At 71.2% G+C, this 111781-nt stretch carries 110 protein-coding genes and 11 pseudogenes (2 of these 121 only partly in view); 64 read left to right on the top strand and 57 right to left on the bottom strand.

Features of this window, described 5'->3' with window-relative positions; genetic code table 11:
• The 3 genes and pseudogenes from purH to H0S67_RS18405 form a co-directional block, all read left to right on the top strand.
• A pseudogene (purH, locus tag H0S67_RS18415) lies at positions 1-1115 on the top strand (bifunctional phosphoribosylaminoimidazolecarboxamide formyltransferase/IMP cyclohydrolase) (it extends 477 nt beyond the left edge of the window).
• Between the two features lie 117 nt (positions 1116-1232).
• Positions 1233-2084 carry a bifunctional methylenetetrahydrofolate dehydrogenase/methenyltetrahydrofolate cyclohydrolase gene (locus H0S67_RS18410; protein WP_180934218.1) on the top strand — a complete coding sequence of 284 codons (852 nt, stop codon included), beginning with the start codon at positions 1233-1235 and terminating at the stop codon, positions 2082-2084.
• Positions 2085-2098: 14 nt separating this feature from the next.
• Positions 2099-2509 carry a DUF3017 domain-containing protein gene (locus H0S67_RS18405; protein WP_246354869.1) on the top strand — a complete coding sequence of 137 codons (411 nt, stop codon included), beginning with the start codon at positions 2099-2101 and terminating at the stop codon, positions 2507-2509.
• A 75-nt stretch (positions 2510-2584) separates the two neighbouring features.
• Here H0S67_RS18405 and H0S67_RS18400 read toward each other — a convergent pair whose 3' ends face one another.
• Positions 2585-3574 (bottom strand): malate dehydrogenase, encoded by a 990-nt coding sequence (locus tag H0S67_RS18400; RefSeq protein WP_180934217.1) that lies wholly within the window; start codon positions 3572-3574, stop codon positions 2585-2587.
• A 257-nt stretch (positions 3575-3831) separates the two neighbouring features.
• Here H0S67_RS18400 and H0S67_RS18395 point away from each other — a divergent pair, with 257 nt between their 5' ends.
• Positions 3832-4443 (top strand): hypothetical protein, encoded by a 612-nt coding sequence (locus tag H0S67_RS18395; protein ID WP_180934216.1) that lies wholly within the window; start codon positions 3832-3834, stop codon positions 4441-4443.
• Here the strand turns inward: H0S67_RS18395 and H0S67_RS28420 are convergent.
• The 3 genes from H0S67_RS28420 to H0S67_RS18380 form a co-directional block, all read right to left on the bottom strand.
• Complete coding sequence (locus tag H0S67_RS28420; protein WP_425489945.1) at positions 4389-4955, bottom strand: HNH endonuclease; 567 nt, start codon at positions 4953-4955, stop codon at positions 4389-4391. The genes H0S67_RS18395 and H0S67_RS28420 overlap by 55 nt on opposite strands.
• Before the next feature lie 659 nt (positions 4956-5614).
• Positions 5615-5764, bottom strand: a complete 150-nt coding sequence (locus tag H0S67_RS18385; protein ID WP_180934215.1) for a hypothetical protein — start codon at positions 5762-5764, stop codon at positions 5615-5617.
• Complete coding sequence (locus tag H0S67_RS18380) at positions 5757-7043, bottom strand: aquaporin (protein WP_180934214.1); 1287 nt, start codon at positions 7041-7043, stop codon at positions 5757-5759. Before H0S67_RS18380 ends, H0S67_RS18385 begins: the two co-directional genes overlap by 8 nt.
• Positions 7044-7232: 189 nt before the next feature.
• Between H0S67_RS18380 and H0S67_RS18375 the strand changes: the two are divergent.
• Together H0S67_RS18375 and H0S67_RS18370 are read left to right on the top strand one after the other, a co-directional pair.
• Positions 7233-9442, top strand: a pseudogene (locus tag H0S67_RS18375) (NADP-dependent isocitrate dehydrogenase).
• A gap of 215 nt (positions 9443-9657) precedes the next feature.
• Positions 9658-10872 carry an MFS transporter gene (locus tag H0S67_RS18370; protein ID WP_180934213.1) on the top strand — a complete coding sequence of 405 codons (1215 nt, stop codon included), beginning with the start codon at positions 9658-9660 and terminating at the stop codon, positions 10870-10872.
• On the opposite strand, the gene H0S67_RS18365 is transcribed toward H0S67_RS18370, so the two are convergent.
• Positions 10839-11927: a GNAT family N-acetyltransferase gene (locus H0S67_RS18365; RefSeq protein ID WP_180934212.1), complete on the bottom strand. Its 1089-nt coding sequence runs from the start codon at positions 11925-11927 to the stop codon at positions 10839-10841. The genes H0S67_RS18370 and H0S67_RS18365 overlap by 34 nt on opposite strands.
• 150 nt (positions 11928-12077) lie before the next feature.
• Here H0S67_RS18365 and H0S67_RS18360 point away from each other — a divergent pair, with 150 nt between their 5' ends.
• From H0S67_RS18360 to H0S67_RS18340, 5 genes and pseudogenes are all read left to right on the top strand, one after another.
• Positions 12078-13478, top strand: coding sequence for an FAD-binding oxidoreductase (locus tag H0S67_RS18360; RefSeq protein ID WP_180934211.1), 1401 nt, complete (start codon positions 12078-12080; stop codon positions 13476-13478).
• Positions 13479-13544: 66 nt separating this feature from the next.
• Complete coding sequence (gene trpS, locus H0S67_RS18355) at positions 13545-14603, top strand: tryptophan--tRNA ligase (RefSeq protein WP_180934210.1); 1059 nt, start codon at positions 13545-13547, stop codon at positions 14601-14603.
• Between the two features lie 34 nt (positions 14604-14637).
• Positions 14638-15158 (top strand): annotated as a pseudogene (locus tag H0S67_RS18350) (2'-5' RNA ligase family protein).
• A gap of 84 nt (positions 15159-15242) precedes the next feature.
• Positions 15243-16217 (top strand): YihY/virulence factor BrkB family protein, encoded by a 975-nt coding sequence (locus H0S67_RS18345; RefSeq protein ID WP_180934209.1) that lies wholly within the window; start codon positions 15243-15245, stop codon positions 16215-16217.
• Positions 16214-16456, top strand: a complete 243-nt coding sequence (locus tag H0S67_RS18340; RefSeq protein WP_180934208.1) for an SCO4848 family membrane protein — start codon at positions 16214-16216, stop codon at positions 16454-16456. Before H0S67_RS18345 ends, H0S67_RS18340 begins: the two co-directional genes overlap by 4 nt.
• An 85-nt stretch (positions 16457-16541) precedes the next feature.
• Here H0S67_RS18340 and H0S67_RS18335 read toward each other — a convergent pair whose 3' ends face one another.
• The 4 genes from H0S67_RS18335 to H0S67_RS18320 form a co-directional block, all read right to left on the bottom strand.
• Positions 16542-17285 (bottom strand): succinate dehydrogenase/fumarate reductase iron-sulfur subunit, encoded by a 744-nt coding sequence (locus tag H0S67_RS18335; RefSeq protein WP_180934207.1) that lies wholly within the window; start codon positions 17283-17285, stop codon positions 16542-16544.
• A 79-nt stretch (positions 17286-17364) separates the two neighbouring features.
• The gene (locus tag H0S67_RS18330; protein WP_180934206.1) at positions 17365-19392 is read right to left on the bottom strand and encodes a fumarate reductase/succinate dehydrogenase flavoprotein subunit; all 2028 of its coding nucleotides are present in this window, start codon (positions 19390-19392) and stop codon (positions 17365-17367) included.
• A gap of 12 nt (positions 19393-19404) precedes the next feature.
• A complete protein-coding gene (locus H0S67_RS18325; RefSeq protein ID WP_180934205.1) occupies positions 19405-20106 on the bottom strand; it encodes a succinate dehydrogenase cytochrome b subunit in 702 nt (233 codons plus the stop codon).
• Positions 20107-20185: 79 nt separating this feature from the next.
• Complete coding sequence (locus tag H0S67_RS18320) at positions 20186-21256, bottom strand: glycosyltransferase (protein ID WP_180934204.1); 1071 nt, start codon at positions 21254-21256, stop codon at positions 20186-20188.
• 195 nt (positions 21257-21451) lie between these two features.
• Here H0S67_RS18320 and H0S67_RS18315 point away from each other — a divergent pair, with 195 nt between their 5' ends.
• The 3 genes from H0S67_RS18315 to H0S67_RS18305 are packed head-to-tail and all read left to right on the top strand — an operon-like array spanning position 21452 to position 24891.
• Complete coding sequence (locus H0S67_RS18315; protein ID WP_180934203.1) at positions 21452-22243, top strand: hypothetical protein; 792 nt, start codon at positions 21452-21454, stop codon at positions 22241-22243.
• Positions 22243-24087, top strand: coding sequence for a fumarate reductase/succinate dehydrogenase flavoprotein subunit (locus H0S67_RS18310; protein ID WP_246354866.1), 1845 nt, complete (start codon positions 22243-22245; stop codon positions 24085-24087). The genes H0S67_RS18315 and H0S67_RS18310 overlap by 1 nt, the downstream gene beginning before the upstream one ends.
• Positions 24088-24114: 27 nt before the next feature.
• Positions 24115-24891: a succinate dehydrogenase/fumarate reductase iron-sulfur subunit gene (locus H0S67_RS18305; protein WP_180934202.1), complete on the top strand. Its 777-nt coding sequence runs from the start codon at positions 24115-24117 to the stop codon at positions 24889-24891.
• Positions 24892-24933: 42 nt separating this feature from the next.
• On the opposite strand, the gene H0S67_RS18300 is transcribed toward H0S67_RS18305, so the two are convergent.
• The gene (locus H0S67_RS18300; protein ID WP_343050514.1) at positions 24934-25476 is read right to left on the bottom strand and encodes a GNAT family N-acetyltransferase; all 543 of its coding nucleotides are present in this window, start codon (positions 25474-25476) and stop codon (positions 24934-24936) included.
• Between the two features lie 282 nt (positions 25477-25758).
• On the opposite strand from H0S67_RS18300, the gene H0S67_RS18295 reads away from it, so the two are divergent.
• The 16 genes and pseudogenes from H0S67_RS18295 to H0S67_RS18220 all read left to right on the top strand — a co-directional run bounded on the left by H0S67_RS18295 (position 25759) and on the right by H0S67_RS18220 (position 43364).
• Positions 25759-27162 (top strand): DUF222 domain-containing protein, encoded by a 1404-nt coding sequence (locus tag H0S67_RS18295; RefSeq protein ID WP_180934200.1) that lies wholly within the window; start codon positions 25759-25761, stop codon positions 27160-27162.
• A 232-nt stretch (positions 27163-27394) separates the two neighbouring features.
• A complete protein-coding gene (locus tag H0S67_RS18290; RefSeq protein ID WP_180934199.1) occupies positions 27395-27949 on the top strand; it encodes a hypothetical protein in 555 nt (184 codons plus the stop codon).
• Positions 27950-28037: 88 nt separating this feature from the next.
• The gene (locus tag H0S67_RS18285; RefSeq protein ID WP_180934198.1) at positions 28038-28796 is read left to right on the top strand and encodes a ribbon-helix-helix domain-containing protein; all 759 of its coding nucleotides are present in this window, start codon (positions 28038-28040) and stop codon (positions 28794-28796) included.
• Between the two features lie 95 nt (positions 28797-28891).
• Positions 28892-30631, top strand: coding sequence for a methylmalonyl-CoA mutase family protein (locus H0S67_RS18280; RefSeq protein WP_180934197.1), 1740 nt, complete (start codon positions 28892-28894; stop codon positions 30629-30631).
• On the top strand, positions 30628-32796 hold the full coding sequence (gene scpA, locus H0S67_RS18275; RefSeq protein WP_180934196.1) for a methylmalonyl-CoA mutase: 2169 nt from the start codon (positions 30628-30630) through the stop codon (positions 32794-32796). Before H0S67_RS18280 ends, scpA begins: the two co-directional genes overlap by 4 nt.
• A complete protein-coding gene (gene meaB / locus H0S67_RS18270; protein WP_180934195.1) occupies positions 32796-33782 on the top strand; it encodes a methylmalonyl Co-A mutase-associated GTPase MeaB in 987 nt (328 codons plus the stop codon). The genes scpA and meaB overlap by 1 nt, the downstream gene beginning before the upstream one ends.
• A gap of 121 nt (positions 33783-33903) precedes the next feature.
• Positions 33904-34818, top strand: a complete 915-nt coding sequence (locus H0S67_RS18265) for a ScyD/ScyE family protein (protein WP_180934194.1) — start codon at positions 33904-33906, stop codon at positions 34816-34818.
• Positions 34794-34970 (top strand): hypothetical protein, encoded by a 177-nt coding sequence (locus H0S67_RS18260; protein ID WP_180934193.1) that lies wholly within the window; start codon positions 34794-34796, stop codon positions 34968-34970. The genes H0S67_RS18265 and H0S67_RS18260 overlap by 25 nt, the downstream gene beginning before the upstream one ends.
• 66 nt (positions 34971-35036) lie before the next feature.
• Positions 35037-36239, top strand: coding sequence for an amidohydrolase (locus tag H0S67_RS18255; RefSeq protein ID WP_180934192.1), 1203 nt, complete (start codon positions 35037-35039; stop codon positions 36237-36239).
• 278 nt (positions 36240-36517) lie between these two features.
• Positions 36518-37438 carry a BMP family lipoprotein gene (locus H0S67_RS18250; RefSeq protein ID WP_246354865.1) on the top strand — a complete coding sequence of 307 codons (921 nt, stop codon included), beginning with the start codon at positions 36518-36520 and terminating at the stop codon, positions 37436-37438.
• Positions 37439-37563: 125 nt separating this feature from the next.
• Positions 37564-39085, top strand: a pseudogene (locus tag H0S67_RS18245) (ABC transporter ATP-binding protein).
• Positions 39082-39669, top strand: coding sequence for an ABC transporter permease subunit (locus H0S67_RS25850; protein ID WP_246354864.1), 588 nt, complete (start codon positions 39082-39084; stop codon positions 39667-39669). Before H0S67_RS18245 ends, H0S67_RS25850 begins: the two are co-directional and overlap by 4 nt.
• Entirely contained in the window at positions 39585-40253 is a 669-nt protein-coding gene (locus H0S67_RS25845) for an ABC transporter permease (protein WP_425489944.1), read from the top strand. Before H0S67_RS25850 ends, H0S67_RS25845 begins: the two co-directional genes overlap by 85 nt.
• A gap of 37 nt (positions 40254-40290) precedes the next feature.
• A pseudogene (locus H0S67_RS18235) lies at positions 40291-41639 on the top strand (ABC transporter permease).
• 2 nt (positions 41640-41641) lie between these two features.
• Entirely contained in the window at positions 41642-42040 is a 399-nt protein-coding gene (locus H0S67_RS18225) for a cytidine deaminase (RefSeq protein ID WP_180934189.1), read from the top strand.
• Positions 42041-42077: 37 nt separating this feature from the next.
• Entirely contained in the window at positions 42078-43364 is a 1287-nt protein-coding gene (locus H0S67_RS18220) for a thymidine phosphorylase (protein ID WP_180934188.1), read from the top strand.
• Between the two features lie 18 nt (positions 43365-43382).
• Here the strand turns inward: H0S67_RS18220 and H0S67_RS18215 are convergent, their stop codons facing one another.
• Complete coding sequence (locus H0S67_RS18215) at positions 43383-43835, bottom strand: MaoC family dehydratase (RefSeq protein WP_180934187.1); 453 nt, start codon at positions 43833-43835, stop codon at positions 43383-43385.
• A gap of 43 nt (positions 43836-43878) precedes the next feature.
• Between H0S67_RS18215 and H0S67_RS18210 the strand changes: the two genes are divergently transcribed.
• Positions 43879-44973: an adenosine deaminase gene (locus H0S67_RS18210; RefSeq protein WP_180934186.1), complete on the top strand. Its 1095-nt coding sequence runs from the start codon at positions 43879-43881 to the stop codon at positions 44971-44973.
• Here the strand turns inward: H0S67_RS18210 and H0S67_RS18205 are convergent.
• From H0S67_RS18205 to deoC, 6 genes are read right to left on the bottom strand one after another with little or no spacing between them, the layout of a single operon-like run.
• Positions 44942-45514 (bottom strand): hypothetical protein, encoded by a 573-nt coding sequence (locus H0S67_RS18205; protein WP_180934185.1) that lies wholly within the window; start codon positions 45512-45514, stop codon positions 44942-44944. The two genes, H0S67_RS18210 and H0S67_RS18205, sit on opposite strands and share 32 nt — an antisense overlap.
• 2 nt (positions 45515-45516) lie before the next feature.
• The gene (locus tag H0S67_RS18200) at positions 45517-46125 is read right to left on the bottom strand and encodes an ATP-binding protein (protein ID WP_180934184.1); all 609 of its coding nucleotides are present in this window, start codon (positions 46123-46125) and stop codon (positions 45517-45519) included.
• Between the two features lie 14 nt (positions 46126-46139).
• On the bottom strand, positions 46140-46340 hold the full coding sequence (locus H0S67_RS25840) for a hypothetical protein (RefSeq protein ID WP_246354862.1): 201 nt from the start codon (positions 46338-46340) through the stop codon (positions 46140-46142).
• 41 nt (positions 46341-46381) lie between these two features.
• The gene (locus H0S67_RS18195) at positions 46382-47008 is read right to left on the bottom strand and encodes an aldehyde dehydrogenase family protein (RefSeq protein ID WP_246354861.1); all 627 of its coding nucleotides are present in this window, start codon (positions 47006-47008) and stop codon (positions 46382-46384) included.
• Entirely contained in the window at positions 47005-48444 is a 1440-nt protein-coding gene (locus tag H0S67_RS18190) for an aldehyde dehydrogenase family protein (RefSeq protein WP_180934183.1), read from the bottom strand. Before H0S67_RS18190 ends, H0S67_RS18195 begins: the two co-directional genes overlap by 4 nt.
• Before the next feature lie 5 nt (positions 48445-48449).
• Positions 48450-49454, bottom strand: a complete 1005-nt coding sequence (gene deoC, locus H0S67_RS18185; protein WP_246354860.1) for a deoxyribose-phosphate aldolase — start codon at positions 49452-49454, stop codon at positions 48450-48452.
• Positions 49455-49534: 80 nt separating this feature from the next.
• Here deoC and H0S67_RS18180 point away from each other — a divergent pair, with 80 nt between their 5' ends.
• The gene (locus tag H0S67_RS18180) at positions 49535-50257 is read left to right on the top strand and encodes a hypothetical protein (protein ID WP_180934182.1); all 723 of its coding nucleotides are present in this window, start codon (positions 49535-49537) and stop codon (positions 50255-50257) included.
• Between the two features lies 1 nt (position 50258).
• Here H0S67_RS18180 and H0S67_RS18175 read toward each other — a convergent pair whose 3' ends face one another.
• Positions 50259-51914, bottom strand: coding sequence for a phospho-sugar mutase (locus tag H0S67_RS18175; RefSeq protein ID WP_180934181.1), 1656 nt, complete (start codon positions 51912-51914; stop codon positions 50259-50261).
• 204 nt (positions 51915-52118) lie between these two features.
• Between H0S67_RS18175 and H0S67_RS18170 the strand changes: the two genes are divergently transcribed.
• Positions 52119-52412 carry an SRPBCC family protein gene (locus H0S67_RS18170; protein WP_246354859.1) on the top strand — a complete coding sequence of 98 codons (294 nt, stop codon included), beginning with the start codon at positions 52119-52121 and terminating at the stop codon, positions 52410-52412.
• A 61-nt stretch (positions 52413-52473) separates the two neighbouring features.
• On the opposite strand, the gene H0S67_RS18165 is transcribed toward H0S67_RS18170, so the two are convergent.
• Both H0S67_RS18165 and H0S67_RS18160 read right to left on the bottom strand, forming a co-directional pair.
• On the bottom strand, positions 52474-53439 hold the full coding sequence (locus H0S67_RS18165; RefSeq protein WP_180934180.1) for an HNH endonuclease signature motif containing protein: 966 nt from the start codon (positions 53437-53439) through the stop codon (positions 52474-52476).
• A 67-nt stretch (positions 53440-53506) separates the two neighbouring features.
• Complete coding sequence (locus H0S67_RS18160) at positions 53507-53821, bottom strand: hypothetical protein (RefSeq protein ID WP_180934179.1); 315 nt, start codon at positions 53819-53821, stop codon at positions 53507-53509.
• Positions 53822-54055: 234 nt separating this feature from the next.
• Between H0S67_RS18160 and H0S67_RS18155 the strand changes: the two genes are divergently transcribed.
• The gene (locus H0S67_RS18155; RefSeq protein WP_180934178.1) at positions 54056-54679 is read left to right on the top strand and encodes an L-threonylcarbamoyladenylate synthase; all 624 of its coding nucleotides are present in this window, start codon (positions 54056-54058) and stop codon (positions 54677-54679) included.
• On the opposite strand, the gene H0S67_RS18150 is transcribed toward H0S67_RS18155, so the two are convergent.
• Positions 54625-55104: a DUF6542 domain-containing protein gene (locus H0S67_RS18150; protein WP_180934177.1), complete on the bottom strand. Its 480-nt coding sequence runs from the start codon at positions 55102-55104 to the stop codon at positions 54625-54627. The genes H0S67_RS18155 and H0S67_RS18150 overlap by 55 nt on opposite strands.
• A complete protein-coding gene (locus tag H0S67_RS18145) occupies positions 55101-56207 on the bottom strand; it encodes a DNA recombination protein RmuC (protein WP_180934176.1) in 1107 nt (368 codons plus the stop codon). The genes H0S67_RS18150 and H0S67_RS18145 overlap by 4 nt, the downstream gene beginning before the upstream one ends.
• A 95-nt stretch (positions 56208-56302) precedes the next feature.
• Between H0S67_RS18145 and H0S67_RS18140 the strand changes: the two genes are divergently transcribed.
• Positions 56303-57541, top strand: a complete 1239-nt coding sequence (locus tag H0S67_RS18140; protein ID WP_180934175.1) for a lipopolysaccharide biosynthesis protein — start codon at positions 56303-56305, stop codon at positions 57539-57541.
• Between the two features lie 21 nt (positions 57542-57562).
• Here the strand turns inward: H0S67_RS18140 and H0S67_RS18135 are convergent, their stop codons facing one another.
• The 9 genes and pseudogenes from H0S67_RS18135 to H0S67_RS25830 all read right to left on the bottom strand — a co-directional run bounded on the left by H0S67_RS18135 (position 57563) and on the right by H0S67_RS25830 (position 64706).
• On the bottom strand, positions 57563-58279 hold the full coding sequence (locus tag H0S67_RS18135; protein ID WP_180934174.1) for a class I SAM-dependent methyltransferase: 717 nt from the start codon (positions 58277-58279) through the stop codon (positions 57563-57565).
• A 131-nt stretch (positions 58280-58410) separates the two neighbouring features.
• Positions 58411-59397, bottom strand: a pseudogene (locus tag H0S67_RS25835) (aminotransferase class I/II-fold pyridoxal phosphate-dependent enzyme); the annotation flags it as partial.
• 35 nt (positions 59398-59432) lie between these two features.
• Entirely contained in the window at positions 59433-60119 is a 687-nt protein-coding gene (locus H0S67_RS18130) for a hypothetical protein (protein ID WP_246354858.1), read from the bottom strand.
• Between the two features lie 23 nt (positions 60120-60142).
• Positions 60143-60205, bottom strand: a pseudogene (locus H0S67_RS28415) (hypothetical protein); the annotation flags it as partial.
• The gene (locus H0S67_RS18120; RefSeq protein ID WP_180934171.1) at positions 60202-61164 is read right to left on the bottom strand and encodes a glycosyltransferase family 2 protein; all 963 of its coding nucleotides are present in this window, start codon (positions 61162-61164) and stop codon (positions 60202-60204) included. The pseudogene H0S67_RS28415 and the gene H0S67_RS18120, both read right to left, overlap by 4 nt.
• Before the next feature lie 19 nt (positions 61165-61183).
• On the bottom strand, positions 61184-62725 hold the full coding sequence (locus tag H0S67_RS18115) for a glycosyltransferase family 39 protein (RefSeq protein WP_180934170.1): 1542 nt from the start codon (positions 62723-62725) through the stop codon (positions 61184-61186).
• Positions 62722-63501: an exodeoxyribonuclease III gene (locus tag H0S67_RS18110; protein ID WP_180934169.1), complete on the bottom strand. Its 780-nt coding sequence runs from the start codon at positions 63499-63501 to the stop codon at positions 62722-62724. The genes H0S67_RS18115 and H0S67_RS18110 overlap by 4 nt, the downstream gene beginning before the upstream one ends.
• A 9-nt stretch (positions 63502-63510) precedes the next feature.
• Positions 63511-64506 carry a cysteine desulfurase-like protein gene (locus H0S67_RS18105; protein WP_246354857.1) on the bottom strand — a complete coding sequence of 332 codons (996 nt, stop codon included), beginning with the start codon at positions 64504-64506 and terminating at the stop codon, positions 63511-63513.
• Positions 64452-64706 (bottom strand): hypothetical protein, encoded by a 255-nt coding sequence (locus H0S67_RS25830; RefSeq protein WP_246354856.1) that lies wholly within the window; start codon positions 64704-64706, stop codon positions 64452-64454. Before H0S67_RS25830 ends, H0S67_RS18105 begins: the two co-directional genes overlap by 55 nt.
• A gap of 98 nt (positions 64707-64804) precedes the next feature.
• Here H0S67_RS25830 and H0S67_RS23850 point away from each other — a divergent pair, with 98 nt between their 5' ends.
• Positions 64805-65131: a TraR/DksA family transcriptional regulator gene (locus tag H0S67_RS23850; protein WP_219635331.1), complete on the top strand. Its 327-nt coding sequence runs from the start codon at positions 64805-64807 to the stop codon at positions 65129-65131.
• An 86-nt stretch (positions 65132-65217) separates the two neighbouring features.
• Positions 65218-66293, top strand: a pseudogene (gene ychF / locus H0S67_RS18095) (redox-regulated ATPase YchF).
• A gap of 7 nt (positions 66294-66300) precedes the next feature.
• On the opposite strand, the gene H0S67_RS18090 reads toward ychF, so the two are convergent.
• From H0S67_RS18090 to H0S67_RS18070, 5 genes are all read right to left on the bottom strand, one after another.
• On the bottom strand, positions 66301-66780 hold the full coding sequence (locus H0S67_RS18090) for a helix-turn-helix domain-containing protein (protein WP_180934168.1): 480 nt from the start codon (positions 66778-66780) through the stop codon (positions 66301-66303).
• Positions 66781-66794: 14 nt separating this feature from the next.
• Entirely contained in the window at positions 66795-66956 is a 162-nt protein-coding gene (locus tag H0S67_RS18085; RefSeq protein WP_180934167.1) for a hypothetical protein, read from the bottom strand.
• 357 nt (positions 66957-67313) lie between these two features.
• A complete protein-coding gene (locus tag H0S67_RS18080; protein WP_180934166.1) occupies positions 67314-67937 on the bottom strand; it encodes a helix-turn-helix transcriptional regulator in 624 nt (207 codons plus the stop codon).
• A 188-nt stretch (positions 67938-68125) separates the two neighbouring features.
• Entirely contained in the window at positions 68126-68464 is a 339-nt protein-coding gene (locus H0S67_RS18075) for a sterol desaturase family protein (protein WP_219635330.1), read from the bottom strand.
• 23 nt (positions 68465-68487) lie between these two features.
• Positions 68488-69627, bottom strand: coding sequence for a metallophosphoesterase family protein (locus H0S67_RS18070; RefSeq protein ID WP_180934165.1), 1140 nt, complete (start codon positions 69625-69627; stop codon positions 68488-68490).
• A 185-nt stretch (positions 69628-69812) separates the two neighbouring features.
• Between H0S67_RS18070 and H0S67_RS18065 the strand changes: the two genes are divergently transcribed.
• Complete coding sequence (locus H0S67_RS18065) at positions 69813-70301, top strand: MarR family winged helix-turn-helix transcriptional regulator (RefSeq protein WP_180934164.1); 489 nt, start codon at positions 69813-69815, stop codon at positions 70299-70301.
• A 27-nt stretch (positions 70302-70328) separates the two neighbouring features.
• On the opposite strand, the gene H0S67_RS18060 is transcribed toward H0S67_RS18065, so the two are convergent.
• A complete protein-coding gene (locus H0S67_RS18060) occupies positions 70329-71732 on the bottom strand; it encodes an MFS transporter (RefSeq protein WP_246355408.1) in 1404 nt (467 codons plus the stop codon).
• Positions 71733-71846: 114 nt separating this feature from the next.
• On the bottom strand, positions 71847-72527 hold the full coding sequence (locus H0S67_RS18055; protein WP_180934163.1) for a calcium-binding protein: 681 nt from the start codon (positions 72525-72527) through the stop codon (positions 71847-71849).
• 166 nt (positions 72528-72693) lie between these two features.
• Here H0S67_RS18055 and H0S67_RS18050 point away from each other — a divergent pair, with 166 nt between their 5' ends.
• Complete coding sequence (locus tag H0S67_RS18050) at positions 72694-73146, top strand: group II truncated hemoglobin (protein ID WP_180934162.1); 453 nt, start codon at positions 72694-72696, stop codon at positions 73144-73146.
• A 227-nt stretch (positions 73147-73373) separates the two neighbouring features.
• Here H0S67_RS18050 and H0S67_RS18045 read toward each other — a convergent pair whose 3' ends face one another.
• The 3 genes from H0S67_RS18045 to H0S67_RS18035 form a co-directional block, all read right to left on the bottom strand.
• Positions 73374-74330, bottom strand: coding sequence for an acyl-ACP desaturase (locus H0S67_RS18045; protein ID WP_180934161.1), 957 nt, complete (start codon positions 74328-74330; stop codon positions 73374-73376).
• 47 nt (positions 74331-74377) lie between these two features.
• Positions 74378-74977, bottom strand: coding sequence for a hypothetical protein (locus H0S67_RS18040; protein ID WP_180934160.1), 600 nt, complete (start codon positions 74975-74977; stop codon positions 74378-74380).
• A 97-nt stretch (positions 74978-75074) separates the two neighbouring features.
• A complete protein-coding gene (locus H0S67_RS18035; RefSeq protein ID WP_180936994.1) occupies positions 75075-75836 on the bottom strand; it encodes a class I SAM-dependent methyltransferase in 762 nt (253 codons plus the stop codon).
• A 147-nt stretch (positions 75837-75983) separates the two neighbouring features.
• Here H0S67_RS18035 and H0S67_RS23845 point away from each other — a divergent pair, with 147 nt between their 5' ends.
• The 10 genes and pseudogenes from H0S67_RS23845 (at position 75984) to H0S67_RS18000 (ending at position 83677) form a co-directional block, all read left to right on the top strand.
• Entirely contained in the window at positions 75984-77267 is a 1284-nt protein-coding gene (locus H0S67_RS23845) for an aldehyde dehydrogenase family protein (protein ID WP_219635328.1), read from the top strand.
• A gap of 124 nt (positions 77268-77391) precedes the next feature.
• Positions 77392-78111: pseudogene (locus tag H0S67_RS25825) on the top strand (iron-containing alcohol dehydrogenase); the annotation flags it as partial.
• A 74-nt stretch (positions 78112-78185) separates the two neighbouring features.
• Positions 78186-78602 carry a hypothetical protein gene (locus tag H0S67_RS28600; protein WP_484549373.1) on the top strand — a complete coding sequence of 139 codons (417 nt, stop codon included), beginning with the start codon at positions 78186-78188 and terminating at the stop codon, positions 78600-78602.
• Complete coding sequence (locus H0S67_RS18025; protein WP_180934159.1) at positions 78592-79035, top strand: SRPBCC family protein; 444 nt, start codon at positions 78592-78594, stop codon at positions 79033-79035. The genes H0S67_RS28600 and H0S67_RS18025 overlap by 11 nt, the downstream gene beginning before the upstream one ends.
• 742 nt (positions 79036-79777) lie before the next feature.
• Complete coding sequence (locus tag H0S67_RS18020; protein ID WP_180934158.1) at positions 79778-80248, top strand: endonuclease/exonuclease/phosphatase family protein; 471 nt, start codon at positions 79778-79780, stop codon at positions 80246-80248.
• A 109-nt stretch (positions 80249-80357) separates the two neighbouring features.
• Complete coding sequence (locus H0S67_RS18015) at positions 80358-80603, top strand: hypothetical protein (RefSeq protein WP_180934157.1); 246 nt, start codon at positions 80358-80360, stop codon at positions 80601-80603.
• A 132-nt stretch (positions 80604-80735) separates the two neighbouring features.
• Positions 80736-81185 carry a hypothetical protein gene (locus H0S67_RS18010; RefSeq protein WP_180934156.1) on the top strand — a complete coding sequence of 150 codons (450 nt, stop codon included), beginning with the start codon at positions 80736-80738 and terminating at the stop codon, positions 81183-81185.
• On the top strand, positions 81182-81313 hold the full coding sequence (locus tag H0S67_RS26905) for a hypothetical protein (protein ID WP_281368887.1): 132 nt from the start codon (positions 81182-81184) through the stop codon (positions 81311-81313). The genes H0S67_RS18010 and H0S67_RS26905 overlap by 4 nt, the downstream gene beginning before the upstream one ends.
• Entirely contained in the window at positions 81310-82878 is a 1569-nt protein-coding gene (locus H0S67_RS18005; protein WP_180934155.1) for a M4 family metallopeptidase, read from the top strand. Before H0S67_RS26905 ends, H0S67_RS18005 begins: the two co-directional genes overlap by 4 nt.
• A 73-nt stretch (positions 82879-82951) precedes the next feature.
• Positions 82952-83677: a class I SAM-dependent methyltransferase gene (locus tag H0S67_RS18000; protein WP_180934154.1), complete on the top strand. Its 726-nt coding sequence runs from the start codon at positions 82952-82954 to the stop codon at positions 83675-83677.
• Between the two features lie 4 nt (positions 83678-83681).
• On the opposite strand, the gene H0S67_RS17995 is transcribed toward H0S67_RS18000, so the two are convergent.
• The 6 genes from H0S67_RS17995 to H0S67_RS26900 all read right to left on the bottom strand — a co-directional run bounded on the left by H0S67_RS17995 (position 83682) and on the right by H0S67_RS26900 (position 89142).
• Positions 83682-84416 carry a FliA/WhiG family RNA polymerase sigma factor gene (locus H0S67_RS17995; RefSeq protein ID WP_180934153.1) on the bottom strand — a complete coding sequence of 245 codons (735 nt, stop codon included), beginning with the start codon at positions 84414-84416 and terminating at the stop codon, positions 83682-83684.
• Between the two features lie 66 nt (positions 84417-84482).
• Complete coding sequence (locus H0S67_RS17990; protein WP_180934152.1) at positions 84483-86573, bottom strand: peptidoglycan DD-metalloendopeptidase family protein; 2091 nt, start codon at positions 86571-86573, stop codon at positions 84483-84485.
• A 42-nt stretch (positions 86574-86615) separates the two neighbouring features.
• A complete protein-coding gene (locus H0S67_RS17985; protein WP_180934151.1) occupies positions 86616-87155 on the bottom strand; it encodes a hypothetical protein in 540 nt (179 codons plus the stop codon).
• 112 nt (positions 87156-87267) lie between these two features.
• A complete protein-coding gene (locus H0S67_RS17980) occupies positions 87268-87663 on the bottom strand; it encodes a hypothetical protein (RefSeq protein WP_180934150.1) in 396 nt (131 codons plus the stop codon).
• Between the two features lie 301 nt (positions 87664-87964).
• The gene (locus H0S67_RS17975; protein ID WP_219635326.1) at positions 87965-88384 is read right to left on the bottom strand and encodes a prepilin-type N-terminal cleavage/methylation domain-containing protein; all 420 of its coding nucleotides are present in this window, start codon (positions 88382-88384) and stop codon (positions 87965-87967) included.
• Between the two features lie 296 nt (positions 88385-88680).
• Entirely contained in the window at positions 88681-89142 is a 462-nt protein-coding gene (locus tag H0S67_RS26900) for a prepilin-type N-terminal cleavage/methylation domain-containing protein (RefSeq protein ID WP_219635325.1), read from the bottom strand.
• Between the two features lie 328 nt (positions 89143-89470).
• Between H0S67_RS26900 and H0S67_RS28405 the strand changes: the two genes are divergently transcribed.
• The 7 genes from H0S67_RS28405 (at position 89471) to H0S67_RS17935 (ending at position 95274) form a co-directional block, all read left to right on the top strand.
• Entirely contained in the window at positions 89471-89752 is a 282-nt protein-coding gene (locus H0S67_RS28405; protein ID WP_180934148.1) for a pilus assembly FimT family protein, read from the top strand.
• 186 nt (positions 89753-89938) lie between these two features.
• A complete protein-coding gene (locus H0S67_RS17960; RefSeq protein WP_180934147.1) occupies positions 89939-91675 on the top strand; it encodes a type II secretion system protein in 1737 nt (578 codons plus the stop codon).
• A 23-nt stretch (positions 91676-91698) separates the two neighbouring features.
• The gene (locus H0S67_RS17955) at positions 91699-92301 is read left to right on the top strand and encodes a PilW family protein (protein WP_180934146.1); all 603 of its coding nucleotides are present in this window, start codon (positions 91699-91701) and stop codon (positions 92299-92301) included.
• An 85-nt stretch (positions 92302-92386) separates the two neighbouring features.
• On the top strand, positions 92387-93010 hold the full coding sequence (locus H0S67_RS17950) for a pilus assembly PilX family protein (RefSeq protein ID WP_180934145.1): 624 nt from the start codon (positions 92387-92389) through the stop codon (positions 93008-93010).
• Positions 92929-93774, top strand: a complete 846-nt coding sequence (locus H0S67_RS17945) for a hypothetical protein (protein WP_180934144.1) — start codon at positions 92929-92931, stop codon at positions 93772-93774. Before H0S67_RS17950 ends, H0S67_RS17945 begins: the two co-directional genes overlap by 82 nt.
• A gap of 266 nt (positions 93775-94040) precedes the next feature.
• A complete protein-coding gene (locus tag H0S67_RS17940; RefSeq protein WP_180934143.1) occupies positions 94041-94523 on the top strand; it encodes a hypothetical protein in 483 nt (160 codons plus the stop codon).
• Positions 94495-95274 (top strand): HNH endonuclease signature motif containing protein, encoded by a 780-nt coding sequence (locus tag H0S67_RS17935; RefSeq protein ID WP_180934142.1) that lies wholly within the window; start codon positions 94495-94497, stop codon positions 95272-95274. The genes H0S67_RS17940 and H0S67_RS17935 overlap by 29 nt, the downstream gene beginning before the upstream one ends.
• A 109-nt stretch (positions 95275-95383) precedes the next feature.
• On the opposite strand, the pseudogene H0S67_RS26895 reads toward H0S67_RS17935, so the two are convergent.
• The 8 genes and pseudogenes from H0S67_RS26895 to H0S67_RS17910 form a co-directional block, all read right to left on the bottom strand.
• Positions 95384-95521 (bottom strand): annotated as a pseudogene (locus H0S67_RS26895) (type II secretion system F family protein); the annotation flags it as partial.
• Positions 95522-95594: 73 nt separating this feature from the next.
• Positions 95595-95828: pseudogene (locus H0S67_RS28400) on the bottom strand (type II secretion system F family protein); the annotation flags it as partial.
• A 2-nt stretch (positions 95829-95830) separates the two neighbouring features.
• The gene (locus H0S67_RS23820; RefSeq protein WP_219635323.1) at positions 95831-96607 is read right to left on the bottom strand and encodes a type II secretion system F family protein; all 777 of its coding nucleotides are present in this window, start codon (positions 96605-96607) and stop codon (positions 95831-95833) included.
• A gap of 37 nt (positions 96608-96644) precedes the next feature.
• Positions 96645-97622 carry a type IV pilus twitching motility protein PilT gene (locus H0S67_RS17925; RefSeq protein ID WP_246354855.1) on the bottom strand — a complete coding sequence of 326 codons (978 nt, stop codon included), beginning with the start codon at positions 97620-97622 and terminating at the stop codon, positions 96645-96647.
• A gap of 48 nt (positions 97623-97670) precedes the next feature.
• Positions 97671-97943 (bottom strand): hypothetical protein, encoded by a 273-nt coding sequence (locus H0S67_RS23815; protein WP_219635322.1) that lies wholly within the window; start codon positions 97941-97943, stop codon positions 97671-97673.
• An 88-nt stretch (positions 97944-98031) separates the two neighbouring features.
• On the bottom strand, positions 98032-99717 hold the full coding sequence (locus H0S67_RS17920; protein ID WP_246354854.1) for a GspE/PulE family protein: 1686 nt from the start codon (positions 99715-99717) through the stop codon (positions 98032-98034).
• A gap of 2 nt (positions 99718-99719) precedes the next feature.
• Positions 99720-100232, bottom strand: coding sequence for an RsiG family protein (locus H0S67_RS17915; RefSeq protein WP_180934141.1), 513 nt, complete (start codon positions 100230-100232; stop codon positions 99720-99722).
• A 7-nt stretch (positions 100233-100239) separates the two neighbouring features.
• Entirely contained in the window at positions 100240-101340 is a 1101-nt protein-coding gene (locus H0S67_RS17910) for a type IV pilus twitching motility protein PilT (RefSeq protein WP_180934140.1), read from the bottom strand.
• A gap of 202 nt (positions 101341-101542) precedes the next feature.
• On the opposite strand from H0S67_RS17910, the gene pilM reads away from it, so the two are divergent.
• The 7 genes from pilM (at position 101543) to H0S67_RS17875 (ending at position 108456) form a co-directional block, all read left to right on the top strand.
• Complete coding sequence (pilM, locus tag H0S67_RS17905) at positions 101543-102676, top strand: type IV pilus assembly protein PilM (RefSeq protein WP_180934139.1); 1134 nt, start codon at positions 101543-101545, stop codon at positions 102674-102676.
• Positions 102673-103455, top strand: a complete 783-nt coding sequence (locus tag H0S67_RS17900; protein WP_180934138.1) for a PilN domain-containing protein — start codon at positions 102673-102675, stop codon at positions 103453-103455. Before pilM ends, H0S67_RS17900 begins: the two co-directional genes overlap by 4 nt.
• On the top strand, positions 103455-104108 hold the full coding sequence (locus H0S67_RS17895) for a type IV pilus inner membrane component PilO (RefSeq protein WP_180934137.1): 654 nt from the start codon (positions 103455-103457) through the stop codon (positions 104106-104108). The genes H0S67_RS17900 and H0S67_RS17895 overlap by 1 nt, the downstream gene beginning before the upstream one ends.
• A 16-nt stretch (positions 104109-104124) precedes the next feature.
• Entirely contained in the window at positions 104125-105147 is a 1023-nt protein-coding gene (locus tag H0S67_RS17890; protein WP_180934136.1) for a hypothetical protein, read from the top strand.
• A 19-nt stretch (positions 105148-105166) separates the two neighbouring features.
• Complete coding sequence (locus H0S67_RS17885) at positions 105167-105979, top strand: Rossmann-fold NAD(P)-binding domain-containing protein (RefSeq protein WP_180934135.1); 813 nt, start codon at positions 105167-105169, stop codon at positions 105977-105979.
• The gene (locus H0S67_RS17880; RefSeq protein WP_180934134.1) at positions 105979-107412 is read left to right on the top strand and encodes a prepilin peptidase; all 1434 of its coding nucleotides are present in this window, start codon (positions 105979-105981) and stop codon (positions 107410-107412) included. Before H0S67_RS17885 ends, H0S67_RS17880 begins: the two co-directional genes overlap by 1 nt.
• 141 nt (positions 107413-107553) lie before the next feature.
• Positions 107554-108456 (top strand): diguanylate cyclase domain-containing protein, encoded by a 903-nt coding sequence (locus H0S67_RS17875; RefSeq protein ID WP_180934133.1) that lies wholly within the window; start codon positions 107554-107556, stop codon positions 108454-108456.
• Here the strand turns inward: H0S67_RS17875 and H0S67_RS17870 are convergent.
• Entirely contained in the window at positions 108444-110792 is a 2349-nt protein-coding gene (locus tag H0S67_RS17870; protein WP_180934132.1) for a sensor domain-containing protein, read from the bottom strand. The genes H0S67_RS17875 and H0S67_RS17870 overlap by 13 nt on opposite strands.
• Positions 110771-110941 carry a hypothetical protein gene (locus H0S67_RS17865; protein WP_180934131.1) on the bottom strand — a complete coding sequence of 57 codons (171 nt, stop codon included), beginning with the start codon at positions 110939-110941 and terminating at the stop codon, positions 110771-110773. Before H0S67_RS17865 ends, H0S67_RS17870 begins: the two co-directional genes overlap by 22 nt.
• Positions 110942-111387: 446 nt before the next feature.
• Between H0S67_RS17865 and H0S67_RS17860 the strand changes: the two genes are divergently transcribed.
• On the top strand, positions 111388-111781 hold the start of the coding sequence (locus tag H0S67_RS17860; RefSeq protein ID WP_180934130.1) for a sensor domain-containing protein. Its footprint extends 1295 nt past the window's final position; the window shows 394 of its 1689 coding nt (coding positions 1-394); its start codon is at positions 111388-111390; its stop codon lies beyond the right edge, outside the window.

The raw sequence follows: 111781 nt of genomic DNA, 5'->3' as shown, positions 1-111781 counted from the left end.
ACGCCGACGTGCTCGCGGCGGTCGGTGCCGGCGGGTTCACGCTCGAGCAGCGCCGGCAGCTGGCCGCCGAGGCTTTCGTGCACACCGCGACGTACGACGTCCACGTGGCCTCCTGGATGGGCAACGTGCTGACCGACACCAGCGCGGGCTCCGGCTTCCCGGCCTGGGCCGGCGCGACCTGGGAGAAGAAGTCGGTCCTGCGCTACGGCGAGAACCCGCACCAGCGCGCCGCGATCTACACCAGCGGCTTCGTGCCGGAGCCCGGTCTCGCGCAGGCCGAGCAGCTGCACGGCAAGGAGATGTCCTACAACAACTACGTCGACGCCGACGCGGCCCGCCGGGCGGCGTACGACTTCGACGAGCCGGCGGTGGCGATCATCAAGCACGCCAACCCGTGCGGCATCGCGGTCGGCGCGGACATCGCGGAGGCCTATGCGAAGGCGAACGCCTGCGACCCGCTGTCCGCGTTCGGCGGGGTGATCGCCACCAACCGACCGGTGTCGGTGGCGATGGCCGAGGCGATGCGCGAGACGTTCACGGAGGCCGTGGTGGCCCCGGCGTACGACGAGGGCGCGGTCGAGGTGCTGCAGTCCCTGCCACGGGGCGGCAAGAACATCCGGATCCTGGTCTGCGCGCCCGCCTCGCGCGGCGGCGTGGAGACCCGAGGGATCTCCGGTGGGCTGCTGATGCAGGCCACCGACGCGGTGGACGCCGAGGGCGACAACCCGTCGACGTGGACCCTCGCCACCGGCGAGGCAGCCCCCGACGACGTGCTCGCTGACCTGGCGTTCGCGTGGAAGGCGTGCCGTGCGGTGAAGTCCAACGCGATCCTGCTCGCCAGCGACGGCGCTTCGGTCGGCGTGGGCATGGGTCAGGTCAACCGGGTCGACTCGTGCAAGCTCGCCGTCGAGCGGGCGGGGGAGCGGGCGTCGGGCTCGGTCGCCGCGAGCGACGCGTTCTTCCCGTTCGAGGACGGGCCGCAGATCCTCATCGACGCCGGCGTGCGCGCGATCGTCCAGCCGGGCGGCTCGGTGCGCGACGAGCTCACGGTCGAGGCCGCCAAGGCAGCCGGGGTCACCATGTACTTCACCGGCACCCGGCACTTCTTCCACTGAGCGAACCGAAGTGGAAAGAGCCGAGTCGGCGCAGGTTGACCTCCCCCGCTGCGCTCCTCCGTCAACCTGCGCCGACTCGGCGGCACCAGCCGAACACCGCACTGACAGGATGACCGCATGACCGCACAGAAGCTGGACGGCACCGCGACCGCGGCGGCCATCAAGGGCGAGCTCAAGGCGCGGGTGGCCGCGCTGCGCGACGCGGGCGTGGTCCCGGGGCTGGGCACCATCCTGGTCGGCGACGACCCCGGCTCGCGGTGGTACGTCAACGGCAAGCACAAGGACTGCGCCGAAGTCGGGATCGAGTCGATCCGCGTCGACCTGCCCGCCACCGCGACCCAGCAGGAGATCGAGGAGGCGGTCCACCGCCTGAACGCCGACCCCGCGTGCACGGGCTACATCGTGCAGCTGCCGCTGCCGACCGGACGTGACGAGAACCGGGTCCTCGGCCTGGTCGATCCCGCCAAGGACGCCGACGGGCTCCACCCGACGAACCTCGGCTGGCTGGTCCTCGGCACGGAGGCGCCGTTGCCGTGCACCCCGAACGGGATCGTCGAGCTGCTGCGCCGCCACGACGTCGAGATCGCCGGAGCCGACGTCGTGGTCGTCGGCCGTGGCGTCACCGTCGGCCGGCCGCTCGGCCTGCTGCTCACCCGCCGCTCGGAGAACGCCACGGTCACGCTGTGCCACACCGGCACGCGCGACCTCGCCGCGCACGTCCGGCAGGCAGACATCGTGGTGGCCGCGGCCGGGGTGCCCGGGATCATCACCCGCGACATGGTCAAGCCGGGCGCTGCCGTCCTCGACGTGGGGGTCTCCCGGGTCGAGGGCAAGCTCGCCGGCGACGTGGCCGATGACGTCTGGGACGTCGCCGGCTGGGTCTCGCCCAACCCGGGAGGTGTCGGGCCGATGACCCGCGCGATGCTGCTGTCCAACATCGTGTCGATGGCCGAGAAGGCCCAGGGTTGACGGTCGAGCGCGCCGTGACCGACCCCGCCCTGCCGCCGGACGACGCCGATGGCACCCATGACGTCGACGGCGTCCATGGCGTTGATGACGGCGTTGACGGCGTCGATGACGACGTCGATGGCGTCGACGGCGCCGACGAGCCGAAGGGCCGTCGCTACCCGTCCACGATCGGGGGCATCTTCTACCTCGTCGTGCTCGCGGCGACGGCGGTCGGCATCGGGATCGTCTCGACGGGGGACTGGCGCCCGGGCATCCGCTGGATCGCCGGTGGGTTGATCCTGGCGGCCGCGGCGCGGTTGATCCTGCCCGCCCGTGACGCCGGGATGCTCGCCGTACGCCACCGTCTCGTCGACTGCCTCATGCTCGCCGGCGTCGGCGTCCTCCTGATCTTCCTGGCCAGCACGATCCCCAACCAGCCGGTCTAAGTCTCCCGCGCAGCAGAACGCCGGCCCGTCGACGTGCGACGGGCCGGCGTTCTGTATGTCAGGGCCGGATCGGGCTCAGATCAGGCCGAGCTCCTTGACGGCGGCGCGCTCCTCCTCGAGCTCGGCGACAGACGCGTCGATCTTGCCGCGCGAGAAGTCGTCGATCTCGAGGCCCTGGACGATCTCCCAGTTGCCGTCCTTGGTGGTCACCGGGAACGAGGAGATGATGCCCTCGGGCACGCCGTAGGACCCGTCCGAGGCCACGGCCATCGACACCCAGTTGTCGTCGGGGGAGCCGAGAAGCCAGTCGCGGGCGGCGTCGATGGTGGCCGACGCAGCGGAGGCGGCGGAGGAAGAGCCCCGCGCCTCGATGATCGCGGCGCCGCGCTTGGCGACGGTCGGGATGAAGTCGTTCTCGATCCAGGCCTGGTCGCCCACGACCTCGGCGGCGTTGCGGCCACCCACCTCGGCGTGGAAGACGTCGGGGTACTGCGTCGCGGAGTGGTTGCCCCAGATGGTCATCCGCTTGATGTCGGTCACCGCCGCGCCGGTCTTGGCCGCGAGCTGGGAGATCGCGCGGTTGTGGTCGAGGCGCGTGAGCGCGGAGAAGCGCTCCTGCGGGATGTCGGGCGCGTTGGTCATCGCGATCAGCGCGTTGGTGTTGGCCGGGTTGCCGGTCACGCCGATGCGGATGTCGTCGGCGGCCACCTCGTTGAGCGCCTTGCCCTGGGCGGTGAAGATCGCGCCGTTGGCGGAGAGCAGGTCGCCACGCTCCATGCCCTTGGTGCGCGGGCGGGCGCCGACGAGCAGGGCCAGGTTGGCGCCGTCGAAGATGGTGTTGGCGTCGTCGCCGATCTCGACGCCGGCCAGGGTCGGGAACGCGCAGTCGTCGAGCTCCATGACGACACCCTCGAGGGCCTTCAGCGCCGGGGTGATCTCCAGCAGCCGCAGCTCGATGGGGCGGTCCGCGCCGAGCAGTGCGCCGCTGGCGAGGCGGAAGAGAAGGCTGTAGCCGATCTGGCCGGCGGCACCGGTGACGGCCACCTTGAGGGGAGTAGAGCTCACGTGGACTCCTTGTCGGACGGCGTGCCCGGGTCCGGGCAGACGGGTTGAATCTCTGGCCGACGCTAGCAGCGTGGCCACGCGTGCGACGACGGAGGTCCACGCGCTCGGACACCACCCGTACGCCATGCTGTGGCCATGACTGGAAGGGGGACCGGCCCGAAGGTACGCCGCGTGCTCGCGGCCTTGGCCGTCCTTGCCGCGGTGTCCCCGACAACCACCTCCTGTGCCGGCGGCCGCCCACCGTTCCGCCGTCGGGGGTGGACGAGCTGCAGATCCCCACCCCCTCGGCCGACCCGCGCGACTTCGTCGACGGCGTCGACAACCGCTGGTTCCCGCTGGAGCCGGGCACGACGTGGACCTACCGGACCACCGGCGACGGGGGCGACCGCACCGAGGTCGTGTCCGTCACCGACCGCACCAAGGTCGTGCAGGGCGTGACCACCACCGTGGTGCGCGACGTGATCGCCGGCGACAACGGCAAGGTCGTCTCGGAGACCTTCGACTGGTACGCCCAGGACGTCGCGGGCAATGTCTGGAAGTTCGGCGCCGATGTCACGGCCCACCACCACGGCCGGCGTGACACCACCGGCTCGTGGGAGGCAGGGGTGCACGGCGCGGAGGCCGGCCTGATGATGGCCGCGCACCCGCGGGTCGGCGACGGCTACCTCCAGGAGCACGCGCCCGGGGTGGCCGAGGACCAGTCCGAGGTCCTCTCCATCACCGAGCAGCGCAGCGTCCCGCTCGACGACTACGAGGACCTGGTGGAGACCGAGGACACCTCGGCGCTCGAGCCCGCCCTGGAGCAGCGCAAGTACTACGCGCCCGGGTGGGGCTGGTCTATGCGGAGACCATCGGTGGAGGGAACCTGAGCGTGCAGCTGGTGGGGTTGACCCGGGGCTGAGGCGCTCATTGGGGTGGCCGGGTCACTCACGCCTTCGGGTGCGGATCCAGGTGGGTGGTGGGGCTCCGGGTCTTGGGGGTGGGAGGAACTCGGGCCTGCCGTCTCCTGGGTTGAGGCGGACCTGCCAGGGGGGTGGTGGATGGTGCGGTGGTGGTGGCCGCAGAGCAGCACCAGGTTCTCGAGACTTGTGGCGCCGTGGTCGGCCCAGGGGACGATGTGGTGGGCGTGGCCCATCACCGGGGGTCTGGTGCAGCCGGGGAACGCGCAGTGCCGGTCGCGGCAGACCAGGGCCCGCCAGATCGCGGGGGTGACCAGTCGGCTGGTGCGGCCGACGTCGAGAACCTCGCCCTGGGTGCCGAGGGCGATGGGGATGAGGTCGGCGTCGCAGGCCATCCGCCGAATAGTCGCGGGGGTGAGCTCCAGCCCGTCGTCGGTGACCGCTGTGCCGTTGGTGGGAAGTCGGTGCCGAGGGTGGCCCAGTCGATCTGTTCCTGGAGGGCCTCGAGGCTGGTGGTGACCGCGATCCGGGGCCTGGCGCCGTGGCAGTCGGGTGGCAGGTCGGTGGTCAGGGCGTGCCGGCAGGTCTCGACCAGCGCGTCCCAGAGCCGGGCGCCGTGGTCGCGGGGGTCCACGTTCTCCTCACCCGTGGTCGGGTCGACCGCGGGCTGGGGCTTGGTGAGCGGGGGAGGGCGGCCTTGATCGCGGCGGCGTCCTCGACGGTGCCGCGGCCGCGGAGCCGGATGCCGCCGGCGCCGTCCTCGACGATGCCAGGAACCGACCGTGGTGGGCGGCCCGGTCCTGCCGGTCCAGCTCCTTTCGGTCTTGCGTTCGGCGCGTCGGGGTCGGCGACCTCGACCAGGTGCCGGCGGCCTTGGCCAGGTCGGTCGCGTTCAGGCGGGACGCGGCATCGAGGAGGAACGCCTCCCCGTCCGCCCGCACCTGGGCATCGGTGGGAGTCGGTCGACCGCGTCCACGATCACCGCCGCCTGCTCGGGTGAGACCCGGCCGGCGACCATCGCGGCTGCGTCGCGGACCGCTCATGCACGAGCACCTCGGCCTGGCGGATGGTCTGGTGGCCGGTGCCGCGGTGGGTGCCGGCCAGGTGGGTGAACCACTCCGCGGTCGACCCCCACGCCAACTCACCCTTGGCGACCCCGCGGGCGTGCACCTCGCCAGCACCCCGGCTCGAGGGCGGCGAGGTGGGCGCGGAGCCGCTCGGCCACCACCACCGCCTCGACCAGCTCCTCCGAGGTCCTGGCCACCCACATCGTCTCGTCCAGATCAGCCACCAGCGTGTTGGCAGCAGCGAGCACCCCGGCGGGGGTGGTCGGCGTACCGGTGGGCTGCTCCATGACCCAACTCAACCAGAGGCCACCGACAGTCAGGAGGCGCTGACCTGCGGTTATCCACCGGCGAAGATAACGAATCGATCACATGTTCGAGACATTCCCGATGGTTGCCCAAGGACCGCCGACCCGCAGCCCGGGAAGCAACCTCAACCCCGACGGGCGTCCCCCGCGTAGCTGCCAAGAAGACCGCAACCCCCCAGCAGCCTGAAGGCCGAAGGGAGCAACGCTCCGCTACGCGTGGCCGCCGCCTGTCGGCGGCTGCTGCTGCTGGGCCGGGATCCACTGCTGGCTCTGGGGTCCCACTGCCAGCCGTTCTCGATGATCGGCTCGGTGCCCCAGGCCCCCGCCTGCTCTGCCTGCTGAGCCTGGTGCGCCTGCTGGGCCTGCTCCTGCGCGACCTGGGCCTGCGCCTGCACGGCGGGGTTCTCCTGGTTCCACTCCTGCTGGTACTGGTCGGGGGCGCCGTAGCCCGGCACGGCGGCGGGCGCCGCGAGAAGGTGAAGCCGGAGCCCGGCACCGGCTCGCTGCCCATGCCGAAGAGTGCGGTGTAGGACGCGCCGGCGACCGCGCCGCCGATGAGCGGCGCCAGGATGAACAGCCAGAGCTGGATGACCGCGTCGGTGCCGGCGAAGACGCCGACCCCGATCGAGCGGGCCGGGTTCACCGACGTCCCGGTGGCTCCGATCGAGGCGAAGTGGATCATCGTGAGCGCGAGGCCGATCGCCAGCGGCGCCAGCGCCGGGTGCTCGTTGCGGGCATCCGTGACGGCCAGGATCACCCACACGAAGACGGTGGTCATGAGCAGCTCGAGCAGGAACGCCGCCCACCAGGCGAAGCCGCTCGCGCCGACGGCGTCGCCGTACGAGTTCTGCCCCATGTGCCCCGTGGACGTGTAGCCGGGGAAGCCGTGCAGCAGGACGAAGAGCGTGAAGCCCGCGAGCAGCGCGCCGGCCAGCTGCGCGGCCACGTAGATCAACACCTGGCTCCAGGCCATCCGGCCGCCGAGCGCGGCGCCGACCGAGACCGCGGGGTTGAAGTGGCCGCCCGAGATCCTGCCGAACGCATAGATCATGACCAGCACGGTGAACCCGAATGCGAAGCCGGTGGCGACGTAGTTGCCACCGCTGATCACGGCGGCTCCGCAACCGAAGAACACCAGCACGAAGGTTCCGATGACCTCCGCGGACAGCTTCTGGGCGGTGGTGGTCGTCTCTGCCATCTCCGACTGCCTCCTCGTGCGCGAGGCCCCGTCCGTCGGGGTCGATCCGCAGTCTAGTCCCGGCGCTGCCTCGGCTCCTGAGACCTTCGTTGCTCCCGCGGCGGGCGGATGCCACGCTGAGTGGGTCGTACCCGTCAGGTATCTTGACGTCAAGAAATGTTTCCCTCGTCTCAGGAGTCGCCGAACCCCATGGCCAAGATCATCTACACGCACACGGACGAGGCGCCCCTGCTGGCGACCTACTCCTTCCTGCCGATCATCCAGGCGTACGCCGCCCAGGCCGGCGTCGAGGTCGAGACCCGGGACATCTCGCTCGCGGGCCGGATCATCGCGCAGTTCCCCGAGCGCCTCACCGACGAGCAGCGGATCGACGACGCCCTCGCCGAGCTCGGTGAGCTGGCCACCAAGCCCGAGGCCAACATCATCAAGCTGCCCAACATCTCCGCCTCCATCCCGCAGCTCAAGGCCGCGGTCAAGGAGCTGCAGGAGAAGGGCTACGACCTGCCCAGCTACCCCGAGAACCCCCAGTCCGACGAGGACAAGGAGATCCGGGCCAAGTACGACAAGGTCAAGGGCTCCGCGGTCAACCCGGTGCTGCGCGAGGGCAACTCCGACCGCCGTGCGCCGGCGTCGGTGAAGAACTACGCCAAGGCCCACCCCCACCGCATGGGCAAGTGGAGCCCCGACTCCAAGACCAACGTCGCCACCATGGGCAAGGACGACTTCCGCTCCAACGAGAAGTCCGTGGTCCTCCCGGCCGACGACACCCTGACCATCAAGCACGTCGCCGCGGACGGCACCGAGACGGTGCTCAAGGACGGCATCAAGGTGCTGAAGGGCGAGGTCGTGGACGGCACGTTCATGAACGTCGCCGCGCTCCGCCGTTTCCTGGCCGAGCAGATCGCCCGCGCCAAGGCCGAGGACGTGCTGTTCTCGGTGCACCTCAAGGCGACGATGATGAAGGTCTCCGACCCGATCATCTTCGGCCACGTCGTGCAGGCGTTCTTCCCCACGCTCTTCGAGCAGTACGGCGAGGCCCTGGCCGCGGCCGGCATCTCCCCGAACGACGGCCTCGGCGCCCTCCTCAACGCGGTCACGGACCTGCCTGAGGGCGACGCGATCAAGTCGGCGGTCGACGCCGGCATCGCCGACGGCCCCGCGATGGCGATGGTCGACTCCGACAAGGGCATCACCAACCTGCACGTGCCCTCCGACATCATCATCGACGCCTCGATGCCTGCGATGATCCGCACCTCCGGCCACATGTGGGGCCCCGACGGCGGCGAGGCCGACACCCTCGCGGTCATCCCGGACTCCTCCTACGCCGGCGTCTACCAGACCGTCCTCGACGACTGCCGCGCGCACGGCGCCTTCGACCCCTCGACCATGGGCTCGGTGCCCAACGTCGGCCTGATGGCCAAGGCGGCCGAGGAGTACGGCTCCCACGACAAGACCTTCGAGATCCCGGCCGCGGGCAAGGTCCAGGTCGTCAACGGCGCCGGTGAGGTGCTGATCGAGCACGACGTGGAGCCCGGCGACATCTGGCGCGCCTGCCAGACCAAGGACGAGCCGATCCGCGACTGGGTCAAGCTCGCCGTCACCCGCGCCCGCGCCACCGGTGCCCCGGCGGTCTTCTGGCTCGACGAGACCCGCGCCCACGACGCCAACCTGATCGCGAAGGTCAAGGAGTACCTCCCCGAGCACGACACCGACGGTCTGACCATCGAGATCATGGCCCCGCCGAGGCGACGGCGTACTCCCTCGAGCGGATCCGCAAGGGCGAGGACACCATCTCGGTCACCGGCAACGTGCTGCGCGACTACAACACCGACCTGTTCCCGATCCTCGAGCTCGGCACGTCGGCGAAGATGCTCTCGGTCGTCCCGCTCATGAACGGCGGCGGCCTCTTCGAGACCGGCGCCGGCGGCTCGGCACCCAAGCACGTGCAGCAGCTGGTCAAGGAGAACTACCTGCGCTGGGACAGCCTCGGTGAGTTCTTCGCGCTGGCCGCGTCGTTCGAGCACCTCGCGGGGTACGCCGACAATGCGCGCGCCAAGGTCCTCGCCGACACCCTCGACAAGGCCACTGGCACGTTCCTCGAGCAGGACAAGTCGCCGACCCGCAAGATCGGCGGCATCGACAACCGCGGCTCGCACTTCTACCTGGCGATGTACTGGGCCCAGGAGCTGGCGAAGCAGTCCGAGGACGCCGACCTCGCCGCCGCCTTCAAGGGTCTCGCCGACACCCTGAGCGCCAACGAGGACACGATCGTGGCCGAGCTCAACGGGGTGCAGGGCTCGCCGGCCGACATCGGGGGCTACTACCAGCCCGATGACGAGAAGGCCGACCACGTGATGCGTCCGTCGAAGACGCTCAACGAGGCTCTCGCGACCCTCTGATCCACCCGCCGAGTCGGCGCTGTTGTACCCCGAAAGGGGGCATCAGCGCCGGCTCGGCGCCATGTGGTGGTCAACCTGCGCCGACTCGGCGGGTTGTGGTCGTTGCGTCCACGAGCGTGGAATAGGCGCCGCAGGGGCCGCGGTTGGAGACTGTGAGTGCTGCGTACGCCGTCAGCCGCCCCTCCGCACCCGACCGGGAAGACTCACCTTCCGTCATGACGACGACCGCACCCGCCCCCATCGAGACCGGCACCCGCACCGGCCACTTCGTCCTCGCCGTCCTCGCCCTCGCGATGGGCGGCTTCGCCATCGGTACGACGGAGTTCGTGACGATGGGGCTGCTGCCGCAGATCGCCGACGGGGTCGACACCTCGATCCCGGTCGCCGGCCACGTCATCTCCGCCTACGCGCTCGGCGTCGTCGTCGGCGCCCCGGTGCTGGCGTTCTTCGGCGCCAAGTGGCCCCGGCGCGGACTGCTGGTGGCGCTGATGCTGGCGTACGCCGTGTTCAACGCCGCGAGCGCCCTGGCCACCGACTACCACCTGCTGTTCGCCGCCCGCTTCCTCGCGGGCCTGCCGCACGGCGCCTACTTCGGCGTGGCCTCGCTGGTCGCCGCCAGCATGGCGCCCACCGGCCGCAAGGGGCGCGCCGTCGCGATGGTGATGCTCGGCCTGTCGGTCGCCAACGTGGTCGGCGTGCCGGCGGCGACCTGGCTGGGCCAGCACCTCGGCTGGCGCTCGGCCTACTGGGCGGTCGCCGCCCTCGCGCTGCTGACCGTCGCGATGGTCGTGGCCTACGTGCCGTCCTGCCCGGGCGACCCGGAGGCGACCGGCCGCCGCGAGCTCAAGGCGTTCTCCAAGCCGCAGGTGTGGCTGACGCTGCTCGCCGGGGCGATCGGCTTCGGCGGCATGTTCGCGGTCTACAGCTACATCTCGCCGACGCTGACCGAGGTGGGTGGGCTCTCCGAGTCGTCCGTCCCGGTCGCCCTGTTCGTCTTCGGGCTCGGCATGGTCGCCGGCACCTGGGTCGCCGGCGAGCTGGCCGACTGGTCGATCTACCGCGCGCTGCTGATCGGGTCGGTGGGCATGGGCGGGGTGCTGCTGCTGTTCTGGGCGCTCGCGCCCCACGGCTGGTGGTCCCTGCTGCCGGTCTTCCTGATCACGGTGCTCGGCTCCGTGCTGGTCGTGAACCTCCAGCTGCGCCTCATGGACGTCGCCGGCGACGCGCAGACCCTCGGCGCGGCGATGAACCACGCCTCACTCAACGTCGCCAACGCGCTCGGCGCCTGGCTCGGCGGCCTGGTGATCGCAGCGGGCCACGGCTACCGCGCCCCGGCGCTGGTCGGGGTCGCCCTGTCCGTCGGCGGCCTGCTCGTGATCCTGGCCTCCGCGGCCGTTCACGTGCGTACGTCGGTGGCCAGCAGGTCGTAGCCCGCGAGGTCGACGACCTCGCCCGCGCCCGTGCGGGCGGCGTTCCGCTGGATCCCGGTGGGCCGCATCCCGTTGGCCTCGAGGACCCGCCGCGAGGCCGCGTGCGGCGCGGAGGCGTACGCCGCGAGCCGCTCGAGGCCCAGTGTCTCGAACGCGTACCGGATGGCGAGGCCCGCCGCCCGCGTCGTCAGGCCCTGGCCCCGCGCCTCGGGGTGCGCCCAGTAGCCGACCTCGGGCTCGACGTCCATCCGGTAGAGCCCCACCACGCCGAGCAGCCGGTCGTCGTCGCTCGCGCAGAAGGCCCACGTGATCGTGTGGTTCGTCGCGAGCCGCTCCTGGACCGTCTCGAGGTAGGCGCGCCCCTCGGCCTCGCCCGGGTCCCGCGGCATGAACGCCAGCCAGTACTGCGTGCCGGCGTCGCCGATGCCCTCGACCACCCGGGGCACGTCGGCCTCGGTGAAGGGGCGCAGCCGGACGCCGTCCCCCTCCACGACCGGGTTCGCCAGCCAGGTCGTGCGCGGCTCGCGTGGGTCGTCATGCAGCAGGATGCCGACCCAGCCGTCCAGCAGCTCGCCGCGGTGGGGCAGCCAGGAGCGCAGGGTGCCGTCGAAGGAGAAGCCCAGCCGCCAGGCCAGCTTCCGCGAGGCCCAGTTGCCGCGGTTGGCATACCAGACCACGGTCTGCAGGCCCTGCTCGGCGAACCCCCACTCCAGCATCAGCCGCAGCGCCCGCTCGATCGCGCCGGTGCCGCGCACCCACGGGTGGGAGCCGAAGGCGATCTCGGCGCGGCCGCTGCCCTCGTTGCGCAGCGAGATGGTGCCGGCGTACCTGCCGTCCACCTCGACCGCGAAGCCCCACTCCGAGTCGTCGGTCCAGCCCTTCGGCATGAACTCTCCGACGAAGGCGTGGGCGTGCTCCATCGCGTACGGCACCGGCACCGTGGTCCACCGCTGCGAGAGCGGGTCCTGGCTCTGCTCGTAGGCGCCCTGCGCGTCGTCGGCCCGATGGGCGCGGATGGTCACGGTGCCGTCGGTGAGGGTGGGTGCCTGAGCCATGGCCGAACCCTGCCAACCCCGGCCGGGCGGGGCAAACCGAAATCAGCACGACCCGCGACCACGGACGTCCCCAGAACGGGCGATGGCGCTCCGGCGGGCCGAGGACTCCAATGGGGGGAGGCCACGCGGGGGAGAAACAGGAGCACCCCGATGACCCAGCAGTACGACGGCTTGACCATCCGGCCCGGAGACCACGGCTACGACGAGACCCGCCGCGTCTTCAACGGGATGATCGACCGCAGGCCGGAGCGGATCCTGAGGCCATCGAACGCCGACGAGGTGGCGGCGGCCGTGCGCTGGGCCGTCGAGGCAGGCTCGCCGCTCTCGGTGTACGGCGGCGGCCACGGCGTCACCGGCTCGGCCGTCGTCGACGGGGGCGTCTGCCTGGACCTGCGCGCCCTGGACGGGATCGAGGTGCGGCCCGACGAGCGGCTCGCGAGGGTCGGTGGCGGGGCGACCTGGGGGCCGGTCGACGCGGCCACCCAGGAGTTCGGCCTCGCTGTCACCGGCGGCCGCGTCACCACCACCGGCGTCGCCGGGCTGACCCTGGGCTCGGGCAGCGGCTGGCTCGAGCGCTGCTGCGGGCTGACCTGCGACAGCCTGGTGTCGATGCAGGTGGTCACCGCCGACGGGCGGATCGTGACCGCCTCGGCGGAGGAGAACCCCGACCTGTTCTGGGCCCTGCGGGGCGGTGGCGGCAACTTCGGGGTCGTCACCGAGTTCACCTTCGGCCTCCACGAGGTGGGACCGCTGGTGCTGGGCGGGATGCTGCTCTACCCCGGCTTCCTCACGCGTGATCTGATCAAGTTCTGGCGCGACCTGGTGCAGGACGCCCCCGACGCCCTGGGGTCGGGCGTCGCGCTGATCACGGCGCCGCCGGCCGAGTTCGTCCCCGAGCCGGCCCGAGGGCAGCCCGCCGCGGGTGTCATCGTCTGCTGGGCCGGTGACATCGACGAGGGCCAGCGCTTCCTGGCGCCGCTGCGGGACTTCGGCCCGCCGGCGGTCGACCTCGTGCAGCCGATGCCCTACACGGCGGTACAACAGCTGATCGACGAGCCCAACCCGGCGGGCATGCACAACTACTGGAGCGGCGACTTCCTGGCCGAGCTGCCCGACGAGGCCGTCGACCGGCTCGTGGCGCAGGCGCAGCCGGCCCCGTCGCCGCTGACCCAGATCATCCTGCTCCAGGGTGGTGGCGCGGTCTCGCGGGTGGGTGAGGACGAGACCGCGTTCGGCCAGCGGCAGGCGCCGTACAACCTGCACTACCTCGGAATGTGGCCGCCCGACCACGCCGAGGACCAGCGCAACATCGCCTTCATCCGCGACCTGGCCGCGGCGATGAAGCCCTGGACGACCGGCAACGCCTACCTCAACTTCATCGGCGAGGAGGGGCTGGGCCGGGTGGAGGCGGCCTTCGGGCCGGAGAAGTTCGCCCGGCTGCAGGCCATCAAGGACGTGTGGGACCCGACCAACGTGTTCCGCCACAACCAGAACATCCCGCCCTCCCGGGAGACCGTCGCTGCGGGTGCCGGCGCCGGCACGGTCGGCTGACCCCCGATCCCGCCGGGGCGCCTCCCCGCGTGCGGGCTCCCGGAGCGATCGGGGAGAATGGCGCCCATGTCCACCACGACCGAGCTCGAGACCGCCACGTCCGCGGCGGCGACGGGCACCTCCCGGCCGCGCGTGCTCTCGGGCATCCAGCCGACGGCCGACTCGTTCCACTTCGGCAACTACCTCGGCGCGCTGCGCCAGTGGGTGGACCTGCAGCAGGACTACCAGCCCTTCTTCTTCATCGCCGACCTGCACGCGATCACCGTCGAGCAGGACCCCAAGGTGCTGCGCGAGCGCTGCCTGCGGGCGGCGGCGCAGCTGCTGGCCATGGGCATCGACCCCGACCGGTCGGCGATCTTCATCCAGAGCCAGGTCCCCGCCCACGCCCAGCTCGGCTGGGTCCTGCAGTGCCTGACCGGCTTCGGCGAGGCCCGCCGGATGACGCAGTTCAAGGACAAGTCGGCCAAGGGCGGCGAGGGTGCGGCCAGCGTCGGGCTGTTCACCTACCCGGTGCTCCAGGCGGCCGACATCCTGCTCTACCGGCCGCACTTCGTGCCCGTCGGCGAGGACCAGCGCCAGCACCTCGAGCTGACCCGGGACCTCGCGCAGCGGTTCAACCACCGCTACAAGAAGACCTTCCGGCTCCCGGAGCCCTACATCCTCAAGGCGACCGCCAAGATCGCCGACCTCCAGGACCCGACGTCGAAGATGTCGAAGTCCGCCTCCTCGCCCGCCGGCATCATCGAGATGCTCGACGACCCGAGGGCGAGCGCGAAGAAGATCCGCTCCGCGGTCACCGACTCCGGCTCCGACATCCGCTTCGACACCGAGGAGAAGCCGGGGGTGAGCAACCTGCTCACCATCTACTCGGCCCTCACCGGCCGCCCGATCGCCGACCTCGAGCAGGACTACGCGGGCCGGGGCTACGGCGACCTGAAGAAGGAGCTCGCCGAGGTCGTCGTCGACTTCGTCACCCCGTTCCGTGAGCGGACGCTCGAGCTGCTCGACGACCAGGCCCACCTGACCGACGTGCTCCGCCGCGGCGCGGAGCAGGCCCACGCCGTCGCGGACGCGACCCTGCGCGACGTCTACCAGCGGGTCGGCTTCGTGGCCGCCCCCCAGTAGGGTCGACCGAACACCACCCGGAGGGACGTCCCAGATGCCAACGATCGGAGTCGCGCTCGCCATCCCCGAGCCGTGGGCGAGCCAGCTCCAGGACTACCGCACCTCGATCGGCGACACGACGGCGACGATGATCCCCACCCACATCACGCTGGTGCCCCCGACCGAGGTCGCCGACGACGAGATGGTCGACATCGAGAAGCACCTCACCGAGGTCGCCTCCGACGCCGCCGGCTTCAGGGTCCACCTGCGGGGGACCGGGACGTTCCGTCCCGTCTCCCCGGTGGTGTTCGTGACCGTGGCCGAGGGGATCTCCGCCTGCGAGCAGCTGGCCGGCGCCGTACGCCGCGGTCCGCTCGCCGTCGAGATCGCCTTCCCCTACCACCCCACGTGACGATCGCCCACCACCTCGACGACGACCGGCTCGACCGCGCGTTCGAGGACCTGGCCGACTTCGAGTGCCACTTCGACGTCGCCGGCTTCCACCTCTACGTGCACGACGAGCAGGACGGCTGGCAGCCCACCCAGGACTTCCGGCTGGCCGCGGCCCGCAGCTGATCGGTGCCCTCTCTCCGGCAGCGCGTCAGCGCACGCATCTCCCACCTGCGCGCCCGCAGGCCCCTGGTCGATCACGCCGTGCGCATGCAGGAGCACTACGGCGCGGTGAACGCCGGCCAGCAGGCCGGCGCGGTCACCTACTTCGCCTTCCTGTCCTTCTTCCCGATCCTCGCGCTCTCGTTCTTCGTCGTGGGCTGGATCGCGAAGGTGTACCCCGGAGCGAAGCGCGACCTGCGCAACGCCGTCAACGGCCTCCTGCCCCACCTGGTGGGACCCGAGAAGGGGCAGATCCGGCTGCAGGACATCGAGTCCGCGGCCGCCGCGGTCGGACTCATCGGGGTGGCCGTGCTCCTCTACTCCGGCCTCGGCTGGCTGTCGGCGATGCGGGACGCGCTGATCGTGGTGTTCGAGCTCCCGTCGAAGGAGCAGCCGAGCTTCGTGGGCGGCAAGCTCCGTGACGTCCTCACCCTTTTCGTGATCGGCGTCGTCCTGCTGCTGTCGGTCGCCGTTGCCGGCCTCGTGGGCGGCTTCTCCCAGGACCTGCTCGCCTGGCTCCAGCTCAGCACGCAGCTGGACTGGCTGGTGAGGCTCGTGACGCTGGTGCTCGGGTTCGGCGCCAACGTCCTGCTCTTCTTCGCGATGTTCGTGCTGCTGGCCGAGCCACCCACGCCGCGACGGTCGCTGTGGTCGGGCGCACTGCTCGGCGGCATCGGCTTCGAGGTCCTCAAGCAGCTCTCCGGGCGGCTGTTCGCCGCCACCCAGGGCAGCCCGGCGTTCCAGGCCTTCGGCATCGCGCTGATCCTGGTGGTGTGGATCAACTACTTCTCCCGGGTGGTGCTCTACGCGGCCGCCTGGGCGCACACCTCGCCGGCGGCCCGGGCGCAGCGCGTGGGTGAGCAGGCCGCGCCGGCACAGGGACCGCAGACGCCGGACCTCACCGAGGTCACGCGGTCGCCCGGGGCCCGGCCGGCCTGGGTGGCCCCGTTCATCGCCGGGGGCGCCACCGCGCTCGCCGCGACCGCCGTACTCAGGAAACGACTCTCGAAGGACCACACGTGAAGCTCGAACGCAAGCACGGCTGGCTGCTGCTCGCCGTCGCCGTCTGGAACGTCGTCATCTGGCTGACGTTCGCCAAGAACCTCTCCGCGGCGCACTCGCGCGGCGAGGACCACCCGACGGGCTACTGGGTCGCGCACACGATCCTGATCATCGTGGACCTGGTCATCGCAGTCGTGCTGGCGCGCCTCGGCTGGAAGCTGCTGAAGGCGGACGACGAAACAGCGAAGACGACGAAGTAGGGCGGTGACCGCCGGTCACCGCCCTGCCTCATCACACCGGATTTCGACGCGCTCGCGCGACTTCGTCCCTCGGGCGCCCCGCTGCTCAGTGACCGTGCCGCATGGCGGCGTGCAGGTCCCAGTTGAGGCGGGAGATCACGTCGAGCGGGATCTCCTTGGGGCAGGCAGCGGTGCACTCGCCGATGTTGGTGCAGCCGCCGAAGCCCTCGGCGTCGTGCTGCGCGACCATGCCGACGACGCGGTTGTCACGCTCCGGCTGGCCCTGCGGGAGCTCGCCGAGGTGCGTGATCTTGGCGCCCATGAAGAGCGACGCCGACCCGTTGGGGCAGGCGGCGACGCACGCGCCGCACCCGATGCAGGTCGCCACGTTGAAGGCGCGCATCGCGTCGTCGCGGGGGACCGGGACGGAGTGCGCCTCGGGGGCCGAGCCCGTGTTGACGGAGATGAAGCCGCCGGCCTGGATGATCCGGTCGAAGGCGCCGCGGTCGACGACGAGGTCCTTCATGACCGGGAACGCGTCGGCGCGCCAGGGCTCGATGACGATCTCGTCACCGTCCTTGAACGAGCGCATGTGCAGCTGGCAGGTCGTGGTGACCTCGGGCCCGTGCGCCTGGCCGTTGATCATCAGGCCGCACATGCCGCAGATGCCCTCGCGGCAGTCGGAGTCGAAGGCCACCGGGTCCTCGTCCTTGGCGATGAGGTCCTCGTTGAGCACGTCGAGCATCTCGAGGAACGACATGTCCTCGGAGACCCCGTCGATCTCGTAGGTGTGCATGGCGCCGGCGGACTCAGCGTTGGGCTGGCGCCAGATCTTGAGGGTCAGTCTCATCGCTTGATCGCTCGCTCGCAGTTCGACCGCACAGGTGCGGTGGTGGGCAGGTGCAGACCGATGCGGTCTCTCGCTTCGCTCACTTGTAGCTCCGCTGCTTCATCTCGATGGCCGTGTAGACGAGGTCTTCCTTGTGCAGCACGGGCGGCTCGTCGTCTCCGGCGAACTCCCAGGCCGCGACGTAGGCGAAGGTCTCGTCGTGACGCAGCGCCTCGCCGTCCTCGGTCTGCGACTCCCCGCGGAAGTGGCCGCCGCAGGACTCGCGCCGGTTCAGGGCGTCGATGCACATCAGCTCGCCGAGCTCGAAGAAGTCGGCCACGCGGCCGGCCTTCTCCAGCGACTGGTTGATGCTCTCGTTGGTGCCGAGGACCTTCACGTTGCGGTGGAAGTCGTCCTTGAGCGTGCGGATGAGGTCGATGGCCTTCTTCAGCCCGTCCTCGGTCCGCTCCATGCCGCAGTACTCCCACATGATGTTGCCGAGCTCGCGGTGGTACGAGTCGACGCTGCGGGTGCCGTTGTTGGTCAGGAAGTGGTCGATCCGCGAGCGGACCGCCTGCTCGGCCTCGACGACCGCCGGGTGGTCCGCGGGGACCTTCTCGAACGGGCCGTCCGCGAGGTAGTCGCGGATGGTGTGCGGGAGGACGAAGTAGCCGTCGGCCAGGCCCTGCATCAGCGCCGAGGCGCCGAGGCGGTTGGCCCCGTGGTCGGAGAAGTTCGCCTCGCCGGTGACGAACAGGCCGGGGATCGAGGACTGCAGGTCGTAGTCGACCCACAGGCCGCCCATGACGTAGTGCACGGCGGGGTAGATCCGCATCGGCACCTCGTAGGGGTTCTCACCCGTGATCCGCTCGTACATGTCGAAGAGGTTGTCGTACTTCTCCTCGATGCCTGCCTTGCCCAGGCGCTCGATCGCGGCGCCGAAGTCCAGGTAGACACCGCGGCGGACGCCGTCGACCTCGGGGCCGACACCGCGGCCCTCGTCGCAGACGTTCTTGGCCGCGCGCGAGGCGATGTCGCGGGGGACCAGGTTGCCGAACGAGGGGTAGATCCGCTCCAGGTAGTAGTCGCGGTCCTCCTCGGGGATGTCGCGCGGGTCCTTCTCGCAGTCGGACTTCTTCTTCGGCACCCAGATCCGGCCGTCGTTGCGCAGCGACTCCGACATCAGGGTCAGCTTCGACTGGTGCGAGCCGGAGACGGGGATGCAGGTCGGGTGGATCTGCGTGTAGCAGGGGTTGGCCATGTAGGCGCCCTTGCGGTGCGCACGCCACGAGGCGGTGACGTTGCAGCCCATCGCGTTGGTCGAGAGGTAGAAGACGTTGCCGTAGCCGCCGCTGGCGAGGACCACCACGTCGGCGAGGTGCGTCTCGATCTCGCCGGTGACCATGTCGCGGGCGATGATGCCGCGGGCCTTGCCGTCCACGACGATGACCTCGAGCATCTCGTGCCGGGTGTACGTCGTGACGGTGCCGGCGGCTACCTGGCGCTCCAGCGCCTGGTAGGCCCCGAGCAGCAGCTGCTGGCCCGTCTGGCCGCGCGCGTAGAAGGTGCGGGAGACCTGCACGCCGCCGAAGGAGCGGTTGTCGAGCAGGCCGCCGTACTCCCGGGCGAAGGGGACGCCCTGGGCGACGCACTGGTCGATGATGTTCACGCTGACCTCGGCCAGGCGGTAGACGTTCGACTCGCGCGAGCGGTAGTCGCCGCCCTTGACGGTGTCGTAGAAGAGGCGGTGGACCGAGTCGCCGTCCTCCTTGTAGTTCTTGGCCGCGTTGATGCCGCCCTGCGCGGCGATCGAGTGGGCGCGCCGCGGGGAGTCCTGGTAGCAGAAGGACTTCACGACGTAGCCGGCCTCGCCGAGGGTGGCGGCCGCGGAGGCGCCGGCCAGGCCGGTGCCGACGATGATCACCGACAGCTTGCGGCGGTTGGCCGGGTTGACGAGGCGGGCCTCGAACTTCCGCGTGTTCCAGCGCTCGTTGACCGGGCCGCCGGGCGCCTTGGTGTCGGCGATCGGGGCGCCGGGGGTGTAGTAGCCGGCGGCGTCGTCGCCGTGCTCACCCGGTGCGTCGTGGGAGGGGTCGGAGGTGGTGGTGGTGTCCGGGAACTCGGTCATGTGCGGGACCCCTTACTTGGTGATGACGCCGAAGAGGACGAAGAGCGGGACCAGGGAGAAGCCGCCGGCGATGACCACCGCGACGATCCAGCCCAGGGTCTTCGCGTTGCGGCGCGCCTTGGCGTTGTTGGTGAGGCCGAGGGTCTGCGAGGCGCTCCACACACCGTGGTGCAGGTGCAGCCCGAGCGTGACCATCGCGACGAGGTAGATCAGGGTCAGCCACCACACGTCGAAGGAGTCGACGAGCAGGTTGTACGGGTCGTTGGTGGCGCCGCCCGCGACGTTGACCTTGGGCACGGTGAACTCCAGCAGGTGCCAGACGATGAAGAGCAGCAGCGTCAGCCCGCCCCAGCGCATGAAGCGCGAGGAGAAGGAGGAGGCGGCGTTCTTCTTCACCTGGTACTTCACCGTGCGCGCCTTGCCGGCCCGCTGCCACAGCGTGACCGCGGCGTACACGTGCACCACCAGCGCCACGACGAGCACGACGCGGATCACCCAGAGCAGGCCCGCGTGCGGCAGCATCGGCTCGCCGATGGTGCGCAGGTGCTCGGCATAGGTGTTGTAGGCGTCGTGGCCCGCGAAGGCCTTGAGGTTGCCGTACATGTGCAGGAGCACGAACAGGATGAAGATGATGCCGCTGACTGCCATCAGCATCTTCAGGGCGATGGTCGAGCGCGTCGAGCGCGCTCCCTTGACAAGGGTCGTCGTGGCCACGAGACGCCACGCTACCGCGCAGAGTTCCCCCGTTTGACCGCGGGGAGTGTGAGATAGATCCGGTTACCGGGCGGTTCGCTCAGGCAGGCGACGGGTAACGGTGATCGGCGGCGAGCAGGGGCCGGTAGTGACGGCTCACGAGCTCGTCGACGGCGGTCCGCCAGTCCCGCTCCAGCGCGAGCTCACGACCCCGGGCCCCGAGCAGGGCGCGACGAGGGTCCGCCGCCACGGCGGACACGGCCCTGCGCATCGCGTGCGGGTCCGCCGGGTCGTAGAGCAGGCCGGTCTCGAGGTTGCGGACCACGTGGAGGGCGCCTCCCGAGCGGGGCGCCACCACGGGCGTCCCGCTGGCCGCGGCCTCCCGCAGGGCGTGGCAGCAGGTCTCGTGCTCACCCGGGTGGACGAGCAGGTCGAGCGAGGCCAGCGCCACCGTCAGGTCGCCGGTCTGCAGCTCCCCGGTGAGCTTGGCCTCCGGCAGCCGCGAGGCGAGCCAGCGGTGCAGCGAGCCGTCGCCGATGACCACCGGCCGGATCCCCGGCACCGACGCCAGCTCGGCCAGTCGGCGTACGCCGTGGCGGGCCTCGAGGCTGCCCACGAAGCCCACCACGACGTCTGCCCCGCTGCGTGAGCGGGCACGCGACCAGCTGGCGTGGAGCCAGGGGTCGCGGAGTTGGGGAGTGAACGCCGCGGTGTCGACGCCCGGGGTCCACAGCCCGGCCGTGGCGCCCAGGTCGCGGGCCCGGTCCACCATCCAGGGGGTCGTGACCAGCAGGGCGTCGGCCCGGTCGGCGACCTTGGACCGCCAGTAGTCGGCGGTCAGGTCGAGCACCGGGGACTGCTCCACCACCACGCTCGGGACGCCGAGCTGCCGGGCCGCCTTGAGCGCCTTGCGCCCCACGGCGCCCGGCGAGGTGACGTGGACGAGGTCGGGGGCGAGACCGGTGAGGACCTCCCGCAGGCGGGAGGTGGAGCGGTCGAGCCCCGAGATTCGCGCGACGCGGCTGCGCCGGTAGATGCCGAGACCGGGCCCGGGCGCCACGACGGACACCTCGTGGCCGGTGTCGATCAGCCGGTCCGCGACCGCCTTGACGGTGGTGGTCGTGCCGTCGACGGCCGGGTAGAAGGCCTCGGTGACGAGCGTGATCCGCATGCCTCGACAGTGGCGGCACGAGGCGTCGTCCACGGTGCCGCGACGTGACCACGGCGTGAACTCTCGCGGTGTGGCCCCTTTCACAATGTCCCCCGAGTGTGCAGACTCACCCCCAGCACCGGACCGATCAGGGCACCCGCGGAGGTGGCAATGGCGTCGACGGACGCGCAGCGCACGGCATCAGGACAGTCAGGCATGTCAGGCGCGTCCGGGGTGGACGGTCCGACCAGGGCCCGGATCGGGGCCAGGACCCTGCGCTCCGACCGGTGGTGGCTCGCGCCGCTGGCGACGTTCGTCGTCTTCAGCGGCTTCGTCGTGTTCGCGACGTTCCGGGCCTTCCAGGCGGCGCACTTCTACTCCGCGCCCTACCTGTCGCCCTTTTACTCGCCCTGCCTGACGAGCAAGTGCCAGGAGGCGGCCGACTTCGGCACGCCGTTCACCTGGTGGCAGCTCTCGCCGGCGCTGCTGATCCTGATCTTCCCGCTCGGGTTCCGGATGAGCTGCTACTACTACCGCAAGGCCTACTACCGGGCCTTCTGGCTGAGCCCGCCCGCCTGTGCCGTGGCCGAGCCGCACAAGACGTACTCGGGCGAGACCCGGCTGCCGCTGATCCTGAACAACATCCACCGCTACTTCTGGTACTTCGCGATCGTGGTGGCGCTGATCCTGAGCTACGACACGGTGCTGACGTTCCGCGACGAGGACGGCAACTGGGGCCACATGGGGCTCGGGACGCTGATCTTCCTGGTCAACATCGTGCTGATCTGGCTCTACACGCTCTCGTGCCACTCCTGCCGGCACGCGGTCGGCGGGCGGCTGCGGCACTTCTCGAAGCACCCGGTGCGCTACCGGATGTGGACCTGGGTGTCGCGGCTCAACGCCCGGCACAGCCAGTACGCGTGGCTCTCGCTGTTCTCGGTGGCCGCGGTCGACTTCTACGTCTACCTGCTGGCCACCAACGCCTTCGACGACCCGAGGTTCTTCTGATGTCTGACCGTCACCCGATGACCGGCAACGAGATGTCCGGCAGCGAGCAGGTCGGGCTGGAGCGGCACCGGTACGACGTCGTGGTGATCGGCGCCGGCGGTGCCGGCCTGCGCGCGGCGATCGCCGCCCACGACGCGGGCGCGCGCACCGCGATCGTGTGCAAGTCGCTGCTCGGCAAGGCCCACACGGTGATGGCCGAGGGCGGTATCGCCGCGGCCATGGGGAACCGGTGGCCGGAGGACAACTGGGAGGTGCACTTCCGCGACACCATGCGTGGCGGGAAGATGCTCAACAACTGGCGGATGGCTCAGCTGCACGCCCAGGAGGCCCCCGAGCGGGTCATGGAGCTCGAGGACTGGGGTGCCCTCTTCGACCGCACCGACGACGGGCTGATCTCGCAGCGCGACTTCGGCGGCCACCGCTACGCCCGGCTCGCCCACGTCGGCGACCGCACCGGGCTGGAGATGATCCGCACCCTCCAGCAGCGCGCCGTCGCGCTCGGCATCGACGTCTTCATGGAGTGCACGGTCACCGAGCTGCTCAAGGACAAGGGAGCGGGATCGCAGGGCCGGATCTCCGGGGCGTTCGGCTACTGGCGCGAGACCGGGCGCTTCGTGGTCTTCGAGGCGCCGAGCGTGGTGCTGGCCACGGGCGGCATCGGCAAGTCGTTCAAGGTGACCTCGAACTCCTGGGAGTACACCGGCGACGGCCACGCGCTGGCGCTGCGGGCCGGAGCCAGCCTGATCAACATGGAGTTCGTGCAGTTCCACCCGACGGGCATGGTCTGGCCGCCCTCGGTGAAGGGGCTGCTGGTGACGGAGTCGGTCCGCGGCGACGGCGGCATCCTGAAGAACTCCGAGGGCAAGCGGTTCATGTTCGACTACATCCCGGAGTTCTTCAAGGCCGAGACCGCGGACAACGTGGAGGAGGCCGACCGGTGGTACGACGACAAGAAGAACAACCGGCGGCCTCCCGAGCTGCTGCCCCGTGACGAGGTCGCGCGCGCGATCAACTCCGAGATCAAGGCCGGCCGGGGGTCACCGCACGGCGGGATCTTCCTCGACATCGCGTCGCGGCGTTCTCCCGAGTTCATCCGCAAGCGGCTGCCGTCGATGTACCACCAGTTCAAGGAGCTGGCCGACGTCGACATCACCGCGGAGCCGATGGAGATCGGGCCGACCTGCCACTACGTGATGGGTGGGGTCGAGGTCGACGCCGACACCGAGCTCAGCGCCGTCGAGGGCCTGTACGCCGTGGGGGAGTGCTCGGGCGGCATGCACGGGTCGAACCGGCTCGGCGGCAACTCGCTGTCCGACCTGCTGGTCTTCGGGCGGCGGGCCGGCGAGAGCGCGGCCGCGCACGCGGACGGGCTGGGCGGCACGCGCCCGACCGTGGACGACGCGGACGTCAAGGCGGCCCAGGCCACCGCGCTGGCGCCGTTCGAGCACGAGGGGGGCAGCGAGAACCCGTACACGATCCAGCAGGACCTCCAGCAGACGATGAACGACCTGGTCGGCATCATCCGCACGGCACCCGAGCTCGAGCGGTCGCTGCAGGAGATCGAGCGCCTCAAGGAGCGGGCGCAGCACCTCGTCGTCGAGGGGCACCGGCAGTACAACCCCGGCTGGCACCTCGCGCTCGACCTGCGCAACATGCTGATCGTCTCCGAGTGCATCGCGAAGGCCGCGCTGGAGCGCCAGGAGTCGCGCGGCGGGCACACGCGCGACGACTTCCCGGGCCCGGACGACACGTGGGGGAGCAAGAACCTGGTGCTGAGGCTGGACGCCGCCGGCACGGGTGTCGACCTGGCCCACCAGCGCTGCCCGTCATGCCCGACGACCTGAAGTCCTTCTTCGAGTAGGGAGATCCCGATGGGATACGAGCTGAAGATGCGGATCTGGCGCGGCGACCAGGACGGCGGGGAGCTGGGCGACTACACCGTCGAGGTGTCCGAGGGCGAGGTCGTGCTCGACGCGATCCACCGGGTGCAGGCCACCCAGGCCGGGGACCTCGCCGTCCGCTGGAACTGCAAGGCCGGCAAGTGCGGCTCCTGCAGCGCAGAGGTCAACGGCCGTCCGGCGCTGATGTGCATGACCCGGCTCTCGGACTTCGACGAGACGGAGACCATCACCGTCACCCCGATGCGGACCTTCCCGGTGATCCGCGACCTGGTGACCGACGTGTCCTTCAACTACGAGAAGGCACGCGAGCTCCCGTCGTTCGCCCCGCCGCCGCGCGACGCCGACGGCAAGCGCCGGATGGCGCAGGTCGACGTCGAGCGCGGCCAGGAGTTCCGCAAGTGCATCGAGTGCTTCCTGTGCCAGAACACCTGCCACGTCGTGCGCGACCACGAGGAGAACAAGCCGGCCTTCGCCGGCCCCCGCTTCTTCCTGCGGTACGCCGAGCTCGACATGCACCCGCTCGACACCCATGACCGCCGGAGCCTGGCCCAGGGCGCGGCGGGGATCGGGATGTGCAACATCACCAAGTGCTGCACCGAGGTGTGCCCCGAGGGCATCAAGATCACCGACAACGCGATCATCCCGATGAAGGAGCGCGTGATCGACCGGAAGTTCGACCCGCTCGTCTGGCTCGGCAGCAAGATCGGCATCCGCAACAAGGACGACGACGGCCGCACGGAAGTCTGAGCGCGCGTGCCCTGAGGTGTCGTAGCTGTGGCGGGCGCGGAGCTAGCCGTCCCCGGGGCGCGCAACGCCCGCGAAGACCCTGAGTGCGGCGCCACCCCGAATGGTCACCGGCACGGCGGGCCTGATGAACCGATCCCGGGTCAGGATGAACTTGTTGTGCTCAGCCGCGTCGCCGTCCCGCAGCTCGAGCCTGGTGCCGTTGGGCACGAAGCCCACCTTCCTGCTCACGGCCGCAGATGCGGGGTTGTCCGCGTAGGCGCCGCTGGTCATGGCATGGACGTCGAGCTCATCGAAGAAGAGAGCGCAGATCGCCTGACGCATCAGGGTGCCCAGACCGCGGCCCTGCATGGACTGGGTCAGCCAGGAGAACGTGTCCGGTGTCCGCAGGACCGGGAACCGGGACGCTTCGGCGCCCTGGATGCCGACGATCCGGCCCTCGTGGCGGACGACGAGGGGAAGGGCCCACTCATCTCCCGGAAAGGTGGCGCGGTACTTCCAGTAGCGACTCGCGAGATCTCGCCCCAGCCACGGCATCGGCTGGTCGGCCCAGGCCCACGGGAACGGTCGCTTGTCATCGCCGTGAATGCCTCAGCGGCGGCCTCGACGAGCTCGGGCAGATCCTCGTCGCGCATCGCTCGGAGTGTCAGCGGACCACAGGTCACGGAGAGTGCGAACGGTGGCCACAGGTCCTCGAGCGTCAGCGACATGCGCTCACCCTGTCAGCAGGCAATGGTCGCGGCCAGCGACTTCCCGGGCGGTCCCGCGTCAGCGTGTGCCGCAGCGTGTGCCGCAGCGTGTGTCGTGCCGTCGGTCCGAAACCTGTTCGAACATATTGACGAATGAAGTCAAACTGGACTACCATGATGCATGGCTTCCATCGACGACCTCGACGCCCCGGGTCTGCTCGCCCTGGCGCAGCAGCGAGTCGTCGAGCGCCGGGCAGGGGAGCTGGAGGACCTGCGGCTGGCCGCGCACTGGGCGGCCCTGCACTCCTCGGACCCGCGGACCGACCCCGGCCACACGGCGGTTCCCGGCTGCGACCGGTTGGTGATCGTCGGTGGGGAGGGGACTCCGCCGCTGCGGCAGCTGTCCCTGCCCGAGCTCGGCATCGCCTTCGACTGCCACACCAATGCCGCCCGCAGCATGGTTGCCGACACCCTTGACCTGCAGCACCGCCTCCCGCTGGTCTGGACTGCCGCCCACGAGCTGCGCTGTGAGATCTGGGTGGTCCGCCAGGTCGCCCGGATGACCCGCCAGTTGTCCCTCGAGGCGGTCCGGCTGGTCGACGTGGCCCTGGCGCCGGTGATCGGCACGCTGCCGTCGGGCCGGCTGCTCAGCCTGGCCGAGGCCAAGGTCATCGAGGCCGACCCGGAGGCCCATGCCGAGAAGGTGGAGGCCGAGCTGCGCCGCCGCTTCGTGGGAGTCTCCCGCACCGACGAGAACGGACTGCGCACCATCTTCGCCCGCCTCGATGCCGGTGACGCCACCTGGTTCGACGCGACCGTCGAGCAGGTCGCCGACATCCTCGATGCTCGAGAGGACCTGCGCCCCGACACTCCTCGCGACCTCAACCGCGACGAGCTCCGCTCCCTGGCGTTCGGTTGGCTCGCCCGGCCCGCAGAGGCGCTCCAGCTGATCCTGGAGTCGACCCAGGCGGCCCCGATCGAGCCTCCGTCGCGTTCGGTCGCCCTGTCCGAGCGAGCTCTGGAGCTGCTCAGGACCCTGGACCTCTCCCGGCTCCGGCCGAAGGCGCAGGTGTTCGTCCACCTGCACGAGGACGTCCTGACCCGTCGCGCCCCGGGCGTCGCCCGGGTGGAGACGCTCGGCCCGCAGCTGCTTGCCCAGCTGGTCACGCTGCTCGGCCACGTCAACATCACGATGACCCCGGTGATCGACCTCGATGAGCAGCGAGCCGTGGACGGCTACGAGCACCCCACCACCATGAAGACCCGAGCCAGGCTCCGGTCACCCGGCGACGGGTTTCCCGGCTCGGTCACGATGATCGGCACCGGCCGAGCGGCCGACATGGACCACCCCGTGACGTACGACGCCGACGGACCACCGGGCCAGACCAGCGACACCAATGCCCAGCCCCTCACGAGGGGCCACCACCGGGCCAAGACCCACCTGCCCTACGTGGTGTGGATCATCGACTCGACCACCAAGCTCTGGAAGACCCCCAACGGCCTGTGGCGCATCGTCGACCACCAGGGCACCCACCATCCCGAGATCGTCGAGCTCGACCCCGGTGTCTACAGCTGCGTCGCCTGACTCGAGGTTTGTGTTCATCCGAGGCACCAGGCTCCGATCCGTGTCACTCGTGTCGTGGATCGCTATGCCGGGCATGGACGTCTCGACCGACGGATACGGCGGACTCCCGATGCGCGGGCCTGAGCATCCCGCGTCCGGAGCCATGTGGCTCGCACGCAAGCCAGCCTGACGCTCGACCGCGATCCGCGATCGACCCGCACGGATCTGCCGACGAGTGTGGGACCGTGTCGCGGTGACTCGTTACGTCGACCTCGCCGCTGACGGGACCTCGGTCGGCAGGTGCGTCATCCTCCCGGGCAGCAGGTACACCCCCGACGGGCCGATGCTCTTCTTCGCCGCCCAGGTGGCCCTCATGCGGGGTTGGGACGTGCGCCAGGTCTGGTGGGAGGTGCCGCAGCTCAGCAGCGACGCCGACGAGGTCGCCTGGGTCGGATCCCAGCTGGAGGCGGCCGTCGACGGCTTCGCGGGGCGCGTCATCGTCGTCGCCAAGTCGCTCGGGACCATGGCAGCCCCGGTCGCCGCCGCGCGCGGGTACGACGCCGCGTGCCTCACACCGCTCCTCACGGAGCCCGACCTCGCCGAGCCTCTCCTGTCCTACCCCGCCGAGCAGTTCGTCGTCATCGGCGCCGACGACCCCTACTTCAGCCAGCGCGTGCTCGACGCGCTCCCGGGTGAGCACCTGGTCGTGCCGGGGGACCACGTCCTGCGCGTCCCCGGTGACGCAGCAGCCATGGTCGCCAGCCACGACCGCTTCGTCCGGTCGTTCGACGTCTGGCTGGCCGCGTAACGGTCGTAGCGACGTCAGGGCGCCCGACCCGGTTTGGCCGGGACCATCGGCCGGTGTCCGGCGGGTCTCGCCGGTGGGACCATCGGGCATGGTCGAGCAGTCCGCCGCTCCGATCCGCACGGCGATCGTGCGGATCACGATCGGCTCGTTCTCCCTCGCGGCCCTGCTCGGGGTGATCGCACTGATCGGCGGGGGAGCCTTCGGCGCGCCCGAGGCCCGCGTCCTGCTGACGACGCTGCTGGTCGGGATCGCGAGCGTCGTCGTGCTCTGCTACCTCACCACGGCCGGTACGCCGTACCAGCTCGTCGGAGTGGTCGGCGGCGTCGTCGTGGTCGTCCCGGTGGTCAGCGCGCTGTTCATGATCTGGCGCGACTACGAGACCCCGCCCAACGAGCTGCTCGGCCAGTCCTTCGGCGTCGGGGCGATCGTGGCGGCCACCCTGGCGCAGGCCTGCCTGCTGCTGGTGCTGGGCCGGCTGGCCCGCCCGATGCTGCGCCGGATCCTGGTCGGCACCCTGGCCATGGCCGCGGCGCTGGCCGGACTGCTCTCCGCGCTCGTGCTCGGCGTCCACGACCCGGGGAGCCTCTACCTGCGCACCCTCGGCGTGGTCGCGATCCTCGACGTGCTCGGCACCGTCGTGGTGGCGGCGCTGGCGAGGTTCGGCCCGGGCGCGAGCCGTCCTGCGCCGGCCAGGGCAACCGTCCTGACCGTGCCGCCCGGGCTGACGCAGCGGCTGGCCACGGTGGGGGAGCGCAGCGGCCGCCCGGTCGACGCCGTTCTCGAGGAGGCGATCGAGCGCTACCTGGCCGAGGCCGAGGTGCCGATGACCACCGCGGAGGAGTCCTGACCGGTGTCGCCCGCGCACTGAACGCGCACTGAACGCGCATTGAAAAAGTCACACTGGCTGGAACCCGTTCCGCGGGTGCTCCTATCGTTCGCACCATGACACAGGTCGAGGGCGGGCTGGACGAGCCCGAGGAGCTCGAGCCGGAGCAGGGGACGCTGGACCTGTCCGACCCGGGCGACCGATGGAGCATCTCCGACTGGGAGCAGGCCGCCGCCGCCGTGCTCCGCAAGTCGCGACGGATGGGCGACGAGGACCCCGACGACCTGGTCTGGGACAGGCTCACGCGTACGACGCTCGACGGCATCCCCGTCACGCCGCTCGGAACCGCATCGCTGCTCGAGGACCTCGAGACCTCGGGACGCCCGACACGGGCCGGCGACTGGGACATCCGGGCGCACCTCGCTGTCGGCGACGCCAAGGCGGGCAACGAGGCCGCCCTCGTCGACCTGAACGGCGGCGTGACCTCGCTCTGGCTCGAGGCGTCGGCCGACACCGACCTCGCCACGCTCCTCGACGGCGTGCTGCTGGACCTGGCGCCCGTCGTGCTCGACGCGCCGACCGCACCGGTCGCCGTCGCCGAGGCGTTCCTCGCCCACGCCGACGGCCGCGAGCTCGCGCCCGGCACCAACCTCGGCGTGAGCGGGGAGGCCGCCGAGGAGGACCTGGTGGCCGTCGCCGAGCTCGCGCGGCGGGCCGGAACCCTCGCCGTGGTCGTCGACGCGACGGCCGCGCACGACCGCGGCGCCTCCGACGCCCAGGAGCTCGCGCACTCCCTGGCCGTGGGCGCACGGGTGCTGCGGGTGCTGACCGGCTCCGGCCTGTCGGTCGACGAGGCGGCGCGCCTCCTCGAGTTCCGCTACGCCGCCACCGACGAGCAGTTCACGACCATCGCCAAGCTGCGCGCAGCCCGCCGGCTCTGGGCCCGGGTGCTCGAGCTGAGCGAGGCCTCGGCGCAGGAGACCGGGGGGTGGGCGCAGCGGCAGCACGCCGTCACCAGCCGCCCCATGATGAGCAAGTACGACCCCTGGGTGAACATGCTCCGCACCTGCGTCGCCGCCTTCGCCGCCGGCGTAGGCGGGGCCGACGCGGTGACCGTGCTGCCGTTCGACAGCCCGCTCGGGGTGCCCGACGCCTTCGGCCGACGGATCGCGCGCAACACCTCCAGCCTGTTGATCTCCGAGTCGCACGTCGCCCGGGTGACCGACCCGGCCGGCGGCTCCTACGCCGTCGAGAAGCTCACCGACGACCTGGCCCGTGCCGGGTGGGAGGTGTTCGGCCGGCTGGAGGACGGCGAGTCCCTCGACGAGGCCATCGAGCAGACCGTCGCCCGACGTGAGGCCGAGATCGTCCGGCGCAAGCGCCCGATCACGGGGCTCACCGAGTTCCCCGACCTGGCCGGGGTGCTGCCCGAGCGGCCGGCCGACCCGACCGCCCGTCCTGTCCGCCGCTACGGCGCCAGCTTCGAGGCACTGCGCGACGAGCCCGTGAGCGAGCACGTCTTCCTCGCCACCCTCGGAACGGTCGCCGCCCACACCGCGCGCGCCACCTTCGCCGCCAACCTGTTCGCCGCCGGCGGGATCGCGGTCGACGTGGCCGGCCCGACCACGGACGCCGGCGAGCTGGTGGCGGCCTACGACGGCCAGGCAGTCGTCTGCCTGGCCGGCACCGACGCGGCGTACGCCGAGTGGGGTGCCGCCGCGGCCGCTGCGCTGCGTGAGGCGGGTGCCACCTGGGTGATCATCGCGGGCAAGCCGCTCGACGGCACCGACGACTCCTGCGCGATGGGCGTGGACGCACTCGACTTCCTGACCCGGACGAGGGAGAAGCTGGCATGAGCATTCCGAAGAGCTTCGCCGGACTCCCGCTCGGGGGCTCGAACGGCCCGACCGACGCGGCGGCGCCCAGCGCCGGGGAGGCGTGGCACAGCCCCGAGGGCATCGAGATCAAGCCGTTCTACACCCAGGCCGACGTCGAGGGCCTCGACGCGCTCGACACCCTGCCCGGGCTGAGCCCGTTCCTGCGCGGGCCCTACCCGACGATGTACACCACGCAGCCGTGGACGATCCGGCAGTACGCCGGCTTCTCGACCGCGGAGGAGTCCAACGCGTTCTACCGCCGCAACCTCGCCGCCGGCCAGAAGGGTCTGTCGGTCGCCTTCGACCTCGCCACCCACCGCGGCTACGACTCCGACCACCCGCGCGTGCGCGGCGACGTCGGCATGGCCGGCGTGGCGATCGACTCGATCTACGACACCCGCACCCTCTTCGACGGCATCCCGCTCGACGAGATGTCGGTGTCGATGACCATGAACGGCGCGGTCCTGCCGGTCCTGGCGCTCTACATCGCGGCGGCCGAGGAGCAGGGGGTGAAGCCGGAGCAGCTCACGGGGACGATCCAGAACGACATCCTCAAGGAGTTCATGGTCCGCAACACCTACATCTACCCGCCGCAGCCGAGCATGCGGATCATCTCCGACATCTTCAGCTACACCGCCGAGAAGATGCCGCGCTTCAACTCGATCTCGATCTCCGGCTACCACATCCAGGAGGCCGGGGCGACGGCCGACCTGGAGCTGGCGTACACGCTCGCCGACGGCGTCGAGTACATCCGCGCGGGCCTCGCGACCGGCATGACCATCGACCAGTTCGCGCCGCGCCTGTCGTTCTTCTGGGCGATCGGCATGAACTTCTTCATGGAGGTCGCCAAGATGCGCGCCGCCCGCGCGCTCTGGGCGCGGCTGGTGCGCGAGTTCGACCCGAAGAACCCCAAGTCGCTGAGCCTGCGCACGCACTCGCAGACCAGCGGCTGGTCGCTCACCGCGCAGGACGTCTTCAACAACGTCCAGCGCACCTGCATCGAGGCGATGGCCGCCACCCAGGGCCACACCCAGTCGCTGCACACCAACGCCCTCGACGAGGCGATCGCGCTGCCGACCGACTTCTCGGCGCGGATCGCCCGCAACACCCAGCTCCTGCTGCAGCAGGAGAGCGGTACGACGGGCACCATCGACCCGTGGGGCGGCTCCCACTACGTCGAGCGGCTCACCCACGACCTCGCCGAGCGCGCCTGGGCCCACATCCAGGAGGCCGAGCGCGCCGGCGGCATGGCGAAGGCGATCGAGCAGGGCATCCCCAAGATGCGCATCGAGGAGGCGGCCGCCCGCACCCAGGCCCGGATCGACTCCGGCGCGCAGAAGGTGATCGGCGTCAACACCTACCGCCTCGCGGCCGAGGACCGGCTCGACGTCCTCAAGGTCGACAACGACGACGTCTACCGCCAGCAGATCGCCAAGCTCGAGCGGCTGCGTGCGGAGCGCGACGACGACGAGGTCCGCCGGAGCCTCGAGGCGCTCACGGGCTCGGCCGAGCGCGGCGCCGGCGCCGGACTGGACGGCAACCTGCTGGCCCTCGCCGTCGACGCCGCCCGCGCGAAGGCGACGGTGGGCGAGATCTCGGACGCGCTGGAGAAGGTCTACGGCCGCCACCAGGCGGTCATCCGTACGATCTCAGGCGTGTTCAGGGACGAGTCCGGCTCCTCGGGGAGCGAGCTGGTGCAGCGGGTGCTGGACGCGACCGAGGAGTTCGAGGAGGCCGAGGGGCGGCGCCCCCGCATCCTGGTCGCCAAGATGGGCCAGGACGGCCACGACCGCGGCCAGAAGGTCGTGGTCAGCGCCTTCGCCGACATGGGCTTCGACGTCGACGTCGGGCCGCTGTTCTCCACGCCCGAGGAGGTCGCCCAGCAGGCCGTCGACGCCGACGTGCACATCGTCGGAGTCTCGTCGCTGGCCGCCGGCCACCTCGCGCTGTTGCCGGCCCTGAAGCAGGCGCTGGCGGACCAGGGGCGCCCGGACATCATGATCGTCATCGGCGGCGTGATCCCGCCCGACGACGTCCCGACCCTGCAGGAGATGGGCGCCGCGGCCGTCTTCCTGCCCGGCACGGTCATCGCCGAGTCCGCCCTGGACCTGCTGGCGAAGCTGCGGGAGCAGCTGGACCACTGATGGAGGTCGCAGCGCTCGTGGAGGGCGTGCGCGCAGGCCGGCGTGCCGCCGTGTCGCGGGCCATCACGCTGGTCGAGTCCTCCAAGCCCGCCCACCGGGCGGCGGCGAGGGACCTGCTGGCCGATCTCAGCGACCCCGACGTCACCGGTGCCCGCGCGCCCGTGGTGAGGGTCGGCATCTCCGGGGTCCCCGGGGTCGGCAAGTCCACCTTCGTCGAGGCGCTCGGCACCCGGCTCACGGCCCGGGGCCACCGGGTCGGCGTGCTGGCCGTCGACCCGAGCTCGGTGCGCACCGGGGGCTCGGTGCTCGGCGACAAGACCCGGATGGCCCGGCTGGCGCACGACCCGAACGCCTACATCCGGCCCTCGCCCTCCGCCGGCACCCTCGGCGGGGTGGCCCGGGCGACCGTCCAGGCGATGGCCGTGCTCGAGGCCGCGTCGTACGACGTGGTGCTCGTCGAGACCGTCGGGGTCGGCCAGTCCGAGGTCACCGTGGCCGGCATGGTCGACACGTTCCTCTTCCTCACCCTGGCGCGCACCGGTGACCAGCTCCAGGGCATCAAGAAGGGGATCCTGGAGATCGCGGACGTGATCGCGGTCAACAAGGCCGACGGCGACCGGGAGCAGGAGGCCCGGGTCGCGGCCCGCGAGCTCGCGGGGGCGCTGCGGATGGTCCGCGGCAAGGGGGAGTGGGCACCGCCCGTCGTGACCTGCTCGGCGCTGGAGGGCGTCGGCGTCGACGACCTGTGGGAGCGGGTGCTCGGTCACCGCGAGCACCTCGGTGAGCAGGGGCTCGCCGACAAGCGGGCAGGCCAGCAGCTGGACTTCATGTGGGCGCTGGTCCGCGACGAGCTGGCCGAGCGGCTGCGCCACTCCCACGGCGTCGCGGCGATCCGGGACCAGGTCCGGGCCGCCGTGCTGGCCGGGGAGCTGCCCGCGACCACCGCGGCGGACCGCATCCTGGCGGCCTACGACACCGGCGCCTGAGCGTACGAGCCTGCTACGTCCCCACATCCCCGGTCCCGGGTAAATCGGCGGCCGGAGCCCCAAGGCACGCGTGAGGTCCACAAGGATCCCTGAAGAATCATCGACAGGGAGGGACAACTCGATGAAATCCACCATCCGAATGACGGGCGCCCTGACGGCGCTCGCACTCGCCGCGGCGGGAACAGCCGTCGCGACCACCACCGGCGCGTCCGCCGCGGGCGCAGGCCGGACCATCATCGCCGGGCATCTCGTGAGCCCGCTGACCGCGGCCATCACGACCACCGGCACCGCCTACGTCAGCCAGAACTTCGCAGGCTCGCTGGTGAAGATCCGGCCGGGCCACAGCCCGCAGACGATCTTCCAGGCGCCGAAGGGGGTCGAGGTCGGCGCGGCGTCCGTGCGCGAAGGCGTCGTCACGTTCAGCGTGACGGGCAAGAAGCGCCAGGCGGTCCTGCAGCGCGACAAGGCAGGGCACGTCACGACGGTGGCCAACGTCGGCGCCTACGAGAAGAGGAAGAACCCCGACTCGGGCGTCACCTACGGCTTCCGCGACATCAAGAAGGCCTGTGCCTCGAAGTTCCCGAAGGGCTTCCCGGTCAAGTACAAGGGCATCGTCGACTCGCACCCGTACGCCACGGACTCGGGATTCGGCTCGCTCTGGGTGGCCGACGCGGCGGGCAACGACATCCTCCGCATCGAGAACGGCCACATCACCGACTCCATCCTGCTGCCACCGGTGCCGATCAAGATCTCGGCCAAGGCGGCGAAGGCCAACCACGTCCCGGCGTGCGCGGTCGGGCTGACGTACTGGTTCGAGCCGGTCCCGACCGACGTCGAGGCCGCCCACGGCGAGCTCTACGTCTCCGCCCTGACCGGTGGTCCCGAGGACAACAGCCTGGGCAAGAAGAGCCGCGTCTACACGATCAGCCCCGTCAACGCCGAACCCGAGCTGCTCGCCAAGGGCTTCGCGGGTGCGGTCGGCCTGGCGGTCACCCCGGAGGCGACGTCTACGTGTCCCAGCTCTTCGGCGGTGTGATCTCGAAGCTGCGCAACGGCAGCAGCGTGCCGCACACGTGGCGGTCGGCGGTGCAGCCGGCTGCGGTCGAGTTCGTGAAGGGCAAGGTCTACGCGACGACCAACGTGCTGGCCAAGACGCCGGCAGGCAGGCTGGTTCGCTTCGGCGGATGACCCAGCGCGCCTGATGAGCTGAACCGGAGGGCATCGGGACGAGGTGGTGAACTAACCTCGGTCCCGATGCCCTCCGACACGCCCGTGGACGCCGCAGCCTCCGTCATCGACTCGGTCGTCGCCACCAACGACGACGAGCTGGTCGAGCTGCGCCGTGACCTGCACGCCCACCCCGAGCTCTCCTGGGCCGAGACCCGGACCGGCGACCTGGTCGCCGCGGCGGTCGAGAAGGCCGGCTGGCGGGTCACCCGGCTGCCGCAGACGGGCCTGGTCGCGGACCTCGGCGACAGCGGCTCGCTGGTCGCGCTGCGGGCGGACCTCGACGCGCTCCCGGTCCAGGACGCCACCACCGACCCGTGGACCAGCACCGTCCCCGGTGTCGCCCACGCCTGCGGCCACGACGTCCACACCGCGGCGCTGGTCGGCGCCGCCCAGGCGCTCGGCGAGGTGCATGCCCGCGGCCTGCTGCCCGGGCGCGTCCGGCTGCTCTTCCAGCCGGCCGAGGAGGTGATGCCGGGTGGCGCCCTCCACATGGTCAGCCTCGGGGTCCTCTCGGACGTCGAGCGGATCTTCGCCCTGCACTGCGACCCCGGCGTCGACCTGGGCCAGGTGGGCCTCCGGCTCGGGCCGCTCACCAGCGCGGCCGACCGGGTCGAGGTCCGGCTCGAGGGCACCGGCGGCCACACCTCCCGCCCCCACCTCACCGGGGACCTGACCTTCGCCCTGGCCAAGGTCACCACCGAGCTGCCCGCGATGCTCTCCCGGCGCCTGGACCCGCGCTCCGGCGTGAGCCTGGTGTGGGGCATCGTGAACGCCGGCGCCGCCGCCAACGTGATCCCGGACCGGGGCCTGACCGCCGGCACCGTGCGGATCCTCGACGCCGTCGCCTGGGCCGAGTGCGAGGCGCTGGTGCGCGAGCTGGTCCACGACATCGTCCGCCCGTACGGCGTGAAGGCGCACGTGGTCTACCAGCAGGGCGTCCCGCCGGTCGTCAACGAGGTGGTCTCCCACCGGATCATGTCCGGGGCCGTCCACCGGGCCCTCGGGGAGCGGGGCCGGGTCACCGCCCACCAGAGCCTCGGCGGCGAGGACTTCGGCTGGCTCCTGGACCAGGTCCCGGGGGCGATGGCGCGGCTCGGCACGCGCACGCCGGGCGGCCCGACGTACGACCTGCACCAGGGCAACCTGCGCGTCGACGAGCGCGCCACGGGCATCGGGGCACGGGTCCTGGCGAACGCCGCCGTGGGTTCTTTGGTCACCGACCTATAACAACGTAAGAAATTCTGCGGCGCTTGGCCCCGGATGGGGGGTCTCGACCATTAGTGTGACCCGGCGTGCGTGGCGATCGGCTGGCGCACTCGAGACCCCACACAAATTTCAGGAGGCGCCGTGAAGAAGACGGCACGCACCGCGACGATCGTTGGTATCGCCGCACTTGTTCTGGCCGGCTGTGGCAGCCGCCCGTCGGACAACGCCGACAGCGGCAGCTCGCCGTCGTCGTCGCCGAGCAGCTCGGCCCCGGCGGAGAGCCACCCGGACTTCAAGGCGTGCGAGGTGTCGGACTCCGGCGGCTTCGACGCAAGTCGTTCAACCAGACCTCGCTCAAGGGCCTGACCGACGCCAAGGCAGACCTCGGCGTCCAGACCGCCCAGGTCGAGTCGAACTCCGACTCGGAGTACGCCGACAACATCAACCAGCTGGTCAAGGCGGGCTGCAACTCAATCACCACGGTCGGCTTCCTGCTCGGTGACGCCACCGAGGCGGCCGCCAAGGCGAACCCGAAGATCGACTTCTCCATCGTCGACTTCGGCTACGAGAAGCCCGCCAAGAACCTCAAGGGCCTCACCTTCAACACCGCCGAGCCGTCGTTCCTCGCGGGCTACCTCGCCGCGGCGGAGTCGAAGTCCGGCATCGTCGGCACCTTCGGTGGTCTCAACATCCCCACCGTCTCCATCTTCATGGAGGGCTTCCGCCAGGGGATCGAGAAGTACAACACCGACAACAACAAGAACGTCAAGCTCCTGGGCTGGAACGGCAAGGACGGCTCGTTCCTGAACACCTTCGACGACAAGTCCAAGGGCCAGTCGGTCGCCGAGGGCATGATCCAGCAGGGTGCTGACATCATCTTCCCGGTCGCCGGCCCCGCCGGCCTCGGTGGCCTGCAGGCCGCCAAGGACAAGGGCGTCCACGCGATCTGGGTCGACACCGACGGCTGCGTCTCGGCCGCCGAGTACTGCGACGTGCTCCTGACCTCGGTCATGAAGGGCATGGACGTCGCCGTGGAGACCGCCATCAAGGACGCCGTCGACGGCACCTTCAACAACAAGGTCTACGTCGGCACCCTGGCCAACAACGGTGTCGGCCTGGCGCCCTACCACGACGCCGACTCGACGATCGACCAGAGCGTCAAGGACAAGATCGACCAGCTCAAGCAGCAGATCATCGACGGCACGCTGAAGGTCGGCTGACCGCCAGCCCCGTTCGTTACCGCAGGAAGCCGGGTCGGTAAGTTACCGACCCGGCTTCCCGCGTTCTACGCTCTTCTGGTTCCCGCGCCGCGGGAGGCCGCGAGTCACACGTTCAAAGGAGAACGATGAAGCTGGAGATCCGGGGGCTGACGAAGAGGTTCGGGACGTTCACACGAACGACCAGATCGACCTCACGATCGAGCCGGGAGATCCACTGCCTCCTCGGGGAGAACGGCGCGGGCAAGTCCGCTGATGAACATGCTCTACGGGCTGCTCGAGCCCACCGAGGGAGAGCTGCTCGTCGACGGGGAGCCCGTGAAGTTCGGCTCGCCGGGCGACGCGATCGCCGCCGGCATCGGCATGGTGCACCAGCACTTCATGCTGATCCCGGTCTTCACGGTCGCCGAGAACGTGATGCTGGGCCGTGAGCAGACCCGTGGCCTGGGCTTCCTCAACCGCTCGGCCGCGGCCGACCTGGTGCGGGAGCTGTCCACGACGTACCGGCTCGCGGTCGACCCCGACGCGCTGGTCGAGGAGATCCCCGTCGGCGTGCAGCAGCGCGTCGAGATCATCAAGGCGCTGGCCAACCACGCGAAGGTGCTGATCCTCGACGAGCCGACCGCGGTGCTGACGCCGCAGGAGATCGACGAGCTCATGGGCATCATGCGCGAGCTGAAGAAGCAGGGCACCTCGATCATCTTCATCACCCACAAGCTGCGCGAGGTGAAGGCGATCGGCGACCGGATCAGCGTGATCCGCCGCGGCAAGGTCGTCGGCACCGCCGACCCCAGCGCCTCCGAGGCGGAGCTCGCCGAGATGATGGTCGGCCGGTCGGTGAAGCTGACCGTCGACAAGGAGCCCGCCGCGGTCGGCGCTCCGGTGCTCGAGGTCAAGGACGTCACCGTCGTCGACCCGCGGGGCGTCCAGGTCGTCAAGGACGTCTCGTTCGAGGCCCGCGCCGGCGAGGTCCTCGGCATCGCGGGCGTCCAGGGCAACGGGCAGACCGAGCTGATCAAGTCGCTGCTCGGCCTGGTCAAGCCCGACGCCGGCGAGATCACCATCGACGGCAAGGACATCCGCAAGCACGGCCCGCGCGAGAGCCTCGCGGAGGGCATCGGCTACATCCCCGAGGACCGCTCCCACGACGGGTACGTCGGCGCGTTCACCGTCCGCGAGAACCTCGTCCTCGACCTCTACCGCGAGAAGGAGTTCTCCCGCGGCCTGGCCCTGAGGCTGGACGCGCTCGAGGAGAACGCCGCGCACCGGATCGAGGAGTTCGACATCCGCACCGAGTCGATGGAGAGCACCGTCAGCTCCCTCTCGGGCGGCAACCAGCAGAAGGTCGTCGTGGCCCGGGAGTTCTCCCGGCCGCTGAAGGTCCTGATCGCCTCCCAGCCGACGCGCGGCGTCGACGTGGGATCGATCGAGTTCATCCACAAGCGGATCATCGCCGAGCGCGACAAGGGCGTGGCGGTGGTCATCGTGTCGACCGAGCTGGACGAGATCTACGCCCTGTCCGACCGGATCGCCGTCATGTACGACGGTCGCATCGTCGGCACCGTCACCCCCGACATCGCCCGCGAGGAGATCGGCCTGATGATGGCCGGTGCGCACGCTCCCGCCGAGGCAGCAGAGGCAACGAGATGAGCACCGAACCCAAGACCCAGGCCGCACCCGAGCCCGAGGACGTCCAGGCACCCGGGACCGCCGAGCAGAAGCCGACCCGCCGCCCGATCGCCGCCGCCGACTGGATCCCGACGGTCAAGACCACGATCGCCGCGTTCGTCCTGGCGCTGCTCATCGGCGCGGTGCTGATCGCCTTCTCCAGCCAGGCCGTCCTCGAGACCCTGCCGTACTTCTTCTCCTACCCCTGGGACTTCTTCTCCGAGGCCGCCCACGCCGTCGGCGAGTCCTACTGGGCGCTGCTCACCGGCTCGGTGGGCTCCACCTCCGCGATGGGCACCACGCTGGTGCGCTCGGCGCCGCTGATCTGCGCCGGCCTGGGCGTGACGCTGGCGTTCCGCGCCGGCCTGTTCAACATCGGTGCCCAGGGCCAGCTCATCCTCGGTGCGCTGGCGGGGGGTACGTCGGCTTCACCTGGGACCTGCCCCCGGGCATCCACCTGCTGGCCGCGCTCGTGGCCGGCATGCTCGGTGGCGCGCTCTGGGGCGGCATCGCTGGCGTGCTCAAGGCCCGCACGGGTGCCCACGAGGTCATCACCACGATCATGATGAACTACCTCGCCGCGGCGCTGCTGATCTACTGCCTGGGCAAGAACGCCTTCCAGCGCCCGGGCAGCGACAACACCCAGTCGCCGCCGGTGAACGACTCGGCCACCTTCCCGTCGATCGGGAACCTCCACCTCGGCGTGCTCGCCGCGTTCCTGGCGGCGGTGCTGGTCTGGTGGATCCTCAACCGGTCCACCCTCGGCTTCGAGATGCGGGCCGTCGGCGCCAACCCGGACGCGTCGCGCACGGCGGGCATGAACGTCCCGGCCGTCTACACGGCCGCGATGATCATCGCCGGTGCCCTGGCAGGCCTCGCGGCCACGATGGGCATCCTGGGGCACCACGACTCGCTGAGCCCGACCATGGCCGGCTCGATCGGCTTCGACGCGATCACCGTCGCGCTGCTGGGCCGGGCCACCCCGATCGGCACGGTCCTGGCCGGCCTGCTGTTCGGCGCACTCAGCGTCGGCGGCGTGGCGATGCAGGCGAGCCCCGCGGCGACGCCCAAGGAGCTCACCCAGATCCTCCAGGCCCTCATCGTGCTCTTCGTGGCGGCACCGCGCTGGTGCAGGGGATCATGCGGATGAAGTCCACCGACGAGAACAAGACCGTGATGGCGAAGGGATGGGGCGGATGAGCGCCGCAGTTGTGACTGAGGTTGAGCAGGCGGACGTCGTCGACGTCCGTGACCGCGCCGATGTACGACGCCAGGTCAAGCTCGTCGTGGTCTTCGCGATCGTGGCGCTGCTGCTCCTGTGGTTCGCCCTCGACATCTCGAACGCGACGGTGTCCTACACGCTCGGTGACACGGTGAGCCAGGACAACCCGCCCAAGGACCTCAACGGGCTGGCGGTGGTCTGGGCCTGCTTCGGGGTCGCGCTGCTGGCAACGGGCGCGGCGGCGATCAACAAGATCCCCCGAGGGGCCCTGGGCGCGTTGATCTCGGTCGTGGTGGGCGTCGCCTTCTTCGTCGGCTTCATCGTCTGGTCCTACGCCGACCAGACCAACTCCCTTGCCGGCACGCTGGTGATAGTCAATCCGCTGCCGGGCACGGTCAAGCTGGCGACGCCGCTGGTGTTCGGCGCCCTGGCCGGCTGCCTGTGCGAACGCGCGGGTGTCATCAACATCGCGATCGAGGGCCAGTTCCTCACCGGGGCGTTCTTCGCCTCGGTGGCCTCCAGCGCCTTCTACAGCGCGGAGATGGGCCTGCTCGGCGGCATCGTCGCCGGTGTCGGGATCGCGGCCCTGCTCGCGGTGTTCGCGCTGCGCTACCAGGTCAACCAGGTCGTGCTCGGCGTCGTGCTGATCGCGCTGGCGACCGGTCTCACGAACTTCCTGCTGAGCCAGATCCCGGACGACCCGTCGATCAAGTCCTACCTCAACGAGCCGCTGATCCTGGCCCCGATGCCGGACGCGAACATGCCGGTGCTCTCGCCGATCGCCGCCTCGCTGACGAAGATCCCGGTCATCGGGCCGACGCTGTTCAACCAGACGCTGCTGGTCTACCTGATGTACATCTCGGTGGCGTTCGTGACCGTGCTGCTCTTCCAGACCCGGTGGGGCCTGCGGGTCCGCTCGGTGGGCGAGCACCCGACGGCCGCCGACACGGTCGCATCAAGGTCAACCGGATCCGCTGGCAGGCGGTGCTGCTCGGCGGCGTCTTCGCGGGCCTCGGCGGCGCCTACTTCACCGTCGGCTCTACCGGCTCCTTCGACCAGGACGCCTCGGCCGGCAACGGCTTCATCGCGCTGGCCGCGGTGATCATGGGTCGTTGGCACCCGATCTGGGCCTCGCTCGCGGCACTGTTCTTCGGCTTCATGTGGACCCTGCAGAGCCAGCTGGCCCTGCTGGGCAAGTTCCCGCCGGAGCTGCTGCGGGCCTCGCCGTACCTCGCCACGATCATCGCGGTCGCCGGCTTCGTCGGTCGGGTCCGCCCGCCGGCCGCCGACGGCGAGCCGTACGTGAAGAGCTGATCGTGACCGACGGGTCGAGCGTCGACTGGGAGTCCCTGCGGGACGCCGCCGTGGAGGTCGCGGGGCACGCCTACGCGCCGTACAGCAACTTCCACGTGGGCGCCGCGGCGCTCGCGGACGACGGGCGGCTGCTGGTCGGCTGCAACGTCGAGAACGCGGCGTACGGCGTCACGCTGTGCGCCGAGTGCGGCGTCGTGTCGCAGCTGCACGCGACCGGCGGGGGCCGGCTGACCCACTTCGTGTGCGTCAACGGCTCGGGCGAGGTGATCATGCCCTGCGGCCGCTGCCGCCAGCTGCTCTTCGAGCAGGGCGGCGACGACCTGGTGCTGATGACCCCGCACGGGCTGCGCACGATGGCCGAGGTCCTGCCGCAGGCCTTCGGCCCCGACGACCTCCACTGACCTGGACCTGCCCCACGCGGGCGAACGAGAGGGAGACATGCCGCAGCACGACGCCGTCGAGGTGATCACGGCCAAGCGCGACCGAGGCGAGCTGAGCGACAGCCAGATCGACTGGGTGATCGACGCCTACACCCGGGGCGCGGTCGACGACGCCCAGATGTCGGCGCTGGCGATGGCGATCCTGCTCAACGGGATGAACCGTCGCGAGATCTCGCGCTGGACCGACGCCATGATCGCATCGGGGGAGCGGATGGACTTCTCGACCCTGTCGCGGCCCACGGCCGACAAGCACTCCACCGGTGGCGTGGGCGACAAGATCACCCTGCCGCTGGCCCCGCTGGTGGCGGCCTGCGGCGTGGCGGTGCCGCAGCTCTCGGGCCGCGGTCTGGGCCACACCGGCGGCACGCTGGACAAGCTCGAGTCCATCCCGGGCTGGCGTGCGGCCCTGACCAACGAGGAGATGTTCGCCCAGCTCGAGTCGGTCGGCGCGGTGATCTGCGCCGCCGGCGACGGGCTGGCGCCGGCGGACAAGAAGCTCTACGCCCTGCGTGACGTCACCGCGACCGTCGAGGCGATCCCGCTGATCGCCTCGTCGATCATGTCGAAGAAGATCGCCGAGGGCACCGGGTCGCTGGTCCTCGACGTCAAGGTCGGCACCGGCGCGTTCATGAAGGACGTCGACCGCGCCCGCGAGCTGGCCACCACCATGGTCGAGCTCGGCACCGACGCCGGGGTGCGCACCGTCGCCCTGCTCACCGACATGTCCACGCCGCTGGGCCGCACCGCCGGCAACGCGATCGAGGTCGCCGAGTCCGTCGAGGTGCTGGCCGGGGGCGGCCCGGCCGACGTGGTCGAGCTGACCCTGGCGCTGGCCCGCGAGATGCTCGCCGGCGCCGGTGTCACCGACGTGGACCCCGCCGACAAGCTCGCCGACGGCTCCGCGATGGACGTGTGGCGGGCGATGGTCCGCGCCCAGGACGGCGACCCCGACGCCCCGATGCGCGAGGCGCGCGAGCAGCACGTCGTGGGCGCCCCTGCCTCCGGCGTGCTCACCCGGCTGGACGCGATGGCGGTCGGCATGGCCGCGTGGCGCCTCGGTGCCGGGCGCGCCAAGGCCGGAGACGCCGTGCAGGACGGCGCGGGCGTGGTCTGGCACGCGCGCCCGGGCGACAAGGTCGCGGAGGGCGAGCCGCTGTTCACGCTGCTCACCGACGAGCCGGAGCGCTTCGAACGCGCGCTGGCCTCGCTCGAGGGCGGCTACGACATCGACGCCGACAACGCGGCGTACGACCCCACGCCGCTGGTCATCGACCGGATCGGCTGAACCCGGACAGCCGGAGGGTCAGGGCAGCAGCAGTACGAGGAACTCGGCGATGCAGGCGGGCTTCGGCTCGCCCTCGATCTCGATGACGTAGTTCATCGTCAGCTGCTTGCCGGCGGGCACGTCGGTCACCTGCGCGAAGGTGACCGTGGCGCGGATGCGAGCACCGACCTTGACCGGGGTCGGGAAGCGCACCTTGTTGAGCCCGTAGTTGAGCTTCGCGCCGGGTGTCTGGAGGTCGTAGATCCTGCTGCCCAGCATGGGCAGCAGCGAGAGCGTCAGGTAGCCGTGCGCGATCGTGCCGCCGAAGGGGCCCTCCTTGGCGCGCTCGACGTCCACGTGGATCCACTGGTGGTCGTCGGTCGCCTCGGCGAACTTGTCGACCCTCTCCTGCTCGATGAGCACCCAGTCGCTGGTGCCGATCTCCTCGCCGGCCGCGGCCGCCACCTCGTCCAGGGTGGTGAAGACGCGCATGTCTGCCTCCATCGGTTGGCTGCTCTGATGGTTGGATGACGGCATGACAGCCGCCGTCACGGAACCTACCGTCCCGACCCGAGACCAGGTGCTTCGGGCACCCAAGGTCCTGCTCCACGACCACCTCGACGGCGGGCTGCGCCCGGCGACGGTGCTGGAGCTGGCCCGTGGGATCGGCCACGAGCTGCCGGCCGACGACGCGGAGTCGCTGGGGCAGTGGTTCGCCGCGGCCGCGGACTCCGGCTCCCTGGAGCGCTACCTCGAGACCTTCGACCACACCGTGGCCGTGATGCAGAACGGCCCGGCGATCACGCGGGTGGCCCGGGAGTGCGTGGAGGACCTCGCCGCCGACGGCGTGGTGTACGCCGAGATCCGCTACGCCCCTGAGCAGCACGTGTCGCAGGGGCTGACCCTCGACGAGGTAGTGGCCGCCGTGCAGCAGGGCTTCGACGAGGGCATCGCCGCGGCCGGGGGCCGGATCGTGGTCCGCCAGCTGCTCACCGCGATGCGGCACCAGGCGCGGTCCAGGGAGATCGCCGAGCTGTCCGTGGCGTGGCGTGACCGGGGCGTGGCGGGCTTCGACATCGCCGGCGCCGAGGCGGGCTACCCGCCCACCCGGCACCTCGACGCCTTCGAGTACCTCCAGCGCGAGAACTCCCACTTCACCATCCACGCCGGCGAGGCCTTCGGGCTGCCGTCGATCTGGCAGGCGATCCAGTGGTGCGGCGCCGACCGGCTCGGGCACGGGGTCCGGATCATCGACGACATCACGGTCGCCGACGACGGGACCGTCGAGCTGGGCCGCCTGGCGGCGTACGTGCGCGACATGCGGATCCCGCTGGAGATGTGCCCGGCCTCCAACATCCAGACGGGCGCCGCGCCGTCGATCGCCGAGCACCCGATCGGGTTGCTGACGAAGCTGCGCTTCCGGGTCACCGTCAACACCGACAATCGGCTGATGAGCCAGACGTCGATGACCGACGAGATGTGGTCGCTGGTGGAGGCCTTCGGCTACACCCTCGACGACCTGCGGTGGTTCACGATCAACGCGGTGAAGTCGGCGTTCCTGCCCTTCGACGAGCGGCTCGCGATCATCGACGACGTGATCAAGCCCGGGTACGCCGCGCTGCAGGGCTGAGACCGGCCGGCAGCACCAGGAACCACGGCCGGTCCCAACCAGAGAGCCCGAGCCGGGCCTGCGTCCATGAGTCGCGGGAGACGCGCACGTCGCGACCGGACGCCGGGTCGTAGACGGGCAGTGCATCGTCGGCGCCGGGATCCGGCAGTGCCAGGACCACGTGCCGGGCGGTCATCGCATCCCCGATGTAGACAGGCACAGGGTGACCGTGGGCGACGGCGTCGCGAATGCGGCGGTGCGCCGCGTCGCGGCGCCAGGACAGTACCGGCCGGACCACGTAGCGGGTGCCGGAGACCAGCGAGAGCTCGCGCGCGAGGGCCCAGGGTGAGGTGCCCAGCGCCAGCGGCCACGGTAGCTGCAGCCGCCCGTGGGCGTCGACCGGCCGGTTGGTGCGACGATGCGCCGCCAGGGCCTCCTCGCGGAACTTCGTCCCGCCGACCTCTGCGCGCACCCACGCGTCGTACCCTCCGTCGAGCACCATCCGGGCCCGGATCGCGCAGCAGGAGCCGCAGGTGGTGGGGTCCGGCTGGCGCAGCAGCATGCTCAGTGCACCTCGAACGCGGCCAGTCGGCCGATGCCGTCGCGGGCCTCCTCCGGCGTGACCGGTCGGCAGCCAAGCGCGACGGCGCGGGCCACCACCCGCTGCTGGTCACGCATCAGCGCCAGCCCGCGGCGGACCAGCACCAGCGGTGGCTTGCGGTGCTCGCGCAGGTCCCGGGTGAGCCGGCGCCAGAAGGTCACGGCCGGGTGCTGGCGCACGCAGTACGCCTCGGCCAGCAGGTCAGCTTCGCGGCAGGCGCCCACGACGTACTCGGCGAAGATCCCCTCGGCCACGAACAGCTCGTGGTCACCGAGGTCGAGGGTCGTCCAGCCACAGCGCCCGTCGCGGGCGATCTCGTAGACCGGCACGTCGGCGCGACCCTCGCGGCAGAGCTGGTCGAGGGTCGCCAGGGCGTCGTCGTGCAGCCAGGAGTCGGGGTGGTCCCAGTCGACGATGCCGGCGTTGGCCCCCTCCGTGATGCGGGGGAGGGTGGGGTCGTCGCCGTTCTTGTAGAAGTCGTCCAGCCGCAGCACCGGCAGGCCGAGGCGTTCGGCGAGCCGGGACTTGCCGGCCCCTGAGGGGCCGGCAAGGACGATGACCTGCGCGCGCACCAGTCCGGGTGTCCTCAGACGCCGATCGGGTGCCAGACGGTCTTGGTCTCCAGGAACGCCGTCATCGCGTCGGTGCCCGGGTCACGGGTCCAGTCGGGCTCCCCGGCCGGGGCCCGGCGTACCCGCTTGAGGTTGTCGGCGGCGGCGACCTCGAGGTCCTTCGCCAGGGCGGCCTCGCCCGCGATGCCGGTCAGGTCGAGCGCGTTGACGTCCATGTGCCCGGCCAGCCACGGGCCGATCGTCGCGGCGGAGCCGGTCAGGATGTGACCACGCCACCGGGCACGTCGGACGTCGCGAGCACCTCGGAGAAGGTGACCGCGGGCAGCGGCCGCTCGTACGACGACACCACGACCACGGTGTTGCCGGTGACGATCGCCGGGGCGACGACGCTGACCAGGCCGAGCAGGCTCGACTGCTGGGGCGCGAGCACGGCGACGACACCGGTGGGCTCGGGGGTGGAGATGTTGAAGAACGGGCCGGCGACGGGGTTGGCGCCGCCGACGACCTGGGTGATCTTGTCGGCCCAGCCGGCGTACCAGACCAGGCGGTCGATCGCCTCGTCCACGACCCGCTCGGCCTTGGCGGAGCTCAGCCCCTCGGACTGGACCACGGCCTGCACGAACTGCGGGCGGCGGTCCTCCATGACCTCGGCGACGCGGTAGAGGATCTGCGCGCGGTTGTACGCCGTCCGGGCGGACCAGCCGCCGAAGGCCTTGCGGGCCGCGATCACGGCGTCACGGGCGTCCTTGCGCGAGGCGAGGGAGGCGTTGGCCACGAAGGCTCCCTTCGAGTCGTGGACGACGTAGGAGTGGCCCGACTCCGAGCGGGGGAACGCCCCGCCGATGTAGAGCTTGTAGGTCTTGCGCACGTCGATGCGGCTCACTTCACGCCACCCTTCAGGTAGGCCTCGAGGCCGTGACGGCCACCCTCGCGGCCGTAGCCCGACTCCTTGTAGCCGCCGAAGGGGCTGGTCGGGTCGAACTTGTTGAACGTGTTGGCCCACACCACGCCGGCACGCAGCTGGTTGGCCATGTGCAGGATGCGCGAGCCCTTGTCGGTCCACACGCCGGCCGAGAGGCCGTACGGCGTGTTGTTTGCCTTCTCGACCGCCTCGGAGGGGGTGCGGAAGGTCAGCACGGACAGCACCGGGCCGAAGATCTCCTCGCGGGCGATCCGGTGCGCCTGGGTGACGCCGGTGAAGAGCGTCGGCGGGAACCAGAAGCCGTTGCTCGGAAGGTCGCAGGCGGGCGACCAGCGGCCGGCTCCCTCGGCCTCACCGATGTCGGACAGTTCGCGGATGCGGGCCAGCTGCTCGGCGGAGTTGATGGCGCCGATGTCGGTGTTCTTGTCCAGCGGGTCGCCCACGCGCAGCGTGGACATGCGGCGCTTGAGGCGGTCGAGGACCTCCTCGGCCACCGACTCCTGGACCAGGAGGCGGGAGCCCGCGCAGCAGACGTGGCCCTGGTTGAAGAAGATGCCGTTGACGATGCCCTCGACGGCCTGGTCGATCGGGGCGTCGTCGAAGACGATGTTGGCCGCCTTGCCGCCCAGCTCGAGGGTGACCTTCTTGTCGGTGCCGGCGACGGCCTTGGCGATCGCGCGGCCGACGTCGGTGGAGCCGGTGAAGGCGACCTTGTCGACGTCCGGGTGCGACACGAGTGCACGGCCGGTGTCACCCGCGCCGGTGACGATGTTGACGACACCCGGCGGGAGGTCGGCCTGCTGGCAGATCTCGGCGAAGAGCAGGGCGGTCAGCGGCGTGGTCTCGGCCGGCTTGAGCACGACGGTGTTGCCGCAGGCGAGGGCCGGCGCGATCTTCCATGCCAGCATCAGCAGCGGGAAGTTCCACGGGATGACCTGGCCGGCGACGCCGAGGGGGGTGCTGCCGAAGCCGGAGTACTCCAGCTTGTCGGCCCAGCCGGCGTAGTAGAAGAAGTGCGCCGCGACGGTCGGGATGTCGACGTCGCGGGACTCCTTGATCGGCTTGCCGTTGTCGAGGGACTCCAGGACTGCCAGCTCGCGGCCGCGCTCCTGGATGATCCGGGCGATGCGGTAGAGGTACTTGGCCCGCTCGCGGCCGGGCATCGGGCCCCAGACCTTGTCGTAGGCCTTGCGGGCGGCCTTGACGGCCTTCTCCACGTCGGCCTCGTCGGCCTCGGCGACCTCGGCCAGCACCTCCTCGGTGGCGGGGCTGATGGTCTTGAAGGCCTTGCCGTGGCCGTCGACGAACTCACCGTTGATGAACAGGCCGTACGACGGCTTGATGTCGACGATGCTGCGCGACTCGGGGGCGGGGGCGTACTCGAAGGGGCTCGTCATTGACATCAGTCCAGCGTGAAGTAGTCGGGACCGGAGTAGCGCCCGGTCTTCATCTTGGTGCGCTGCATCAGCAGGTCGTTGAGCAGCGTGGAGGCGCCGAAGCGGAACCAGTCGGGGTCGAGCCAGTCCTGGCCGGCGACCTCGTTGACCATCACGAGGTACTTGATGGCGTCCTTGCTGGTGCGGATGCCGCCGGCGGGCTTCACGCCCACCATCTGGCCCGTCTGCGCGCGGAAGTCGCGGACCGCCTCGAGCATGATCATGGTGACCGGCAGCGTCGCGGCCGGCTGGACCTTGCCGGTGGAGGTCTTGATGAAGTGGGCGCCCGCCATCATCGCCAGCCAGCTGGCGCGACGGACGTTGTCGTAGGTCTGGAGCTCCCCGGTCTCGAAGATGACCTTCAGGTGGGCCGGGCCGCACGCCTCGCGGACGGCGACGATCTCGTCGTACACGTCCTTGTAGCGGCCGGAGAGGAACGCGCCACGGTCGATGACCATGTCGATCTCGTCGGCCCCCGCCTCGACGGCGTCGCTGGTGTCGGCCAGCTTGATGTCGAGGGCGGCGCGACCGCTCGGGAACGCCGTGGCGACGGCGGCGACGTTGACGCCGCTGTCGCCGAGGACCTCCCTGGCCGTGGCGACCATGTCCGGGTAGACGCACACGGCGGCGGTCATCGGGCAGGTCGGGTCGGCCGGGTCCGGGTGCATCGCCTTGGCCGCGAGGGCGCGGACCTTGCCGTGCGTGTCCTGGCCCTCGAGCGTCGTCAGGTCGACCATCCGGATCGCGAGGTCGATCGCGAACTCCTTGGCCGTCGTCTTGATCGAGCGGGTGCCGAGGGAGGCCGCGCGGGCCTCGGCGCCGACCTGGTCGACGCCGGGAAGGCCGTGCAGGAACCCTCGCAGCGACGCGTCCGTTCTCGTGATGTCGGAGAAGTCCGCGGACACCACCGGGGCACCGGTTGCACTCGACCCCTGGCCCGTGGGCATGGCAGTGGTGGGGGAGCTTGTCACCGGCCCAGCATAGGGTTGAACCGCCGGTGCAAGGCAATTGAGGTGTGGGCCGTCGGAGGCCCCGTGGACAGGAGTGCGACGTGAGCGACCCGAACAGCCCGGGGACGGTCGAGAAGCCCGTCGAACGCTTCCACGCCACCAGCGGCCACGTGATGGGCATCCTCGGCCTCATCCTGGCGGCGAGCATGGTGGTCGTCGGCATCATGGACATCCACCACGGCTACGCGCTGTCGCTGATCTTCGGCGCGGCCGCCTTCGGGGTCCTCGTCTGGGCCGCGCTGCTCCGTCCCCACGTCTGGGCGACGGCTGAGGACCTGGTGATGCGCAACATGCTGCACACCGTGTGGATCCCGCTCGTGGCGATCGAGACCGTCGTGGTCCGCCAGGTGCTGTCGGTGACCGCCGGCGAGCGCCGGTTCGTCTCGCCGGCCATCGGGCGGACCCTGCGCCAGACCGTGAAGGGCCCCCGCACCCAGGAGCACGGCATGGGCGTGCACCCCGGCCTGTCCGTCCTCGGGCAGGGCAGCACCAGTGACCGCGGCACCGAGCACGGCGGGCCCGACCGGTCCGGCCCCCGGCACGGCGGCAAGGCGGCGGCCCGGACCGCGTCCGCGTCGTACCCCCTCTACGTGGAGGAGCGGATCATCCAGCTCTCCGACGCCGCGTGCGTCAAGCACGGCGTGCGTCGCTTCTCCGACGAGCAGGCCGCCCTGGCCACCGGCGTACGCCGGGCCTGGGCCTGGCCGGAGATCGCCGGGCTCGGGGCCTTCGTCGCGGCCTTCCTGGTGTCGCTGTTCTTCTGAGTCAGATGCCCGCGGCGGCCTTGATGTCGTTGCGCAGCGCGTCGAGGCGGCCGGCGGCGGAGATGCGCGCTGCCTCGACGCCGTCCTCGGGGTTCACGGGGACGACGACCTCGAGGTAGCACTTGAGCTTGGGCTCGGTGCCGCTCGGCCGGACGATGACGCGCCCGCCCTCGGCCAGCCGGTAGCGTAGGCCCTCGGTGGGCGGCAGGTCGGCCGAGCCCTCGGCGAGATCGTCGACCCGCTCCACGGCCAACCCGCCGAGCGCGGTGGGCGGGGTGGCGCGGAGCCGGTCCATCGCGGCGGCGATCTCCGTGAGGTCGGTGACCCGCACCGAGAGCTGGTCGGTGGCGTGCAGGCCGTGCTCGGCCGCGATGTCGTCGAGCAGGTCCGTGAGGCTCCGGCCGGCGGCCTTGGCGGACGCGGCGATCTCGCACAGCAGCAGGAGCGCCGAGACGCCGTCCTTGTCCTTCACGTGCTCGGGGTCGACGCAGTAGCCGAGGGCCTCCTCGTAGCCGAACGCCAGCCCGTCGACGCGGCCGATCCACTTGAATCCCGTGAGCGTCTCGGCGTACGGCTGCCCGGCCGCGGTCGCCATCCGGCCCAGGAGGGAGGACGACACGATCGAGGTGGCGTAGGTGCCCTTCTTGCCGGCGGCGAGCAGGTGGGAGGCCAGCAGCGCGCCGACCTCGTCGCCGCGCAGCATCCGCCACCCGTGCGGTCCGGGGACCGCGGCGGCGCACCGGTCGGCGTCGGGGTCGTTGGCCACGACCAGGTCGGCGCCGCTCGTCTCGGCGAGGGCCATGGCGAGGTCCATGGCGCCGGGCTCCTCGGGGTTGGGGAAGGAGACCGTCGGGAAGTCCGGGTCGGGCTGCTCCTGCTGCGCGACGATCCGCGGGGCGTCGAAGCCGGCGGTCTCGAGGACCTGGGCGACGGAGGTGCCGCCCACGCCGTGCAGGGGCGTGTAGACGATCTCGAGGTCGCGGGGCCCGTCGGCCGCGAGCCCGGCGACGGTGTCGAGGTAGCGGTCGATGATGTCCTCGCGCAGCGTGATGCCGGCATCGCCGCGGGGCACGTCGGCGAGCGGGCCGACCGCCGCGATCCGCGAGGCGATCTCGGCGTCGGCCGGGGGCACGATCTGGCTGCCGTCGCCGAGGTAGACCTTGTAGCCGTTGTCCTCGGGAGGGTTGTGGCTGGCGGTGACCATCACGCCGGCGGCGCACCCCAGCTCGCGGATCGCGAAGGCCAGCAGCGGCGTGGGCAGCGGCCGCGGAAGCACGTACGCCTTGAGCCCGGCGCCGGTCATCACCTCGGCGGTGTCGCGGGCGAAGACGTCGGAGTTGTGGCGGGCGTCGTACCCGATGACGACGCTGCTCTCGCGGGTGGCGCCGTTGTCCTTGAGGTAGGCGGCCAGGCCGGCGGCGGCACGGGTCACCACGACACGGTTCATCCGGTTGGAGCCCGCCCCGAGGGCGCCGCGCAGGCCGGCGGTCCCGAACTCCAGGGTGCCGTCGAAGCGGTCCGCCAGCTCGGTGGCGTCGGCTCCGCCCGCCACGGCGTCGATGAGTCGCTCCAGCTCGGCGCGGGTCCGGTCGTCGGGGTCCTCCGCGGCCCACGCGCGAGCGCGGTCGAGCAGGGGAGCAACCTCGATAGTCGTCATGGGCGGCACGCTACTGCTGCGCGGCGGGTCGGTGCGATTCGGCATGATGGTGCGGGTGAGGTCCTACGAGTTCCGCGAGACCTGGGAGGTCGCCGCTCCCGTCGACGCCGTGCGCGACGTCCTCATCGACCTCGAGCGTTACCCCGAGTGGTGGCCGCAGGTGGTCGCCGTCGCCTCGCTCGGCCCCGACGACGCGCGGGTGCTGTGCCGCTCGACGCTGCCCTACACGCTCGACCTGGTCCTGCGCGCCGTCTCCCGGAGGCGCCACTGCTCGAGGTCGAGGTCGGCGGCGACCTCACCGGCGCGGTCCGCTGGCACCTCTCGCCGACCGCCACCGGCACGCGTCTGGACTTCGCGCAGGACGTCACCGTCCAGGGGAGGCTGCTCGGCTGGGCGTCGTACGTCGGCCGTCCGCTGCTCGCCTGGAACCACGACCGGATGATGGCCGGCTGCCTTATCGGCCTGCGACGTCAGCTCGCGCTGCCTGTCGGTGCGTGATCCCTGCCCCCCGGGCAGGCCGGTAGCCCGGCAGTCGTTGGGTCTGCCGGGTCCGGCCCGTTCAAGGGTGGAGCTCAGTTGCTGGGAGCTCGAGGGTGCCGTGGGGTGTGACCAGGTAGCTGCGGCCGTGGGGCCGTGCCACTGGTAGGTGCTGTCGGGTCGGCGTCGGTAGCGCCATCGTCGGCTGGTCTTGGCGCGGTGATGTCGCCGGCACAAGGGGGGAGGTTGCCCGGATGGTTTGGCCGGGTGGTCCGCCCTCGTCGATGGGGATGTAGGGGTCGATGTGGTCGAGGTCGGCGGTTCGGGCGTCGTGGTGGCACCAGGGGAACACGCAGTGGCCGTCGCGGAGGATGACCAGCTCGCGCATCCACGCGGGTGGTTCGTGCCGTCGACGCGTCGGTGCGGCCGAGGTCGAGGACCGGCTGACGGTGACCTGGGAGTGGCCGACCCACTCCTTGATGGGTGATGGTGGCGGCGCCGAGCCTCGACCGTGCCCGCGGCCAGGTCGCTGGCCGGAGCAGCCGTGGGTGGCGAGGTCGGCCAGGTTCAGGTGGAGGTAGAACCGGGTCTTCGGCGTCCGCGGGGCGGCGGGCCTCACCTCGCTGTCGGGCGACAGTGAGGTGAGGTCGAGCTGGGCCTGCTGGGCGGCGATGACGCCCAGGGCCTTGGCCTTGCGGACCTCCAGGTCGTCGGTGTCGCCGAGTGCCTTCAAGGCGGCGGCCTGGTCGCAGACGAGGTCGTGGAAGGCGGTGAGGTCGAGGGTGTCGCCGGTGATGTCGAGCCAGGAGGTGCCGGCGTACTCGCTCGGGGGGGGTGGCGCAGCGTGACGTGCCAGGACTGCCCCCTGCTTCTCCCGCTCCTCGAGCAGCTCGGGGTGACTTCGCGATCGCGTGGGCGACGGCGGTCTCGATCGCCTTCCAGCTGCACGAGGCAGCCTGGCGGCGAGCTGTTCGTCGACGTAGGCGGCGGCCTCGCGGGAGAGGCGGTGGGTGGCCTGGGCGACGTGCCGGGCCTTGTACGGCTCCACGCGAGCGATTCGACGAGCGCCAGATGCGGGGCAGCTGTGTGCAGGTCCAGGGCGTCGGCGATCAGCTTCATCCCGTCTCAGTGGCCACCCCGAGGGTGGCGGCGAGGGTTCGGGGGCGAACGCGGAGACCGCCGGGGTGCCGTCCGCCGAGGGACTCGTCCTCGTCCAGCAGTGAGGCGCCGCCCCACGTCGCGATCCCGGTGTCGGCGGTGGCGGGGTGGACCACGCACCACTGCGCGGCGATGCGCAGCTTGCCGCGTTCGGCGGCTCGGGCGTCCAGCTTGCGCTGCTCGAGCACCTCGAGCAGGCCGGCGGCGTCGAGGTCGGCGACCTCGACGGGCTCTCCGCTGCATCGGTTTCGAACATGTGTCCATGATCGCATCGACCACCGACAGTCAGGCGCCGGAATCGTCCCGGTCCGGGGGTTCTGGGATGAGCGAAGGTAAAGCTTTCGGGGCTGGCGCTCGTGGTCGCCGCCCTGCTTTCAGTGCGAGGGTCTCCACACGCTCCTTTCGACACGCTCGCTGGCGCTCGCTACTCAGGGCAGGCGCCGGCGCTCGCTCCTCGACCACCGGACCGCCGCTATGTCGGGTCGGCGCGGCTTAGACTCGCGGGCGTGGCCCGATTCGTCGACATTCATCCGGACAACCCGCAGCAGCGGCTTCTCGAGCAGGTGGCGGAGGCGTTGCGGGAAGGAGCGTTGATCGCCTACCCGACGGACTCGGGCTACGCGCTGGGGTGCCAGCTCGGCAACCGGGAGGGGCGGGATCGGATCCTGCGGATCCGCGGTCTCGATGAGAAGCACCACTTCACGCTGATGTGCCGGGACTTCGCGCAGCTGGGGCAGTTCGTGCACGTGGAGAACGCGGCGTTCCGGGCGATCAAGGCGGCGACGCCGGGGCCGTACACGTTCATCCTGCCGGCCACGGGTGAGGTGCCGCGTCGGCTGATGCACCCCAAGAAGAAGACGGTGGGGGTGCGGATCCCCGACCACGTGCTCGTCCACGAGCTGCTCGGGGTGCTCGGCGAGCCGCTGCTCACCAGCACCCTGATCCTGCCGGGCGAGGACGAGCCGCGGACCCTCGGCTGGGAGATCAAGGAGGAGCTCGACCACCAGGTCGACCTCGTGATCGAGGCGGGGGAGACCCCGGCGCAGCCGACGACGGTCGTGGACTGGTCGGAGGGCTACCCCGAGGTCGTACGACGCGGTTCGGGTGACCCGGACCGGTTCGCCGCGTAGCCCCCAGCCTCGGGACGCGCAGCCTCGGGGCGGCGGCCCACGCGCTGCCGCGTGGCCAGGCAGCCCAGGCAGAGCATGTAGCCCACGACCAGCGCGACGCTGTGGTGGGACAGGCCGGAGACGACCGCCTGGATCACTCCGTCACGTGGGTCGGCGATGGCCTCGGGGCGGGTGAAGCCGAGCAGCGTGAAGACGCCGAGCATGACCAGCGGCGGCAGCACGCCGACGGTGAAGAAGTCGGTGGGTCGCACGGCCAGGGCGACGGCGACGCACATGGTGACGAAGCAGAGGTCGAAGAAGAGGCTGACCCGGCCCACGACGGCCACGTCGATGACGACGGCCGTGAGCGCGAGCGCGGCGCCGAGGGCCACGACCTGACGTCCCGGCTCCCGGCCCTCTTCCCACAGCGTGCGCGTGTGGCTCACAGGGCCACCGTATTGTCGCCGGCCTCCTCCTCGGGCGCGGCGCGCCGGTCGGCGCGGCCGTCGATCCGGGCCACGTCGGAGCTCCGCGGCGGCCCGCCGAGCGCGCCGAGCGAGCGCGTCGTCGACTCCACCTGGCGCGGTGCGGGCAGCTCGTCGTCGGTGACCGAGAGGTCCTGGAAGCGGCGCGCGGACACCAGCACCCGCGACTCCAGCGAGCCGACCGCCGAGTTGAAGTGGCCGACCGCGGCGTTGAGCGAGCGGCCCACCTGGTCGAGGTGTCCGCTCAGGCTGCCGAGACGGCCGTGCAGCTCGCGCCCGAGCTTGTGGATCTCGCGCGCCTGGTCGGCCAGCGCCTCGTGGCTCCAGCCGTGCGCGACCGTGCGGAGCAGGGCGATCAGCGTGGTGGGGGTGGCCAGCACGATCTGGCGCGTGGCGGCGTACTCGATCAGCTGCGGGTCGGTCTCGAGCGCGGCCGCGAGGAAGGACTCCGCGGGCACGAACAGCACCACGAACTCCGGAGTCTCGGCGAGCGAGCGCCAGTAGGCCTTCGAGGAGAGCTGGTCGACGTGCTGGCGCAGCTGGCGGGCGTGGCGCACGAGGTGCGCCTGGCGCTCCTCGTCGTCCTCCACCGAGGTCGCGTCGAGGTAGGCGTCGAGCGGCACCTTCGCGTCGACCACCACGTGGCGGCTCCCGACCAGGTGGACGACCAGGTCGGGGCGCAGCGCCCCGTCGGCGAGACGGACCTGCTCGCTGAAGTCGCACCGGTCGACGAGCCCGGCCAGCTCGACCGCCCGGCGCAGGTGGAGCTCGCCCCACCGCCCGCGCACCTGCGGCTTGCGCAGCGCGGTCGCAAGCGAGTGGGTCTCCCGACGCAGGTCGGAGACGTGCTGGTGGAACTGGCCCTGCCAGGCGGCCCGCTGCCGGTCCAGGTCCTGCATCTGGTCGCTGAGCCTGTCCAGCCCCTGCATCACCTCGGCCTGGTCGACCATGCCCTGGCCGACCGCCTGGGTGTGCGCGGGGCGGGAGCGGGCCCAGAGCAGCCCGAGCAGGCAGCCGAGGGCGACCCCGACCAGCAGGGTGGTGAACCACGAGATCATCTCCATGGCCCCAGCATGGCCGAGACCGCCGACAGCGCCCGGCAGCACCGGCCGCCGACGATGCGGTGAGCCCAAGCGTGGTGCGGCAGAATGCAGCCTCGATGAGGAACAAGCTCCGCCACACGTCGGCGCTGGCGTTCGGCTCCGCGGTGAGCGGCCTGCTGGCTTACGTGTTCTTCGCGCTGGTCACGCGCGCCCTCGGCTCCACGGCCGCCGCCCCCGTCGCGGTGCTGTGGACCTACTGGTCCTTCGCCGGGGCGGCGCTCACCTTCCCGCTCCAGCACTGGATCGCCCGGTCGGTGTCGGCCCACGGCGGCGAGCGGTCGGTGCGGGAGGCGCTGCCGGGCGTGGCCCGCCTCAGCCTGGTGCTCGCGCTCCTCACCACCGCGATCAGCTGGGTGGCCCGTGACCAGCTCTTCCACCAGGGCCAGACGTGGTTCCCCCTGCTCGTCGGGGCGGTGACGCTCGGCGCGGCCGTCATCGGCATGGTCCGCGGCGTGCTCACCGGCCGCCGGCGGTTCGCCGCGGTCGGGGCCGGCCTGGTCGCCGAGAACGGCGTCCGCTGCCTCAGCGCGCTGGCACTCTGGCTCGCGGGCGTCGACAACCCCGTGGCGTACGGGCTCTGCCTGCTCGCGGGGTACGCCGCCGCGGCGGTGTGGCCGTCGACGTTCCGACTCGCCCGCACCGGGACCGGCGGCGACGGCGAGTCGCCGCTGGCCTTCCTCGGCGGGACCGGGGGCGCCCAGGTCATCGGGCAGGCGGTCCTCACCGGCGGCCCGGTCGTCCTGGTGCTGGCCGGCGGCACCGCGACCGAGGTGACCGCGCTGTTCGCGGGACTGGCGCTGTTCCGGGCGCCCTACACGCTGGCGCTGGGCCTGGTCGCCCAGCTGACCGGCTGGCTGACCCGGCTGGTGGTGGCCGAGCGCGACGAGGAGCTGCGCAGGGTGCGCCGCGGCATCGTGGTCCTCACGGTCGTGGGCTCGGCGGGTGCCGCAGTCGTGGGCGCGCTGGCAGGTCCCTGGCTGCTCAAGCTGGTCTTCGGCAGCGACGTCACGCTCCCGGCCTCGCTGACCCTGCTGCTGGCGGTGGCGAGCACGGTGGCCATGGCAAACCTGGTCGTGACGCTGCTGGTGATCGCCCACGGCCGCGCGCTGGCGCTGGCCCGCTGGTGGGCCGTGGCCCTGGTCCCGGGCGTCGTGTTCTTCGTGCTCGCGCAGGTGCCGGTGCTGGACCGCACCTGCTGGGCGTTCCTCCTGGTGGAGGTGGCGGCCTTCGGCCTGCTGCTGCGCGAGGGCTCGCGCCCGGTGGCGCGCACGGCGACCGCGCCCGCCACCAGCTGAGCTCCCGTCAGCCGGGGCCCGTCAGCGAGCGGGCTTCTCGGCCGCGAGGAAGACCGACGACCCGAACGGCAGGTCGACCTTGCGCAGCAGCCGCGCCTCGGTCGCGGAGAGGCCGGTGAGCACCCGATCCATGGCCGGCGAGACCTGGGGGAGGCCCTGGGGCTCTGCGGAGCGGCCACGCAGCCGGCGCGCGACGCGCTCGGCGGCGAACATCGGGAACACCCCGGCGAAGCCGTAGGTGGAGCGCAGCACCGTCAGGCCGGCACCCTCGACCGCACGCACGATGCGGCGCTGCGTGTAGCGGCGGTGGTGGCCGGCCCGGACGTCGTGGTCGGACCATGCCCACTGGTACGCCGGCACCGAGGCGAGCAGCCGGCCGCCGGGCCGCAGCACCCTCGCCAGCTCGGAGACCGCCTGGGCCTCGGGGTCGCAGTGCTCGATCACGTCGAAGGCACCCACGACGTCGAAGGTCTCGTCGCCGAACGGGAGCGCCAGTGCCGAGGCGCAGACGCCGCTGCCGGGGACGAGCCCCCGCGGGTCGAGGTCGATCGCGAAGCGCTCGTGGGCACCCTGCATCCAGGACACGCTCGGGCCGTCGGCGCTGCCCACGTCGAGCAGCCGGCGAGGGGAGTCCAGGAAGTCGCCCAGGGCGGCCTGCAGCAGGTGCGTGCGGGCGCGGTACCACCAGTAGTCGGGCTGCTGGATCGAGGATGACCCCGACTGGACGACCTCGGACATGCGATCAGACCCCCGTCATGGACCGCACCAACGTCTCCACCACACGGTCGGTGTCGTCGGCGGTCAGGTTGTTGTTGGAACGGCAGCCGCATCAGGCGGCTGCTGATGTCGGTGGTGACCGGGCACTCGGTCGGGCGCGCGGAGAACTGGCGGCCGCCGACCGAGTCGTGGAAGCGGCACGTAGTGGAAGGTCGTGTTGATGCCCTCCTCCTTGAAGCTCCTTCATCACCCGGTGCGGGTCTCGTGGTCGGGCATGAGCACGTGGAAGAGGTGGTAGGCCGGCTCGCAGTGCTCCGGGACGACGGCAGCCGCAGGCCGAGCGCCTCCGCGTGGGGCGCCAGCCCCTCGGCGTACCGCTCGAAGACGCCGCGGCGCTTGGCCTGGATGACGTCGCGCTGCTCGAGCTGGCCGAGGAGGTAAGCCGCGAGCGCGTCGGACATGCCGAACGACGAGCCGGTGTCGCGCCAGGAGTACTTGTCCACGAAGCCCTGGAAGAACGCCTTGCGGTCGGTGCCCTTGTCGTAGAGCACCCACGCGCGCTGGACGTCGTCGGGGTCGTTGAGCACCAGGGCGCCGCCCTCGCCGCAGACGAAGTTCTTGGTGTCGTGGAAGCTCTGCGTGGCGAAGCGGCCGATGCTGCCGAGCGGCCGGCCGCGCCACCGGCCGAACAGGCCGTGGGCGTTGTCCTCGACGATCGCGACGTCGGGACGGTCCTTGAGGACCTCGCGGATCCCGTCGAGGTCGCAGGCGATGCCGGCGTAGTGAACGACCACGACGGCCCGCACCGAGTCGTCGAGCAGCTCGGCGAGGTGGCGCGGGTCGGGGCCGAGGGTCTCGGGCTCGATGTCGCAGAAGAGCACCCGGGCGCCCTCGCGGACGTAGGCGAGCGCGGAGCTGACGAAGGTGAAGGACGGCACGATCACCGTGTCGCCGGGCTGCAGGTTGAGCAGGAGGGCGCTCATCTCGAGCGCCGCGGTGCAGGACGTGGTGAGCAGGGTGTCGGCGGCGCCGGTCTCGGCGCGCAGCAGCTCGTTGACCCGGGCCGAGAACGGACCCGAGGACGACGTGTGGCCGCTCTCCAGGGCCGCGCGGATGTGCTCGAGCTCGGCACCTTCCACGCTCGCCTTGTTGAAGAGGATCTCGGGCTTGTCCGTCACTGCTGGGTTCCTTCGGTCGTTCCGGTGTGGCGCGACCACGGGAGCGTCCGGCCGAGCAGGTCGGAGAGCTCCTGGTCGCTCTTGTGGTAGTACTCGCGGAGCCGGTCGAGCAGGTCCGCGTCCAGCTCCGGCCGGGGCTGCCGGCTCTCGTTGACCGGGACACCCGCCGCAGGCGGCCGGAACCCCGGGTCGACTCCGAGGGTGCCATACAGCTCGCCGACCCGTGCCGGGTCGCCCCGCATCTCGTCGAGGAAGACCACCGTCACGTCGTCGCCGAACCGGTCCAGCCACGGGCGCAGGTAGTCGATGTAGCGGCCCCGCTCGAGATAGGCGTACGGCGAGACCGAGGTCCGCTCCGGGTCCCAGGGGAGCGGGCCCTCGAGGTTGGCCTCGAGCACCTCCGCGAGCGGCCGGGTCTCGAGGCCGCCGTCGGTGCTGAACGCCCAGTGCGACATCGCCCGCTCCACGGGGTCCCGGAGCTGGGCCAGGATCAGGGGGTCCCCGAGCATCGCGGCTGCGCGGTCGGCCGCCTCGGCGTACTCGAGGTAGCTGGTGCTCTTCTCGCCCAGGACGAGCTCGTCGCCGGCGTGGGCGAAGTAGGTCCGCTCGTACCACTCCAGCCCGCGGGCGGAGAGCTCCGCGGACAGGAAGACCTTGGGCTCGGGTCGCGCGGGGCGGGCCATCGCGATCTGGGGTGGGCCGCCAGCAGGTCGTGAAGGTAGGTGGTGCCACAGCGCTGGGCCCCGACGACCAGCAGGTGGCGCGTCACTCCGGCACCCTCGCGGTGACGTGGTAGCTGTCGGTGGCGCTGACGGCGTTGAGCGTGCGGACGACGTACTCACCGAGCATCGAGAGCAGGGCGATGGTGAAGCCGTTGAAGACCGAGAGCAGCACGACCGTGGTCGTCCAGCCCTGCACGTGGGTCCTCCCGAACAGCCCCGCGAAGAGGTAGAACGCGCCGAGCAGCAGGCTGAGGAACGAGATCGCGAAGCCGATCAGGGCGGCGAAGCGCAGCGGGAACGACGAGTAGCTGAACAGGATCGTCATCACCAGGCGGAGGATCCGCAGCATGTTGTAGTTGCTCTTGCCCACCGTGCGGGATTCGTGGCGCACGGTCACGTTGCTGCGCTTGTGGGAGTAGAGCAGCGCCTGGCCGGTGATGTAGGGGTGCGCGGTGCGCGAGGCGCAGATCCGGTCCACCACGTCGCGGCGCAGGATCCGGTAGTTGGAGACCGTCAGGTCGGTGGGCTGCCCGAAGATCCGGCGGTTGATCATGCCGATCATCGAGCTGCCGATCCGGCGGTAGCCGGCCGCCTTCTTCTGCTCGAAGCGGCCGAAGACGAGGTCCTTGCCGGTCATCGCCTCGTCGATCAGGAGCAGCGCCTGGTCGGGCGGGTTCTGCAGGTCGTCGTCCATGGTGATCACGTAGTCACCCGTGGCCTCGCGCATGCCGGCGAGGTTGGCGTGGTGCTGGCCGTAGTTCTTCAGCATGTCCAGGGCCACGACGTGCGGGACGGTGCGCGCCTTCTCGGAGATGACGTCCCAGCTGCCGTCGCTGGAGCCGTCGTTGACCAGGATGATCTCGTGGTCCAGCCCGTGCTCGGTGAAGACCTCCGAGACCCGGTCGACGGTCGTGCCGACGATGCCCTCGCTGTTGTAGACCGGGATGACGATGGAGTAGCGGAAGGCGTGCCGGTCCAGCGGCCCTTCACCCGTGGGCGAGGTCATGGGCGCATCCTCCCACGTGTCAGGACCGGTCATGGAGCACGTCCCTGGCCTGCGTGAGGGTCTCGGGCCCGAGGTCGCGGTTGAGGTACCACGCCCACTTGCCCGAGTTGCCCACGCGTGCGTAGTTGCCGAGGGCGGGGTCCAGCCAGTCCGGCGGACCGTCGTCGCCGACCGTGATGACGGTCGGTGCCTTCTGCTCGATCCATTGCGCGTAGCCGGCGGCACCGCCGGGCCAGGTGGCCTCGAGGTAGTCGATCAGCCCGTTGCCGAACAGCTGGTAGCGGGTCAGGTTGCGCTTGTGGGCGAGCACCAGCGGCTGCGGCGCCTCGACGGTCACCATCGTGGCGTCGGTGGGCAACAGCGCCATCACGTGGCGCACGTCGGCACGCTGGGCCAGCAGCGAGTCGTCGCGGTTGAGCACGGAGAAGCGCACCGACAGTCCGGTGGCCACCACGACCCAGACCAGGGTGGCGACGAGCACGACGCGGACGTTGGTGCGCGCCCGGAGCAGGGCGGCCAGGCCGCCGATGCCGATGACCGCCTCGGGCAGCACGAAGAACGCGTCGGGGAACCCGTTGAACGCCTTGGCTGACCAGATCAGCCCGACGACCGTCACGACCCCGAAGCCGATCTGCGCCGCGCCTTCCGTCGTACGACGCGTCGGACCGCGCAGGGCGGCGATCGCGAGCCCGAGCTGGACGACGAGGCCGCCGATGAAGACGTACAGCGACCAGCCGTAGGCGTCGGTCATGTAGCCCCAGATCGTCCCGGGGTGGTCGAGGAAGGAGGTCTGTCGCGTGTACTCGGCGTTGATGATGAGGAAGTCGTCGAAGAACAGCTTCAGCTGTCCGGCCGCGGCGTAGACCCCGATGGTGATCGCGGTGGGGATGATGCCGCCGATCGCGATGAGGACGAGCGCCTTGAGCTTCCCGGTGCGCTCGGCGAGCAGGGCCGCGACCGCAGCGCCGGCGGCGGCCGCGAAGAACACCGGCTGCCAGGTCAGGGTGGCCAGGGCGATGAAGAAGCCGGTCACGCCCCAGCGGCGGTGGATCATCGCCAGCGCGGCGAGCAGCACGAAGAGCACCAGCGCGGTCTTCTCGCGCGGTCCGCCGGTGCTGTAGGTGATGAAGCCCTCGATGCACAGCAGCGTGGTAGCCGAGACGATGCCGGCCAGGCGGGAGCGGTAGAGGTCACGCCCGATCAGGTAGGCCACGCCGACGCAGAGCATCGAGATGAACATGTTGAGCAGGCGTGCGGAGAAGAGGTCGTCCATCCCGGCCTGGCGGCCGAGCCAGATCCCGATGCCGGGGATCAGGTGGGCCAGCGGCCCGGCGCGGTTGAGGATCGCCTCGTAGGGCAGCTCGCCGTCGGCGACGCCCTGGCCGCCGTACGTGTAGACGCCCAGGTCGCGCGTCAGCGCGGAGTTGAAGCCGTGCGGCAGGTAGACGCCCAGCGGCACCAGGCAGCTGAGGAAGAACCAGACGTCCCACCAGTGCTTGCGGCGTTCGGTCTCCTCCGGGGCGGGCGCCGGAGCCGCGTCCGCCGTGACGGTGCCGCTCATCGGACGTCCACCAGGACCGGCGCGTGGTCGGAGGCGCCGGTGCCGGCGCGCTCCTCACGGTCGATGAAGGCGTGGGTGACCCGCTCGGCGAGGGAGGTCGATCCGAGCACGAAGTCGATGCGCAGCCCGCGGTTCCGCTCGAAGCGCTGCCGGTAGTAGTCCCAGTAGGTGTAGACGTCCGGTCCCGGTGTGTGCGGCCGCACCACGTCGACGTACCCGTCGTCGAGGAAGGCCTGGAACGCCGCGCGCTCGGGCGGCGTCACGTGGGTGGACTTGGCGAACTGAGTCATGTCGAAGACGTCCTCGTCACGGGGGGCGATGTTCCAGTCACCGACCAGGGCGGTGTCCTCGCCCAGCCAGCCCTGCGCGTTCTCACGCAGCCGGGCGAGCCAGTCGAGCTTGTACACGTAGTGGGGGTCGTCGACCTTGCGGCCGTTGGGCACGTAGAGCGACCAGATCCGGACGCCGCCGCACACGGCGGCGCCGATGGCCCGTGCCTCCGGCGCCACGGGGTCGCCGAAGCCGGGCATGCCCTCGAACCCGACCTGCACCTCCTCGAGGCCGACCCTGCTCAGGATCGCGACGCCGTTCCACTGGCTGGTGCCGGCGGCGGCGACCTCGTAGCCCATCGACTCGACGCCCATCAGCGGGAGCTGGTCCTCACGGGCCTTGGTCTCCTGCAGGGCGAGGACGTCGATGTCGTGGCGCTTGAGCAGGGCCTCCACCCGGTCGATGCGGGAACGGAGCGAGTTGACGTTCCACGTAGCGATGCGCACGGAGGCAACTTAACTGCCGGAACTGAGAAGTTCCGAAACGGCCGAGACCAGCCGGTTGACGTCTTCGTCACACGTGTACGGCGCGATCCCGGCGCGCACGGCCCCCGCGTCGCCCAGCCCGGCGTGACGGGAGGCCTCGATGGCGTAGAAGTGGCTGGCGGGGGCGTTGACGCCGCGAGTGGCGAGGTGTTCGTAGACCTCGCGGCCGGTGTGCCCGTCGACGTCGAACAGCACGGTCGGGGTGCGCCGGGCGGGAGAGCCGTGCAGCCGGACGCCCTCGAGGGCGCCGAGCTCCTCGAGCAGCCGCTGCAGGAGCCGGTCCTCGTGCTCCTCGACCGCGGTCATCGACTCGGTCACCCGGGTGCGACGGTCGGGGTCGGAGGAGGCCAGGTCGGCGATGAAGTCGACCGCCGCGGTCACCCCGGCGAGCATCTCGTAGGGCAGCGTGCCGAGCTCGAAGCGCTCGGGCACCGCGTCGGAGGAGGGCAGCAGCTTGTCGGGGCGCAGCGTCTCGAGCAGCGCGGGCGACGCGGCCAGGGCGCCGAGGTGCGGGCCGAAGAACTTGTACGGCGAGCAGGCGAGCAGGTCGGCGCCGAGCTCCGCCATGTCGACGGGGGAGTGCGCGGCGAGGTGGACCGCGTCGACGTAGACCAGCGCGCCCGCGTCGTGGGCGGCCCGGGCGATCGCCGGGACGTCGGGGCGGGTGCCGAAGAGGTTGGAGGCGGCGGTCACCGCGACCATCCGCGTGCGGTCGGAGAGCACGGTCCCGACGTCGCCGAGCTCGGCAGTCGCGGGGTCGAAGTCGAGCCAGCGCACGGTCGCGCCGGCGCGCTCGGCGGCGATCACCCAGGGGCGGATGTTGGCGTCGTGGTCGAGCGCGTGACCACCACCTCGTCGCGCGGGGCCCCAGGCCTGCGCGAACGTGCGGGCCACGTCGAAGGTGATCTGCGTCATCGAGCGCCCGAACACGATCCCGCCGGGGTCGGCGCCGAGCAGGTCGGCCATCGCGGCCCGGGCGCCGAGCGTGACCGCCTCGGCCCGTCGCTCGCCTCGGTGACCGTGCCCCGGTTGGCGAGGCCGGCGGTCAGCGTGGCCGCCACGGCGTCGGCGACCCGGCGTGGCGTCTGGGAGCCGCCGGGGCCGTCGAAGTGGGCCACGCCGTGGTCGAGGGCGGGGAACTGGGCGCGGATGCGTGCGATGTCCACGCGTCGACCCTAGTCAGGAGTCGGCCCGGCGCGCCGAGGTGCTCGCCCGCCGGCTGACGGCCGGCAGCCCTTTGGGGGCGCGGAGGATGCTGGAGGGAATGGAATCCGTGCGCGAGACCCTGTTGGCCAAGCGTGCCGAGCTGCTCGGCGAGCTCGGGACGCTCGAGGAGCCTCCCGGCGAGCGGGGCGAGATCGCGTTCGGCAAGCGGGTGGGGGAGGGGACGGCGATGGCGGTCGACCGCCTCTCGCAGGTCGCGGTGCACGACAAGCTCCAGGTGGTGATGGCCGACGTCGAGCGGGCGCTGGCCAAGCTCGACGAGGGCAGCTACGGCACCTGCGACGTGTGCGGCGAGCCGGTCGCCGAGGGGCGCCTCGAGGCGCGGCCGTGGGCGACGCTCTGCGTGGAGGACGCCGCTCGGCGCTGACTCACCGGAGCTGAGCCGCTCCCGCCCGTGAGGCGGCCGGCTGGTGATTGGGGGAGGGCCGCGGCAGCGCCGTAGACTCGCCGCCCGTGGCACTCACCATCGGCATCGTCGGACTCCCCAACGCGGGCAAGTCGACCCTCTTCAACGCCCTGACCAAGAACGACGTCCTCGCGGCGAACTACCCGTTCGCCACCATCGAGCCGAACGTCGGGGTCGTGGGCGTGCCGGACGAGCGGCTGGCGAAGCTCGCGGAGGTCTTCGGCTCGGCGAAGGTGCTGCCGGCGACCGTGGAGTTCGTCGACATCGCCGGAATCGTGCGGGGCGCGTCGGAGGGCGAGGGCCTGGGCAACAAGTTCCTCTCCCACATCCGCGAGTCCGCCGCGATCTGCCAGGTGACCCGGGTGTTCCGCGACGAGGACGTCACCCACGTCGACGGCGAGGTCAACCCCGGCAACGACATCTCCACCATCCAGACCGAGCTGATCCTGGCCGACCTGCAGACGGTCGAGAAGGCGATCCCGCGCCTGGAGAAGGAGGCGAAGGGCAAGAAGGAGCTCGCCCCCGTCGCCGCCGCGGCCAAGGAGGCGCTGGGCCACCTCGAGGCCGGCACGCCGATCATCGCCACCTCGGTGGACCGCTCGCTGATCCGCGAGCTGTCGCTGCTGACCGCCAAGCCGTTCATCTACGTCTTCAACTGCGACGCCGACGAGCTGGCCGACGAGTCCCTCAAGGAGAAGATGCGCGACCTGGTCGCGCCCTCCGAGGCGATCTTCCTCGACGCGAAGTTCGAGGCCGAGCTGGTCGAGCTCGACGACGACGAGGAGGCGCGCGAGATGCCGCCGAGATGGGCGTCGACGAGCCCGGCCTCGAGGTGCTGGCCCGGGTCGGCTTCGACACCCTCGGCCTGCAGACCTACCTCACGGCCGGCCCCAAGGAGACCCGCGCCTGGACGATCCCTCAGGGCGCCACCGCCCCCGAGGCCGCCGCGTCATCCCACACCGACTTCCAGCGCGGATTCATCAAGGCCGAGATCGTCTCCTTCGACGAGCTGATGTCCGCCGGCTCCATGCAGAAGGCCAAGGAGGCCGGCAAGGTCCGCATGGAGGGCAAGGACTACGTCATGCAGGACGGCGACGTGGTGGAGTTCCGCTTCAACGTGTAGGTCGGGTTCACTGCTCGGGATCGGTTGCGTCGCGGCCCAGCAGCGACTGGAGTCGTACGCCGGCCGCGAACCGTGACCTGACGCCGAGCACGTCGAGCACTGCGGCGACGTCGGAGCGGACGGTGCGGACACTGACGCCGAGCGAGCCGGCGATGGCCTCGTCCCCGGCGCCCGTCGCCATCAGTGCGACGACCTGCCGTTGACGCGGGGTGAGCCCGCCGAGCGTGTCATCGTCCTGCGAGATCGGGGACGACACGCTCATCGTCGCCTCCCAGTAGCGCCAGGCGGCGTCGAGGCAGCGGTCCGAGCTGACGGTCATCACGCTCGGCACGCCGTCGACGAGAGGGCCCTGCAGCAGCACGAAGCGACGGTTCACGATCTTCATCTGGACCGGGGCGACGCTGACCAGGTAGGTCCCGACCGGCTCGTTGGCCAGGAGTGTGCGAGCGTCCGGTTCGAGCCCCAGGGCGTCGAAGACGCTGACCATCCGGAGACCGCGCTTCAGCGCCTCCCGGTTGTTGGGAGGCTGGCGCCCATCTGCGCGGCGGTCGTCGCGGGGCGCACCGAGAGCAGCTCGCGCCAGCCGAATGCCTCGTCCCGCATCCGTGGGTTGATGTCGTGGCCGCACGCGAAGACCCGGACGTCGGGGTCGTCGCCGCGCAATGCCAGGGGGCCGCCTCGCTGCGCCGGACCTGGAGGACCGCGGCGGCGTCGAGGACGACCTGCCGGGTCATCTCGGGTATGCGGTTGCGCGGCCAGGACGCGCCGTCCGCCGAACCTCCGACGCCGTCCCCCATCACTGCACCTTCCCCCTCGTCAGGCCTGACCGGACAAGTTTCCTTCGGTCCGGGCCCGGCTGCCAACCCGCGAGGGGGGGCGCGGCCCGGAAGCGGGCCGCAGACGGTTGGGCCGGCCGACTCCCCCGATGGCCGGCCGACTCCACCGGCGCACATGAGACACCACGGCCGGTATCCACGTCATCCGGTTTGCAGAATCCTGCAAGCGGGCCGGGCTTCAGCGTCAGCCGCTCCGGTCCGACCACAGCTGCAGCCGGATGCCCGCGGCGAACCGGGTCTTCACACCGAGCAGGTCGAGCAGGGCCGCGATGTCGGACCGCACGGTGCGCACGCTCACGCCGAGCGAGACCGCGATGGCCGCGTCGCCGGTGCCGGTCGCCAGCAGCGCGACGATCTGGCGCTGTCGCGGGCTGAGGTCGCCGAGGGCACCCACCCCCTCGCTGCCGGCGGCGAAGGAGGAGTCGAGCGTGGCCTGCCAGTAGCGCCACGCGGCCTCGAGGCAGGCAGCCGAGGTGGTGGTCATGACGGTCGACTCGCCGTCGACGACAGGGCCCTGCAGCAGCACGAAGCGACGGTCCACGATCTTCATCTGCACGGGTGCGATGCCGTACAGGTAGGTCCCGACCGGCTCGTTGGCCAGGAGCACGCGGGCGTCCACCTCGAGTCCCTGGCGGTGGAAGATGCTGACCATCCGGAGGCCGGCGTTCACCAGGACCCGGTTGTGGGGGAGCGTGACGCGCAGCTCGGCGGCCGTTCCGCCGGGCCGCACGGACAGCAGCTCGCGCCAGCCGGTCGACGCCTCGCGGATCCAGTCGTTGATGCCCTGGTGCCCTCGCGCGACGATCACGACGTCGGGGCTCCCCGCGCGCCACCTGCGCGGCAGCCTCGCTGCGGCGTACCTGGAGCACGGCGGCGGCGTCGAGGACGGCCTGCCGGGCCGCCTCCGGGATGCGGCTGAGGGGTCCGGGACCAACACCGACCTCCGAGTCGTCGGCCCTGCGCTCCACCGTGACACCGCCTTGCCTCTGCGTGACTTCAAACGGGACAAGTCTCCGCCGAGGCCGTGTCGGGCTGCCAGCCGGGTGGCCCGAAGACGTAGCCGAGCTTGTCACGCAGCCGCGGCGTGCGGCGTACGTCGCGCACGATCGCGGCGTACTCGTGGGTCTGCAGCCGGACGATCCGGTGGGTGCCCACCCGCGTGGTGAGGCCGTACGTCGGTCGGTGCAGCTCCGGCTGGAACGAGCCGAAGAGCCGGTCCCACACGATCAGGATGCCGCCGTAGTTGCGGTCGAGGTACTCCGGGTCGCTCGCCAGCGCCACCGGGTCGTGCAGGGCCGCCGGGATCGCCTGCCACAGGTCGGCGAGGGGCTGCATGCGGTGACCCTACTGGGCCTCCGTCACGGCTGCTGGGGTGCTCCGTGGCAGCTCGCCGAGCCGCTGTCCGTGTACGCCGGGCCCTGCACGGTCCGGTAGGACCAGGCGTACCCGTGCTGGCCCAGGGTGAGCTGCATCGCGCCGTACCCCTGGTCCTGCCCGGCCTCGACGTTCGGCATCCCGGCCGCCAGGGGGTCCAGGCCCTCGCCGCCGGTGCCGACGATCAGCTCGCGGATCCCGTAGTCGGGGTCGACCCGACCGTCCGGCGTCTGCGGGGCGAAGCGCGCGTACAGGTGCTCGTGCCCGTTGAGGACGAGGTCCGCCCCGGCGGCGTAGAGCATCCGCCACCAGGTCCGTGACATCGCGCCCTCCGCCGACGGGTTGTTCATGGCGGTGAACACCGGCTGGTGCCAGTACGCCAGGGTGCAGGGGGCGTGGTCGGCGGCGAGGTCGGAGGCCAGCCAGGCCGTCTGCCTGCCCACCCACGCTCCGGCCTGGTCGCACCCGCCGGCCTGGCCCGCGCACTCGGCGTTGAGCGCGATGACGTGCCAGCGACCGAGGTCGTAGGAGTACCAGCCGTCGCGGGTGTGCGCCGCCTGGCCGTCGGCCAGCGGTGCGGGGTTGCCCGCGGCATCCAGCACCGGGGCGCCCGCGGAGTCGGTCTGGTGCCCGTTGTAGTAGGCGAAGTAGCCGTCCCCGTCCTGCGCCCTCTCGCCGTCCTTGTAGGCGTAGTACTCGTGGTTCCCGGGGATCGGCCGGTGCAGGAACTTGAAGGCGCCGTAGGTCTGGTCGAAGCCGCGCGTGAAGTCGTTGAGCCGCCCGACCTGGTACTGCTCGTCGCCGAGCAGCGCCACCAGGTCCGGCTTCATCGCCTCGACCTGTGCCGCTGTGGCCACCTCCGCCGACTGGTAGTCCGGCTTGCCGCCGCACAGGTACTTGGCGTCGGGCTGGGGGGTGACGTCGCCGTCGGGCTCGCACGCGATGTCACCCACGGCCGCGAGGACGACGGAGTGCGTGCTGCCGTCGCTCTCGGCCGGATAGGGCCAGGAGTCCGGACCGGTTGCCGGGCCGGAGCCGGCGCCGAAGACCGTTCCCCCGACCGCTGCGACCAGCAGTCCGGCCAGGCCGACTGCCGACATGGTGCGCGTGCGTGACCTGACCATGGTGTGGACCCCCGTCCCGAGAACATCCCCTGTCGACGATCGACGCTAGGTCCGGGCGCCGGGGGTGTGAATAGTCCGCTGTGACCATTGCTGACCGGTGCTTTCGGGTGGTCCGGTGCCGAGCCGCGCCCATCCTCTCCCCAGTAGAGTCCGCACGTATCCACTGCACGCGGGGAGGTGCGTCCATGGCTGTCGGGAACGACGGGCTCGTCGAGGAGTCGCAGCTGCGCGCGCTGGGCGGGGAGATCATGCGCCTGGGCCGCCGGCGCGCGACGTCGTACCCGGGCTCCGTGCTCGAGGACTCGGCGTTCCGGATCCTGCTGCTGCTCGTCGAGGAGGGTCCGAGGTCGATGGGAGACCTGGCCGCCGAGCTGCAGCTGGAGCGGTCCACGATCAGCCGCCAGGTGAGTGCAGCGATCGGGCACGGCCTCGTGGAGCGGTACGCCGAGCCCGGCCGGGCCCCCCGGCTGCTCCGTCCCACCGACGCCGGCCGGGAGGCGTACCTGCACGACGGTCGTCTGCGTGCGGCGGTGCTGAGCGAGGCCATCGTGGAGCTGGGTCCGGAGCGGGCGGGGCGGCTGATGGCCGACCTCCGCGACTTCAACGAGGCGCTCGACCGGGCCCACGCCCGGGCGTCCGGCACCGACACCGCCCCGCCACCGCAGGAGCGGTAGCGGGGCGGACTCGTCCGGCGCGGGGGCTCAGTCCGCGGCGCCGACCACGGCCGGTGCGGGGTCGAGGGTCTTCGAGTCGCCACGACGCGGGATCGTCGAGGCGATCGCGACGCCGACGAACGCCGCGACGGCGCCGGCCACGAAGCACAGCTGGAAGGCGCCCTTGGTCGGGATCTCGAAGCCGCCGAGCGACATCGTCCGGCTGGTCAGCAGGGTGCCCATGATCGCGGCGGCCAGCGTGGTGCCGAGCGAGCGCATCAGGGCGTTGAGGCCGACCGCGGAGGCCGCCTCGCGCGCCGGCGCGTTGTCGAGGATCAGGGTCGGCATCGCGGCGTACCCGATGCCGACGCCGGCCGAGCTCACGCACGAGGCGACCAGCAGCTGCCACGGGGCGTCCATGAGGAAGAAGGCCACCAGGTAGCCGGTCCCGAGCACGGTGGCCCCGATCATCAGGGTCAGCTTGGCGCCGAGGTTGCCGATCAGGCGGCTCGAGACGGGCGCGAAGAGCATCATCATCAGGCCCGCGGGGGCCATCCAGAGCCCGGCGGCGAGGATGGACTGCCCGAGCCCGTAGCCGGTGGCCTCGGGCAGCTGGAGCAGCTGGGGCACGACGATCGACTGCGCCATCATGCCGAAGCCGATCGCCACGGCGGCGATGTTGGTCATCAGCACCGGTCGCTGCGCCGTGGTGCGCAGGTCGACCAGCGGGTCGGCCTGGCGCAGCTCGTAGGCGCCCCACAGCAGCAGGACGACGACACCCGCGGCGATGGCGCCGAGGGTGCGGACGTCACCCCAGCCCCAGACGGTGGCCTTCGAGATCCCGACCAGCAGGGAGACCAGGCCGATGGCGAGGCCGAGGACGCCCACCAGGTCCAGCCGGCCCGGCTGTGCGTCGCGGACGTGCGGGACCGCGAACCACGTGGCCACCAGGATCACCGCGGCCAGCGCGGTCGCGACCCAGAAGAGCGCGTGCCAGTTCCCGGCCTGGACGATCCACGCTGACAGCGGCAGGCCGATCGCCCCACCCACGCCCAGGGTGGCGCTCATCGCGGCCGTGGCGGTGGCGGCCAGGTCGGGCGGCGTGATCTCGCGGATCAGCGAGATGCCCACCGGGATGAACCCCATGGCCAGGCCCTGCAGTGCGCGGCCCACCAGCATCGGCGCGAGCGTGCTCGACAGCGCGCAGACCATGGAGCCGACCAGCAGGATCGCGGCGCTGGCCACCAGCACCCGCTGCTTGCCGACCAGGTCGGCGACCCGGCCGGCCACCGGCATCGTCACGGCGGCGGCGAGCAGGGTGATGGTGACGACCCAGGCGGCGTTGGACGCCGAGGTGCTCAGCAGCTGGGGCAGCTCGCTCTGGATCGGGATGACGAGGGTCTGCGTCAGGGCGGCGCTGAGGCCGCCGAGGCAGAGGACGACGACGGCCAGGACCGGGCTGGCCGCCGTCGTGCGGGGGGGGTGGGCATGGTGGCTCCTGAGGGAGAGGCAATGTGTGTAAGTTACACATGCTTGCCTCAGGCAACCAAATCATGCCCGGGTCCGTCAGCCCTCCGTCGCGTTGGTCGCCTCGCACAGGACCGCGATGTCGAAACCCTCGGCGCCGATGCACCGGTCGGTGTTGGGGTTCGGGTCGGGCGTGGCGCCGCCGCTGTCCTCGCCGCCCGGCAGGTCGCCGTCGAGGAAGTCGTCGCCGGGGCCGCCGTTGATCAGGTCGTCGTTCTGACCGCCGGCGAGCTGGTCGTCCCCGGGGCCACCGATGATCGTGTCGTTGCTCAGGCCGCCGATGATCATGTCGTCACCGAGGCCGCCCTGGCCCGTGTCGCTTCCCTGGGCGAGGGCCAGGAAGTCGTCCCCGCTGCCACCGTTGACCGAGTCGTTGCCGGGTCCGGGGAGCACCGAGTCGTTGCCGGCCCCGGCGTCGATCTGGTCCGCGCCGCCCACCGCGTCGGGCTTGTTGAAGAAGGTGGCGTCGTCGCCGAGGATGACGTCGTCGCCACCGAGCCCGCGGATCGTGTCGTTGCCGAGCTTGCCGCAGATGAAGTCCGGTCCGTCGGTGCCGACGAGTGTCTCCGAGGCATCCGTGCCGATGATGATGTTGAACCCCGTGAGGTCCATCTGCGGATCGCACTCGGGCGGCACGGTGGCCGCCTGTGCGACCTGGGTTGCGGGGAACGACATCGCGGCGGCGAGTGGTATGACCGCGATCAGTGTGGCGAGACGCATGGGTCCTCCTCCAGTTGGTCCGGGCTTCCTGAGCCCGCGACCGATGGCGCAGGCCCCTCGGACGCTATGCGGGTCGGCCCCGCAGGCAATCGCTCATTTGGGGCATGTGGGCCGGGTGGGGCAAGCGAGCGTTGACGCACGACCAGTCCGAGACCGAGCATCAGGCATGGAGAGCACGATCTACGAGGCCGTGGGCGGGTACGACGCCCTGCTCCGGCTGGCGCACGCCTGGCACGACCGGTGCCTGGCGGACCCGGTCGCGAGCCACCCCTTCGGCCACCCGGGCCAGCACCCCGACCACCTGGCCCGGCTCGCGGCGTACTGGGCCGAGGCGCTGGGTGGGCCGACGGGTTACACCGACGCGATGGGCGACCACAGCCACGTGATGCGCCTCCACGCGGGTGAGGGGGAGCACCAGGAGCTCGACGACCGCGCGATCGACTGCTTCGCCGCGGCCCTGAACGACGCCGACCTGCCCGACGACGAGCGGCTCCGCGGCACCCTGCTCGACTACTTCCGGTGGGGGACGGCGCTGATGGCGGCCTACCCCGAGACCCCCGACGACGTGCCGTCCGGGCTGCCGCTGCCGCACTGGTCCTGGGACGGTCCGGTCACGTGAGCCAGTGGTCAGGGCCCCGTCGTGAACACACCCCACCCGCTCCCGCGGGGGCGGGTACGGATGGGGCGTGGCTCCAGGCCGTCCCCGGCGCGGTCAGTGGCTCGACGGTCCCACGGATCGCGAGGCGTGCCCATAGCGAGTGATGCCCATGCAGACGGCACGGGCGAGTGCCATCCGGGCCATTGACGAGGTGCCGGTCGGGTCCACCCGATCGGGTGGACCGCCGGTCAGGAGGCGATGTCGGTGTCGGGTGCGCCGCCGTTGCGGGCGGCCTCGCGGGCGCGGTTCTCGGCACGCCGGTCGACGAACTTCGTGGCCTGCGCGTCCAGGCCCTCCAGGAAGGTCGCCAGCTTCTCGCGCGCCTGCTCACCGACGTGGCCGAGACCTTCCCGCTCGAAGACGTTCCAGTGCCGCAGCACCGGCATGATCACGTCGTCGTGGTGCAGGCGCAGGTCGTAGATGCCGGCCTTGGCGATCATCATCGAGCTGCGCCGGAAGCCGGCCATCGTGGCGCCAGGCATCTCGAAGCCGATGACCTCGTCGGCGATCGCCCGCATGGTCTCGTCGGGCGCGATGTCCAGCGCCGCGTCGACGATGTTGCGGTAGAAGACCATGTGGAGGTTCTCGTCCTTGGAGATCCGGGCGAGCATCTTGTCGGCGACCGGGTCGCCGGTCACCTTGCCGGTGTTGCGGTGCGAGACCCGGGTGGCCAGCTCCTGGAACGACACGTAGGCCACCGCCTCCAGCGCGGTCTTGTCGCCGGAGTCGTAGCCGGAGGTCATGTAGTCCATCCGGGCCCGCTCGAGCTCGACGGGGTCGACGCCGCGCGTGACGACGAGGTAGTCACGCATCGCGATGCCGTGCCGGTTCTCCTCCGCCGTCCAGCGCCCGACCCAGGTGCCCCACGCGCCGTCGCGGCCGAAGCGGGTCGCGATCTCGCGGTGGTAGGAGGGCAGGTTGTCCTCGGTGAGCAGGTTGGTGAACATCGCGGCCTTGGCCGTCTCGGAGAGCCGGGACTGCTCGGGCGACCAGTCCTCGCCGCCGAGGAACGCGAAGTCCCGGCCCTCGCTCCACGGGATGTAGTCGTGGGGGTGCCACTCCTGGGCCATCGACAGGTGGCGGTCGAGGTTCTCGGCCACGACCGGCTCCAGCTCTTCCAGCAGGTTGTGCGGCGTGTTCGGCATGAGGGCTCCCTTGGTCCGACCTCTGCCGAGCGTACGCCCGTGCCGGTTCAGTCCACGTAGACCCGGCGTGTCCAGAACCTCTGGTCCACGCCCAGGCTCAGCGCGTTGTCCAGGTACGTGTGCTTCCAGGTACGCCGGACCTCCTCGCTCAGCGCCCGGAACTGCAGGAAGCGGGGGTCGCCCACGCAGCTGCGCGGGAAGCCGACGCGGACCGTGTTCCTGGAGTAGCTGACCTTCAGCCGCGTCGGGCAGGCGATGTCGCGACCCCGGCCCGTCATCAGGAACGCCGTGCCTTCGCGGTCGTGGCGCGTGGCGACCACCCCGGCGGTGGTCTTGTGGTGATCCGGGTCGCGCATGTCGACCGACACGGTCAAGCGTCGGCCGGTGCGGCGGAGGTCGGTGAACTCCGCCTTGATGACCACCCGGGTGGCCGTCTGGGTGAAGGTCGTGGTCAGGAAGTCGGCGTTGCTGGACCCGGGCGCGGGGGTGGGGTTGCCGCCGCCCTCGTCCACGCGCACCACGTCATCCCGGGCGTCGAGGACGACGCGGCTCCCGGCGACCGCGGGTGCGGCGAGCGCAGGGACGAGCGCGAGGGCTGCCACGAGGGTGGCCGTCCGTCGGACCGACGTACGTGCGGAGCGGTGCATGTGACCCCCTGTGGGATGGGCAGTAGCGGGCCTGCCTCGGGTGCACCCCCGAGGATGTGGCAGGCGCCGGTCGGCGTACCGGCGGTTGCTCGCGACATCACCAATTCGGGCGATGTGCCTCGATCAGGAAACGCTCGGACGTCGCGCGGAAGGGGCCGTCGCGGCGGATGCGCTCGTGGAGCGCGAGCAGTTGCGGACGGTAGGCCTCGACCGAGAACTCCGGCACCGTCCAGATCACCTTGCGCAGGAAGACGACGACGGCCCCGACGTCGTCGAAGGTCATCGGCAACGAGGCGCGCTCCAGCCGCGTGACCTCCAGCCCGGCGGCCTCGGCGGCGGCCCGGTGCACCTCCGGCTCGCGGGCGGTGCCGACCTCGAACGGGCCGATCATCGCCTCGGACAGCTCATGGACGGTGCCGGCTCCCACCTGCTGCGAGACGAACGTCCCGCCCGGCGCGAGCACGCGCGCGACCTCCGACCACGGCGTGCTCACCGGGTGACGCGACACGACCAGGTCGAACGACGCGTCCGGGCAGGGGATGGCGCTGTTGACGCATTGCACGACCCGGCCACCCCACGGGGCGAGCGCCTGCCGAGCGAGCGCCGCGTTCGGCGCCCACGACTCGGTGGCGACGACCGTGTCGGGGCGCGCGCCACCCTCCCGGAGGGCACCGGCGAGCACCTCACCACCACCCGTCTGTACGTCGAGCACGCGCCGCGCGGCCCGGAGCCGGTCGGCGACCAGCCGCTGGTAGCCCCACGGTGGGCGCCCCTCGGTGGCTCGTCCCTCGAACCACGAGAAGTCCCAGCCCTCGACCGGGACCGCCTCTCCCTCCGCGACCAGGGCGGCGAACGTCATGTCTTCCACGGCCCGGATCCTGTCGGACCCGACGGGCTGGCCGCCACCGAGTTGCCGCGGGCCCGGCGTCGCGGGGTCTGGTGACCATCGTCCCTGTCCGGGGGCACCCGCGCTGGTCAGGGTTGGAGTGACCCCTGGAGACCTGTGATGACACTGACCGAGACACCCCCCACCAGCCTCGACGACACGAGGCACGCCGAGATCGACGCGCTGGTCGCGAGCAGCGCCGAGGCGGCCAGACGCTTCCGCGAGCTCGACCAGGAGCAGGTCGACGCGATCGTCGACGCGATGGTCCGCGCCGGCGTGCGCGCCGCGGCCGAGCTCGCGCAGGTGGCGATCGAGGAGACCGGGTTCGGGGTCTTCGAGGACAAGGTGGTCAAGAACTACGTGGCCACCGAGTTCCTCTCCGACTACCTGCGGGGCAAGAAGTCGGTGGGTGTGATCGACGAGGACGTCGAGCGCAACATCGTCCACGTCGCCGAGCCGATCGGCGTGGTGCTGGCGATCACGCCGGTCACCAACCCCACCTCCACGGTGCTCTACAAGGCGATCGTGGCGGCCAAGACCCGCAACGCGGTGCTGTTCCGGCCCTCGCCGTACGCCATCCGGTGCTGCGAGCGGGCCGTGGAGATGCTCCGCGAGGCGGCCGAGGCCGCCGGCATGCCACCCGGTGCGCTGCAGGTGATCCCGGACGCCGCCCACGAGGTGACGCACTACCTGTTCAAGCACCCGGACGTGGACTTCATCTGGGTCACCGGCGGGCCGAAGATCGTGGCGCTGGCCAACGCTGCCGGCAAGCCCGGCCTCTCCGTCGGCCCGGGCAACGCCCCCATCTACATCCACCGCACCGCCGACGTGCGGGGCGCCGTCGTCGACATCCTCATCTCCAAGACCTTCGACGCGTCGGTGATCTGCCCCGCCGAGCAGACGTGCATCGTGGACGACGCGGTCTACGACGAGACGCTCGCCGAGCTCGAGCGGATGGGCGCGCACCTGCTCACCGAGGAGGAGGCCAACCGGCTCGCGGAGTTCGCGTTCGGCTGCGAGGACGGCGTCACCAGCAAGGTGAACATGGAGGCGCTCGGGCAGCAGGCGCCGCAGCTGGCCGCCCGCGCCGGGATCACGGTCGCCCCGGAGACCAAGATCCTGCTGGCGCCGCTGCCGTCCGACCTCGAGCTGCTCGCGGCCCACGTGCTGGTGCAGGAGAAGCTGATGCCGGTCCTGGGCCTGGTCCGCTCGCCGAGCGTCGAGCACGGCGTCGCGGCGGCCGTCCTGGTCACCGAGAGCACGGCGGCCTCGGGCACACCTCCGCGGTCTACGCCAACGACCCCGAGGTCGTGGACGCGTACGCCGCGGCGGTGCGCACCGGCCGGATCCTGGTCAACGCGCCGACCGCGGTCGGGGCGCTGGGCGGGGTCTACAACAACCTGACGCCGACGTTCTCGCTCGGCTGCGGCACCTGGGCGGGTCGACCACGACCGAGAACGTCAACTACACCCAGCTGCTCAACATCAAGACCGTCTCCCACCGACGGACGCCGCCGCAGTGGTTCCGGGTGCCCGCCAACACGTTCTTCAACGCGGGCGCGCTGGAGAACTTGCGCGACGTCGAGTGCGAGGCGGCGGTCATCGTCACCGACGCGGACAGCGAGCGGCGCGGGGTCGTCGACCTGCTGCGGTCCAAGCTGCGCACCCGGCACGTGCAGGTCTTCAGCGAGGTCGAGCCGGAGCCGTCCGAGGCGACGATCCAGGCCGGCGTGACCCTGCTCAACCGGGCCCGCCCCGACCTCCTCGTCGCGGTCGGCGGTGGCTCGGTGATCGACGCGGCCAAGGCGATGCGGCTCTTCCACGAGCACCCCGAGAAGTCGCTGGACGACCTCACGCTGCCCTTCCTCGACCCCCGCAAGCGGGTCGCGGACTACCCGCGCGACAGCCACCACGTGCGCCTGGTCGCGATCCCGACCACCTCCGGCACGGGCTCGGAGGTCTCGCCGGCAGCGGTCCTGACCGTGGGGGAGCGCAAGGAGACGCTGGTCGACTACTGCCTGGTGCCGGACATGGCGATCGTCGACCCGGTGCTCACCCTGAGCCTGCCCGCGAGCGTGACGGTCGACAGCGGGATCGACGCGCTCACCCATGCGCTCGAGGCCGCGGTCTCGATCTTCGCCTCGCCCTACACCGACGCCTTCTGCGTGCAGGCCGCGCGGCTCATCTTCGACGCGCTGCCCAGGGCGTACGACGACCCGGGCGACCTCGCCGCCCGCACCGACATGGCCAACGCCGCGACGCGCTGGCGGGGCTGGCCTTCTCCAACGCCTTCGTCGGCACCAACCACGCGCTGGCCCACGCGGTGGGCGCGCGGTTCGGGATCGCGCACGGCCGCGCCAACGGGATCTTCCTGCCGCACGTGCTCCGCTACAACGCCGGCCTGCCGAGCAAGTTCATGCCCGCGCCGGGCTACTCGGCGTACGTCGCGCCGGAGAAGTACGCCCAGCTGGGCCGCGTGGTCTTCGGCGGTCGCGAGCCCGACGAGAGCCGGCACCGGCTCTTCCAGGGCGTCGAGGACCTGCTCGACCGGCTCGGGATGCCGCGCTCGCTGCGGTCGGTGGGGATCGCCGAGGACGAGTTCGAGGCGGCGCTGCCCGCGCTGGCGATGACCGCCTTCTCCGACCTGAGCAACCGCACCAACCCCCGGATGCCGCTGATCAGCGAGCTCACCGAGCTGCTGCGGCTGGGGTACGCCGGAGGTGAGCCCCGTGCCGACTGACTCCGCCACCCGCACGGTCGAGGTGGCCGCGCCGTTCGCCGACGTCCTCGCCACCATCCGCGACGTCGAGGGACAGGTCGACTGGATCCCCGAGATCCTCGAGGCCGAGCTGCTCGAGGTCTACGAGGACGACGACCTGCCCGCCACCGCGCGCTTCAAGGCCTCCGCGACCGTGGGCACCGACGAGTACACGCTGAGCTACGAGCACACCGACAACACCATGAGCTGGACGATGGTCGAGGGGAGGATGCAGACCGGGCAGGAGGGCTGCTACACGCTCGTGGAGCTCGACCCGCAGCGGACCTCGGTGACCTACGAGCTCACCATCCACCACAACCTGCCGCTGCCGGGCTTCATCCGCCAGCGCGTCATCAACGGCCTGGTCGGCAGCACGCTCGACGGGCTCCAGCAGCACTTCGTGGCCGCGGTGTAGCCGCAGGCCGTCCCCGAAAGGGGTGATGTGCCCCCCCCACCGGCGGGCAGAGGGTGGGGGCACCCGACCCCAGGAGACGACGCCATGAGGTTTCGCACCCGAGCCCGACTCGCCCTCGCCACCCTGCTGACTCTCGCGGTCGCGGGCGCCTTCACCGGCCAGTCCGCCAGCGCGAGCGGCGGCAGCCGCGACGGCAAGCAGCTCACGGTGATGACGCAGAACCTCTACCTCGGCTCGCCGCTCACCCCGGCGCTCACGGCAACGACACCGGCACAGTTCGTGGCCGCAGTCGCGACGATCTACGGCACTGCGGTCTTCACCGACTTCCCGAAGCGCGCCGAGGCGATCGCCGACACGGTCGCCACCGAGGACCCGGACATCATCGGGCTCCAGGAAGTCTCCAAGTGGATCGCGCAACCGCTGGTCCCGGGCGCGAACCCGCCGAGCTACGACTTCCTCGCCATCCTGCAGGCGGCGCTGGCCAAGCGCGGCCTGGACTACAAGGTCGCCGTCGTCTCGCAGAACGCTGACATCGGGCCCGCCCCGCTCGTGGCCCCGCCCTTCGGCTGCGGCGTGCCCACCTCGCCGACCGCCCCGCAGTGCGTTGTCACGCTCCAGGACCGGGACGTGATCCTGGTCAACAACGACACGTCGGGACTGGTCGTGCGCGGGTCGGCGACCGGTGACTACGTGGCCCAGCAGCAGTTCACCCCGCCGGGCAGCACCCCGGTCTCCTTCGCCCGTGGCTGGGCCTACATCGACGCGCGCCCTCAACGGCACGAGCTTCCGCTTCGCCACGACCCACCTCGAGGTCGAGGACTTCCCGGCCGTGCAGGAGGCGCAGGCCAAGGAGTTCCTGGCCGGTCCGGTGCACACCGGCGGCCCGGTCATCGCCGTCGGCGACTTCAACTCGGCGGCCGACCCGGCGACGACGACCAAGCCCACCACGACGTACGCCGACCTGACCAAGTCGTGGTTCAAGGACGCCTGGGACGTCAACGGCGGGGACCCCGGGGTCAGCTGCTGCCAGAACGGCACGCTCACCAACCCGACGTCGGAGCTGCAGACCCGGATCGACCTGGTGCTCACGCACGGGTCCGTGAAGGCGCAGTCCGCACACCTCGTGGGCAACACGCCGTTCTCGAGCACGCCGCCGCTGTGGCCCTCGGACCACGCCGGCCTGGTGGCCACGCTCACACTGCCGGGCCGCTGAGCCGGGGAGGGCTTGAGACGCGTCACATCGGGCGTGACAGGGGATTAACCGCGTCGTCACGGGCGCTGGGCAAGGTGGACGACACCACCACCCCGAGGAGACGTCACCCATGTCCCGTCTGATCGACGACCTGAACACCCTGCACGCGTCGTACGTCGACGCCATCAACGCCGCCGTCACCGAGAACGACCCGGCGCGCGCCGAGGAGCTCGCGGCGGCGTACGACACCGACGCGATCGCCATGATCGCCGAGCGCGAGGGCCGCACCCACCAGCTCCCGATCCGCCGTCCGGCCACCCCGGACACCCCGCTGCGCCGCCTTGTGGCGCGAGTCACGGCGCTGCGCGCCGCCTGACGGGGGATATCCGCCGGTTCTCCTGACACGGATGAGCCGGTCTGCATAGCGTGAGAGACACTGGGGCGGCAGCGGTGCCCGGCTGTCACCAGGTCTCTCACACTCGTCGGGCACCCCACCGGGGGAGTGTCCGTGAAGTCTCGTCTCACCAGCTTGGTGGCGCTCGCGCTCGTCGCGACGCTGCCGAGCGCCGTCTCGTCCGCGTCGGCGCCCAGCGCTGCCGCCGCCACCAGGACGGCAGCGCCCCTGCCGGGGGCCCGCCCCGACCCGGGCTTCGGTCCTGCGGCCCGCGCCGCGGCACTCACCTCCGCTCGCCAGCAGGCGCCCGCCGTGGCGCGGAAGCTGGGTCTGGGCTCGGCGCAGTCGCTGCTCGCGCGCTCCGTCGACCGTGACGTCAACGGGGCCGAGCACGTGCACTACGACCGCACCGTGCACGGCTTGTCCGTGATCGGCGGCGACATGGTGGTCCACGAGACCGCCGGCGGCGCCGTCACCGGCGTCGACTACGCCTCCGACAACCCCCTCGCGGCGGTCCCGACCCGCGCCTCGGTCCCGGCCGCGCGCGCGCCGTCCGCTCCGTGAGTGCGCGCGAGCACCTCGCGAGCGGCACCGTCGGCAGCCCCGCCCTCGTCGTCTGGGCCGTCAGCGGCGTGCCGCGGCCGGCCTGGCAGGTCCAGGTGCGTGGCGCCGACGCCCAGGGCGCCCGGTGAAGCGGGTCGAGTACGTCGACGCGACCAGCGGTCACTACATCGCCGGCTGGAGCACCCTGGAGACCGTCGCCGGCAAGGGCCACTCGCTCTACTCCGGCACCGTCCCGCTGAGCACCTCCAAGGTCAACGGCAGGTTCGTCCTCAAGGACCCGGCCCGCGGCGGCTCGACCACCGTCGACCTGTTCAACAAGAACGGCGGCAAGGGCCAGGTCTTCAAGGACGGCGACAACACCTGGGGCAACGGCAGGGCGAGCAACCGCCAGACCGCTGCCGTGGACGCCGCCTTCGGTGCCGCGAAGACGTGGGACTACTACAAGAACACCTTCGGCCGCGCCGGCATCCGCGGCAACGGCAAGGGCGCGAAGAGCCGGGTGCACTTCTCGAAGAACTTCGACAACGCCTTCTGGGACGACGGCTGCTTCTGCATGACCTACGGAGACGGCGGCAGGTTCTTCAAGCCCCTGGTCGCGCTCGACGTAGCCGGTCACGAGATGAGCCACGGCGTCACCTCCAACACCGCCGGCCTGCTCTACTTCGGAGAGCCGGGCGGACTCAACGAGGCCACCAGCGACATCTTCGGCACCATGGTCGAGTTCTCGGCCCACGACAAGCAGGACCCGGGCGACTACTGGATCGGCGAGAACGTCGCGAAGAAGGCGACGCTGGGCACGCCGTTCCTGCGCCGGATGGACCACCCGAGCCTGGACACCTACAAGGGGCAGGGCAGCTACGACTGCTGGACGCCGACGATGGGCGCCGACGACCCGCACTTCACCTCGGGCGTGGGCAACCACTTCTTCTACCTGCTGGCGGAGGGCACCGGCCCGAAGACCATCGGCGGTCGCGCGCACAACGGCAAGTCGTGCAACTCGACCACCTTCGCGGGCATCGGCCGGGACACTGCGGCGGCGATCTGGTACCGCGCGCTGACGACCTACATGACCTCCACCAGCGGCTACATCGACGCCCGCGACGCGACCATCCGGGCGGCCAAGGACGTGGCGCCTACGGACTGCGCCGCGGTCGAGCAGACCTGGGACGCGGTGTCCGTCCCTGCCGGCCTGTCGAGCTGTGCCGGCGGCGTCCTCGACGAGGGTGACAGCGTGCTGGGTGCCAACCCCGGCTTCGAGAGCGGCGCCACCGGCTGGTCGAAGAACAGCACTGTGAAGATCACCAAGGACCAGAGCTACGGGATCCCGCACGACGGCAAGTGGTTCGCCCTGCTCAACGGGCAGGGACAGGCCAACACCGCGCTGCTGACCCGCACGCAGCAGGTCACCGTGCCTGACACCGACACGGCCACCCTGCGGTTCTCCTTGCTGGTGTTCTCGCGGGAAAACCCTGCGCTCGAGCACGACACGTTCGACGTCATGGTGAACGGCACGCCGATCGGGGCCAGCGGGCACTGGAGCAACATGTACTCCAACGTCACCTACCGGCGGTGGAGCGTCCCGATGTCGGCGTTCAAGGGACAGACGGTGACCATCGGCTTCCGGGGCGTCGAGAACGCCAACCGGCGATACACCGGCTTCCTGCTCGACGACGTCTCGCTGACGCCGCGCTGATCCGGGGCTGATTCGGGGCTGATCCACACGACCGTGGCCCTCTCCCGCACGGGAGGGGGCTACGGTCGCGTCCGTGGCTGACGCGATCTTCGACGACGAGCGCCTGGCGCAGGTCTACGACCCGCTCGACCCGGACCGCAGTGACCTCGACTTCTACGCGGCGCTCGTCGAGGAGCTGGGTGCCCGCACCGTGCTCGACGTCGGCTGCGGCACAGGCACCTTCGCCTGCCTGCTCGCGGGGCGCGGTCTGGACGTGACCGGCGTCGATCCCGCCGGGGCCTCGCTCGAGGTGGCGCGCGCCAAGCCCGGCGCCGACCGGGTGCGCTGGGCGCACGGCGACGCGACCACGCTCCCGCCGCTGCAGGTGGACGTCGCGACCATGACCGCCAACGTCGCGCAGGTGTTCCTCACCGACGACGACTGGCTCGCCACCCTGCGGGCCGTGCACGACGCGCTGCGCCCGGGCGGGCACCTGGTCTTCGAGACCCGGGTGCCCGAGCAGCGCGCGTGGGAGCGGTGGGACCGCGCGCACACCCACTCGCGCACGGACGTCCCCGGCGTCGGGGGAGTGGAGACGTGGTGCGACCTGCTCGGGGTCGACGGCGACCTGGTGTCGTTCCGGTGGAGCTTCGCCTTCGACGCCGACGGGGCCGTGCTCACGTCGGACTCGACGTTGCGGTTCCGCCACCGGACCGAGCTCGATTCGTCGTTGACCGAGGCCGGCTTCGTGGTGGACGACGTCCGCGACGCGCCGGACCGGCCCGGGCGGGAGTGGGTGTACGTCGCCCGGCGGGCGTGAGGCGTCAGTGCGCGGCGTCGGCGAGCTTGCGGCGCAACGTCATCGTGGCGCGGCTGTGCAGCTGGCTGACCCGGGACTCCGTGACGCCCAGCACCTGCCCGATCTCGGCCAGGGTGAGCCGCTCCCAGTAGTAGAGCGCGACGACGATCTGGTCGCGCTCCGGCAGCTCGCGCACGGCCGCGAGGAAGCCGGGCGGGATGTCGTCGTCGCTGCCCGGCAGGTCGACCGACGCACGCGGGGTCTCCTCGTCGTCGAGGGTGGCCGCCTCGAAGCTGACGACGCTGGTGTTCGCGGTCTGGGAGTACATGGTGCGGAGCTCGGCGACGGTGATCTCGAGCTCCTCGGCGACCTCGTGGTCCTGCGGGGAGCGTCCCAGCCGGCGCTCGAGCCGGGCCTGGGCGGCGTCGATGTCGCGGATCTTCTCGCGCACCGACCGCGGCACCCAGTCGGTGGCGCGTAGCCCGTCGACGATCGCCCCGCGGATCCGGGAGACGGCGTACGTCTGGAACTGCAGGCCGCGGTCGGGGTCGAACTTGTCGATGGCGTCCATCAGCCCGATCACGCCGTCGGAGACGAGGTCGTTCTGGTCGACCGACGAGGGGAGGCCGGAGCGGACGCGGCCGGCGACGTACTTCACGAGAGGGGAGTACTGCAGGACGAGCCGGTCCCGGGCGTCCTTGTCGGCGGAGTCCTTGAACCGTCGCCACAGCAGGTCGACGGAGCTGTCGGGCGCCTCCACGTCGTCCTCCCCCGAAGTTCGCAGCCCATGCGGGGCTGAATCCTCGGGCAAACCCTAACGGACGAATCAGCCTTCGTACTCGAAGTGCCAGGGCTCGGGGCGGCTGCCGCCCGCCTCGGCCCACGACGGGTGGTGCCAGCCGAACGCCGGGCCGTGGGTCATCATCCAGGCGTGCTCGGGGGTGTCGAAGCTCTCGATGCCGCCGCAGAGGTCGACCGCGAGGCCCCAGCCGTGCACGGAGGTGCCCGGCGTGGCGGTCAGGTTGGGCTTCTGGACGTGGGCGAGCTCCTGGCCGGCGCGGGACCGGTAGGAGTCGGTGATGCACAGGCTGCTGCCGTTGTCCTGCTCGAACGAGGCGCTCATCAGCCGGAACGCGACGGCCGCGTCGCAGCGCAGCTGCTGGACGCCGTCGGGAGTGGCGGCGCAGAGCGCGTTGCTGGGGACCTCGCCGTTCGTGTACGTCGCGCGCGGCGCCTCGGGCACGTCGAGCACCTGCGTCGGGTCGACCGGGACTCCGTCGAGGCGGACCTCGAAGTGCAGGTGCGGGCCGGTGGTGTTGCCCAGGTCGCCCACGGCGCCGACCTGCTCGCCCGGCCGGACGGTCTGGCCGTCGGCCACGTCGACGCGGGACAGGTGGGCGTAGAGCGTCTCCACCCCGCCGCCGTGGTCGATCCGGACGAGGTTGCCGGCCCACGACGGGTGCTCGATGGTGACGGTGCCTGACCCGGCGGACATCACGGGCGTGCCGATCGGGGCAGCGAAGTCCTGCCCGGTGTGGGCGCCCGACGACCAGCGGTCACCGGCACTGCCGAAGCCGGCCGAGAGGGTGTAGCTGCCCGCGGTCATCGGCAACACGAAGGGGCCCGAGCCGTCGGATGGCGCCGAGCTCGAGGTGTCGGAGAGCGTCGCGCAGGTGCCGCTCGTGGGGGCGGTGACGGCGTCCGCGCCCTTGGCGGGCTTGTCGGTGGGCAGCGTCGGGCGCCGCACCGCCAGGACGCCGCGTGGAGTGAGGGCGCGCACCGCGGCGGTGCCGGTGGAGGCGTCGGCGACGATCGCGAGCTGGCGGCCCACGTAGACGCCGGTCTCGCCGAGGCCGGTCCGTCGGTTGCCGAGGACGACCAGGTCGCCCACCTGCATGACGGCCCGCGGCACGGCGGGCAGGTCGGTGAGCTGGGTGGCCGCGTCCGCGGGGAGCGTGACCATGCTGCTGCCCCAGGCGTTGGCGACCAGGCCACCGCAGGCGTACGTCGACGCGGCGACCCCGCCCGGCACCTCGGTGAGGCCGAGCCGGTGGAACGCCTCCGAGACGGCTCGCACCGTCTCGGACGGCAGGACGGTCACCGGGCGGCCGTCGGGCAGCCGGGACTGGGCGACGCCGTGCACCGGCCGGAAGCCGGCGACGCGGACGGGCTCGAGGGGAGCGGTCAGGTGGCGGGGGTTGGCCAGCTGCTTGGCCGGCGGCGGGACCACGGCGGCCGCGCCCACCTGGTGGAGGTAGCGCACCCAGGCACGCAGGGCCCGGTGGTTGCGGCGGTCCTGCGCGGGGTCGGTGACGGCGTACGCCGTGGGCAGCTGCGAGCGGCGGATGGCGGCGGCCACGACCTGGCGCGCGGTCCAGGTGGCCTCGACGCGCTCCTGCTTGCGCTGGGCGGCCTCCCACGCGAGCCGGTCCTTCTCGGCATCGTCGATCGAGGTGGCGAGCGCGGCCTGGACCATGTCGGAGAGCCGGCGAGCGTCCTCGGCGTTCGCAGCCGCGTCGGCGGCCTTGTCGACGTCGGACTCGCCGGGGGAGACCAGGTCGCCGAGGGCGTGGAGCACGCCGCCCTGCTGGTCGGCGACCTGCTCGCGCAGCCGGCTGGCCGTGGCCTCGGCCGCCTCGGCGTTGGCGGTGAGCCGGGCTGCCTGAGCGCTGAGCCCGGCGACCTTCTGCCGGGCCTCTTGGTAGGCGGCGGACGCGGCGTCCACCTTCTCCTGGATCACCGCGGAGCGGTGGCTGGTGCGCAGCGACCGGGCGGTCTCACCGGAGCCGTGCGCTCCGGGAGCGGCGCTCGCAAGGGTCGACGAGGACGGGATCACCATGGCCGTCGCGGCCGCCGTGAGGGTAGCCAGGACCGCCAGCCGGTGCTTGACCGGAGTGTGCTGGCGGCCGACGGCCATGGTGTCCTGCCTTGTCTGTGTCGGTGGTGCTGGGTGTGCGGGTCAGTCGTCGAGGAAGGCGAGCTCCTGGAGCACCGCCGCGCGCTTCTCGTTGGAGACCTCGACCGGGGCGGGCGTCGGCACGATGGCCAGCGCCGGCACCACGAGGGCGGGCACGTCGACGGGCTCCTCGTCGGCCTCGGGAGCGACGTACGACGTCGGCACCGGCGCGAGGTGGGGCTGCGGCTGGGGCTCGGGCTCGGGCTGGAGCTGGGGAGCCTCCGCCTCGGGAACCTCCGGGAGCGGGAGGGTGGGCATCGGGATGGAGCCGGTGGTGGCCGCGGGCGCCTCGGGCACCTCGGGGACCGGGATGCCGGCGCCACCGGAGACGGGGATGCCCGGCACCGGGATGCCGTTCGCGGGCGTCTCGGTCGGGGACATTCCGGGGACGGGGATCGAGCCGGTGGTCACGCCGGGCGGCTCGGGAGCAGCCGGAGCTGCCTCGACCTCGTGCATCGCGGGCTCGGTAGCAGCGTTGGAGAGCGCGGCCTGGCGGGAGGCCTGCAGCCCCACACCGAAGACGGTGCGGATGACCGCGGCCATCTCGCGGAGGCTTTCCTGGGCAGCGCCGGGCGAGAGCACGGTGCGGGTCGGTTTGCGGCGATCGTCATGGTGAGCTCCTCGAATGGGGGGAGTGAGGGAGATCAGTCGTGGATCAGTCGTAGGGAAGGGGTTCCACGGTGAGCGTGGTGCTCACGTGGGTCAGGCGGCTGAGGAGGGCGACGTGCTGCATCAGCAGCGTCGGAGCCGTCTTGGTGCCGGTCAGCGTGACCGAGCCGTCGGGGTAGATCGTGAAGCCCTTGCTGACCACGGTGATCCCGTGGGCCAGCGCGTCCTGCTGAGCGGCGGTCAAGGCGTTGATGGCCACCTGGCGGACGGTCGGCCCGGTCTTCGCGACCGCCGCCGCCTTGTAGCCGGCGTCCCTGATGTCGTCGGGCGTCGACACCTTGGTCATGATCACCGAGCCGGTGTCGATCGCCAGGCAGGCGACCGCCGCCACGGCCAGGATGATCAGGCCTCGGAAGCTGAGGTGTTGGAGGAATCCACGCATGACCGGTTCCCTACTGTGGCTGTCGTGAAGGGCGGGTTGTTACGTACTGCATGAGTGCCACTCCATTTCCGGCTCGAGTTTCTTGAGGCAACGAAGGCTCCGCCCGAGCTGCCCCAGTACCGTCGCCCTGTCGGTGTGTTCATCGGTCGCCCGCGCCAGCGGCTTTAGACCCCGACGCGATCCCCCGGCGCGGACGTTGCGTCGTCTGCCAGAAGCGCCGAAGGGAAACGCCGAAGCGGGCCCAGACCAGCGATAGGTCTTGGGCCCGCCCCGTGCCGTGCGGAAAGCCTGATTGGGCCGATCAGCCAGTAGCCGAGGTGCAGTCGGCGCCCGAGGCGACGAAGGTGCCGGCCGCGGACGTGTACTTCATCGCTGCACTGGTGGACTTGTATGCGTCCGAAGCGCCGGTGTTCCAGCCGCTGATGCAGTAACCACCTGTGGTGGTGCCAACGATGGTGATCTGGTTCCCAGGCGAGACCTTGAAATCGGTGCCCGTGGCCTGGATCGCGGCCAGGTTGAGGGTCACGGCCGTGGACGGGTTGTCGGTCGCGAGCGTCTCGGCGGCCGTAGCAGCGTTCTTGATGTCGGACTTGAGCGAGGCATCCACGCCCTTCTTGCGCTGGTTGAGGAAGACCGGGATGGCGATCGCGGCGAGGATGCCGATGATGATGATGACGACGAGGAGCTCGATCAGGGTGAAGCCCTGGTCCTTCTCCTTCATGGACTTCTGCATACGAGCGAGCATTTGGCGTTCTCCTGTGCGAGATCTGGCGGTTGGTCTGCGCAGTTCCCCACCGGAAGCCCCCGGGGGTGTCGCGCTGTTGTCGAAGAGAGTGTCGGTTCCCGCCAGAGCCGGCTTTAGGCCAAACGAGCGCAAATTTCCTCGAGCGACCCGGCGCCTCGTGCTGGCTGATGGGCTGTCTAGTCTCCGTTGCAGCGCAGCGGCGCTGGGTGCGGATACTTCCGACTCCCAGCGCCGCTGCGTGGAGTAGTGACGAGCTCAGGCTCAGACCCTGGTCAGAGTGCCTTCCAGGTGAGCGTGCCGCTGCAGGCTCCGGTGCTCGTTGGCGTTGCAGTCTGAGGGCCTGAAAGGAGACCGCCGCCGGTGGAGTCGTAGAAGAAGTACTTGCCAGCACCGCCGGTGCTACCGGTGTTAGACGCACGGATGCAGTAACCGTTTGCCGGGCTGCCGGCGATGTCGAGTGCATTCCCCGGGGACTTCTTGAAGCCAGCGGTCGCGAAGTTCTGCGCCTCGGTCGCGGCCGGCGAGGCCGTGTCGAAGCCCGTGGCAGCCGGGTTGTCGGAAATGTACGTCTCCGCGGCCGTGGCGGCGCTGTTGAGGTCCGACTTCAATCCTGCGTCGACACCCTTCTTGCGCTGGTTCAGGAAGACGGGGATGGCGATGGCGGCGAGGATGCCGATGATGATGATGACGACGAGGAGCTCGATCAGGGTGAAGCCCTGGTCCTTCTCCTTCATGGACTTCTGCATACGAGCAAGCATGGTGATGGATCCCCTGTAGGAGCTCGGGCGCGGGTTGCGCGGTTCGACCTCTGGACTTGTGACAGTCCAGACGCCCTTGTCAGGGAGAGACTCGGCGATTGCCAGGGCTCGCTTGAGGGGTTTGGGACAAACCTTGTGTAAGCGTCCGGGAATCTTGAGGTTCGCTCGAGGAACTTGAAGATCGCGGCGCGGGGGGCGCTCTCACTCGCGCGCCTCTCAAGTCCGCCGGGCGTCGTGCCGATGACATGCGAGTAAGGGATCGTCCCGACCGGGAGTCCGTCATCGATCAGCCGGGAGGCAAGTCATGTCCCTGTCTCGTCGGGACAGCGGCTTCACGCTGATCGAGATCATGGTCGTTGTTGCTCTCGTGTCTCTCATGTCGGCCCTCGGAGTCGGCGCCTACAAGAGCTGGGCCCTGGCACATGCGCAACTTGGCGCCGCGACCGACCTGCAGACGATCCTGCGACAGACCCAGGTGCGTGCCGTGACCGAAGGCTTCGCGTTCTGCGTCAAGTTCGACACACAACGACCCAGACCTACACCGTCTATCGCTATGCGTGCGCGCCCACGGGCAATGTCAAGGTGAATGGTCCGATAAAACTGGGCGACTCGCGCCTGCAGCTGACTGCGGTGAACTTCAGTGCAGTCGCCCCGGCGAGTAGCAGCGAGGTGACCTTCAGGGCGTCTGGCTCCGCCACGCCCGGAGGTTTGAACATCACTCGCACCGGCTCGTCCAAGATCTACACCATCGACGTCGAAGGGTTGACCGGCCGTGTCTCGCTTTCCTGAGACCGACGCTCCCAAGGGGCGGCGTGACGACGGGTTCACCCTGATCGAGGTCATGGTTGCGATGGGGATCTTCCTCGTCGTCAGCGCTGCGATCCTGCCTTTGGTCGTCGCCGGCTTCCGTACCGCAGCGACCGCTCGTGACGTGTCGCAGACCAAGGGCGTTGCACAGGCCCAGATCGAGAAGATGCGCGACCTGCCGTACTACGTGGGCCGCGCGGCCGGGGACTACAAGGACTTGCTCGACACGTACTACCGAGACCGCAACGCTCCGGGCATCACGCCGTCGTGCGCCTCTCCGACTCTCAGCTCCCTGCCGCCCACGACCTGGGAGGGCTACGTGTCGAACGCCGGCACTCACTGCTCGTGGGAGCCCACAGGCCCGCTCTACCGCAAGGTCGTCAACCCCGTGTCGGCGCCCGGGCTCGGCGTCTTCGCGATGACCATCTCCACCCAGTTCCTCTCCCCGGCGACGCCGCCGGTAGCGGTCGACGTGCCGTCGACGTACACTTCCCAGACCGCGGGCCAGGACGCGCCTCCCTCGTCGCAGGTTGGGGTCACTATCGCGGTGTTCTACAAGACGCCGAAGGGCGTCCGCTACAACGTGACCTACACCCAGGTGGAGCAGGCGGCTCCCATCAACCCGCTGATCACGTCGGAGGCCAAGGCCACCACGGTGCGGGTCTCCTCGGCTCTCGACGACGACAACAACCTGCTCGAGCAGCTCGGTGTCATCAACCTCTCGGGAGAGCTCTTCAGCGGATCCCGGGTGGTCGCCACCGCGTCGTCCGCGTCCGCCGGATCCTCGCTGGGTCAGCAGATCGCCGGCGCGTCGATGAACCTCGTCGCGCCCGTCGACACGGCCACGACGTCGGCGATTTCCGGCAACGTCACGTTCCCCACCTCGGGGTGCACCTACCAGTGCTTCGGCGACACGAAGGTCGACCAGGTCTCCGCGCTCGCCAACAACGGGCTGCCCCGCGCAGGGACGGCCACGGCGCCAATCCGCGCGATGATCCCCGCCAGCACAAACAACGACGGGTTCCGCTTCTCCAACGGGTTCTCCGGCACCCGGCTGATGCTCGACACCTCCAAGCCAATGGTCTCCCTCGACACCTCGGTGACCGGCGCCATGGCCGACGTCAGCAACTGCGTGGTGCCGACGACAGGGAGCGGCAACGCGTCCTACCTCACCGGCTCCGGCTTCCTCAACGCCACGGCCACGTCGGTTGCCTCCTGCGGCACGGCGCAGTCCAACACCGTCCGGCTCTTCCCGACGACGTTCGCGCCCAAGGGGGTCGTGCAGGTCGTCCTGGACGCCGCCACTGCCTCCTGCAGCGTCAGCGGAGGCGCGGGAGTGGCCACCGCGGGCTACCGGGCGACGGTCAAGTATTGGAACGGATCCACCTACACGACGGTCCCGGCCCTCAACGACACCAACACCGTCGACCCGCTCGACTCGGTCAACCTGGGACAGTCCGTCGCTTCGGGACTCACGCTCGGCGACTACATCTCGTCCTGGGGATCCGCGGTCACCACTGACCTCAAGAAGGTCACGACCACGAAGTCCGCCGAGGTGAGCGTGCCAGCGGTGGTCTCGATCGTGACGAAGCCGACGCGCGAGAACACGCCGACCGGCACGGCGCCGCACAACGCCGACCTCAACTCTGCGATCTCACTCGACATCGGGGCTGTCTCCTGCCAGGCGGGTGACTACCGATGACCCCGGAGCCCGAGGAAACCGCCGTGGACGCGGGGTTCACGCTGGTCGAGCTGATGGTGGCGATGGGGATCTTCCTGCTCCTGACCGGGATGATCATGACCTCGGTGCTGTCCATCAGCAAGGCCACCACCGACGTCCGCCAGTTCACCAACATCAACGAGCAGGCCCGGATCGCCGTCGAGCGGATCACGCGGGAGCTCCGGCAGGCCAAGGAGATCAGCTCGGTGACGCTGCCGCCGGCGGCGACGCCGAACGGCGACACCGCGCTCACGTTCGGCGTGGACTTCAACAACAACCAGGTCATCGACACCGTGACAGCCGACCCCGAGGTGCTCACCTACCGCTACGACGCGACCAACCAGCGGCTCACGCTGACCGCCAACGACGAGAGTGGCACCGCCATCACCCGGCCGATCCTGTCCTCACAGGTCAGCGCGTTCACGCTCGACTTCCGGTCGTCCCTGTGGCAGTACGACGGCTGCAGGCCACCGACACGGTGGGGGCACCCACGGGGACGCCGGACGGCGTCACTGACTGGACCGAGCTCGACACCGTGTGCGGTGGGGGCAACCACAACGGAGTCCTGGACGCGCCCGAGCTCGCCAAGATCGACCTGGTCGTGGTGACGCTGAGCGTCCTCCAGGGCCCGCACAAGCAGACCTACCAGACGCAGGTCAGCCTGCGGAACAACGCCCAGAGCTGAGGAGCGTCGTGAAGAAGCCTCGACTGCGACCGCTGCGGTCTCGTGACGAGAACGGTGTCGCCCTGCTGACCGTGATCATGATGCTCGCGCTCGTCAGCGCGCTCACCCTGACCATCGCGGTCGTGGCGACCAACAACCTCGTCTCGGCGCGGCTCTCGCAGCAAGCCGGCGCCGCGGTCAACGCGTCGGATGCCGGCATCTCCCAGGCCGTGACATACATGCGACAGAAGGGCACCCGCGGCCTGAGCTGCTCGCCGACCTGCGCCAGCAACCCCTGGGGCAACAGCACGACCCCGACGACGGTGACGGTCAACGGTCGTGCAGGACAGTCGTACAAGGTGTGGATCGAGCCGATCGCTCCCTACCCGGCCAACAAGCCGGGTATCTACCGGATCCACTCCACCGGGTACGCCGGCGGGGCGGCCGGTCGCACGGTCACGGTCGACGCGAGCATCAGCACGCTGCCCTTCGTCTTCGGCATCGTTGCCGGATCGGTGTCGGGCGGCGGCAACGCGGGGTGCACCACGAGTCGATCTTCTCCACCGGCTGCGTGTCGCAGCGCGACAAGATCCAGTTCGCGGGCCTCGACGCGGCGTTCGGGATCCCGGCGGCCGTGCACAGCACCGACGTGATCACGGTGAAGAACGACTCCGGGAAGACCTGCCCGACCGGCGACTCGATCCACAGCGCGGCCGCCCCCTGCAACACCACCTACAAGTACGACCAGGACAAGATGGGCGCCGCGCTCACCACGTACCCGGGGTGCTACAACACCGCCCGCTCCGACTCCGACTCGACCATCGCCAACCAGCCGCAGTACAACGACTCCAGCAACAGCGTTGCCTACAACTACCCGCGGACGTCGTACCTCGACACCGCCACGATGAGCACGCTCTACAAGGCCAAGCGTCCGCCCTTCACCCAGGCCCAGCTCGACCAGCTCAAGGCCGTCGCCCAGATGGACGGCACCTACTACACGTCGGCGACCGGCTACACCGTGCCGGCAGGTCCGGACGCCGTCATGTACTTCAACCTGACCGGGGCGGCGACCAACGCCCGGCAGGTGGATCTCAACAACCTGGCCGTTTCTCCGTGGAACCGCGACCACGACCCTGCGAGCTGCCCATCCCAGTCGCTGCTCGTCATCATCGAAGGCGGCGACGCCAAGCTCAACAGCAACAGCAAGCTGTCCGCCGCGGTGTTCCTGACCTCCGACGACCCGTACGGGAACGTGTCGAAGGCGAACGGCACGTCGACGTTCACCGGGTCGATCTACGCCAACAACGTCGACCTGACCGGTACGTCGGACCTCTGGATGGACCAGTGCTTCATCAACAACCCGCCGCCGGCGCTGAACACGGTGACGACCTACAACTACCGCGAGGTCGACCGCTGATCTGAGCCTGGCGCGCGGGCGACCCGCAGCGCCGGCCCCGCGGAAGCTTTACCTTTGTTTGTCCCCAGAATCGCCGGATCGGGCCGATTCCGGGGCCCGAGTGTCGGTGGTCGATGCGATCATTGGACACATGTTCGAAACCGATGCAGCAGGAGAGCCCGCCGAGGTCGCCGACCTCGACGCGACGGCCTGCTCGCGTTCCTCGACCAGCGCAAGCTCGACGCACGGATGGCCGAACGCGACAAGCTTCGGGCCGCCGCCCAGTGGTGTGTGCTGCACCCCGCCACCGCGGGACCGGCACCGCCACCTGGGGCGGCGCATCGCTCCTCGGTGGCGACCTGGACGGGGACGAGTCGCTCGGCGGCGAGGGCACCCCGGCCGTGTCGGCGTTCGCCCCCGAACCCCTCGCAGCGGCGCTCGGGGTCGCGACCACGACCGGGATGAAGCTGATCGCCGACGCCCTCGACCTCCAGCACCGGCTGCCCCGCATCTGGCGCCTCGTCGAATCGCTCGCGGTGGAGCCGTACAAGGCCCGCCACGTCGCCCAAGCCACCCACAGGCTCTCCAAGGCAGCGGCCGCGGATGTGGACGAGCAGCTCGCCGACCGGTTGCCTTCGTGCTCGTGGCGGGCGATCGAGACCGGCGTCGCGCACGCCATCGCCAGGCACCACCCCGAGATGCTCGAGGAGCGGCAGAAGTCCGGGAAAGCAGTCCTGGCACGTGACGCTGCGCCACCCCGCCCCGAGTGAGTACGCCGGCACCTCCTGGCTCGACATCACCGGCGACACCCTCGACCTGACCGCGTTCCACGACCTCGTCTGCGACCAGGCCGCCGCCTTGAAGGCACTCGGGGACACCGACGAGCTGGAGGTCCGCAAGGCCAAGGCGCTGGGCGTCATCGCCTCCCAGCAGGCCCAGCTCGACCTATCGTCGCTGATGGACCCCGACGGCGACGAGAGGCCAGCGGTGTCGGCAGGGCCGCGGACACCGAAGACCCGGTTCTACCTCCACCTGAACATGGCCGACCTCGCCACCCACGGCTGCGGCACCCGGGGGGACCTGAGCGCGGGCACGGTCGAGCGGCTCGGCGCCGCCACTCTCACCCAGATCAAGGAGTGGGTCGGCCACTCCCAGGTCACCGTCCAACCGGTCCTCGACCTGGCCCGCAGAGATGCGGTCGACGGACACGAACCACCCGCGTGGATGCGCGAGCTGGTCATCCTCCGCGACGGGCACTGCGTCTTCCCCTGGTGCCCACACGAAGCCCGCTCAGCCGACCTCGACCACATCGACCCCTACGTCCCGATGGAGGAGGGCGGACCACCCGGCCAAACCCGGCCCGAGAATCTGGCCCCCCTGTGCCGGCGACATCACCGCGCCAAGACCAGCCGACGATGGCGCTACCGACGCCGACCCGACGGCACCTATGAGTGGCACGGACCCCACGGCCGCAGCTACCTGGTCACACCCCACGGCACCATCCAGCTCACCACCAACTGAGACGCCCGGACCCGGCAGACCTCCACGGACTGGCGGGCTACCGGCATGCCTGGGTCTCGACACGCTCGCTGGCGCTCGCTACTCGACCACCGATGGCGTGGGGGGAGGGCTACTTGATCATGTCGAAGATCTTGAAGATCGGCATGTAGAGGGCGACGATCATCGACCCGACGACGCCGCCGAGGAAGGCGATCATCAGGGGCTCGATGAGGGCGGTGAGGGACTCGGTCATCGCCTCGACCTCCTCGTCGTAGAACTCCCGCGATCTTGTTGAGCATCTGGTCGATCGCGCCGGCCTCCTCGCCGGAGGCGATCATCTGCACGACCATCGGCGGGAACACCTCGTGCTCGGCCAGGGGGCCGGCGACGGACTCACCGCGACGAACCGACTCCTGGACCTGCTTTAGCGCCCGGGAGATGACGATCGAGCCGGTGGTCTCCGAGACGATGTCGAGGGACTGCAGGATCGGGACGCCCGACGACAGGAGGGTGCCGAGGTTGCGGGCGAAGCGGGTGAGGGCGAGCTTCTGGAAGAGGTTGCCGAAGACCGGCATCCTCAGCTTCGCGGGGTCACGACGTTGCGGACGCGCTCGGTGTGGCCGTACTTGCGCCACCAGACGGTGAAGCCGACCATCGACACGATCCCGAGCGGCACGAGGTACTTCATCGCGCCCGACAGCATCACCAGGATCTGCGTCGGCAGCGGCAGTTGGCCGCCGAGGCTCTCGAACATCCCCTTGAAGACCGGGACGACGAAGATCAGCATCGCGCAGCACATCAGGATCGCGAGGATGAAGACGACGACCGGGTAGGTGAGCGCGGCCTTGATCTTGCCCCGCAGCTTCACCTCGGCCTCGAAGTTGTCGGCGATCTGGCGCATGGCCGAGTCCAGGAAGCCGCCGGCCTCGCCGGCCTTCGTCATGTTGACCATCAGCGGCGGGAAGGCCTCGGGGCTCTTCGCGAACGACGCGGAGAGGCTGCTGCCGGCCTCGACGTCCTGCTTGACGCCGCGCAGGATGCGCCGCAGCTCGGGGTTCTCCGACTGGTCGGCCATGATGTTCAGCGCCCGGATCATCGTCAGACCGGCGTCGATCATCGTCGCGAACTGGCGGGAGAAGACCGCGAGGTCCTTGGTCTTGACCCGCTTCTTCGGCCCGATGTTGATCTCGCGGTTCATGCCGACGTTCGAGGCCTTCACCTCGAGGGGCACGTAGCCCATCGCGCGGAGCTTGTCGGCGACCGCGGCCTCCGAGACGGCCTCGACCTTGCCCTCCGTGAACTTCCCGGCAGCGTCGCGGACCTTGTAGGAGTACTGCGTTGCCGTGGTGCTCATGGGCATGTCTTCCGGTCGTCGTGAAGGGGAGTGGGGGTCACTGCCAGCTGGTGGGGCGCTGGGCGGCGGAGCCGGCCAGCGTCTCGAAGTCAGCGCGGTTGGTGCAGGCCTCGAGGCCCGCGGCGAAGCTGATCTGCCCGGACCTGACCAGCGAGGCGAGGTGGGCGTTCAGGGTCTGCATCCCGTCCTTGGCGCCGGCCTGAAGCGCGCCCTGGATCTGCTGGAGCTTGTCGTCGCGGATCATCGCGCGGATACCGGTGTTGCAGACCATGACCTCGACGGCGGCCGCGCGGCCCTTGCCGTCCGCGGTCTTCACCAGGGTCTGGCAGACGACGCCCTGGAGCGTGGCGGCCAGCTGGGTGCGCACCTGCTGCTGCTGGTCGGAGGGGAACACGTCGACCACACGGGTGATCGTGTCCTGCGCCGACTGGGTGTGCAGGGTGGCCAGCACCAGGTGGCCGGTCTCGGCCGCGGTGAGGGCCACGGAGATCGTCTCGAGGTCACGGAGCTCGCCGACCAGGATCACGTCGGGGTCCTGGCGCAGCGCGTGCTTCAGCGCCGCCCGGAAGCCGTGCGTGTCCGCACCGACCTCGCGCTGGTTGACCAGGCAGCCGCGGTGCTCGTGCAGGAACTCGATCGGGTCCTCGATGGTCATGATGTGACCGCGGCGGGACCGGTTGATCTTGTCGATGATCGCCGCGAGCGTCGTGGACTTGCCGGAGCCGGTCGGGCCGGTGACCAGCACCAGGCCGCGCGGCAGGTCGGCGAAGGTGCCCAGCACCTCGGGCATGCCGAGCGACTCCAGCGGCAGGATCTCCCACGGGATCACGCGCATCACGGCGCCGATGTTCTCGCGCTGCTGGAAGACGTTGACGCGGAAGCGCGCGTGGCCCGGCACGGCGTACGCGAAGTCGAGCTCGAGCTCCTCCTCGAACACCTTGCGCTGCCGCTCGGTCATCACGTTGTAGAGCGTGCGGCGCAGCTGCTCACCCGTCAGCGAGGGATAGCCGGGCATCATCTCCATCTCGCGCGCGGACCCGGACGGTGGGCGGCGCCGCCGAGGTCAGGTGGAGGTCGGGAGCCCTTCATGCGCAGGACCTGGATCAGCAGCTCGTCGAGGATCAGGTTGTGCGGCTGCGCGGGCGGCGTCACCACGGGGGCCTGGTGGACGGGGCGCCTGCTGGACCGGGGGCTGCGCGACCGGGGCCTGCGGCGCGGCCGGCGGCACCACCGTCTGCGGCACGGTCTGTTGGGCCGGCTGCGGGGGAGCGGCCTGCTCGGGCGCAGCCGTGGTGCCGAGGGACAGGCCGAAGCCGTTGCGCAGTACGTCGTTCACGAGGGTGCTCCTCCGAGCGGGGGGCGAGAGAGTGCTGACCACTCTCTTCATCGGTCGCCCGGAGCCCGGACTTGAGGACTCCCGCGGCTCAGGCGACGACGCGCAGGACCTCTTCGATCGACGTCCGGCCCTGGGCCACCTTGCGCCAGCCGTCGTGCTTGAGCTCGCTCATGCCCTGCTCCTGCGCGGCCCGGGTGATGTCGTCGGTCGAGGCGCGGGCCACGGTCAGCCGCGAGATCTCCTCGGTCACGCTCATCACCTCGTGCAGCGCGAGGCGTCCGCGGTAGCCGGTCTGGGAGCACGCCGAGCAGCCGGCGGGCTTGTAGAGCGTCGGCAGCGGGTCGCCCTCGACCCACGGGAAGCCGACCCGGGACAGCTCCTCGGGCTCGGGGGTGTAGGCGACCTTGCAGCGGGGGCACAGCGAGCGGCACAGCCGCTGCGCGAGTACGACGTCGAGCGCCGACCCGACCAGGAACGGCTCGATCCCCATCTCCACCAGGCGGGTGACCGCGGAGGGGGCGTCGTTGGTGTGCAGGGTGGAGAGCACCAGGTGGCCGGTGAGCGCCGCCTCGACGGCGATCTGCGCGGTCTCGTGGTCGCGGATCTCACCGATCAGCACGATGTCGGGGTCCGAGCGCAGGATCGAGCGCAGCGCGGAGGCGAAGGTCAGGCCGGCCTTGGCGTTGGTCTGCACCTGGTTGATGCCGGCGAGCCGGTACTCCACCGGGTCCTCGACGGTGATCACGTTGACGTCGGGCCGGTTCAGCTGGTTCAGCGTCGCGTAGAGCGTCGTCGACTTGCCGGAACCGGTCGGCCCGGTGGCCAGGATCATCCCGTAGGGCTTGGAGTAGGACTCCTCGAAGCGGCGGAAGTTGTCGTCGCTGAAGCCGAGGTCCTGCAGGTCGAGCTGGGTGTTGGTGTTGTCGAGGATTCGCGCGACGACCTTCTCGCCCCACACCGTCGGCAGCGTCGCGACGCGCAGGTCGATGCGCCGGCCCTGGTGGTTGACCGACATCCGGCCGTCCTGCGGCACGCGCCGCTCGGCGATGTTCATGTCGCACATGATCTTGAGCCGCGAGATGACGCCGTTCTGGATGTTCTTGGGGGACCGGTGGGCGTCCTTGAGCACGCCGTCGATGCGGTAGCGCACCCGCAGGTCGCGCTCGGTCGGCTCGATGTGGATGTCGGAGGCCCGGTCGGAGATGGCCTGGTTGATCAGCAGGTTCACGAAGCGCACGACCGGCGCCTCGTCGGAGACCTCCGTGAAGTTGGCGAGGTCCTCGGCCTCGTCCTCCGCGGTGAGGTCGGAGGTGAGGTCCTGGAGCTCGCCCTCGGCCCGGTAGGTCTGGTTGATCTTGGTCTCGATCTCGGCCCGGTTGGCGATGGCGAACCGCACCCGACGGCTGGCCATCCGGCCGAGGTCGTCCTTGAGCTCGATGTTGCCGGCCTGGCGGATGCTCACCGCGACGACCAGCTCGCCGTGCTCGACGCGCAGCGGCAGGACGCTGGAACGGCGTACGAAGTCGGCGGGCAGCAGTGAGGCGGCGCCCATGTCCACCGAGTACTCGCTGAGGTCGACGTACTCGAGGCCGGCCGAGGCTGCCGCGGTGCGGACGACGTCGGTCTTGTCGACGGTGCCGTTGTCGAGCAGCACCTCGAGCACGCTGCGGGAGCGCTCGGCGGCGACCCGGCCGGCGTCGTCGACCTGGTCGGGGGTGACGAGCCCGGCGTCGAGGAGGGCGGTGACGGTCTCGCTGGAAGGGTGAGGGATCACGGTCACTCCTGTGGGATGACGGTCAGCGCTGCGAGGGGGTTGGCCCGGTAGCGCAGGATGAGTTCCCGAGTGGCTTCGTCGATACGGTCGTGCAGGGCCCGGCGGTAGGCGGTGAGCTGGCGCTCCGCGGTGCGGAGGCGCTCGAGCGCGTCCTCGATCTCGCCGGCGTCGTGCGGGTCGACCTCGGTCACCCACATCTCGCTGAGCACCGGGAGGTCCGGGAGCGGGTCGGCGGCGCGGAAGCGGACCAGCGCGCGCCGGGTCCGGCCCGAGCCGGTGTCGCCGAGGACGCGGACCAGGTCGTCGATGCTCAACGGGGCGCTCGTGCCGGACTCCGCCTCGAGCACGTCGATGCGCGCGTGCACCAGGCGCCGCCAGTAGGACACCTTGTCCTCCTCGCCCTCCAGCCCGTGTCGGTAGCTGCGGAGCTGCTCGAGGTCGAGGGCGGCGAGCTCCTCGGAGGGCACCGTCGAGGTGACCGAACGGCGGCGGCTGTCGGGGCCCTGGTTGCTCATCTGCGCGTCACTCCGTCTCGTCGACCAGTGCGGGGTCGATCCCCGCGCGCTTCAGCATGACGGACATGTCGTGGGTGTTGGAGCTCACCAGCTTGGCGTCGCGGACCGAGACCGTGCCGTCGAGGACCATGCGCACCAGGTGCTGGTCGAAGGTCTGGGTGCCCGAGTAGCTGCCCGTGGCGATGATGTCCTCGATCGTGTCGGTCTTGTCGGGGTCGGCCACGGCCTCGGCCAGGCGCGGGTTGTTCACCGCGATCTCCATCGCCACCGCGCGTCCGGCGCCGTCGGCCCGCGGCACCAGCCGCTGGCAGACGATGCCGCGCAGCGACGTGGCCAGCCCGAGCCGCACCTGCTTCTGCTCGTGCGGCGGGAAGAAGTCGATGATCCGGTTCACCGTCTCCTTGGCGTCGGTCGTGTGCAGCGTCGACATGACGAAGTGCCCGGTCTCCGCGGCGGACAGGCCGGCCTTCACGGTCTCGGCATCCCGCATCTCGCCGATGAGGATGACGTCGGGGTCCTGACGCATGGCGGCGCGCATCGCCACCGACCAGTCAGCGGTGTCGGTGCCGAGCTCGCGCTGGGTCACGCTGGCCAGCTTGTCCTGGTGCACGACCTCGATCGGGTCCTCGATGGTGAGGATGTGCACCGCCCGGGCCTCGTTGATCGCATCGACCATCGCCGAGAGCGTCGTGGTCTTGCCGGACCCGGTCGGCCCGGTCACCAGCACCAGGCCGCGCGGCTCGAGCGCGAGCTGCCGGATCACGTCGGGCAGCCCCAGGTCGCCGAGCGACATAGGGGTGAGGCGGACCAGGCGCAGCACGCAGCCGGCCGCGCCACGGGAGCGGAAGGCGTTGACCCGGAACCGGCCGATGCCCGGGACCGAGAGCGCGTAGTCGGCCTCGTTGGTCGCGGCGTAGTGCGACGCGACGTCGGCCGGCATGGTCTCGCGGATCATCGCCTCGGCCGCCTCGGCGGTCAGCGGGTCGACCTGGAGCGGGACGAGGGTGCCGGAGATCCGGATCTTCGGAGGACCACCGACCTTGATGTGCAGGTCTGACCCGTTGTTGACCACGACGGCCTGCAGGAACGGGGCGATCTGAAGGGTCACGGGTGGTGCCTCCGGTTCGGCATTCGACAGTGGTCTGTGTACCACGGTTCACAGGGGTTACATGGTGTTGTCGGTCGCCGGAGCCGCGACCTTGACCCGACACGCCGAGCAGTGGGAAATCCGGGCCACCCCGTCAAGTACCGGCCCGGCGCTGCCGATGACTCCTTCGACCCGTTTCTCCCTCCTACCCTTCGAGGACCCGATGGCACGCACCCTGGTCGGACTGGACATCGGCAGCACCGGTGTCCGGGCAGCCGAGTTCGTCCCGGGCCGACGCCGCTCGACCCTGCGACGCTTCGCCTCGGTGCCTCTGGCACCGGGCGTCGTGCGCTCCGGGATCGTGGTCGACGGCGAGGCCCTCACCGCGGCGCTGCGCGAGCTGTGGGCGACCGGGAAGTTCGGCTCCAAGGAGGTCCGCCTCGGGATCGCGAACTCCGGGGTGATGGTGCGTCAGATGGTCCTCGACTGGATGCCGCCCGCCGACTTCCGCCAGGCCCTGCGCTACCAGGTGCAGGACGCGCTCCCGATGCCCGTGGACGACGCCAACCTCGACTACCACCTGCTCGAGGAGGCCGAGCTGGCTCAGGAGAACGAGGACCCGCGGCGTGTTGCGCGCATCCTCCTCGTCGCCGCGGCCCGCGAGGTCGTCGACCCGTTCGTGGACGCGGCCCGCCACGCGGGCCTGCGCACGTCCGGCGTCGACCTGCTGCCCTTCGCGCTGGTCCGGGCCCGCACCCCGAACGGCCTCGACCCGTCGGGCGAGGCGGAGGCGATCGTCGACATCGGTGCCGACGTCGTCTCGGTCGTGGTGCACGCCGGCGGCGTGCCTCGCTTCGTCCGGATCATCCCGGGCGTCGGCGGCGACTCGATCACCCAGGCGGTCCAGCACGGCTACCAGTGGTCGTGGGAGGACGCCGAGCGCACCAAGGTCTTCGTGGGCCTGCCGGGTCACGCGACTCTCGACGAGTTCCAGCGCCAGACGGTCACCGTCCGCGACGACGGTCTCGACCACCCCGCGCAGAAGCACGTCGTCACCGCGGCGACGAGCCTGGTCGCGGAGATCAGCACCACCCTCGACTTCTACCGCGCCTCGGCCGCCGAGGCCGCGACGGCCGACGGTGCGGGGCAGCCGACCGAGGTGGCCCGCGTGCTCCTCTCCGGCTCCGGATCCCGCCTCGGCGGCCTGCGCGAGCTGCTCGAGCAGCGGCTCGGGACCCGGGTGGAGGCCCTGGACGTGATGCCCTTCGTCAAGACCACTCGCGGGTCGCACTTCACCCCGGACGACGAGACGGCCCTGGCCGTCGCCGCCGGCCTCTGCGCAGGAGCCGGTCGATGAAGCGCCGCGGTGCAGCCAGCCACCCGCGTCCGGGCCTGCCCTCGGTCAACCTGCTCTCGCAGTCCGAGTTCGACCGGATGGCGGTCCGCCGGCTCCGCAAGCGCTTCGTCGCCGGCGGCGTCGCGCTGGTGCTCCTCGTCGGCGCGGGCTGGTTCGTCCAGCACATGCGCGTCAACGACGCCCAGAAGCTGGTGGCGGTCGAGCAGGCCCAGACCAGCCGCCTCAGCTCGCAGACCCAGACCCTCACCACGATCAAGACGTTCGTGACCGGCGTTGCGGCCCAGAAGGCGACCGTGAGCACGACGATGGCCCGGGAGATCTACTTCTCGAAGGTCCTCGCCGGCCTCCGGGCGGCCACCCCGTCCGGCACCAGCATGCAGTCGATCTCCGTGACGCTCGCGCCCGACGCGGCCGGTACGACGGCCCCGGCCGCCGGGGCACCGGCCACCGCCGGCGCGTCGGTCTGCCCCGGGCCCGACCCGTTCCAGACCGAGACGATCATCGGCTGCGTCACCCTCTCCGGCACGGCGGTCTCGCGTGCCCAGGTCGGTGAGCTGGTGACGAACCTGGGCAGCATGGGCCTCTTCGTGGAGCCCTTCATCTCGACCACGACCACCGGTGACTCGGCGACCTCGGTCACGTTCAGCGGCTCGGTCGGTCTCTCGGAGAAGGTCTACAGCCACCGCTACGCCCCGGCGTCGGCCACGGCGACCGACCCGGCCGCCCCCACGGCGGCGGCGCCCACCGACCAGACCACCCCGGCGGGAGGGACCTCCTGATGGACCTCAACACCCCCACCGCGAGCAAGGTCGTCGGCGGGCTCTCCCTGCTCGCGATCGGCGGGCTCAGCTGGGTCCTCGTGCTCGGCCCCGAGACCAGCAGCCTGACGGACACCCGGCTCCAGATCGAGTCCGCGCGCCAGCAGAACGCCGTGCTCACCCAGCAGCTCAGCACGCTCCAGGACCAGCAGGGCCAGCTGCGCGCGTCGCGGCACCAGGCGCGCCACCTGGCCAAGAAGTTCCCGCCGACCGCCGACCAGCCTGGCCTCTTCAAGGAGGTGACCGACGCGGCCGTCAGCGCCGGGATCGGGCCCAAGGGTGTGACCACCCTGGCCCCGACGCCTCCGGTCATCGGCAGCGCGGCGGGGGGCGTCACCGCGGACCCGCCGGCCCCCGGGTCCGGCGCGCTGGCCAGCCAGACCGTCTCCGTGTCCGTGACGGGCACCTACGACCAGACCCAGCAGCTGCTCGAGAACCTCGAGCACATGCCGCGTGCCTACCTCGTCACCTCGGTCGCCCTGGCCGGCGGCGGGGACGGGACCACCACCGCGGACACGTTCACCACCACCATCGCGGGCGAGATGTTCGTGATGCCTCCCGTGGTCGACCCCGGGAAGACCATCAACCTCGACGCGACGACCACCACGAACTAGAGCGAGGAGCGTTCTCATGCAACCCACCACGCTGGCCGGTCTGGTCTTCGCACTGCTCGCGATGCTCGTGCTGCTCCTCGGCTCGATCGTGAGCCGTCGGCGCCGTGAGCGCGCCGAGGCCAGGCCCGGCGAGGTCAGGCACGACGAGGAGCCCCAGGTGCCCGCGGTCGAGGCCGTCGATCCGGAGGTCGCAGAAGTGGCCGAGGTCGAGCCCGAGCCCGAGCCCGAGCCCGCCGTCGGCGTACCCGAGGACGAGGCCCCTGCCAAGCCCCGCAAGCCCCGCAAGCGCCGCTTCCGCCGCGCCAAGGTGGTCGAGGACGCGGGTGTCGTCGACGCGGAGCCCACCACCGCGGACCACCCGATCGACGAGTCGCCCGAGCAGGCCGAGGTCCGCGCGCTGCGCGAGCAGCTGCGTGCCCTGGAGCAGGTGGTCCAGCAGCAGACGGGGGAGCACCCCACGGCGGCGCTGTCCCGGGTCGAGGACTCGGCCGCGGAGCAGTCGAAGACCTACCTGCGACAGGTGTCCCTGGTGGTGCGCGGCCTGGCCGACCACACCGACGAGGACGAGAACCCGCACCGCACCCTGGCCCGCGTCGCCGCGGCCGTGGAGCGCCTCGGCGTCCCGAACGCCATGGAGCGTCCGGTGCTGCCGCTGCCCGACGAGCCCTCGGCGCGGCCGCGGTCCGACGGTCTGCGTTCTCCGAGCCACCGCAGGGAGCTGCCGGAGCTGGAGGCGGGCTCGGTGATGCCGGCGATGTCGACCACCACGATCGAGGACGTCTTCAGCGGCCTCGACGGCGCCGTCCCCGACCAGGCACCTCAGGAGGACCCGGCGCCGTACGCCGCCCCGGCGAGCGAGGCCGACCCCGTCGACGAGGTCACCGAGACCCGGGCGCTCGACCAGGTCGAGGCCGCCGCCCCGGAGGCCGATCTCGGCATCCCGGCGTTCGAGGAGCCCGAGCTGGTCCTGCCGGTCCCCCCGCCGGCCAACAGCGCGCCAGCGACCGGTCGTCGCCGTCGGCGCAGCAAGTCCGTCTGATCTCGAGGAAGTTGGACCCATGACGATCGTCTACGACGACCAGGGCACCCCCGACGCGCCCCGTCGTCTCACCGTGCCCCAGCGGTTCGCCCGCCTCGCCGTGCAGCACGCGGCCGAGGGCGACGTACGCCGCGCCCAGCTGGCCTCGTGGGCCGCCGACGTGCACGTCCTGGAGGAGCTGCTGTGGGAGAACGGCCTCGCCGAGGCCGCCGACCCGGTCGCCCAGCTGGCCGCCGTGGGTGAGTCGGTCGCCTCCGCGCTCGAGGCGCTCGCCGAGAACCCGGCCGGCGACATCACCCCGCGCGCGATCGTCGAGGCCGCCCGCAAGGCCATGGTCTCGACGTTCGACGAGTCGGTGCACGAGGTCCTCCTCGAGCAGATGCCGGCGCTCGACCACCTCGACACCTGTGACCCGTTCGCGGCCGACCGGACCGACGACGGCGAGGAGCACCCGGCCTCACGCCGGCTCGGCCACCGCTCCGCGGAGGAGCTCGTCGCCGAGCTGCGGGTCGCGGCCTCGGACTGCCTGGCCGTCGAGCGGGTCATGGTCGAGGAGGGCGAGGACGTCGCCGCGAGCCGCCTGGCGCACCAGGCCGACGTCGCGACGTTCGAGGCCTACCTGGTGGCCGCCGCGGTGCACGCGGGCGACGAGAACCTCGCCACCGTGGACCTGCGCTGGGACCTCGCCCGTGGGCTCGACCCCGAGAGCTGGACCGAGGCGCAACGCGACGGCAACGCCTTCGCCACCCTGCGTCGCGAGCTGATCTCGCTGGTCGGCTCCGCCGAGATGGAGACCCTCTGGCGCACCTTCGAGTCCGCGGCCGGCGAGTGATGGACAGCTACACCGTCGCGGCCGACGCCCTGCCGGCCGCCTTCATGCCGACCTTCCTCGGGGTGCTGGGCCTGCTCATCGGCTCCTTCCTCAACGTCGTCGTCTACCGCGTGCCCGCCGGCCTCTCCCTGGTGTCGCCCGGCTCGGCGTGCCCCGCGTGCGCGCACCCGGTGCGCCCCCGTGACAACGTCCCGGTCGTCTCGTGGCTGGTGCTGCGCGGCCGCTGCCGGGACTGCAGCGCCCCCATCTCGGCGCGCTACCCGATGGTCGAGCTGGCCACCGGGATGCTGTTCGCGCTGACCGGCTGGCGCTTCGGCGCCTCGCCGTACACCGCGGCCGCGCTGGTCGTGATGGCCGCCGGCGTCGCGCTCTTCCTCATCGACCTCGACCACTTCCGCCTGCCCTTCGGCGTCACCGCGGCGACCGGGGTCGGGACGGTGCTCGCGCTGCTGGTCGACGTCGTGGTCCGCGGTCCGGAGGCGGTGCCGACGGCGCTGCTGTCGACCCTGCTCTGGCTCGGCGTGTACGGCGGCATCTGGCTGCTGACGCTCGGGCGCGGGATGGGGCTGGGCGACGTCGCGCTGGCGCCGGTCCTCGGCCTGGCACTGGGCTGGCTCGGCTGGGGCGCGAGCATCGTCGGCCTGGCCCTCGGCTTCGGGATCGGCGCCGTGGTGGGTGTCGTGCTGATCGCGTCGGGCCGCACCCGCCGCGGGATGCGCGTGCCGCACGGCCCGTTCCTGCTCAGCGGCGCGGCCGTCGGGCTCTTCGCGGGGCGCCGATCTGGGACGCCTACCTGCGCCTCGTCGGCCTGGCGTGAGCTGAGGGGTCTCGGGATGAACGACGTGGCGATCCGCCGACTCCAGCGAGCGCTGACCTCGACCTGCCCCGACGGTGGCCCGTCGGCGAGCAGGCTCCCGACCGTGGCGACCCCGTGGGCCGGCTGCACGCTCTCCCTCGACGTCGACGGCACCATCCTGTGGGCCGGCCCCACCACCAGGGAGGTGCTGGGCTGGTCGCCCGAGGACCTGGCCGGCAGCCACATCTCCCTGCTGACGCCGCGCCTGGGCGGCGACCTCGACGAGGCCCATCTCTCCGTGCTCCTCGCCGACGAGGACGTCGCGACGCTCATCGACGTCGGCGTGAAGCGCGACGGCCGCTCCTTCAAGGCCTCCATCAGCCTCGAGGCGGAGCGGTCGGCGGCCGGCGAGGTCACCGGGGTCAACGCACTGGTGCGTGACGTCACGGCCGTGCTGACCGCCCGGCGGGCGCGTGACCTGGCCCGTCGCACCCGCGACGCCGTCGTGGTCACCGATGCCGACTTCTCGATCCAGTACGCCACCCGCGCGGCCTCGGAGATGCTGGGCTACGCGCCCGAGGACGTGCTGACCGGTCCCGGCAGCCACCTGGTCCATCCGGCCGACCAGGACGGGTGAAGGAGGCGCTCGGCCGCCTGCTCGCGGATCCCGACCGGATCTTGAGCGGCTGGTCGCGCGGCTGCGGGACAAGCAGGACCGGTGGCTGTGGGTCGAGGGGACGGTCACCAACTGCCTGGCCGATCCCGACGTGGGGGACTGGTGGCCAACCTGCGCGACGTCACCGACCAGGTCCGCACCCAGGACGCGCTGCGCCTCTCCGGAGCCCTGCACCAGGCGATGGTGGAGACGGCCGACGAGGGGATCGTGGTCGCGGGGCAGGATGGCACCACGAGGTACGCCAACCCGGCGATGGCCCGCCTGCTGGGCATCCCGGCCGAGCGGCTCTACGGCAGCGACCCGGTGTCGCTGCTCATCCCCGGCGCTCCCGACGGAGGCTGGCGTCAGGAGGTGGCCTACGCCCACCCGGACGGCTGCGACCGCATCCTCCAGGTCACCCGCAGCCCACTGGGCCGGGAGGTCGCCGACGGCCTCGGCTCCCTGGTCATGGTCGCCGACGTCACCGAGAGACGGCGCTCGGAGCGGGCGCTGCGGCGACGAGCCCTCTACGAGCCGTTGACCGGGCTGCCCAACCGCTACCTCGTCCTCGACCGCCTCGAGATGGCCGCCGCTCGACAGGCGCGGTCCGGCGGCAGCACGGCCGTGCTCTTCCTCGACCTCGACCGGTTCAAGCCGGTCAACGACACCCACGGCCACCAGGCCGGCGACGAGCTGCTCCGCCAGGTCGCGGCGCGGCTGACCGGGGCGGTGCGGGCCACCGACACGGTGGGGCGCCACGGCGGTGACGAGTTCGTGATCATCTGCGAGGACCTCGACGAGGGTGCGGCCGTCTCGGTGGCGGCGCGGATCCACGCCGCGCTGCGAGCGCCGTTCGAGCTCACGACCGGCAGCGTGGAGGTCGGCGGCAGCATCGGCGTGGCACTCTCACCGCCGTACGACGTCGACGACCTGGTCCGGCAGGCGGACGTGGCGATGTACCACGCCAAGGGGCAGGGCGGAGGCCGCTCGGCCGTGGCCCACCCCGACGGGGCTCAGTCGCGGTAGCGGCGGGTCAGGGCCCCGGTCGCCCGCGCCTCGTCGGGTGAGACCGCCCGGCTCCAGAGCCAGCCCTGGGCGGCGTCGCAGCCCAGCGCGTGCAGCAGCTCGGCGTGCTCGGGCGTCTCGACCCCCTCGGCGACCACCGTGAGGCCGACGGCCCGGGCGAGCTCGACGATCGAGGCGGCGATGGCCAGGGCGCTGGCCTCGGTGGCGATCTCGGCGACGAAGCTGCGGTCGATCTTGAGCATCGTGACCGGAAGGTTGCGCAGGTACGCCAAGGAGCTGTGCCCGGTCCCGAAGTCGTCGACGGCGATGGAGAAGCCGCGCTCGCGCAGGCGCGTGAGCACCCCGACGGCTGTCGGGGCGTCGGCCATGATAGCGCTCTCGGTGACCTCGAGCAGGACGTGCTCGGGGGCGAAGCCCGCCGAGCCGACGGTCTCGGCGATCCAGGTGTCGAGCTGGGGGTCGCTCAGCGTGTAGGCGGAGACGTTGACCGCGACGTAGCTGTCGGGCCCCAGCGCGCCCTCCTCGCGCAGCGCGCGGGCGTCGGCCAGGGCTCGGCGCAGGGCCCAGCGGTCCAGCTCGGGCGCCAGCCCCACCTCCTCGGCGACGGAGACGAAACGGTCCGGCGACACCGGGCCGTGCACGGGGTGGTCCCAGCGGGCCAGCGCCTCGGTGCCCACCACCCGGCCGGTGCGCAGGTCGATGACCGGCTGGTGGTGCAGGGTCAGCTGGTCGCCGGCCAGGGCCCGTCGCAGGTCGCCACCGAGCTCGCGGCGCTCCTCGGTGGCGGCGTCGAAGACCCGCACCCGGTGCCGGCCGGCCGCCTTGGCGGCGTACATCGCGGCATCGGCGTGGCTGAGCAGGGCCTCGGCCGAGGCCACCGGGGACGTCGCGACGCCGATGGACGCGGTCAGGTGCACCTCGCCCTCCGACACCTCGAAGGGGGCGTCGAGCGCTGCCAGCAGGTCCTCGGCCAGGAGCCGGGCGGCCTGCTCGTCCGCGTCCTCGCAGACGACGAGGAACTCGTCGCCGGCGAAGCGGGCGACCGTGTCGGTCGGCCGGACGCCTGCCTGGAGCCGCGCCGCGACCCGGACGAGCAGCTCGTCGCAGACGGTGTGGCCCCAGACGTCGTTCACGATCTTGAACTGGTCGAGGTCCACGAAGAGGACCGCGGTCGACTGCGTCTCGCGCCTCAGGGCGTGCTGCAGCCGGTCGAAGAGCAGGGCGCGGTTGGGCAGGCCGGTGAGCGTGTCGTGCAGCGCCGCGCGCCGCAGCTCCTCCTCGAGACGCCGCGCGTCGGTCACGTCGGAGACCATCGCCAGCGATCCCTCGACGGTCCCGCCGAGGTCGTCGAGCGGGGCCGCCGAGACCAGGAGCGTGCGCCGGCGCCCGTCCGGGTGCGGGTAGACCACCTCGTAGCGCTCGGGGCGTCGCTCCGGGGACGCGTCCCGGCGCTCCCTCAGCCGCCGGCCCGAGTCGAGGACGTCGAGCAGGGGACGCCGGTGGACCTCCTCGGGGGTGAGTCCCAGGATCTCCACCAGACGGTTGTTCGCGTAGACCGTGCGGCCGTCCGGGGCGAAGACCCACAGGCCCTCATCGGCGTTGTCGGCGATGGCGCGGTAGCGCGACTCCGAGGCGCGCAGGGCGGCCTCGGCACGGACCCGGTCGTCGATGTCGCGGAGGTTCCACAGCATGCCGCCGACGGCGGTGTCGAGCAGGTTGCTCGCGGTCGCCTCCAGCCAGCGCCAGCCGCCCGCGGCGTCCCGGGCCCGCAGGGTGGTGGTCCCGTGGCCTCCCTCGACCAGCACGCGGGTGAAGACCTCGGTCGCCGACGTCAGGTCGTCGGGGTGCACGTAGCCGGTGCTCCCCGCCTCCCCGAGGTCCTCGGGGGAGTAGCCCACGAGCGCGCACAGGGCGGGCGACGTGTAGAGCACCAGCCCGTCGGGGTCGGTCACGACGGCGAGGTCGCCTGCGCGCTGGGCGAGAGCCAGGAAGAAGCTCTCCTGCCGTTCGCGGCGCCCCTCGATCCGGCGCAGGCTGCTGAGGTCCTGGACCGTGGCGGCGACGCCGGCGCGGTGGCCGGCCCGGTCGCGCAGCAGGGTCCCGCTCACGATCGCGGGGACCGGGCGGCCGTGCGGACGCTTCAGGACCCGCTCGGACACCAGGGTCTCGAGGTCCCCGGGCAGGTCGCCGAGCAGGCCGTGCAGGCGGCCGTCGTGACCCGGGTCGGAGCGGTGCAGGAGATCGCGGGCGGGCAGTCCCACGAGGCTCTCCTCCGACCGGTCGACGAGCCGGCAGAACGCCGCGTTGACCTCGGTCAGGTGGCCGCCACGTCCCACAGCACCTGCGGCACGGGCGACTGCTCGAACTGGGCACGGATCCGGGAGGCCGACCAGCCGGGCGGGTGGGCGGTCAGCGACCGCAGGTGCCGCCCCGCGGCCTGGCTGCGGCCCCGGTTGGTGGGGGCAGGCAGATCTGTCTCGACCACTCCCGGTGTCGTACCGGGCTCGGCGGCCGACGCGAGCCGTGCCTCATGTGCGTGCATTCGCCCTCCCACTGGACCCGAGCACGAGGAACACCGTAGGCACCATGAGGCACTCTTGTACCGAAAATTGGAGAAACGCCGCCCATGAATGCCCCGCACGCCCGCCGGATCGGTGTATAAGACGCCCGAGAATGGGCCGTCCCACAGCCGGGCGAGGGCGGAATTTCCTCCGCCCCGGGCTCAAGTCGGGGCGTGCCGCGACCGATCATCCGGTTACCAGAATCCGTCCCGAGAGCGCGTGGTGGGGACCGTTGAGCTTGCCGCTCACGGGACGGGGGTGAGGTGGGGGAAGTAGCGTGACAACGACGACCGCGGCGCTCGGTCAGCCGCCCGCATCATTGTCGTTCACCGGGGCACGGAACCCTGGGTGAGCGGCTGTGGGGGGAGACGTGGAGCAGATCGACCAGGGCCAGCTCTTGGCCAGCATCGCCGCGACCTCACACGACTGCATCCTGTCGGTGGACGTCGACGGCACCATCCTGTGGGCCAGTCCGGCCACCGTGGAGGTCCTGGGCTGGCGCCCGGAGGACCTCGCCGGCAGTGAGCTCTCCGTCGTCACCCCCCGGCAGGGCGGTGACGTGCACGCCGCCCACCTCCAGCGACTGCTCGAGGGCGAACGGGTGGCGCCGTTCCTCGACGTCGTCGTGCGCCGCGACGGCAGCATGTTCAAGGCGTCGGTCGCCCTCGGCCCGGTGCGCGACGGGGACGGCGCGATCATCGGCGTCACCGCCATCCTCCGCGACGTCACCGCCGAGCTGAGCGATCAGCACGAGCTGATCCGGA

The organism is Nocardioides ungokensis (assembly GCF_013466985.1).
In the GTDB taxonomy this organism is placed as follows: domain Bacteria; phylum Actinomycetota; class Actinomycetes; order Propionibacteriales; family Nocardioidaceae; genus Nocardioides; species Nocardioides ungokensis.
This window is presented reverse-complemented; position numbering and strand designations above follow the sequence as displayed.

Excerpts from the sequence above, each read along its gene's own strand:
- H0S67_RS18330 (WP_180934206.1), bottom strand. The coding sequence starts at position 19,392 with ATGACCGAGTTCCCGGACACCACCACCACCTCCGACCCCTCCCACGAC.
- H0S67_RS18335 (WP_180934207.1), bottom strand. The coding sequence starts at position 17,285 with ATGAGACTGACCCTCAAGATCTGGCGCCAGCCCAACGCTGAGTCCGCC.
- H0S67_RS18360 (WP_180934211.1), top strand. The coding sequence starts at position 12,078 with ATGACCCAGCAGTACGACGGCTTGACCATCCGGCCCGGAGACCACGGC.
- H0S67_RS18315 (WP_180934203.1), top strand. The coding sequence starts at position 21,452 with ATGTCAGGCGCGTCCGGGGTGGACGGTCCGACCAGGGCCCGGATCGGG.
- H0S67_RS17975 (WP_219635326.1), bottom strand. The coding sequence starts at position 88,384 with ATGAAGGAGAAGGACCAGGGCTTCACCCTGATCGAGCTCCTCGTCGTC.
- H0S67_RS17990 (WP_180934152.1), bottom strand. The coding sequence starts at position 86,573 with ATGGCCGTCGGCCGCCAGCACACTCCGGTCAAGCACCGGCTGGCGGTC.
- H0S67_RS18145 (WP_180934176.1), bottom strand. The coding sequence starts at position 56,207 with ATGGAGATGATCTCGTGGTTCACCACCCTGCTGGTCGGGGTCGCCCTC.
- H0S67_RS18105 (WP_246354857.1), bottom strand. The coding sequence starts at position 64,506 with ATGGCCGACCTGCTCGGCGCCGACCCCGGCGGGATCGTGTTCGGGCGC.
- H0S67_RS17895 (WP_180934137.1), top strand. The coding sequence starts at position 103,455 with ATGGACCTCAACACCCCCACCGCGAGCAAGGTCGTCGGCGGGCTCTCC.
- H0S67_RS17980 (WP_180934150.1), bottom strand. The coding sequence starts at position 87,663 with ATGCGTGGATTCCTCCAACACCTCAGCTTCCGAGGCCTGATCATCCTG.
- H0S67_RS18310 (WP_246354866.1), top strand. The coding sequence starts at position 22,243 with ATGTCTGACCGTCACCCGATGACCGGCAACGAGATGTCCGGCAGCGAG.
- H0S67_RS17985 (WP_180934151.1), bottom strand. The coding sequence starts at position 87,155 with ATGGCCGCGGTCATCCGCACCGTCTTCGGTGTGGGGCTGCAGGCCTCC.
- H0S67_RS18175 (WP_180934181.1), bottom strand. The coding sequence starts at position 51,914 with ATGACGACTATCGAGGTTGCTCCCCTGCTCGACCGCGCTCGCGCGTGG.
- H0S67_RS23845 (WP_219635328.1), top strand. The coding sequence starts at position 75,984 with ATGACACTGACCGAGACACCCCCCACCAGCCTCGACGACACGAGGCAC.
- H0S67_RS25840 (WP_246354862.1), bottom strand. The coding sequence starts at position 46,340 with ATGGACGTCAACGCGCTCGACCTGACCGGCATCGCGGGCGAGGCCGCC.
- H0S67_RS26900 (WP_219635325.1), bottom strand. The coding sequence starts at position 89,142 with ATGAAGGAGAAGGACCAGGGCTTCACCCTGATCGAGCTCCTCGTCGTC.
- meaB (WP_180934195.1), top strand. The coding sequence starts at position 32,796 with ATGGAGGTCGCAGCGCTCGTGGAGGGCGTGCGCGCAGGCCGGCGTGCC.
- H0S67_RS18215 (WP_180934187.1), bottom strand. The coding sequence starts at position 43,835 with ATGCGCGTCTTCACCACCCTGGACGAGGTGGCGGCCGCGGCCGGCGAG.
- trpS (WP_180934210.1), top strand. The coding sequence starts at position 13,545 with ATGTCCACCACGACCGAGCTCGAGACCGCCACGTCCGCGGCGGCGACG.
- H0S67_RS25850 (WP_246354864.1), top strand. The coding sequence starts at position 39,082 with ATGAGCACCGAACCCAAGACCCAGGCCGCACCCGAGCCCGAGGACGTC.
- H0S67_RS18070 (WP_180934165.1), bottom strand. The coding sequence starts at position 69,627 with ATGGTCAGGTCACGCACGCGCACCATGTCGGCAGTCGGCCTGGCCGGA.
- H0S67_RS18280 (WP_180934197.1), top strand. The coding sequence starts at position 28,892 with ATGACACAGGTCGAGGGCGGGCTGGACGAGCCCGAGGAGCTCGAGCCG.
- H0S67_RS18015 (WP_180934157.1), top strand. The coding sequence starts at position 80,358 with ATGTCCCGTCTGATCGACGACCTGAACACCCTGCACGCGTCGTACGTC.
- H0S67_RS18075 (WP_219635330.1), bottom strand. The coding sequence starts at position 68,464 with ATGCAGCCCCTCGCCGACCTGTGGCAGGCGATCCCGGCGGCCCTGCAC.
- H0S67_RS18220 (WP_180934188.1), top strand. The coding sequence starts at position 42,078 with ATGCCGCAGCACGACGCCGTCGAGGTGATCACGGCCAAGCGCGACCGA.
- H0S67_RS18045 (WP_180934161.1), bottom strand. The coding sequence starts at position 74,330 with ATGCCGAACACGCCGCACAACCTGCTGGAAGAGCTGGAGCCGGTCGTG.
- H0S67_RS18285 (WP_180934198.1), top strand. The coding sequence starts at position 28,038 with ATGGTCGAGCAGTCCGCCGCTCCGATCCGCACGGCGATCGTGCGGATC.
- H0S67_RS18050 (WP_180934162.1), top strand. The coding sequence starts at position 72,694 with ATGGAGAGCACGATCTACGAGGCCGTGGGCGGGTACGACGCCCTGCTC.
- H0S67_RS18205 (WP_180934185.1), bottom strand. The coding sequence starts at position 45,514 with ATGCTGCTGCGCCAGCCGGACCCCACCACCTGCGGCTCCTGCTGCGCG.
- H0S67_RS18135 (WP_180934174.1), bottom strand. The coding sequence starts at position 58,279 with ATGTCCGAGGTCGTCCAGTCGGGGTCATCCTCGATCCAGCAGCCCGAC.
- H0S67_RS18065 (WP_180934164.1), top strand. The coding sequence starts at position 69,813 with ATGGCTGTCGGGAACGACGGGCTCGTCGAGGAGTCGCAGCTGCGCGCG.
- pilM (WP_180934139.1), top strand. The coding sequence starts at position 101,543 with ATGGCACGCACCCTGGTCGGACTGGACATCGGCAGCACCGGTGTCCGG.
- H0S67_RS17890 (WP_180934136.1), top strand. The coding sequence starts at position 104,125 with ATGCAACCCACCACGCTGGCCGGTCTGGTCTTCGCACTGCTCGCGATG.
- H0S67_RS18410 (WP_180934218.1), top strand. The coding sequence starts at position 1,233 with ATGACCGCACAGAAGCTGGACGGCACCGCGACCGCGGCGGCCATCAAG.
- H0S67_RS18210 (WP_180934186.1), top strand. The coding sequence starts at position 43,879 with ATGACAGCCGCCGTCACGGAACCTACCGTCCCGACCCGAGACCAGGTG.
- H0S67_RS25845 (WP_425489944.1), top strand. The coding sequence starts at position 39,585 with ATGCTCGGTGGCGCGCTCTGGGGCGGCATCGCTGGCGTGCTCAAGGCC.
- H0S67_RS18130 (WP_246354858.1), bottom strand. The coding sequence starts at position 60,119 with ATGGCCCGCCCCGCGCGACCCGAGCCCAAGGTCTTCCTGTCCGCGGAG.
- H0S67_RS18255 (WP_180934192.1), top strand. The coding sequence starts at position 35,037 with ATGCCCTCCGACACGCCCGTGGACGCCGCAGCCTCCGTCATCGACTCG.
- H0S67_RS17885 (WP_180934135.1), top strand. The coding sequence starts at position 105,167 with ATGACGATCGTCTACGACGACCAGGGCACCCCCGACGCGCCCCGTCGT.
- H0S67_RS18140 (WP_180934175.1), top strand. The coding sequence starts at position 56,303 with ATGAGGAACAAGCTCCGCCACACGTCGGCGCTGGCGTTCGGCTCCGCG.
- H0S67_RS18160 (WP_180934179.1), bottom strand. The coding sequence starts at position 53,821 with ATGCGATCATGGACACATGTTCGAAACCGATGCAGCGGAGAGCCCGTC.
- H0S67_RS18055 (WP_180934163.1), bottom strand. The coding sequence starts at position 72,527 with ATGCGTCTCGCCACACTGATCGCGGTCATACCACTCGCCGCCGCGATG.
- H0S67_RS23820 (WP_219635323.1), bottom strand. The coding sequence starts at position 96,607 with ATGAGCACCACGGCAACGCAGTACTCCTACAAGGTCCGCGACGCTGCC.
- H0S67_RS18365 (WP_180934212.1), bottom strand. The coding sequence starts at position 11,927 with ATGGCTCAGGCACCCACCCTCACCGACGGCACCGTGACCATCCGCGCC.
- H0S67_RS18120 (WP_180934171.1), bottom strand. The coding sequence starts at position 61,164 with ATGACCTCGCCCACGGGTGAAGGGCCGCTGGACCGGCACGCCTTCCGC.
- H0S67_RS18115 (WP_180934170.1), bottom strand. The coding sequence starts at position 62,725 with ATGAGCGGCACCGTCACGGCGGACGCGGCTCCGGCGCCCGCCCCGGAG.
- scpA (WP_180934196.1), top strand. The coding sequence starts at position 30,628 with ATGAGCATTCCGAAGAGCTTCGCCGGACTCCCGCTCGGGGGCTCGAAC.
- H0S67_RS17900 (WP_180934138.1), top strand. The coding sequence starts at position 102,673 with ATGAAGCGCCGCGGTGCAGCCAGCCACCCGCGTCCGGGCCTGCCCTCG.
- H0S67_RS18040 (WP_180934160.1), bottom strand. The coding sequence starts at position 74,977 with ATGCACCGCTCCGCACGTACGTCGGTCCGACGGACGGCCACCCTCGTG.
- H0S67_RS18265 (WP_180934194.1), top strand. The coding sequence starts at position 33,904 with ATGAAATCCACCATCCGAATGACGGGCGCCCTGACGGCGCTCGCACTC.
- H0S67_RS18320 (WP_180934204.1), bottom strand. The coding sequence starts at position 21,256 with ATGCGGATCACGCTCGTCACCGAGGCCTTCTACCCGGCCGTCGACGGC.
- H0S67_RS18190 (WP_180934183.1), bottom strand. The coding sequence starts at position 48,444 with ATGACGAGCCCCTTCGAGTACGCCCCCGCCCCCGAGTCGCGCAGCATC.
- H0S67_RS18380 (WP_180934214.1), bottom strand. The coding sequence starts at position 7,043 with ATGGCAGAGACGACCACCACCGCCCAGAAGCTGTCCGCGGAGGTCATC.
- H0S67_RS28405 (WP_180934148.1), top strand. The coding sequence starts at position 89,471 with ATGTCCCTGTCTCGTCGGGACAGCGGCTTCACGCTGATCGAGATCATG.
- H0S67_RS17880 (WP_180934134.1), top strand. The coding sequence starts at position 105,979 with ATGGACAGCTACACCGTCGCGGCCGACGCCCTGCCGGCCGCCTTCATG.
- H0S67_RS18295 (WP_180934200.1), top strand. The coding sequence starts at position 25,759 with ATGGCTTCCATCGACGACCTCGACGCCCCGGGTCTGCTCGCCCTGGCG.
- H0S67_RS18305 (WP_180934202.1), top strand. The coding sequence starts at position 24,115 with ATGGGATACGAGCTGAAGATGCGGATCTGGCGCGGCGACCAGGACGGC.
- H0S67_RS17915 (WP_180934141.1), bottom strand. The coding sequence starts at position 100,232 with ATGAGCAACCAGGGCCCCGACAGCCGCCGCCGTTCGGTCACCTCGACG.
- H0S67_RS23850 (WP_219635331.1), top strand. The coding sequence starts at position 64,805 with ATGGAATCCGTGCGCGAGACCCTGTTGGCCAAGCGTGCCGAGCTGCTC.
- H0S67_RS17925 (WP_246354855.1), bottom strand. The coding sequence starts at position 97,622 with ATGCCCGGCTATCCCTCGCTGACGGGTGAGCAGCTGCGCCGCACGCTC.
- H0S67_RS18035 (WP_180936994.1), bottom strand. The coding sequence starts at position 75,836 with ATGACGTTCGCCGCCCTGGTCGCGGAGGGAGAGGCGGTCCCGGTCGAG.
- H0S67_RS18370 (WP_180934213.1), top strand. The coding sequence starts at position 9,658 with ATGACGACGACCGCACCCGCCCCCATCGAGACCGGCACCCGCACCGGC.
- H0S67_RS18090 (WP_180934168.1), bottom strand. The coding sequence starts at position 66,780 with ATGGTCAGCGTCTTCGACGCCCTGGGGCTCGAACCGGACGCTCGCACA.
- H0S67_RS18345 (WP_180934209.1), top strand. The coding sequence starts at position 15,243 with ATGCAGGAGCACTACGGCGCGGTGAACGCCGGCCAGCAGGCCGGCGCG.